Below are 115343 nucleotides of genomic sequence, written 5' to 3'. Positions count from 1 at the left end.
CAATGCCGCGCCTTGTCGCGGTGCCAGCCTGCGGCGCAACGACTGTTCTGGCGGCACGTTCGGTTCTTTCATTGTCCTTTTCCCCGCGACTGGCGATACCTGAATTGGTTCAGGCAATTGGATAGCATTCGCATCGGCTAAGACGTGCGCTCACGTCTGCATGGTCCGGTTGGTCAAACACATGGCACCGGTGCCCATGCACGGCCCGCGCGCGATGCGCCGGTATGCCGGGCGCATTCGGCGCTGCGCTGGTCGCACGCGCGAAGTCGCTGGACGAGCGCGTACGGGTAGGACCCGTCCGGCCTCCGCCTGGCTTGTCCACTAAGGAGGACACGCATCGCAAGGGCGCCGTCTTCCCAGGCGTGCTCCAACCTCGAAAGGGCGGGCTCCAAGCGCGTCAGGCCGAGCAGTTCATGTCCCATGGCCGAAGCGGCACGCGTCAACCGCCTTCCGTCATAACTCCATACCTTTCCGATGTCGTGCAGTAGGGCCGCGGCGATGCCCAAGTCGCGCTCGGTGCCGGTCAGTGTTGATTGCGTCGCGATGTCGCAAGCGACCTCGAGTGAATGCACGGCGAGTCCGCCCGGATAGGCATGGTGGTGGGCAATCGAAGCCGGCAGCGTCCAGTACAGGTCATGGACATCGCGCCGGGCAAAAACACTCTCGACGAACCTGCGCAGCGGCGTCGCGCCTATGGCGTCGACCAGGCGGCGCGTTCCCGAAACGATGCCTGCCACGGGGCATAGGCTGTCGGGCAGGTGCCGAAGCACGGCTGCCGAAGCTGCCGGGCAGGCCAGGGTGATGATGGGGCGCGGCATGCCTGGGGTGTGGATGAGTCCAAACGTCTCGGCGACGACCGGCACCACCAGGCGCCAGCGCCACAGCTCGTCGTCGCTGAAAGCCAGCGCTTCCAAATGTTCGCCGTTAACGCCGAGCGTCAGGTCAGTTCCCTCGGCGCCGGTGCTGCCGCGGCTACGGGCGTCGAGCACGACGCCGGTGACCGACGTTACACGCGGGAGGCACTCAGGCATCTGCATGCGGAGCCTCCTGGTGGAGCGTACGCACGAGGCGTTCGAGTTGTGCACGGCTCAGGGCGGCCAAGGACGGTGGCAACACGGCCATGCTGCTTTCGGCTCCTTGTCCCGTCACCAGTCCAGTAAAGGCGCGGCCGTCGTTGCGCGTCAGGTTCGGCACGTACCGGGAGTAGACGCGAAACAACATTTCCGTCGAGGCGTGGCCCAGTACGCGGGCCACCCATTCGGGGTTCTCGCCGGAAGCGAGCATTAGCGTCGCTGCCGTGTGGCGTGTCTGGTAGGGGCGGCGGGGGGCAAGGTCCAGATGTCTAAGGAGCGGTATCCAGACGCGATTGGTGAAGTTGACGAGGCTCAAGGGGCCGCCGCCGGGCGCGGGGAATACCCAACGACACCCGGCGGGCACGAGGCCCTTCTGCTCCAGAAGTGCCGTGCGCACCGTAGGCACCATCGGAACGTCGCGCGCCGAGCCCTCGGTCTTGGTGTCCAGAAGCACCCCGTTGACGATGCTCTGGCGCACGCGAATGACATCGGCGTCGAAATCGACGTGTTTCCACTCAAGCCCGTTGATCTCGCCCGTGCGCAGCCCGGTGAAGAAACGCGTGACGAGATAGGGCCGATAGTCGGGCCGGACGGCCGCGGTGATGCGGCCTACCTCGTCGAGCGTGAAGGGCTGAATGTCCATCTTCGGAACACGCAACGGCTTGATGTTGCGGAACGCGCTATCGATGCCGTAGCGGTCGGCGGCGTCAGCCAGGATCATCCGCAGCGCGGTCATGATGTGGTTCACCCGCGATGGGGAGAGGTCGTCCTTATTCTTTCGCCCGCTCGAGGTCTGGGTACGCGAGCGGAAATCCAGGATTTCGGCCCGGGTGATCGTGTACAGGGGCTGCTCACCGAAGTGCGGCAGCAGGCGCTTCTCGATGATCGCCTGAAGCGTCTGCGCATGACTTGTACGCCACCGGGGCAGGTTTTCGCGGTACCAGGCCTGAGCTGCTTCGGAAAACGTGGGGACCGGTTGCCCGCTGCCGCTCGGTGGCGGCAGGGCGGACTCGGCCTCGGCTGCCCGCTTCGCGCGGGGGCTGTTCGGGAAAAACGCCGCGTAGTCAAAATTGCCAGTGGCGATGGCCTTGTCGATCTTGCGGGCCAGCGCTTCCACCGCCTTCCGGTTAGCCGGCGTGTCATCCAAGGCAGTCTGCTCACGGCAGCGAACGCCGCGAAGGCTGAAATCGATATAGAGGTGCCCGGTTTCAGGGCGGACACGCACCTTAGCCATGTGCCACCCCGCCATTGGCCATCGGGATCAAGGGCGCCTGCCGGGACGAGCAAGCGCCAATGTCGCGCTCGATTGCTTCCCACAGGAACAGCAGCTTGCGGCCGCCGAAGGGCCGGATGTAATGGATGCCCTCGAGAAGGACGCTGTCCTTCAGGCGGTCGCGGATGGTGCGGATGTCGTAGTGGATGCGCTCAGAGAGCTGCTCGGTTGTGAGGTACGTTGCGGTCATTGACGGTCTCTTTGTACGTCTTGGAATGTAGACGCACATAAAAATGTGCATCTGCGTCCAACGTATCAAAAGAGTTGCGCCTGCCAAAAAATTTGTACGAAATGCGCAAAACGTCTTACGTGAGGCCGTGTCCGTGTTGCGCTACAAGCTCAAGGCCCTGATCGCGGACAAGGAATTCGCCGAGCGGCGACGGATCACCATCCAAGAGGTGGCCGAGGCCACGGGCATCACTCGCAATACACTCTCGAAGATGCTCAACCAGCACGGTGCAGGCGTTCGTACGGAGAACCTGGACCGGCTTTGCGGCTATTTCGCGTGCCGGATCGAAGACCTGGTCGAGTACGTGCCGGACGCCACCCGATAAGGCGTGCGTCCGCTTGGCGATGCGCGCAGCACGGCGAAACGGCGCCGCTGAAAAAGCGATTCCGGCGCGATTCGGGATTCGAACGCGGGCCGCCGGTCATGGCTCATCCGCCAAGTGCGACGCTGTCTGTCGCACCACGTCCTACGATCACCCTGTCACAGGGCGCAGCTTTCGACTCGTGTCTACAAGTCCTACTACTGACGCGGGCCCCGGATCAAGCGACACCGATCAGGGCGGCACGTCAGCGTCAGCCCGAGTCTTTCAGGGCTACCAGCCGGCGATGACGACCGCTGCGACCGCGTCGCGATCGAGGCGGTAACGCACGATGCGGGAGCCTCGTGCGTAACTTGCACGCTTGGCCGCGGCTATCGATTCGCAAGATTGCGCCCCGTGCGTAAGGCGAAAAACTCGAGCCCGCATGACGGTTTGGGTGGGCGCTGGCGTGGCTGGCCACTCTTCGAGGTTCACAGGATGCCTTCGACCCGTTTTCCCGAGCATGCCCGGTTTGCTCAGATGCTCCTGCGGTCGTTGGCAGGCGAAGGTAAGTTGCAGGGGCAACCTGACCTGTCGGTCCCCTCGGCTCGCGGCACACTGCAAGACGATTTCTATATCGAGGACGTCTACACACGGGTGCCTGCGGACCGTGCGCTGATCGAACGCCGCCTGCGCAGCGCTGTACCCGGAACAGCCCACAACGTCCGCGTGCTGGAATCGGCGTCCTTCTCATGGACCGATGAGGAGTTCAGGGTCCGCTTCGAGCACGTCCTGAAGCTCGAACCACTTCATACATTGCTCGTGGTCAATGGCGTCCTGAGCTACGAGGATGCGAAAAGTGCGAGCCGCACGCCGCTTTGGGGCTCCCTCGCGTTCTTCCGGTCGGCGAGGCAACGCGACATGGCCTACTTGCGACACCGCCAGTCACGGGCTCAGCGACTCATCAAGAAGGCTACCGACATGATCCTCGCGATCCATCGGGGCGCGGTGAATCCGCCGGCCATTCTTCCGCTTCTCCCTGAGCCGCGCCGAGCGGCACCGTCTAAAAGGTACCGGATCTCATGAGAACGCCCACCTGCCCGGCATGCGAATTGCCGCTTGCTGTGGCCGACACGGCTGCGGTGAAGCGGGGGATCGAACTCGTGTCGGCCAACACGTCGCAGTGGCGCGGCCGGCTAAACGGGAGCACCTGCCTGGTGTGCCCCAAGTGCGACGCATACGCGCTTGGCATCGAAACCCGGATCGGCGTCCCGTTCTACAGCGACGTCCTGTCGGCATTCCTCACGGTTCACGACTGGGACTGGTGGAACGCGGACACGGTCGAGTGCGACTCAAGGACATGGCCAGACTTTGGATGCGTCACGATCTCCGAGTCCGGCGTGCGCGCTGCGGTCGATTACGTTCGCTCCGCCGCACGGCCTGCTCGCGCCCCGGCTGCCGTGGCTCGCCCCCGGCTAGCCGAGATCGCGGGCCTGCCTCCCGGCCGAGAGGTGGAACCGATCTGGCGCGACGAGCTTAGGAAGCTTGAACTCAGGATGGGCAGCCGGTATGCGTATGCGGATCTCGAGGCGGCTGTGGTCTTGTTGCTCGACGTGTTGGCGCGACACCCTTGGCAGCAAACGAGCCTTGACCACGCCATTGCAGATGAGCAGGCCTGACGCCGTGCCTAGACAGGGGCGCGCGAAGGTTAGGGCGAGACCCGCAATTGCGACGGTAAGTTCGCGCGGGCTGTCCAGGCCCAGCGGTCGCGTAGGCGCGGTGCACCGCCTCGTTGTGCATCAGCGGTCGGACGCGAAGGGTAGAACCAATGGATGAGCGAGTAGAACGGCTAAGAACGCCCGAGCACTGCGAAGCCTTCGCGCGTAACGCCCGCAAGCTCGGCCGCGCGGATCTTGCGCTCGAAGCACGGCAGCGCGCCGTGGAACTGCGTGCCGCGGCGTATGGGGCCGCGTCGGTCGCCGAGAAAGAGTGTCTCGAAGCGATCTACGCGTACGAAGACATCCTTTCCGAAAAGCACGGCAGGCGTGTCCGTGCTTCCCGTACATGGCAGATGATCAAGCGCCGCGGAATTATCGCAGCTATCGAGCAGGCTGTAGATCGGTCGGACGGTACCGCCGGCTTCACTGCGCTGAAGGAGGTTGGACTGGACAACTATGCGTTCGAGGCCGTGATTCTGCGTCATCCGCAATTATTCTCGGACAGCGCGGTTGACCGCTCGCGAAAACGTATGGCGCAGTTCGGCGAGTAGATCCGATTGTTCTGGCGACGACGTCACTGACGCGGGTGCCGAAGCATTCAAGGACGCCCTCGACCCCGTTCCCGGGGCTGGGCGGCATCGACAACGAAGTCTTGGGGGCTTGGGCAATCCTCCGCGGTGCATTACTGGATTGCGCAGCAGTTCCGCCCCGCAGCGCTATGCGCCAGACCGACGTGCGGAGATACCGAGATGGCTTCCGACGGCAGCGGAGCACGTAGCCGATGGCCCTTGCGACGGAGCGAAGTCCGTTGCAAGCCTACGCCTGCCGTAGGCTCGGACTCGGAGAATGTCTGCTAGACGTGCGACGTATTCTGTCGCATGGTTTGAGACGCAACCGGGGGGATGCGTCATGGCGGAACGGCAGAAAGGCGGGGGAATGACGCTTGCGCGCCAGTGGGCGATGTTGCGATGCATTCCACGGCATCCGCACCGGGTGACTGTGGGCGAGCTGCGTGAACGGCTCCGGGATCGCGGCTTTCACGTGACCGCCCGGACGATCGAACGCGATCTGCACGGGCTGTCGGACGTATTTCCCCTGATGGCCGACGAGCGCTCGAAGCCCTTCGGCTGGTCATGGACCCCCGGCGCCGCGTTCGAATTCGCGCCGGGCTTCAGCCCGCCCCAAGCGGTGTCGCTGCTGCTGGCACGGACTCACCTGCAGCCTCTACTCCCTAGCTCGATGCACAGCGAGCTGGTGCCGCTCTACGCGATGGCGGAAAGCGCTCTCGAGGACAGCGGCTGGCGCGACTGGCACCTGCGGATGGCAGTCGTGCCAACGACCCAGCAACTGATGCCACCAAAGATCGAAGCCAACACGCTTGCGATCCTGCATGGCGCCCTCGGCCGGCGGCGGTGCCTGGAAGGGTACTACCGTGCCAAAGGTGCACGGACGTCCAAGCCCGTGCTGATTCATCCGCTGGGCCTGCTGGTCCGGGGGGCCGTCCGGTATCTGGTATGCACCCTGTTCGACTACGGAGATATCCGACAGCTGGCGGTGCACCGGCTCACCGATCTTCGCGAAGTCGGAGCGCCCTACCGCGAGCCTGATGGCTTCTGCCTCCAGACCTACGCTAGCCGCAGTGCGACCCGGTACGAGAGCCGGGGGCCAGTGCAACTGGTCGCTCGCTTCCAGCCGGATGCCGCCGAGCACCTGTTTGAAACGCCGCTGTCGAAGGACCAGACGACGCGTGCACTTCCAGACGGGCGGATCGAAGTGTCCGCCGTCGTGGAATGGGACCAGCCCCTGCGTTGGTGGCTCCTGGCCTTTGGCTCACGCGTCGAGGTCATCGAGCCCGCTGAACTGCGCGCAGATCTCTCCCGTGAGCTCTGCGCGGCCGCCGCGGCGTACGCCCACGGTCCGGGAACGGTGCCTGCCGGCGCACCGGCAACGACCGCGATCGAGGCGGCGGAACTCGCATGATCCCGCCTCTCCGACACGGCTTGTCGCACGACCACCTGACATTGACCGCCCCTGCGGCGTTACCGCGGGCGCGCGCAACCGCGTTTGGGGGCACTCATGCGTAAGGTCGGAAACGACGTTATCTATTCGGCGACGGACTTGGTCCGTTTTCTTGGCTGCGAACACCTCAGCGTTTTGGACACCGCGCATCTCGTTACGCCTTTGCCGAAGGGCGAACAGGACGAGATGGACACGCTCATCCAGAACCTCGGCGTGGACCACGAGCGGGCTTATCTGGATTCCTTGCGCGCCCAGGGCCGGTCGATCGCTGACCTGGGCGAGCCGCGGCGCGCGCTGCCGGAACAGGTCGAGGCCACGCTCCAAGCGCTCAGGCAGGGGGCGGATGTCATCTATCAAGCCGCACTGCAGGACGACGTCTTCGCGGGCTATTCGGACTTTCTCGAGCGCGTCGATACGCCGTCCGATCTCGGCCCCTACAGCTACGAGGTCGTCGACACCAAGCTGGCGCACCGATCCAAGGCCGCCTACCTCGTCCAGCTGTGCTTCTACTCGTCCATCCTGGCGATCCTCCAGGGCCGGATGCCGGCCTTCATGCATGTCGTGTTGGGCGACGGCACCCGTGCGAGCTATCGGGTCAGCGACTACATCCGCTACTACCACGCGCTCAAGGCGCGCTTCATCGCCAGTCGGTCTATCAACGCACCCACCTATCCCGTGCCCTGCGACCAATGCGGGCAGTGTCCCTGGGATCACCTCTGTGCGGAACAGTGGGAACGGGACGATCACCTGAGCCGTGTGGCCAACATCCGGATGTCGCAGATACGCAAGCTCAATGCGGCGGGCATCATGACGCTGGAGGCTCTGGCCGGGCTGCCAGAGGGCGCGTCGGTGCCCAGACTCGCCCCCACGACGTTGCAGGTGCTTCGCCACCAGGCGCAGTTGCAATGGCACGAGCGCACGACTGGGCAGAAGCGATGTGACCTGCTGCCCGTGGTGTCGGAGCCGCCCTTGGGGTTCCTGCGGCTTCCGCCGCCGGACGCGCATGATCTTTACTTCGACATGGAAGGCGATCCGCTGGCACCCGGCGGGCTGGAGTACCTCTTCGGCGTCGGCTGGCAAGAACCGACCGGATTCCGCTTCCAACCCTTCTGGGCCCACAGCCGGAGCGAGGAGAAGGCGGCGTTCGAAGCCTTCATGGACTTCGTCACCAGTCATCTCGAGTGCCACCCGAACGCGCACATCTACCACTACGCGGCATATGAGAAGACAGCGATCCGGCGGCTTGCCTCGATGCACGCGACGCGCGAGGCCGAGGTCGACGACCTGCTTCGGCAGAACCGGTTGGTCGACCTCTACAAGGTCGTTCGGGAAGCGATCCGCGTGTCAGAGTCCGGCTACTCGATCAAGAACATCGAGCACTTCTACCGCGATGCACGCTCCGGCGATGTCCAAGAGGCCGGCGCGAGCATCATCTACTACGACCGCTGGCGGCAGACCCGCGACCCCTCACTGCTGACGGCGATCGAGGACTACAACCGCGACGACGTCGATTCGACATGCGGCCTGCATCGCTGGCTGCTGGGCCTGCGTCCCGCGGAGCTCCCATGGCGTGACGTCGGGTCGCCCTCGGAAGCCGGCGAAGTCGCGCCCCAGGCGGCCGACAGCTCTGCCAAGCAGGAAGCCGACGAGTTGCGCGAAGCGTTGCGGCGGCGCATCGAGGGCGACAACGCGCTGCCCGACGGTCCGGAGCGCCGGCTCACGGAGATGACTCTGCACCTGATCGACTTCCACCGGCGCGAGCAGAAGCCGCAGTGGTGGAAGTACTTCGATTGCATGGAGATGGAATCGGAGGAGCTGCTGGAGGATGCCGAGTGCTTGGCGGGCCTGACTCTGGATCCCGATGTCGCGGTTGTCCCGGTCAAGCGATCACGGCTCGTGACTTACCGGTACCCGCCACAGGACACCAAGCTCAGGAGTGGCAGTCGGGCGACACGGCTGGACACCGGAAAGGAGGTCGAGCTCGTTGAGGTCGATCCCGAAACGCGCCGGGCCTGCATCAAGTTCGGGCCTAGCCACGACACGCCGGGCACGTTGAGTCTCGGACCCACCAGCCCCGTGGACACCAAAGGGCTACAAGCAGACGTCTTGAGGTTCGCGCAGAGCATGCGTGCCGGTGACGAGCGCTTCTTTGCCACAAAGCGTGTTCTGGGCAAGCAACTTCCCAAGGTCAACGGCGTCAGCCCGGGCGAGGATCTGGTTCCTGAGCGGCCGAGCGTCGATGACGTGCTTGGCGTCATTCGCAGGCTGGACGCGTCGTACCTGGTGATCCAAGGGCCGCCCGGGGCCGGCAAGACCTACACCGGCTCGCGGGTCATCGCGGGGCTGCTTGCTGCCGGTCACTCCGTCGGTGTCACCTCAAACAGCCACAAGGCGATCCACAACCTTCTCGAGGCGACGGTGGGCGCGGCGCGGGAAAGCGGATTTGTCTTCCGTGGCTTCAAGAAGGCTTCCGGTCAAAGCACCGATAGCCATTTCGATTGCGACTGGTTCCAGAACAGTGCAAAGAAGGAAGACTTCGACCCGGACGAGCACCGCCTGTTTGCCGGCACGGCGTGGGCCTTCGCGGGACTGCCGGAAGACCTCGAACTCGACTACCTGTTCGTCGACGAGGCGGGTCAAGTATCGCTGGGCAACCTCGTGGCGATGGGTACCCGGGCCAGGAATATCGTCCTGCTCGGCGACCAGATGCAACTCGGACAGCCTATCCAGGGTGCCCATCCGGGACGGTCGGGCGAATCGTGCCTGGAGTACCTAATGGACGGCCGGGCAACGATCCCTGCCGCCGAGGGCGTATTCCTACCGCGAACGTGGCGGATGCACCCGGGCGTGTGTCGCTTCATTTCTGAGGCGGTCTACGAAGGTCGCCTGCAGGCCGAGGGCGGCGCGTTGCTGCGGCACGTCATCGGGATGGTCGACGCTCCGACCAGGGGAATCCGCTTCATCCCCGTTCAGCACGAAGGATGTGCCCAGAGTAGCCGCGAGGAAGCTGAGCAGGTCCTCGAAATCTATCGCAGGCTCCTCGACGCCACGATCGTGGATGGCGAATGTGCCGGTCGCCGGCTCACGTGCCAGGACATCCTCGTCGTCAGTCCGTACAACCTGCAGGTGAATCTTCTGAAGGAGGTTCTTCCGGCGGGTGCACGCGTGGGGACGGTGGACAAGTTTCAAGGACAGGAAGCGGCGGCCGTCATCGTCAGCATGGCGACATCCTCAGCCGAAGAGCTGCCACGCGACATCGAGTTCCTTTTCAGCAAGAACCGCTTGAACGTCGCGATTTCGCGGGCCCAATGTCTCGCGTTTGTAGTGGCAAGCCCGGCCCTTTTGAGCGTGCGCTGCGACAGCCCCGAGCAGATGGCCCTGGTCAACCTGCTGTGCTGGGTTGCAGAGTACTCGGAGGAAGACGAAAGGGCGCCTGCCATCGCGAAACTAACTGAGAACCCTCTACAGGTATGAGCGACGTTTCTGACGAAACAACGCAATGGGCTGCGGCCGTTCAGGCCGTAAGCGCATTGGGCGGGCGTGCGAGCATCGACGAGGTCTGGAGCGAACTGAAAAAGACTCGTCCGGATACACCGTTGGGTACTGTGTCCCAAGCGCTGAATAACGCGGCGGTCAACTCACCGCAAAGGACCTCCCAGACATCCGGGCGCGAGCCGCGACGCACCGACAGCGGCAATCGGTACGACAAGTTGCTCAGGATTGGCCGTGGGTCGTCGGCCACATTCGTCCCCTACGATCCTGCGATCCACGGAACGTGGGAGGTTTATCGGGACGAGACCGCCAGGAGCACCCATGGCACGCTCATTCGTAAAGTCGAAGAGCCTCCATTCAATGCCGCATTGGCCATTCGCTATCTCGAACGCCGGTACCCGGGCCCGGCGCGACGTACCACGCACATCGTGGCATTCCGCACGCGTGAGGGCCGGCATCTTGCGGTAGATCCTGGCAAGGAGCCCGAGCGGAAAACGTCCATCCAGTTGTTCGTGGAGACGGTCCCAGCCGGAGTGCTGCCCGGCCGGGTCACCGAGTATCCGCCCGAACGTACGCGCAACCATCATCTCGCAGCCCACGCACCTAGCCTCGCCCGAGGCCACCAGGCCTATGCCGTGCAGGTCCGCTCATGGGAGGAGCTGGACCACCTTTGCGATGGATACGACGGCATAGCCCCGCCGACCAAGCAGCAGTCCAGTTCCTCCACCAAACCCGTTCAGGCGCACCCCGTGAACCAGCCCATCAATCGCATCCTCTTTGGCCCACCCGGAACCGGGAAAACGCACAGGACGGTCGAGGAAGCGCTGCGGATCGTCGATCCGGAATTCCTGGAACGGCACTCGGGGGAGCGCTCAGTATTGAAGGCGCGCTACGACGAGCTTGCCCAGGCAGGCCGCATCCGCTTCGTCACCTTCCATCAAAGCTTCAGCTACGAAGACTTCGTCGAGGGCATCCGGGCCGAAACGGCCGAGGACGACGGGGCGGCTGGAGGCATTCACTACCGCGTCGAGCCAGGCGTTTTCCGTCAGGTCTGCGACGCGGCGCGCAGTCGTACGGTCACGGAGTCCAGCGGAGACCTCGACATCGACGGTCGGCGCGTGTGGAAGATCTCCCTCGGCGACTGGGCGACCGAGGGGCATATCTTCGACGAGTGCATGCAAAAAGGTATCGCGTTGCTCGGATTTGGATACGGGGTGGACCTCTCAGGCGTCAAGTCGCGAGCAGACATCGTCGACCGGTTGCAGCATGCGCAAGGAACGACGTTCGAGTCCACGGACTACACCGTCACGGCACTCGACACGTTTATCCGTCGGGTGAAAGTGGGCGACCTCTTCATTGTGTCGCAAGGCAACCTGAAGTTCCGAGCGATTGGCGAGGTTACCGGGGAGTACGAGTACCGAGACCGCGGCGGCGAAGACACTTACACACAAGCGCGGCCAGTCCGCTGGGTTCGCCGCTACGATCCGGCGCGGCCGTACACGGACTTGATGGAGAACCGCTTCAGCCAGATGACGATCTACGAGCCGAATGCATCGACGATCAACCGCGATCGGCTCAGGGCGCTGCTTGCACCAACCCCGAACCCGGACGCCCCGCCCGAACCGCGAGTGCTAATCATCGACGAGATCAACCGAGGCAATGTCTCGCGGATATTTGGCGAACTGATCACGCTGGTCGAGCCGTCCAAGCGCGACGGCTGCGACGAAGCACTTTCGATCACGCTCCCGTATTCGCGCGAACGCTTCAGTGTTCCGCGCAACGTGCACATTATCGCGACCATGAATACTGCCGACCGCTCGTTGGCAGGAATGGACGTCGCGTTGCGGCGACGGTTCGAGTTCGTGGAAATGATGCCCGACGTGAGCGTCCTCGACTCGATCGACGTCGCCGGCATTCCGATCGCCGACATGCTGAGGGTCATGAATCGACGTATCGAGGCGCTGCTTGGCCGCGACTACGTACTCGGGCACGCCTACTTCCTCGGATTGAAGGCAGACCCCTCAGTCGAGATGCTCGAGGCGGTATTCCGCTTGAAGGTTCTACCGCTTCTTCAAGAGTATTTTTTCGCCGACTGGCAGCGCATCGCGTGGGTGCTCAACGATCATCGCAAGCCTGCGCATCTCCGGTTCATCCGGGCTACGCAAGGTGCCATTCAAGATCTGTTCGGTAGCGACGTGGAGCTGCCAACCGAAAGCCGGCTGTGGGAGATCAACGACGCCGCATTCGGCGACCCGGCGGCCTATAAGGCCATTATTGAAGTCTCCAGCGAGCCCGCGTGAGACTTGTAACTGTCCGTGAGCACGCCCGGCTTGCCACCGGCGACGTGCCTCCAGAGGCTGGGTTGGATGCCGCGAGCATCAGCCAATCCGCATTCGATTGGCTTTGCATGGAAGCACAGCGGCATCGATCGGGGGGTGCTCCCCTCGTCCAAGTTGAAGGGCGAAAGTGGTTGCGTGTTGACAACTACGTTGGCGTCCTTGAAACGCCCTGTGGCACGCGGCTGGAGATCTTGCCTAAGCACACGGCAACAGCTTCTGATGCTGCGACCTCACGCAGGCTACTAATTCGCATGCTGAGACATGCATTGAATCTGCCGGTTCGAACTACGTCCCCGGCGGATCTCGCGACGTTTGATGCTCCTGTCAGTGAATGGGTGATTCAGCAGTTTCTTCGCGAGCTCGTACTTCTGATCCGGCGGGGCATTCGTTCCGAGTACCGGGCAGTCGAGGAAGAGGTTGGGTTTTTGCGCGGTCGGTTGCGGGTGGGCGAGCAGATCAGGCAGCCGGTGTCCCGGCGCCATAGATTCCAGGTCGAGCATCAGGTGTTCGACGTCAACCGGGCAGAAAACCGACTGATCGTCGCAGCGCTGACCAAGGTCGCGAACCAGACGCGAGAGGCCAGCAGCTGGCGGCTCGCGCATGAGCTTGAGCGCCAGCTGATTGATGTGCCCGCCAGCCGAGACGCGCCCGCGGACCTCAGGCGCTGGAGCACAGAGCGGCTGATGAGCCACTACGAGCCGATCCGGCCGTGGTGCGAGCTCATCCTTGGCGATCGGAGCCCGCTATCGGTATTTGGCGAGTGGCGCGGTCGCAGCCTGCTCTTCCCGATGGAGAAGCTCTACGAGCGGTACGTCGAAGCGTGCTTGCGTAGAGCGCTGCCGCGCGAGACTACCCTCCGGGCTCAATCGGCAAGCCAATACCTGTGCACCCACAACGGGCGCCGGCTTTTCCAGTTGCGCCCCGACTTCCTGGTGGAACACGGGAAGTCGGTATCGGTTCTCGACGCCAAGTGGAAGCTACTCGACGCCAACGATGTCGACCGGAACTATGGGCTCAGCCAACCGGACTTCTATCAGCTATTCGCCTATGGCCACAGATATCGAAAGGGCGACGGCGTACTAGTCCTCATATACCCCAAGTGCGAAGCGTTTTCTGAGCCGCACGAGCCATTCGATCTGCAGGATGGCGTCGTCCTATATGCCTGCCCGTTCGACCTCGAACGCGGATGCCTGCTTTCGCATCCGGCAGTCGCCACGTTTGGGCCCGGGCGGGGAGCTTCCGACCAGCACTAGTCGATTCCGCAGAGAGCAGCGCATCGCGGGTGCTGTGTTCGATTGGGGGCATCAATGTCCGCTGCCAGTCGAAAGCAGCCCTTGGTCTGCTGCCTCAAGGGTGCGGTTCCTAAGGTACCTTTTAAGCTTCGGTTCGCTCCGCCATCTCGAGTGCGTCCTCCACTTCGATACCTAGATTGCGCACCCTGCTCTCCAGCTTGGTGTGACCGCGGCGGATCTGCACTGCACGCAGGTTCTTCGTGCACCGGTAGATCAGCGACGTCTTGGTCCGCCGCATTCGGTGCGTCGAAAGGTGATGGGAACTCCGAGCCAAACGTCACTCATGAGAGGCGCATAGCGTCCGTCATTGGCGGTGCTCGGGACGGCCTAGCTCCTGACCAACTGCAGAATGACGTGGTAGACCAAACTGGCGACTAGCGTTTGCCACCGACCCGTTGCGGACTCTGGGAACCCGATCAATTACCCTCAAATGGGGTTCATTGTCTCGGATCCGGGTGACGAGACGCCGAGTAAACTCAGACGGGCCACTTCACGGTTGAATGCAGCAGGGTTGCGATTCCGTAGGACGATTTCTGACACGGTGTCGCATTGGACGCGACCGCGTTCAAACAATGTCCGTAGCGGAACTCCCAAAATGGGTCATCCGGCAGATGGGCGGCCGCATGAGTATCGTGACAAAGGTAGACCGGCCGGTGGCGTAGAGGCGCACCGCATCTGGGGGGCGGTTAATGCAAAAGGGGGGCAAGGTGGGAGAGCAGAGCAGCGTGCCGAGACAGGCGATTCCGGACACAAGCTACATCTACAGTCGCGAGGCCGCGGTCGAGGTCGGCAAGATGCTGCAGGAAACGGGCGTTACCGATGAGCTGCTGCGCAAGATCACGTCGACCCAGCAGTCACTGCCGTGTAAGGCGGGGTTCGCGGCCGAAGTGCTCCATGTGGAGAGCTTCAATCTCGATGCGATCCTGCAGGATAAGTCCGTACGCGCATTCACCGACCGCCATCCGGGGACGCCGATCAGGACCAACGACCCCACGGTCGACGTCCTGATCCAGGGCGGCAGCAGCGGACCGCAGAAGGTGCAGGTCAAGTACTACAAGACCGGCGAAGACACGCACAAGGCGTTCCGCGAGGTGCGCGACGGGGTCGCGCGCTACAAAGACGCCGACAGCCACCTGTGCCCGGCCGATCAACTCGGCGACGTGCAGGCGAGCGCACGCCGCACCCAGATCAAGGAGGCGGCCAAGCGCCCAGAGGTGGCGGAAGCGGCGCGCCATGTCGAGACCAAGTCGACGTCCCGCCTTAGGCACGATGGTGTCGAGTCGCAGGACCTGACGCTGAATGAAGCGAAGAAAGTCGCCAAGGGTGGCAGCCAGGCCGACGACGTGCTCGCCAGCCGCCGCGACGGGTTCCTCGATGCGTCCCTGGGCAAGCAGGCCGCCAGGGCCGCCACCTCCGCGGCTCTAGTGACCGCGGTCATCGCCGGCAGCCTCAACACTATCCGTTGCCTGCAACAGGTACGCCACGGTGGGATGGAGCCCGGCGCGGCGGCGAAGTACATCCTGACCCAGACGGCGCTTGCCGCGGCCGACGGCGCGCTCAAGGCCGCCGGTGCGACGGCGGCGGTCAGCCTAACCGCACGCGGCCTGCCGGCGCTGTTCCAAGGCAGCGTCTTTCAGTCCAGCCTCGCGGCCGGTGGCATCGCCGGCGCCACGGTCTGCGCGATCGACCTCATCGAATGCCTCGTGCTCGTCGCGGCAGGGCGAATGTCGACGGCCGAGCTCGAACAGCGGGTCGGAACCAATCTGTTCCAGACTGGCAGCGGCGTGCTCGGCGCGTCGATCGGCGCCGCGCTCGGCGCACCGGCGGGTCCGGTGGGCATCCTGATCGGCAGCGTGGTCGGTAGCCTGGTGGCGTCGATGGCAATGACGCTCGCGATCGACAACCACCTCGAGGCGCCCTACCGCGAGACCGTTGCGACTGCGACGCGATTGGTGGAATCGCAGCAGGCGATGGCGTGCTCGCTGGCGTACCTCGCGACTGCGCAGGAGTCGTTCGCCGCCTTTCGCGTAGGCATGGACCAGTCCGAGCGCGCATTCGACGAGCGCATGCGCGAGACGCACGCGCAGGCGCTGCGCATCCGTCAGCAGATTGAAACCATCTAAGGCATCTCTTCCGACCATGAGCACCACGGCAATAAAAACTCGTTCGGACAGCCAGATCGACGCCCTTGTCGCGGACGCCCAGGCGGACAGTACCGCCGCGCAACAACTGGCGCTCGATGCATCAAAACTCGCCGGGCTCGCGACGGAGCGGCTGGAGACGTTTCGTGATGCCGGCTTCTTCAAGCGCTGCTGGTACAAGCTCAACGGCAGGACCGAATCGATCGCGCGCGCGACGACCGCCGATCTCGTTGAGATGCAGGCGCTGGCGTGGCAATACCTAGCTGCGCTGCAGAAGCAGAATCTGATCGAGGCGCGCTCAATCGCGATCATCCGCAACAACCTCGCCGAACTTGCGGAAACGCAGTTCGAGACGCGTGAGCTGCTGCTTTCGCTTACGACGCGCGTTGGCCATAAGATCGGCCGGCTCGAGCAGGTGACGTCGGTGATTGACTGGCGCACGAGCCTTAAGGTGCAGGGATACGATCGACTGCCGCCAGTCATGCAGGTGCTTAGCGTCGTCTACGACTATTCGGCGCTGCTGCGCGAGAATGACCTCGCAATGGAGCGCATCGTCGAGAGCAAGGACCTCGAGGCCGCGTTCGAGATGCTCGGCATCGATGGCTGGCAGGAGTTCACGCTGTCGGGGTTCGCCGAGCGGCTCCTAGACGAGACCATGGCCGCGGGCATGCCGGCGCTGGAGGGCATCGTCGAGATCCGGGCCGGCGAGCGCGTGCTCGCGGCGGACCAGGTCCTCGAGATGGTGTCCGGCAGCGGCTTTAACTGCGTGTACGAGGTGGCAAGCTGCCTGCCGATGATCTCACGCGTCGCGCGCCATGCCCGCGAAGAGGACCGGCGCACGCTCATGCTAGGCAGCGTGCGTGACCATCTGTCGAGCCCGGACGCGCGCTACTGCCTTCTCGACCTCGCGCGCGAGATCGCCGCCGGCATCTCGCTGGTGCGCAGCCTGTGCGAAACCGATGCGCCCGTGGCGCCCGGGCAGGCTCCGGCCACGTTGCCGCAGGAGCCACAGCCTTTCTCGCTTGAGGATCTGCTGTCGCGACACGTGCCGCTGCAGGCGCACCCCATTACCGAGCTGCTGGTCGACGCCAACTCCCGGCAGCTGTACATCGACGCGTTGATTCTGGCGATGGCCTCCCCGGGCGAGGACAGCCAACGACGCGGCTATCTCTCCTCGTTGTCGCGGCTGCTGCAATGCGAACCGGCGGACGCGAGCATCGAGCGCGTGCTTCGCGATCCGCGACGCGTGCAGATTGATCGCGTGCTCGACGAATTGTCCGCGCGCGAGCGCCAGTACGCATGGCTCGTCGATGCCACGTTCCTCGGCTGCGAGGCTGGCGGGCTGACTGCACGGGCGCGCGGCGTTATCCTGCAGATGGCGCGCGCGTTCAATCTCAAGAATGACGATGCTGAGCGGTTCGTCGATGCCGCCACAGTTCTCGCGACGGAGACCGTGCCAGCTAAGCTCATTGAGGCGCTCGCGCGCATCGCGACGCATACCGGCGCATGGCGCGCGATCATCGACTTCCGGAAGCTGTCATTCGCCGGCGCGTTCGCGAAGACCAGCTGGGCGCTGACCCAGCATTCGATGGGTGGCGTCAATCTGTCACTGGCGATCAGCCGGCTGGCGATGGACGTCATGGGACAGATGTCCTTCGGCGACGAGGGCTTCTTCCAACGAACCGCGATTTCGGCGAAGCGCTCGCTGAGCGTGTCGAGCTTCAACGACCTGCGCAAGAAGGTCGAGGCGTTCGAGGAGGGCGGGCGCGCGCACGTCAATGAGGCGAATCGCGTGCTGCGGGCATTCGGCCAGGAATCGCACTACGTTCGCGCGTCGCTGTATGACTGCGCCGCGGACAAGGACACTGCCGTGTCCAATGAGAATTGGTGCGACAACATGGACAAGGCGCTCGACAAGCTCCGCGATTACCTCGACGCCTGCGTCGACGTCATGCACGAGTTGAGTTCGAGGCTCGATGCGATGGAGGCAGGACGATGGTAGGCCGGCCGGGTGGCGCAAGGGCCAATACTTGGCTCGTGCGGTAAGCATTGCATCGGCACCAGTGGAAGAAGTGCCGGTGATCGTGGGAGGCGCCGCGGGTGCCCCGCTGTTGCAACGCGAACGGCAGGTTAGCCGCTTGGACGCGGCGTGCTGTAATCGCCACGTCCGCTTGTGGCCTATTCCGTTGAAAAACTCGCTGTCGCCAACGGGATGGTCGTCCGCTTCGGCCTGATCAGGCGAATCAGTCGATAGAAGCGAGCGATTTCTTCGGCGCGAAAGCGCCTGGCCGCCTCAGACGGCCAGTGCTTTTGATACTTCTTCGCTTTTCGGCATCAGCCACGCTGCCATCCGCCTCAGGTTCTGCGCGGTCGCGGCCAACAGGAACTCATCCCGGGCACCGCTCAGCCCTCGCAGGCGCAGCCGGTCCAGCCGCAGGATGCGTTTCAGGTGTGCGAACAGCATCTCCACCTTCTTGCGATGCCGCCGCGACTGCGCGTAACGCTCGGTGGTGGCAATCCGCCGGGCGACGTCTCGGGCGCTTTCGTGCCGCTGGCGCGTGATCTTGCGGTGCGTCGTATTCGCGCAGCAGCGCGGCTTCAGTGGACAGCCGGCGCAGTCCGCGACGCTGCTGCGGTAGATGAGCGTGTGGTCGCTGGTGGGCTTGCCGGTCGAACGCAGCACGTTGCCTTGGGGACAGCGGTATTCATCCTCCGCTTCGTCCCACTCGAAGTCGGAGCGCCCCAGCGACCCGTCCTTGCTCTCGCTCTTGTCCCAGACCGGCACGTGCGGCTCGATCGACTTTTCTTCAACCATCCAGCCCAGCATCTCGGACGTGCCGTAGGCCGTGTCGCCGATCAGGCGCTCGGGCTTGATGTCGAACCGATCCTCGACGCGCTCCACCATCGTGCGCGTCGCCGCGACTTCATCGGTTCGATGCGCCGGCGTGGCCTCGACATCCATGATCACGCCCGACTTCACGTCGACCAGATAGTTGGTCGAATACGCATAGAAAGCAGGGCCACCCGGTGCGGCTGTCCACTGTGCTGCAGGATCGGTGATCGACACGTTCTTCGGCACTCGACGCTCTTCGCTGAATGTTTCCAGCGCCTCAAGGTACTCGCGCATCGGACGCGCCAACGACGCACCGTCGAAGGTCGCCTCAGCTCCGGGCACGCCACGCTGTCGGTTCGCGTCGGCCTTGATGACGCTGGCATCGGTTGCGAAGCCTTCGCCGCCGACCAGGCCTTCGGCCAGGCAACGCTGCAACACCTGCTCGAACACAAAGCGCAGCGTGTCGCTGTCGCGAAAGCGACCGTGCCGGTTCTTCGAGAACGTCGAATGGTCCGGCACGGCATCTTCGAGCTAGAGTCGGCAGAACCAGCGGTAGGCCAGGTTGAGATGCACCTCTTCGCACAGCCGGCGCTCGGAACGGATGCCGAAGCAGTAGCCGACGATCAGCATGCGAATCAGCAGCGCCGGATCGATCGATGGGCGGCCCGTGTGGCTGTAGTGCGGAGACAGGTGCTGGTGCAGACCGTCGAGGTCGAGGAACCGGTCGATGCCACGCAGCAGATGGTTCGCCGGGACGTGGTCCTCGAGGTTGAAGGCGTAGAACAACGGCGCCTGCGCTGCCTTCTGCCGACCCATCATCGCGTCGATTCCGCTCGCTTGATGGGTTGTCAGTGGACCAGCTTCAGGACCGTCGATCGACCGAGTTTTTCAACGGAATAGGCCGGTAGCGGACGTGTCGAGACGCAGCCATCACGGCGCAGGGCAGAGGTCCGCTTCCGACCCGAAGCGGGCGGGCATGTGGCGCGATGCGCACTTGGGCGAGCCGTACTCTAGCACTGCGTGTGCTGTACTCATCAAGCTGCCGAATGGTCCGCAAGACTAGGGCGCTCGCCTAGGGCGGCGTGGCGCACTACCTTGCGTCTTCGGCTCATCGACGGACGCCGGACACGCGTCACTGAATAGGCCTCCTAGCGCCGAACCGCTGATTACGGCTTCGAGTCCTGGTGGGCTGACTTCACTATAAATTAGATACAAGCGCTTCCGGCTTTGGCGCATCCGCAGCAGCGGATCGGTGGCCGCTGGATGGCCGTTACGCGAATTCCACGCCAAGCGGCAATGCTGGCGGACTTAAGGCACATACCACCAGAGTGAGTCCGTAGCCGCCGGACCCACTGTGAAGGCTGTTTGCATCGCAATAAATCCGCAGTGCGCGACCCCACGCGCGCTGGTGCGATGGAAGCTCGTTCCAGCACGGATATCCTTGGCCGTAGACCTGCCGGAGTCTGTCCATCCGAGCCAGTGCCCTGCCGCTACGTTGAATGGCATAAAGCCGGCCGCGACCTGGTTGCCGCCGGCCTGGATAGCTCCTCGAAGTGCGAATGCTTTGCCTTCCGGCACAAGAGACGCGATATGCAAACTACTAAGGCCTTCACCGTGGCCAAGTCAGCGACGATGGACAGTGGTCTGCAGAGAATCCACGCCTTCTATCGCAAGTTGGCTGCCTATGCACTATTGACGAGCACTGCATATGCTCGGCTGACGAGAGAGCAACTAGCCCAGGCCGATGGATCGAGTATCAGCTAGCACGCGGTCGCAAATGATGCGTGCTGTAAAAGGCAAGCACACGAAGCCGGAGTTGCTAGTACGGAGCGCCGCGCATCGGTGTGGATTACGCTTCCGAATTCACAAGCGAGACCTTCCCGGTTCTCCTGACGTCGTTTTTCCAAGGCATAAAGTCGCTCTGTTCGTTCACGGCTGTTATTGGCATCGGCATCCGGGATGCCGCAAGGCCACCACTCCAGCCACCAACGTTGAGTTCTGGGCCGAGAAGTTCCGTGCCAACGTGGCTCGGGACAGCCGCAATCGCGACGCGCTGACCGCCTTGGGGTGGAGGGTAGTAGAAGTCTGGGAGTGCGAGGTTCCGACCATGGAAGCAGCTAAGGCATTGATGCTAAAGATATTCAAAGCTGAGTTGGCACCGCATTGATGCGTGGTCTACAGTGGAGCGCTCTATGGGGGTGAGGCTACACTGGGCTTGTCGTGAGCAGGAAATACCACGCCTGCAGTCCGCCCATAGCCCCTGGCGTGCAGCTGCCCGGAGAGGGCTTGCGGACGGCTGTAACAGAACTGCCCGCACTCGCCTTTAGCGTCGCCGAACTGCCATACCTCCCCACGGGCTCACGCCATCGATTGCATCCCTTGGTGGACGCACTGCGAGCCGCCGTCGAACTCGAATGGGAGCCCGACGCTGAGCACGGCAGCTCGCTCCTGACCTGTGCTGCGGCCTTCCGCGACCCCGCCGCGATAGATGTGGGCGTTGCCTCCCGCGGCGATAACGACGAGTGGCTAGACGACGAGGCTGTCGATCCTGCCGTTCTTGAGCCAGCAGAAGCTGAGGGCGTGCGGCCAGCCATGGTCGGCCGTGCGTACGCAATCCTCGAAGCAGAGCGCGAGCGCACGGGCGCCGCCCTCGGTCGAACATCTGTAGAGCGTGTTTGTGCGCTTCTCAAGTTGCGTCCGGCCGAGATACTGCACTTAGAGCAGGACCTTCAGTCGTCGGACCTCACAAGCTCAACTTCGCCCGACGCGAGCGAGCCAGCAGCTGCAGATGAAGACGCAGATGGCAGAGAGGTGCGGCCTAAGCTCGTAGACCAAATTCTGAACCATAAGCTGCTTGGACCGGACCGGGAGCGAGAGCTCGGTCGTGCGATACAGCTAGGACGAAAGTTCAAAGCGGAGATTGATGCCGGTGCGATCGGATCTACACCGGACGTTCAACGGATTATTCTGCGTGGCCACGATGCCCGACAGGCACTTGTCCTGTCCAACGTGCGCCTCGTAATGGACATTGCTCGAAGGTATATAGGGCGCGGGCTTGATCTCGACGACCTCATGCAGGACGGCGTTATTGGGCTGATGCGCGCCGCAGAAGACTTCTCGCCTGAGCTTGGGTTCCGCTTCACTACCTACGCAACCTGGTGGATACGGCAATCAATTCTACGTTCGATTGCCAATACCGGCCGGACCATTCGTTTGCCAGTGCATCTCATCGATCAGCTTCACGTGCTCCGGAGAACCGTTAGGCGTCTGCGCTCGGAGCGGCCAGACAAGAGTTTTCGACCGACCGATGTGGCAGATGAGCTCGGATGGCCGGTAGAGAAGGTCGGCCGTTTGCTCGTTCTCGACGCTGATCGATTTGTCTCTCTTCACTCGGACGATGACGAGGGACCCAGCGTCCTTGATCAGCTCATCGCGGCCGGTCCAACGCCCGAAGCGTTCGCAGTAGACGTAGACATTGCGGAATTCGTTAGAGAGTGCGTAGACGCACTTCCTGCACGCGAGGCGGAGATCCTGCGGCTTCGTTTCGGCTTTGGAAGTGGCGAGAAGCAGACGCTGGAGGATATCGGCAAACAGTACGGCGTTACCCGAGAAAGAATTCGGCAGATCGAAAGCAAGGGACTTCGCCTGCTACGGCGACCGAGTAATCCACTAATCGAATACGGGCGGGAGTTGCTAAGTGACTGACCAACAAAAGGCGACTTCTGCCGAGCTTGCAAAAGCCGTGCATTGGCTTCAACGCAAGGTGGTGGCTGACGCGCGAGGCGATGACTGCTCCACCTCGGACAAGCAGCCGTCCAGTCTTTTTTGGCTAGGGCGACTCGCGCCGGAGGCCGACATTGCCAAGGCTGACGACGATCGGCAAGAGCGCCTGGCACCCTGCGCAGTAGGCCTGCGCCTGAGGCCCCACGGCAAAGGGCCGTGGGTGTTCGAAGTTCAGGCATTCATGCGTAGCTGGTCGAAAGCTGGAAAGACCGCAGACTGGGCTAAGAGCCCTCAAGTTGCGGTGCAGGGCACGATTTCATCAGAGGCGGGCCAGACGTCTCAGCGGTTCCTAGAGAAGGAGCTACGTGCTGCGCTCCGCGAGGCGTCAGGTCGTAATGATCTAAGCGCAGTCTTTGAGGTGACGGTAGAGCAACGCGCAGGCCAGGACGAACTCGTGGTCCTGCTGGTGAACACGTCCGAGGGGAGCGGGAAGTCCGATACCGATCGGAACCTCTACGAGGTGTCATTCCGAGTGCGCGGCCTTTCGACGGACCCGTTCCAACTCGATGGGCTACCTGATGCATTCCGCTACGACCGGGAGCTCCCGGCTATCGGCCTCAACTGCGCCGTTCGACAGGACGGCGAGTACCTTAATACAGACGACGTGCCGGAAGCTCCGCGTCCAAGGCCAGTATTCGTTCCACCCGGTCTGGATGAGGCGCTTCTGAGCTTCGAAGCGTTAGCCAAAGACCCGCTTATGACGGCTGAAGCGCTCTACGAGGCCCACCGCCAGTGGGGGCAACTTCATTGGGCCGATAGTGTACTTTCCGGTCGTGCCAGTAAGGAGAACTGGTCAACGGAAATGCGCAGCGCTGCGGCGCGAGGAGCTGAGGCGTTCGCCGAGGAGAATGAGCGACTTGCCCGGGGGTATCAGCTGCTCGTTAGCGACCACGGGCTGCGGCGCGCATTCTGCCTGATGAATGAAGCAATGGTGATATCGGCCAGAGGAAAATACTCGGGCTGGCGGGCATTCCAACTTGGTTTTCTGCTTGCCAATCTGTCGTGCCTTACCGACCAGGCCGACACGGAGATTGTTGATATCGTCTGGTTTGCGACTGGCGGCGGAAAGACCGAAACGTACCTCGGACTCTTGGTCACCGCCATGCTCCATGACCGCATGCGCGGCAAAGAGTCTGGAATCACGGCGTGGAGCCGGTTCCCACTTCGAATGCTCTCGCTGCAGCAGACCCAGCGATTCGCTGACGCCATTGCAGCGGCTGAACTTACCCGGCGCAAGTATGGGATAGGCGGTGACTCGTTTTCGCTGGGCTTCTTCGTGGGGCAGGGGGCTACACCAAATGCCATCTCACCGGAACCAAAAGATGGTGACCCGAGCCCTTATGAAGAAGAAACCTTGCGTCGTTTCAAGGTGCTCGACAAGTGCCCTTTTTGCCGCGAACCCGGCGTTTCGATTTCGTTCGACCTCAAGACGTGGACCCTACGCCATGAGTGCGGATCGGAGGCGTGCCCGTGGACGGAACGAGCGCTGCCCTTCTATGTAGTTGACGAGGAGATTTACCGCTTTCTGCCGACCGTGGTGGTTGGCACACTGGACAAGGCCGCTTCTATCGGAATGCAAGCGGCTATGCGCGGCTTCGTAGGCAGCCCGTTAGGTCGGTGCACACAGCCGGGTCATGGTTTTACCTATGCTCCTCGGAGCAAGCGGCCGCAGGGATGCCTTGTTCCCGATTGCAAGCATAAGGTCGAGCCTGTCGTCTGTGGCGAGGAGCTCTTCGCGCCGACACTGCGATTACAGGACGAGCTACACCTTCTCCGAGATAGTTTAGGGGCAGTAGACGCGCACTATGAGGCGCTGTACGACCACCTAAGTCAGCGGCTCTCGGGTCGTAGGCCCAAGATCCTTGGTTCCTCCGCGACGTTGGCGGGCTATGAGCGTCAGGTTCGCACCCTCTACCTGCGCGCAGCTCGTGTCTTCCCGCAACCAGGGCCCGCCCCAGGCCTTGGATTTTGGTCGTCCGATGGCAAGGACCTCATGCGGCACTACATAGCCCTCGCTCCGCGTGGCGTTACGGTCGAGCACGCTGTCGATCGCATTCTGACGGTTCTACAACGAAGCATCCGAGGACTAGCAGCTGATCCCGTCTCCGTCTGCGCGGATATCGGTGTTCCGTCTTCACTCGCGCCGCAAATCGTGGATCTCTACGGGACGGACGTCGTATATGGGAACACTCTTCGCGACTTGGACGCGCTTTCGCGATCTGCAGAAACCCAAATCCTCGTTGAGGGTCCTGTCAACCAACGCTCGCTCACCGGGCGCTCGCCCTTCGAGGAGGTGCGAAAAACGCTAGATGATCTTGAGAAGCCGGCAGAGGCATTTGACGACCGGGTGCACGTCGTTATGGCCTCGTCGATGATGTCCCACGGAGTGGACATTGACCGGCTCAATGTCATGGCGATGGTCGGGTTTCCGCTTGGTACTGCCGAGTTCATTCAGGCGACTGCGCGCGTCGGACGCAGGTATCCGGGTCTCGTGATACTTATTCCGAAAATGGGGCGGGAACGCGATGCAGGCATTTATCGCACGTTCCCGAAATTCGTGGAGCATTCCGATCGCTTGGTGGATCCAATCCCGATCACTCGACGTAGCCGGCGAGTTCTGCAGAGAACCCTGCCAGGGCTGGAGCTGGGCAGAATTCTCATGCTTGAGGAGCCCGTCGCGGGTAAGGCTCTAACTCTTCCGCGTGCGCTCCACAAATACCGAACCGGCTCACAGTTCGACCCGGATGTGGAGGTCAGCGAGATCGTGGACGCGCTGGGACTTACTGGTCCGCTTGACGACGCTCTCCGGAAGGACATTGCCAATTGGCTTGACGTCTTTCAGCGCAACGTTGCGGACCCGCCGGCGGACGTGATCTTTACTGGCCAAGCCAGCCCTGGACAAGGCCCAATGCGCTCCCTGAGAGACGTTGAGGAAGCGGTGCCCATCTACGGAAAGGAAGACAGCCTGTGAAGGACGAACGCAGCGCTTCTCAGATTCAATTCGGATTTCTTCCGGAGCAAACCGTCGACGCGAAAGGCGGGGTCTGGAAGGTCGCTTACTGGAACGATCCGCCGAAGGAACATGCCGTTGACATCAAGGCGCTTAGGCATGAGCTCCTCCGTGCAGTGGCGCCCTGGACAGACGCTCAGCGGGACAGTGGTTTCGCCGGACACTTGCGCGCCAGCCTTCCCGTTGAGCTTCGCCGCCTGAATCGCGACCGTGGCGTAACTCTGAAGCCATTTCCCGCCATTTGGATGTGTCGCCGTTCCGGATGCAGGCGGCTACATCGACAGAAGCAGGGAAAATGCAAATGCGGGGCGACCGGGGGGAGGGCGCAGCTGCCGTTTGTGGGGTATCACGAGTGCGGCCGGATCCGAGAGCCGGCTGTGCCGTACTGCAAAGTGCACAACCAAGTCTCTATCCATTACCCGGGAACGGCATCGGCCCGCGACATCCGTTTCTATTGCCCTGAGTGCAACGTAACGCTGCGCCACGGTTTATCAAACAACATCCCTTGCGAATGCGGCGACGGGTCGATGCGCTACAACGTGCACCGCGCTGCCAGCGTGTATACGCCCCGCAGTATCGTCATGGTCAACCCTCCAACAACCCACCGGATTGAGCAGCTCACGGCTGCCGGGGGACCGGCCCGAGCCGTCGAATGGGTGCTTGATGGGATGCAAGAGCGCAGCGCATCAGAAGTAGGTGCTACATCCGAGTCCCTACGACAACAGCTCAAGGCTAGCGGGCTCCCGGATGCGCTAATCGAACAGACCGTGAGGCAGGCGGTCGAGGCCGGTGCTCTGCGAGGGGCGCCGACAGCCCTCGATATTGATCAGGTACAGAAAGAAGCAGCCGAGCGCGACGCCGTTCTTATGGCCATGGCTGCAGCAGAATCACGCATCACTATTGGGGATCTGCAGTCCTCCGTAGACGCGCTCTCGGAAGCGGGCGTCAGATACCACGACTACTATCCCCGGGCGCTTCGAGACTCGGGAATGGAGTCAGTGGAACTCTTCGACAAATTCCCCGTGATGGTGGGGCACTACGGGTTCACCAGGGGGCCGACGGGGCCAGGAGAATCGTCGTTGCGTCCATTCCGCGACCGCGACGGCACCTACTTCGTATACGGAGAAGTGGCAGAGACGGAAGCGATGTTGTTTCGACTGTCTCCACTTCGAGTATGGCGGTGGCTACGCGATGTCGGGATGGTCGATGATCCGGAGCCAGGTACAGCACGCGACGCGAGGCTATTGCTGCTGAGGAGCTGCCAGGTACCCAGTTGGACTACGGAAGGAAACGATGCTGGACGTGCGCTCCTTCAGCTTGTGCACTCACTGTCCCACCGCGCCATCCGAATCATGGCGGTCCACGCGGGGATCGAGCGAAATGCGCTTGCTGAGCTTCTGGTGACACCGCACTTGTCGTTCTACATCTATGCTGCAGCGAAAGGCGACTTCGTCCTAGGCGGGTTGCAGGCGGTGTTTGAGTCAGACCTAGACACGTTCCTGAGGGCTATGGTGTTTGATGAGCACAGGTGTGCGTTAGATCCCGGCTGCGAGCGAGGCGGGGGCGCATGCACGGCCTGTCTCCACATCGGCGAGCCATCCTGCCGGTTTTTTAATCAGCATTTATCCCGGGCGACGCTATTCGGGCCAGCAGGCTACCTGCGTTGAGCCGCGGAGTAGATGCTTAGCGCCGCTGGGTGTTCTTCGGGAATGACGACAATAGCTGCGGCGCGAGCTCTGCTGAGACCGATGTAAGCGCTGGCAAGTCGCTGGCTAGCGGTTGCAGTGCCGCGCCCGAGAGCAAGTAGCACTGCTGCGGATTCAAGGCCCTTAAAGCGGGATACGGTTTCGCATGTAATGCCGTTCCCGCCAAAACTGACTATCGGAGTGTCAAGGATGTAGGCACTTGTCAGACGTGCGGCTAATGCGACGTCGTCAGTGAGAACTGTTAGTTCGGAGGGCCGAAGGTTGTGGTCTTCAACCAGCCGCGCGCCTAGCGCTAATACGGTGGAGACAAGGTCGTCGTCTACCCCGTAGCGCACTACAACCACGGGCGCCCCTTGAGCGCCGGTTTCTGCCGGTGCGTCCTTATAGACCGCATTGACGCATGTCGCGATCTCGGCAGTGTTGCGGCAATTTTCCCAAAGGCTGAACTCCCCGAAGTGAGGAAGTCCGTCTCGCCAGCTCCGACTCCAGAGCTCCTGGCGGTCGTCGGCGAAGACGTACATCAATCCATGCTGCCTGTCCGCAAGGCCGGCCATGAGGGCGGAGAACCAGACTGGCGAGAAATCTTGACCTTCGTCGACGATCAGGGCGTCAACGCGCTCGGCTGACTGTTGAGTCGCAAGCCGCATTGCTTGAGGGCCATCTGATTCCCACCAGGACGACGTCGGATTTCGAGGTACGTCCACTCCTGCCGCCTTCAACGTGCGGATACAGAGGCTGTGGAAGGTGGCAACTTCGATGTTCGTGTCACCTTGGAGCTGCTTTTTCAGCCTGCGCGACAGCAGTTCGTTGTAGCAAACGAATCGAACCTTGCCCCCTTGTGTTGCTAGATGGCGAGCGCGCTGCACGGCAAGGAGAGTCTTTCCGGTCCCGGGACCGCCCGAAATAATCAGTCGAGGGATGCCACGCAGCCGATCGAACACCCGCTGTTGATCTTCAGTCAAGCGAATGATCTCCGCCTCCGAGCGGCGGATGGCCACGTCCAACGTTCTCTCTACGGTGACGGTCGGGGCCAGCAGTGTAATCAGTCGCGACAGGTCGCTCGAAGAAAACGGCTTAGGTGGTCCCCAGTGGGAAAAGACCTGGATCAGCGACTGCTCAAGGCGGTCTAGATCCTCTGCGAAAAGCGTTATTTCACGCGTTGCCGCAATTCCGAGATTGTCGGCAGCGTTTACGTCTGGGAAGACCACCCCGTGCGCTACGCGAACGTGCGACAGCGTTGGCGTCGTTGCCGTGAGAAAGCGCAGTAACGCATACTTCGAATCCGAAGCCTGCGCGTAGGGGTTCTTGATGCGATGGCTGCGACCGCCTCGGTCACGGGAGCTCCACTGCCCGTCGACAACGGAAATACCGCCACCCTTTACCTCAAGGACAAGGACCCCGAGGTGTCTGTTGACGACTACAAAATCGGCCTCGCCGTCGCCTTGCCGTCCCGAGCGCAGGGACTGCCACCGAACAGAGTGGAAGACGTGCCAGTCCGAGCTAAGGCGTTCCATCTGACCGAGCACCGTGAGCTCGGATTCCGGTGGTCCATCTGCGTTTTCATCAAGCCGGTACAGCGTCGCCACGGTGGTCAGACCTCGAGTTTCGTACGCCTTTAGGGTAGCCTTCCTGGCATGGAAGTTGAGCGCAAGTGTGGTCAAGCAGCTGGGCGAGGCGGTACGCCTCGGATCGCCGGCGTTGATCTCTTTTGCGGCGCCGGGGGGCTTACTTACGGATTGGTCAAAGCAGGCGTTGATGTGCGTGCGGGGGTCGACTTAGACCCTGAGTGCGCTTATCCGTACACGGCTAACAATCCGGGGCGGTTCCTCGAACAGGACGTCAGGGCGCTTAGCGGGCGGGACCTCGCATCTCTATGGCGCGGAGCTGATGTCAGCCTTCTGGCAGGGTGTGCACCATGCCAACCGTTTTCCACCTACAGCCAAGCGCGTGACCGCCGGTCTAATCGAGACTGGGGAATGCTGTTGGAGTTCGGACGGCTAGTAGCCGAAGCTCAGCCCGACTTGATCACGATGGAAAACGTCCCGCAGCTTGCAGGGGACGACGTCTTCATGAGTTTTCTCGACGGATTGAAGGGCTACTCTACGTGGCACGGTGTAGTCGATTGTGCCGAGTACGGCGTTCCGCAGCAGCGACGCCGCTTTGTATTAATAGCGTCCCGGCTCGGGCCCATTTCTCTTTTACTCCCAGTGGAGCTTGGCTACCGACGGGCGACCGTGTGGTCCGCGATCGGACGCATGCCGCCGTTAGTCCAAGGCTCCGCAGATCCGCATGACCCCATCCACGCAGCAGCCGGCATGTCCGCGCTGAACCTCAGGCGTATCCGCGCGTCGAGCCCAGGGGGTAGTTGGAGGGAGTGGCCTCCAGCACTGCGAGCAGCGTGCCACCGCCGAGAGTCTGGTGCCGGCTACGGTGCCGTGTACGGGCGCATGGAGTGGGACCGACCCGCGCCGACGATGACCACCTTGTGCCACGGGTTTGGGAACGGGCGATTCGGGCATCCTCAGCAGGACAGAGCGATCAGCTTGCGAGAGGCGGCAATACTTCAGACCTTTCCGAAGCGGTACAAGTTTGTTAGGCCGGGGGAGCGTGTAAAATTTACGACGGTCGGTCGGCTGATAGGAAATGCCGTCCCACCCAGATTGGGTGAGGTAATCGGCCGCAGCCTCATCGCGCACGCAACCGCGGTGGCTGAACGTCGCGCCGAACCAGGGGTGGTCGTCGATCGCGAGGCTGTAACTCCCGACTAGTCAGGCGATGAGGTCGTCCTTCTAGCCGCCCTGCGCCGTCGAGATCAGCATTGCGGACAGGCGCTCCATAGCTTTGCATTATTCATTGAGTAGTCGCGACGATCGTAGTGAATAAGCCCATGCCATGCGACTTAGGCGGTGCGCGAATGGCCTTGGTGACTCGCAACTATGCGATCTGCGTTTCTGTGGTCCTTTGTAGATCAGAAAGGCCGTGAGGTCGTCATCTCGCCAGCCTGCTTCGTTTCCATCGCTAGTCGGCGACGTGGCATAGAAGGTTGCCGTGTGCAAGGCCGGACGCACCAGAAGTTAGGGAAAATGAGAACGGTGCTAAACGTGCCGAGCACATCTCATTGTGTGCCTTACACCTGCCATCGATGAGCGGGACTAAGTGAAGCGCTATGTCGCATCGACGGCCTGCTGTCCGGCAGCGCCGGCGTGCAGTATCAGCATCAAGGTCTGCCAATGCTGCTCGGCCGAGTTGCACCTCCCGCACACAGCCAGCAGTAACAAGCGTCGGAGAGCAACGCCTACCTATCCCGGCGGCGGCAGGCGGCGAACCTGGAAAGCAACGGGCTCAAGTTTCCATTGGTCAATATCCCAGCGGAGGATCGCCTCAAGCACTCCGCCTGAGGCAACGGGAGGCTCCGAGTCCCGGTCCAGCTTGATCCGAGAAACAATCACGAGGCCGGTTCTACCTTTCTCTCTATTATGCAAATTGACTTCGTTCTGAGTCATCAGGATTGAATCGCATAAATCGCTAGTGGTCCCCTTCACTTCGATTTTGAGGAACTCCCCAGTTCGCTGCGCGAGGATGTCATACGACTCAGCCGCAGATTTGTCGTGGCACGTAAAACCCTGCGACTCGAGAAACTCAGTAGCCAAGAGCATCGCTCGTAGTTCGACTGCTTTTCTCTCAGGAGCAGTAAGCCCGTAGCCTTGTGCGCGCGTGCGACGACGCAAGGGCTGCACCACGGTGGCGAGCTCAAGAGCGTCTCGATCTCCTGGCGAGACGTCTTTCTGGTCGAGCTGCGCGAGGTAGATCTCCGAAAGCCGCTGCCCGCAAGCAAAAAGAACGGCGTTTAGGTCGGTGCCGTCAACGTCTTCGACTGGGATGCGTTGGGCGAAGGCTGTGGCCTTCTCAAATGTCCGAGGGAGCGATGCGCGCGCACCAAGGGCAATAGTGTCCGTAAAGGGCGCCAGGCTCCCCCAGCGCTGTTCGACTACCGACCGCGCCCATGATGTCTTCGCCTTCAACTCTTCATCAGATATTGGGCGTAGGTCACCACCGCTCCAGATCGTGCTGCCACAGCCGACCGTCACGAAGAATGCCGACCCGTCAGCAGCAAAATGCAGGACGATATAGAAGCCGGCACGCGCTGTCGGCGACATGGCGTTCGAATAGAGCCGAACCCATGGTGCCTCGGTCTTTCTACCTATGCCATCGGAACCCTCTACGGCGAGATCATCAAAGACGGGGTCGAAAGCTTGACGTAAGGTGGGGAGTCGATCGCGAACCTCTTGCGTCAGACGAGATCGTATGAGGTTGCCGCGCTCCTGCATCTCAGGCGTATTCGATGACGAATATCTTGGCTGAAGCTCACAGATTCGCTTGATATATGTTTTCAATTGAATCTCCGGCTTGTCTGATATACATCAGGAAGATATAGGATGCGCCTACAATCGGGCTCCCGCGCGAACGCGTGGCTTGGTACCTCAGGTTGGCGCCGGTGCCTCCTGCTCTACGCACTGGCACAGAGTTCTTCCCATGCATGCCACATCTGTGAGGTAAGTGAGTCGCGAAAAGGTCTGGCCCTGGCATGACGCGTGCTCGTGTCGGGGCGCTTCCTTAGAAGCATCCGCTCTATCTACGCGTACCCTGCGGCATCCTCCGTGGTAGACCTGTAGCTCTATGTAACGTCCGACACATGATTTGATTTAGCGAATCTATAGTCGTTAAAGTCGAAATAGAACGGTCTCGGCTCGTCGATAGGTTGGTAGCGACGTACCTTCCATACATCTGTCACGATACCGCGCTTGTTGATGTGGATAGGGCTGCTATCAAGCTCGAGCGCCAGCAAAGCCTCAGGCTCTGGAACTCCTGACTTGGCGCGGTATACCTCAAACAGTGACACGTTCCCTATCGTCTTACGCACGATCTGGAACGTAACCGCAGTGTCGCCGAGAGGCGGGTCGGGGCACGAGCTCACTTTAGGCGCATGCGAAACCGTCGCCGAATTTATTGGGCGGTCGGTCAATACCCGCGTAACCGCTTGGAGCGCCGTCTCGTCAATGAATAAAGCTGGACCAGTGAGGCCGCCTTTCGACCCGATGCTTTCGATTGTGTAAGCCTTGGAGAAGGCAAGATTGAGCTGAAACTCATCCGGCGAATATATACACGTCCGATTCTCGAGTCGCGGCTTTGGCCCACCAAATTGCATCATTTCATGAAGGGTTGTCGCTCCTTTCCAAGTTGCAACGCGTTCCCCAAACGTAAGTAATGAGCGTAGCCCGGGCCGACCTCTCTCCCGATCAATAGCATTAACCTGCCAGTGGTTCGTAAGAATGGAATGCACCCACCACAAAAACATTTGAGCGTCCTCGGCATTACCCTGAACGTCGTAAATCCGTGCTAGACCATCGTTAAGGACTAACGCCACTTCTCGCAGGGGAGCAGCTGAGGTGTAAAGGCAATTGGAGAGATCGCGTAGGCGCTCAATGTTCTCCAACGCTCGCTCATCGCTAAAGGTCCAATTGGCTTCTTGAAACGGATCACCAAAGCCCAATAGATCGGACCACATGCAAAAGCATTCGATGACGGCGACACTCATGTCCTGGTCGTCTCGCTATTGACGGGCGCCACAGTAGATCATCCGCATAAAAGGGCCGGACGCGGCGGCCTCTTGTTGTACTAAGGTATCGCGTTCAACAGCGCGGCCGAAGGCCCGATCACGACGTGCAACGCGTTGTCGGCTTGCGTTTGGTTAATTTCCGCGATCTCGGATGCAGTGGCACTTCTTCTAGACAACAGCGGCTGTATGGACTGAGTCGGTCGCGCAAGGACAGCGAGGGATCGCGATAGCGGTACTGAGAAGCCTTGGTGCAGATCCGACTGTGGTATGGGCGTGTCGCCTAGCACGAAGGCCTCCGTGCCTGGCGCATCAAGCAGCCACAGCTCCATACTTTTTAGTTGCGCCTCGACAAGCGGCTTTGCTCGAAGTGCATCCTGTGGCGGAAGCTGATAGGCCTGTGGTGACAGGTCGGTTAGTTCGGTGAGTTCCGCGATCAGTTGTTCCCTGGGACGTGAGCGGAGAACGATGTAGCAGTCGTGCGCATCGGCCTCGCTGACCGCAAAGCTCGCCATTCGCGCCGTAAACTCGTCCAGCGAGTAACTATGCGAGTTGGCGAGCACTTCCCCAAGTTCGCGGCTGCGCTTCGCCCCGCGGTTCAGAATGTCAGGGTGTCGAGTCGCCTGCAGGGCCAGGAGTGCGCAAAGGTGATTCCTGTCGTCTGCTGTGCTCACATAGCCCGGGTTATGCAGCCGCTGGAGGAGCTTCGCATCACGAGCTTCTACCACGGACAGTGCGTCCTCCAACGAGTCCGACGGGTTCCACTTTTCATCAAAAACCGTGTAGAGATAATCCTCTTGCATGATCGTACGTGACGACACAACTTTGATTTCTCCGTTGCGCAATCTGCCAAAGAGGTGACCGTTTGCGCCTCTGAAGTTGCGTTGCCAGTGTTGTGGTACGTAATGATGGTTCGCCTTCTCAAATTTCGACATAGATCCAAGCTTCGGGACATTGGTGGGAACGTCTGTGCGATCCGACAGGTGTCGGTCTGACGGGCTTGAGTGCTTCAATGGGACAAACATTGAACCCAGCATGGCACGTGCTGTACTCAATGCAGGGTGCGCCCCGCGTGTCATTAATGGCGCCCGCCTGCTGACGCCGTCAGGTCGACCACCAGCTTTCCTCTCGCCGCTGGTACTCGTTGTAGTACCAATCGTCGAGGTTCACATCGAGGTCGGCCGTTGCTAGCAAGCGGTCGCCCAGTGGACTGAGCAAATTCGCTGGCGCTCGTGCCCAAGCGAGCCACTCCTCAGCCGGTTCGCGGGCTTCGGTGCCGCGCCGGGCGATCTCTCCGGCAGCAGCGTCGCAGAAGTCGTTGAGTCGACGGGACCTCTCCCATTGCTCGAGTGAGTGAACGAGGCGCACGCGCCGACGACGCTCGATTTCTACGTTGCGAGCGATTTCCTTTTTTCGTTCCTTCTCGACTTCGTACTGGCGGCGCCACGCCTCGCGCTCCTCTCGATGCAGTCGGATACCTGCTGCGACTAAGGGGAGCCCAGCCAGGATTTCGTGGAGCTTCAAGTCGAGAGGCACGTTCGCTGTGCTTGCCCAGACACGGCGCGCGCCATTGGCCACATGGTCCTCTACCATGAAACCCAGCCTGCCCTTGGATACCCACTCGTAGCGCGGATACCACAGGCTGCCGTAGTCGGGCTGTCTAGCATTGGCCTTACGCGGAGGCGGCGGTTCGGTCGGTTGCTTGCTTAGTGTCTCGTGCAAGCGGACACGGATCTGCTCGCCGTCGCACTCGACGGTAGTGCCTTTCTCCCCGACAGCCCAGCGCATGCCTTGCGATTCGGACGCCTTGATCAGCGTATCGAGCAGTCGCATCGCCCGATCAGTCTGCTCAGGGCTGATGCTCACGTCTAAAGCGGTAGTGCCCGAGACATGGACTCGATTGTCCATTGGCTTGGTCTGTCTCAGCACCTTGAGTGTTGCGGCGACCAGCTTGTGTGGCGACGACAGATGCTCGGGCACACGAATGACAGGGCCAAGTGCGGCCGGCCGTGCGAGCGTTTGCCGGTGCTCAGGAGCGAGCACGTTGAAGAACACCGATTCCGAGTTCCCGGCTGCGGCGGCCGGCAACGCAGGCTGCCTGGGGCGGCGGCTCTCAGGCATAGCCCAGTGCCCACGGCCCGGCAGGGGAATTCCGGCCTTCCGGCATGCCTTAGCGACCGCCACGTCGGACACGCCGATTTCGGCTGCGAGTTTCAGTACAGGAGTGGACCAGACCTTGTCGAACAACGATTGCCGGGTGAACTCAACCTGCCGGTACATGGCCGCTCCTCGGGTGGGATATCCGAGCATAGGGCGGCGAGTCGTCGCGGAGGCTTCCACTCGCACGGGCCGACTACCCGGAATGGGCGTGTCCCAGCGAAGGCACAGATCTGTCACAAGGAAGTTGGCGCGCCTGGAGGGATTCGAACCCCCGACCAATGGCTTCGGAAGCCACTACTCTATCCGGCTGAGCTACAGGCGCGTTTTGTAAGGACTTTTTCTACCGCAGGGCCCGATTGTGAGTCCAAGCCCGTGTGCCGCTCCATCTACCCTTGCTGGCTGGTGAGTTGCGGCTTCGGAAGCCACTACTCTATCCGGCTGAGCTACAGGCGCGTCGTTGCGACCGCGCGCGGACGGGCCGCGCGGGAGGGGCATTCTAGCCGCATTCGGCGGCCGCGGGCGGCGTCGCGGTGGACGTGGGCGCTCGCGCCGGTACCCTGTGCGCGCCGCGTGTGGCGGTGCCGCGATGTTCCGATGAGCGCTTCCGTCCCTTCGTCCACCGAACCCGCCGGCTGGCGGCATCGCGTGCGCCTGTACTGGGCGCTGGTGCGCGGCGATCGCCCGATCGGCTGGCTGCTGCTGCTGTGGCCGACCTGGTGGGGCCTCTGGCTCGCGGCGGAGGGCGTTCCGCCGGCGTGGACGCTGCTGGTGTTCTCGCTGGGCGTGTGGCTCACGCGTTCGGCCGGCTGCGTGATCAACGACTACGCCGACCGCTGGCTCGATCCGCACGTCGAGCGCACCAAGGACCGCCCGCTCGCCACGGGCGCGGTACGCGGGCGCGAGGCGCTGGCGCTGTTCGCGCTGCTGATGCTGGTGGCGTTCGCATTGGTGTGCACGCTGAACCGGCTGACCATCGCGATGAGCTTCGTCGGCGTGCTGCTGGCCGCGAGCTACCCCTACCTCAAGCGCTACACGCATTTCCCGCAGGTCTATCTCGGCATGGCGTTCGGCTGGGGTATCCCGATGGCGTTCGCTGCGATCCGCGGCGAGGTGCCGGCGATCGCATGGGTGCTGTACGCCGCGAACATCGTCTGGTCGACCGCGTACGACACCTGGTACGCGATGGTCGATCGCGAGGACGACCTGCGCATGGGCAGCCGGTCGACGGCGATCCTTTTCGGCCGCCACGATCTGCTCGCGCAGGCGCTGCTGTACGCGCTGGTGTTCGCGTTGCTGGCGACGGTGGGCGTCATGGCATCGCTCGGCACCGCGTACTTCGCGGGCCTCGCGGTCGCGCTGGTGCTGGTCGGATGGGAGTTCCGCATCGCGAGGCATCGCGAGCGCGCGGCCTGCTTCCGCGCGTTCCTGCACAACCACTGGGTCGGTCTGGCGGTCTTCGCCGGCCTGGCGCTGGATCTCGCGCTGCGCTGATCAGCCCCAGCTGGGCGGATGGCCGCTGCGCGTCGGCCCCGGCGAGGGCGGTTCGATGACCGCGATCGCATCGGCCGCTTCCGCGGCCTCGTCCTCGTCTTCCCAGCTGTAGCGCACGCGCGCCGGCATGGGGTCGGCATGGCGGCCCCAGAGACCGCCGATCACGCCGCCGACCGCGCCGCCCAGGTGCGACTGCCAGGAGATGCCGGGCTCGTGCGGCAGCACCGACAGCAGCATGCCGCCGAACAGCGAGAGGCCGAGCATCGCCGCGGCGACCGCGGGGCGGTCGCGTCGCACCAGGCCGAGCGTCAGCACCATGAACAGCAGGCCGTTGACCACGCCGCTCGCGCCCAGATGATGCGAGCCGGCCGTGCCCAGCCACCATGCGGCCAGCCCGGAGCCGATCCACGCCAGCGGCAGCGTGCGCATGAGCGCGCGTGGGAACTGCGCGATGGTCAGCGTACCCAGCGCCAGCAGGCCGAGCGCATTGCTGCCCACGTGCGCGGCCGAGCCGTGCAGCAGCGGCGCGGTGGCGATCCCGGCGAGCCCGTCGACACGTTGCGGCCGCACCGACCAGGCCGGCACGTCGAAGCCCGCCTGCGCCGCGTAGATCGCCACCAGCCCGAGCACGGCGGCCAGCGAGAGGTTGAAGGCCCGGCGCCAGCGGCGCGCATCGAGGCGGCGCTGCTGGGCAGGGTCGGACGGCGGTGCGGGCGTGTGAAGGTGCATCCTGCGGACTTGGCGCCGCCGGCCGGGAATGCAAGGCCGGCGGCGCCATCCGTCAGGCGGCGGGCGTGGAACGCTGTGGGCGCAACAGCGACAGCACGACCGTGAAACCGATGATCGTCGCGACCACCGCCAGCGAGACCAGCACCGGGATCTTGAACAGATCGACGGCCAGCATCTTCGCGCCGATGAAGATCAGTACCACCGCGAGCCCGTAGGGCAGCAGGTGGAAGCGGTCGGCCATGCCGGCCAGCAGGAAGAACATCGCGCGAAGGCCCAGCACGGCGAACACGTTGGAGGTCAGCACCACGAAGGGGTCCTCGGTGATCGCGAAGATCGCGGGGATCGAGTCGACCGCGAAGATCAGGTCGGTGATGCCGATCATCACGATGACGATGAACAACGGGGTATAGAGCCGCTTGCCGTTCTCGATCACGGACAGCTTGCTGCCGACGTAGCCACGCGTCAGCGGCACATGGCCCGTGAGCCAGCGCAACAGCGGGTTGTTCTCCAGGTCGGGCTCCTTGCCGGCGGCCCACAGCATCTTGACGCCGGTCAGCAGCAGGAACGCGCCGAACACGTAGAGGATCCAGTGGAACTTCGCGAGCAGCAGCGCGCCGGCGAAGATCATGATCGCGCGCAGCACGATCGCGCCGAGCACGCCGATCACCAGCACCTTCTGCCGCTGTTCCTCCGGTACGGCGAAGTAGGTGAACAGCATCAGGAACACGAAGATGTTGTCGACCGCCAGCGATTTCTCGATCAGGTAGCCGGTGAAGTACTCCAGCGCGATGCGCTGGCCGGCGTCGGGACCGGACTGCTGGCTCACGTACCACCACAGCCAGCCGCCGAAGGCGACCGCGACGGCCACCCAGCCGACGCTCCAGCCGAGGGCTTCCTTGAAGGTGACGCGATGGGGCCCGCCGTGGCGCATCAGCACCAGGTCGGCGAGCAGGGCGAGGACGACGAGACCGCCGAAGGCGGTCCACATCAGGGGTGAGGCGATGGTTTCCAAAGGGAGGCTCCGATACGGGATCACGGGAACCGGAACGCAGCGCTCGGACAAGACGCACCTTCGCCCCGGGACGGGCGAAGGTCTTGCTCGCAGCCGCTTGGGCTGCCGCCGGACCGGAGCCGCGAGGCTCGTAATGACGATCCGGACGTCGGGAGCTACTCCCCTTCGGGCGCCGATGGTAACCGCTCAGGATGAAAACGCCATGACACCTACAATGGGCGGATGAACGAACTGCCCGTGGTACGCCTCAAGAACGCGTGGAAGTCCACGCACCCGTGGATCTTCCAGCGCCTGGTCGACAAGCCGGCCGTCCGCCCCAAGCCCGGCGCGATCGTCGACGTGGTCGGCGTGGACGGCGAGTGGATCGGCCGCGGCTTCTACAACGGCCATTCGCGCATCGCCGTGCGCATCCTCGAGACCGATCCCGACGTCGCCGTCGACGAAGGCTGGTTCCGCCGCAAGATCGGGGCGGCCGTGTCGCTGCGCCGCGACCTGCTCAAGCTGGACGACGTCTCCGATGCCTGGCGCGTTGTGCACAGCGAGGGCGACGGGCTCTCGGGCCTGGTCGTCGACCGCTACGCGGACCTGCTGGTGGTCGAGTTCTTCTCGGCCGGCATGTTCCGCCACCGCGAATGGATCTATGCCGCGCTCGCCGAGCAGTTCCCCGGCTGCCGCTTCTTCTCGTTCGCCGACGAGCACGTGCAGAAGCAGGAGAGCTTCGACTTCCGCGTGCAGTCGGCCGTGCCGCCGGCGATCATCACCGAGCACGGCATCCGCTTCCGCGCCGATCCCTCCGGCGCGCACAAGACCGGCTTCTTCGCCGACCAGCGCGAGAACCGCCAGTGGCTGAGCCAGCACATGCATGGCAAGACGGTGCTCGACCTGTGCTGCAACACGGGCGGCTTCGGCGTGTACGCCGCAGTGCGCGGCGCGAGCGAGGTCACCGGCGTCGACATCGACGATGCGGTGCTGTCGATCGCCAAGGGCAACGCCAAGCTCAACGACCAGCGCATCCGATTCATCCAGGCCGACATCTTCCCCTGGCTGCGCGACGCCGGTAACCGGGGCGAGCAGTACGACGTGGTGATCCTCGACCCGGCGAAGATGACCCGCGACCGCGACCAGGTGATCCCGGCGCTGAAGAAGTACCTCGACATGAACAAGCTGGCGCTCGGCGTGACCAAGCCCGGCGGCCTGCTTGCCACGTTCTCGTGCACCGGCCTGGTCAGCGAAGACCAGTTCCTCGACATGCTCCGTCGCGCCGCGTTCTACGCCAACCGTACCGTGCAGGTGCTCAAGGTATCCGGCGCCGGCCCCGACCACCCGGTGCTCGCCAGCGTCCCGGAATCCCGCTACCTCAAGGCCGTGTTTTGCCGCGTGCTGGACTGAGAAGTGGCTTTTGAAACACGCTGCAAAGCCGTAAGCCGTAAGCCGTAAGCCGTAAGCCGTAAGCCGTAAGCCTTAAACGGAAAGCGGAAATCCGAAGGCAATCGTGAGACCCGAAGGGCGGCGCACAGGATGTGCGCCGTTCGCACCCGAGCCAGGATGGCGAGTGTGCGAATCCCTGCGTAGCGTCCGGTCGCCTGCTGTAGATCTGATCGGGGAAGGTGCTTTCTTTGGTTACTTTCTTTGCACCAGCAAAGAAAGTGACTCGGGCGCGCCAGCGCACGAAACGCTTCAGATTTAGCCTTTTTTCGCGTACTCGCGTACTCGCGTACTCGCGTACTCGCGAATCGTCATCGCAATGATGCGAACCGCGTCGGCGCAGCTACAGAAGCGAAGACCCACCGCGTCGAACGCAGCCAAACGCCGCGCCCTCACGTTCGGCGGTTGAAGCCTGCCGCCACAAGCGACCAGCCCCTTACTCCTTCTCCCGCCGCTCATACCAGAGCGCCAGATGCTCCCGCGACCGCAACAACCCCCGCCCGCGGAACGCCAATCGCAGCATCAGCCGCAGATGCTCCCCCGGCGTGAACGTGTCCAGCTTGCGCGCCGACGTCCACACCGGCTCGCGCAGCAGCACGAAGCGCCCGGCCTTCGCCAGTGCGCGGCTCATGGCCACGTCCTCGCCCGCGTACCAGCGCTCGTCGAAGCCGCCCGCCCCGTCGAACGCCGGGCGCATGCAGAAAACGAAGCAGCCGGCCGCCACGCGCCCGAGCCACACCAGCCGCACGCCGATGGCGATGACGAAACGCTGGTGCCACGGCAGGTCGGCATCGAAGCGAACCGTCGCGCCGCCCCCGACCGCACCGTCGCGCAACGCCGCCAACGCCGCAGCCAGCGTTTCGACAGGGATGCGCGTATCGGCATCGACGAATACCAGCGTGTCGCCCCTCGCCGCACGCGCGCCGGCATTGCGCGTGGCGGCGATCTGCCGGTGCTCGACGCGCAGCACGCGCGCGCCATGCCGCGCCGCCACGTCGCCGGTGCCGTCACGCGAGGCGTCGTCGACCACCACGATCTCGTAGTCGACGCCGCAGCCGCGCGCGGCGGCGTGCAGCGCGTCGATCGTCGCGGGCAGGCGCGGCGCCTCGTCGTGCGCGGGAATGACGAAGGAGAGCATGCGCGCATGCTGGCAGAATCGCGGTGGCGACGATGTCGCTTGCGGCCGCTTGGCCCGCGTGTCGCACGCCTGCGTGAACCGCAGTCTCACGGCCTGAGACAGAAAACCATCTACTGTGGCGCCGCATCCGGCCGCAGGAGCCTGTCATGACCCCGCTCGCCCTCGCTGTCGTCGCCTTCGCCGCACTGGCGCTCATCGCCGTCGCCTTCGCGCTGTGGCGCCTGCATTCGAAGGGTGCCGATCCGCGCCTGCCTTCGCTCGAAGCCGAGCGCGATCGTCTTGCCGCCGATCTGGCCGTCGCGCAGTCGCGCATCCGCGACGATGCCGAGGCGCTGGGTCGCGCGCAGGCGGCGCTGGACGCCGCGCGCCAGGCCGCGACTGATATCGACACGCTGCGCGCGAGCGCCGACCGTCTGCGCGACGAACTCGCCGGCGAGAAGGCAGCGCGCGCCGCCGCCGCGCGCGAACTCGACGAGCGCCGCACGGAACTCGCCGCGCTCCGCGAGGCGCAGGCCGCGCAGCAGGCCGAGTCGCAGCGGTTGTCGGGCGAACTCGCGCAGGCGCAGGCCAACCTCGCCCATGCGCGCCAGGCCGAAACGCAGATGCGCGCCTTCATCGAGGACGCGCAGGCCAAGCTGTCGGCCAGCTTCGCGCAGATGGCCGGCAAGGTGTTCGAGGAACGCGGCGCGCAGTTCGAGCAGAACGTGCGCAGCGCGACGGTGCAGTCCAAGGCCGATATCGAAACCCTGCTCAAGCCGTTCTCCGCGCAGCTCGACCAGTTCCGCCAGCGCGTCGACGCCGTCTACGGCGAGGAAGCCAAGGAACGCGCGACGCTGGTCGGCGCGCTCAACGAGCTGCGCACGCTCAACCAGGACATGGCCGCGCAGGCGGCCGCGCTCACCAAGGCGCTGCGCGGCAACGCCAAGGTGCGAGGCGATTGGGGCGAGCTGATGCTCGAAAGCGTGTTGCGCGGCTCGGGCCTGGAGGAGGGCGTGCATTTCGAGCGCCAGAAGCACGTCGCCAACGAGGAAGGCCGCGGGCTGCGCCCCGACGTCGTGGTGCGCCTGCCGGGCGACCGCTGCGTCGTCGTCGACAGCAAGGTCAACCTCGTCGCCTGGGAGCAGGCGATGAACGCCGACGACGTCGACGCGCACCACGAAGCGCTGCATCGCCATGCGATCGCGCTGCGCCAGCACGTGCGCGAGCTCAGCGACAAGCAGTACCCGAAGCTGTTCGGCGAGGCCGCGCTGGATGTCACCGTGGCCTTCGTGCCGATCGAGGGCGCGCTGTCGGCGGCGCTCGGCACCGACGGCTCGTTGCAGACCTACGCCTTCGAGCGCCGCATCGTGTTCGCCTCGCCGAACACGCTGATGGCGCTGCTGCGCGTGGTCGACGGGCTGTGGACGCGGGAGAAGATCCAGAAGCAGGCCGAAGAGATCAACAAGGCCGGGGGGCTGCTGCTGGATGCGCTGACCAACTTCCTCGTCGACTTCGACAAGGTCGGTACGCGCCTGCAGGCGGCGGCCGAGACCTATGCGTCGGCGAAGAATCGCCTGTCGGATTCGACGATGGCGGTGATCCCGCGCGCGCGCCGCCTGGTCAGCCTGGGCGTGAAGCCGAAGGCGAAGCTGCCGGAGGTGCTGGCGCCGGACGTCGACACCGAGATCGAAGCGGTCGGGCAGAGCCTGCTCGCGCAGGTCACCGAGCCGCAGCCCGGCGAGAAGGGCGAGCCCAGGCGCTGAGCGCATGCGAAGACGGCGCGATCGCGTTGCCGCGAATCGCGCCGTCGCATCGAATCCCGAGTGCCTGGATCAGTCGCCCGACACCGGCATCGCGTTGACCGGGATCAGCGGCTGGTTCTCGCGCAGGTAGTCCGGCAGGCTGTCGTCGTCGCGGTCGCCGTCGATCTGGTAGGCGCGACGCTGCATCCACGCATCGCGCACCAGCGTGTAATCGTCCTCGGCGCCCTCGCGCAGCGCGTCGGTCGACATCAGCTGCGCGCGCAGGTCGACCAGCTGCAGGCCCTGCAGCGGCACGCGCACCCTGTCGGCCTCGACCTGGCGCAGCGGCGACAGCGGCGCGTCGCCCACCATGCCGACCACGTCGCGCAGCGTGCGCGGGCCGAACAGGGGCAGCTCGACGTAACGCGAGCGCTTCCAGCCCCAGACGCCGAGCGTCTGGCCGAAATCCTCGTTGGGCATTTCGAGCTTGGCATCGCTGGCCGGATCGAACACGCCGCCGATGCCGAGCGTGGAATTGACCACGAAGCGGCCCAGCGCATGCGCGGCCTGCTTCGGCCGGCCCTGCAGCAGCGAGTTGATCGCCGCGAGCGGCTGGCCGAGGTTGCCGAAGAAATTGCTGACGCCGCTGCGCACCGGGCGCGGCACCACCTTCACGTAAGCGTTGGCGAGCGGCTTGGCGACGCGGCGATCGACCGCGTTGTTGAAGCGGTGCATGCGCCGGTTGTACGGCTCCCACGGGTCGTAGGCGCCGGGTGCGGTACCGGTCGCCGCCGTGGACGTGCCGTAGAGCGCATCGAAGTCGGATTCGGCGGCGGTGGCGTCGGCTGGCGCATCGGTCGTCGTCGTGTCGTCCGCGACAGGCGTTGCGTCGGTATCGGCGTTCGCATCCTGCGCGTCGTCGACTACCGCATCCGTCGCAGCGTCGACATCGAGCGTCGTATCGCTCGTCGTCGTGTCGGTCGTCGGCACGTCCGCCGGTTCGACCGCGTCGGTGGACACGGGCGGCGTATCCGCCTGCGCGGCCGTGGCGCTCTGTTCCTGCGGAGCGGGCACGCCGGCGGTCGTCGCGTCCTGCGCCCAGGCGGGTGCGGCGGCGACCAGGGCGAGGGCGAGGAGTGAGCGGACGGGCACCGACGGCGCCCGGGCGCCGTCAATGGCGGCTCGAGTTTTCATGCGCGGAGTTTAGCGGGGTGGCCCCGGGGTCCGGTCCGTCAGGCGCCGAAACCCAGCGATCCATCAAGGCGATAGGCGGCGCGCAGCTCGGCCAGGCCGGCCGGTTCGCCGTCGATGCGCAGGCCGTTCGCCGCAAGTTCGGCCAGCAGCGCGAGGCCCGCGCTGTCGACGGCCTCGACGCCGGCGAGATCCACCGACGTCGCGCCCGCGCGCAGCGGCTGCAGCGCGCGCCAGGATGCGGCGACGGCCGCCCGGTCGAGGCGGCCGTCGATCTTCAGCACGTCGCCATCGCGGCGGACGCGCGCGGCGCTCATCGTGCGTCCGCCTTGATCTTGCCGGCGCGCAGGTCGGCGGCCACCTGTGCGATCGAGCCACGCGAGAGCGGGCCGTCGAACTGGTTGCGGAAGGTCTGCACGAAGCTCACGCCTTCCACCAGCACGTCGAACACCTTCCACTGGCCGTTGACCTGGTGCATCAGGTAGTCGACCGGAATCGGCTCGCCGCCCTGGCGCAGCATCTGGGTGGACACCTTGGTCGCGCGGCCGTTGGCGACCGTCGTCTCCGACTTCAGGCGCACCGTCAGCTTGGTGTTGAAGTCCAGCAGCGAGGAGCCGTAACGCTGCATGAGGTTCTCGCTCAGCGCGTCGGCGAACTTGGCGACGTCGGCGTCCGATGCGCCGCGGCCGTGCGCGCCCAGCACCAGGCGCGCCGCGTAGTTGCGGTCGAACATCTGGTTGAACTCGCCGCTGACGAACTGCTTGAGCGCGGCGCGGTTCTTCTGGAACTCGCCGCGGCGGGTTTCCAGCGTGTTGAGGATGCGCGTGCTGTTGTCGAGCACGAGCCGGCCGGCGCCACCGACCGGCTTGGCGGTCGCGGGCGCGGCGGGCGCGGCGACGACCGTGGCGACGGGCGCGGCAGCAGCGAACACGGCGGACAGCATGAGGACGAGGGCGGTGCGCTTCATCGGTATCACTCCTGGGTGGCGGCGTCGGCACCCGCGTCGGCGTCGCCGCCGTCCGCGGGTTTGCCCGCACCGCTGAACATGTACTTGCCGACGAGCTGGATCAGGTCGACGGCCGGTTGCGTGAGGTAGAGCTCGTCGCCGGGCTTGAGCGGCGTGGGGTCGCCGCCGGGCGTGAGGCCGACGTAGCTTTCGCCGAGCAGGCCATTGGTGAGGATGCCGGCGGCGGTGTCGGACGGCAGGTCCTTGTACTTCCCCTGGATCGCGAGCGTCACGACGGAGTCGTATTTAACGGGGTCGAGCTGAATGTCGGCCACCTGACCGACGTTCACGCCGCCGATCTTCACCGGCGCGTTCGGCCGCAGCGCGCCGATGTTGGAGAAACGCGCCTTGATCGCATAGGTATCGCCCGCGCCGCCCCAGCGGCTGTTGGTGGAGGCGATGGCCAGCACCAGCAGCGTCGCGAGCGCGAGCAGCAGGAAGGCGCCGACGGCGAATTCGATTCGTGGACTGCGCATGGATCGTTTCCCGACGTTACGTGGCGCGCGGCGCGCCGGATTCATAAGGCTTCTTTCGAAGAGTCCGCACAGGGATGTGCGGGCCTTTGCGAGGGGCTCGCATCATCTGAACAGCAGCGCCGACAGCACGAAGTTGAACATCAGCACCAGCAGCGAGGCATTGACCACCGCACGCGTGGTGGCGAGCGAGGTGCCTTCGATGGTCGGCTCGGCGTGGTAGCCGACGAAAGCCGCCACCCAGGCCGACAGCGCGCCGAACACCGCGGCCTTCTGCAGCGCGACCAGGAAGTCGTCGCGGAAGTCGACCGCGTCGCGCATCACCTGCCAGAACGGGCCGGCCTCCAGGCCGATCACGTGCACCGCTTCCAGGTAGCTCGCGACGATGCCGGCGGCGCAGAAGAAACCGGTGAGCAGCGGCACGCTTAGCACCGCCGCCCAGAAGCGCGGCGCCACCGCCTTGCCGACCGGATCGATGCCCATCAGGCCGAGCGCGGTGATCTGGTCGGTCGCGCGCATCAGGCCCAGTTCGGCGGCGATCGAGCTGCCCGCGCGGCCGACGAACAGCAGCGCCGTCAGCACCGGCGCGAGCTCGCGGTACATGCCCAGCCCGAGTAGCGCGCTGACCTGGTTGGCCGCGCCGTAGGTGGTCAGCGCCTTGTAGCCCAGCAGCGTGAGCGACAGGCCGACGAAGGCGCCGCCGACCAGGATGATGGGCAGCGAGCGCGCGCCGATCTTGTAGATCTCGCGCACCAGCTCGCGCAGGAAGTCGGCGGTCGGCCGGCTCGCGCGCAGCACCGAGAAGGAGAACAGCCCGGCCTGGCCGAGCGTGCGGACGGTGGACGCGAACATCAGGCGGCGGCTCCCGCCACGCGTGGCGCGGCATCGAAGGCGATCGGGCCGTCGGGTGCGCCGCGCAGGAACTGCTGCACGAACGGATCGTCCGACTTCTCGAGTTCCGCCGGCGTACCGGCGAACACGATGCGGCCGTTGGCGATGACCAGCGCACGGTCGGCGACCGGCAGCGTCTCGTGCACGTGGTGCGTGACCACGATGCTGGTCAGCCCCAGCGTGTCGTTGAGGCGGCGCACCAGCGACATCACCACGCCCGAAGCGATCGGGTCGAGGCCGGTCAGGGGCTCGTCGTAGATCATCAGCGGCGGGTCGAGCGCCAGCGCGCGGGCCAGCGCGACGCGGCGCGCCATGCCGCCGGAGAGCTCGCGCGGATAGGCGTCGGCGGCGGCGCGCAGGCCGACCGCGTGAAGCTTCATCTCGACCAGGCGGCGGATCACCGCGTCGGGCAGGTCGGTATGCGTGCGCAGCGGCAGCGCCACGTTCTCGGCGACGGTGAGGTCGGTGAGCAGGCCATTGCCCTGCAGCAGCACGCCGATGCCGCGGCGCAGCTCGAGCAGTTCGCGGCCGCCACGCGGCATCGGCCGGCCCAGCACCTCGACCGAGCCGTCGGCCGGCGCGAGCTCGCCGGTGAGCGCGGCCATCAGCGTGGACTTGCCGCAGCCCGACGGGCCCAGCACGGCGACCACCTGCCCCGGCTCGACCAGGAGGTCGACGTCGCGCAGGATCGTGCGTTCGCCGCGCGCGAGGCGCAGCCCGCGAAGGGCGACGATGGGAGACGTCTGGGTCATGGGATCGGGCGCGGGCGCGCGGGTGGCAGCGAAGGCTACGGGCGCGCGGCTGAACAGGCCGGGAGGCGCGCATTGTCGCAGGGCGTGCCGCGGTGGACCACTGCCGCGCGGAACGGGGCGTTGCGGGCAGCGGGTGCGTCGTTCGTCCGCGCCGTCTCGGCACGATGGGAAATGCCTGCACCTTCGTCGCCGTTCGCGACGCGAGCGCGCAGTCTCGGTGCCGTGTGAGTCCCGTATCTCACCGGCTGCGACATCCTGCGGCAAGATGGCGCCCATGGCCGCGGCCCCCGATTTCCGCCTGTACCACTCGAATTCGCTGGAAATCCTCGCCGGGCTGATGGCCGAGGAACTCCGGAGGCCGGCGGCCGGGCAGGCCCTGCTGGCGCCGGACCTCGTGCTGATCCCGCAGCCCTCGATGCGCCGCTGGCTGCAGGCCACGCTGGCGCAGGCGCACGGCATCGCCGCCAACATCGAGTTCCTGACCCCCGGCGAATTCGTCGCGCGCGTGCTGGACGCGAACGTCGATGGCGCCGCCGACGACCTCGACTTCGAGGCGATGCGCTGGCGCCTGTACGCGCTGCTGGCCGACGAGCGCGCGATGCGCGATCCGGCGCTGCGGCCGCTGCGCACGTACCTGTCCGCGGGCACCGACGAGTACGACGCGCTCAAGGCGTGGTCGCTGGCCGGCGAGCTCGCCGCCACCTTCGACCGCTATCAGGCCTGGCGCCGCGACTGGATGCTGGCCTGGGACGCGGGCCAGTCGCCGCGCGATCCGCAGGCCGCGCTGTGGCGGCGGCTGGGGAGCGACCGCCCGCACCGCGCGCGCCGCATCCAGCACTACCTCGACCGCTTCGGCGCCGAGGCCGACGGCGTGCCTGCCGGCATGCCGGCGCGGCTGTTCGTGTTCGCCACGCTCAACGTCTCGCCCGACACGCTGCGGGTGATCGCGAGCGCTGCGCGCGTCGGCCCGCTGCACTTCTACCTGCCTTCGCCGGTGGCCGCGTACTGGGGCGACGTGCGCACGCTGCCGCATCGGCTCGAGCTCGGCGAAGCCGCCGCGTTCGGCGACATGCTCGACGTCGAGGACAACCCGCTGCTGCAGGCCTGGGGCGCATCGGGCCGCGACTTCATGGCCGTGCTCGGCGGCTACGAGACCGTGCATCCCTCCTTCGAGCTCGGCGTCTACGACGATCCCGAGCAGCGCGGCTTCGACGAAGCGGCGGAAACGCTGCTGCAGCGCCTCAAGCGCGACCTGCTGCATCGCCGCCCGCCGCCCGCGACGCCGTGGCGCGAGACGCTCGACCGCAGCGACGCGAGCCTGCAGGTGCACGCCTGCCACACCCGCCTTCGCGAGGTGCAGGTGCTGCACGACCAGCTGCGTGCGCTGCTGGAGAGCGAGGCCTTCGATCCGCCGCTGCAGCCGCGCGAGATCGCCGTGCTCTCGCCCGACATCGATCCGTACGTGCCGTACATCGAGGCGGTGTTCGGTGGCGTACGCGGCCGCACTGACTTCATTCCCTACACGCTGGCCGACACCAGCCCGCTCGCCAGCGAGCCGCTGGCCGAGGTGTTCTCGCGCCTGCTCGCGCTGCCGATTTCGCGCCTCGGCCTCAACGAGGTGCTCGACCTGCTGGCCACGCCCGCGATCGCGCAGCACGCCGGGCTGGAACCCGCCGCGCTCGACCGCCTGCGCGAATGGCTGGAGGACGCTGGCGCCTGCTGGGGCCTCGACGGCGGCCATCGCGCGCGCCACGGCGCGCCGGACGATGCGATCCACACCTGGCAGTTCGCGCTCGATCGCCTGCTGATCGGCCATGCCACCGGTTCGGACGCGCTGATCGGCGACGTCGCCGGCTGGCCGGACCTGGAAGGCGGCGATCTCGCCGCGCTCGATACGCTGATCGGCCTGCTGCGCGTGCTCACGCGTTACGAGCGTGTGCTGTCGAACGCGATGGGCGCGGAGCAATGGCGCGAGCGCCTGCTGGGCCTGCTCGCCGCGCTGTTTCCCGAGCGCCCGCGCGACGCCGCCGACGAGCGCGCGCTCGCGCGCCTGCGCACGCTCATCGACGACTTCGCCGAGGACGCGCGCCGCGCGCAGCTCACGCTGCCGCTCGAACCCGAGGTGGTGCGTGCGCATTTCGACGCGCGCCTCGCCGAGCCGGACACGCGCGCGTCGCTGCTCAGCGGCGGCGTGAGCTTCGGCCGCATGGTGCCGATGCGCCTGCTGCCGTTCCGCGCGATCTGCATCCTCGGCCTCAACGACTGTGAGTTCCCGCGCTGCGATCCGGGCGGCGGCATCGACCAGCTGGTGCGCGAACTCGACGGCCCGCATCGCCGTCGCGGCGACCGCTCGCTGCGCGACGACGACCGCTTCATGTTCCTGCAACTGCTCGCCTCCGCGAACGACGTCTTCTACCTGAGCTACCTCGGCGCCGATCCGCGCGACGGCAGCGCGCGCGAGCCGTCGGTGCTGGTCAACGAGTTGCTCGATGTCGCATCGAGCTACCACGCCGATCCGGCCGGCGCGCGCCGGCGGCTGGTCGTGCGGCACCCGCTGCAGCCGTTCTGCGCCGAAGCCTTCGGCGCCGACGGCGACGGCATCGAGCCGCGCCGCTTCAGCTATCGCGAAGAATGGCAGGCCGCCGCGCGGGTCAATCCGCTGCGCCGCCGCGAGACGCCGCCGTGGGTAACCACACCGCTGCCGCCGCCGGATCCGCCGGCGCGCGAAGTCGCGCTGCGCGAGCTCGCCGCATTCCTGCGCAGCCCGCCCGACGCCTTCCTGCGTCAGCGCCTGCAACTGCGGCTGCCCGAGCCCGGCGCACCGGTGATCGACGTCGAGCCGCTGGTGCTCGAGCCGCGCGCCGCCGACCGCCTGCGCGAGGCCGTGTTCGATGCACAGGTCACCGGTCGCACGCAGCAGCTCCCGCGCCGCCTGCGCGCGCAGGGCATGCTGCCCGGCGGCGTATACGGGCTGGGCGTGCTGGATGACGTCATCGAGCAAGTGCGCCCGTTCGCCGAGCTCTTCACCGGCTGGCGCGACGGCGAAGCCGAGGAATTGGGCTTCGAGCTGGAACTCGGCGACACGCTGCTGCACGGGCGCCTGCGCGACGTGCATGCGCGCGGCCTTGCACGGCGTCGCTTCGACGAGCTCAACGGCCCGACGCAGATCTCCCACGGGCTCGACTGGCTGGTGGCCTGTGCGCTCGGCCGCGCGTTGCCGCTGGTGCAGTTCGTGCCGCGCGAAGGCCGCATCGAGCTGATCGAGCGCGCGCCGGTGTCGCCCGCGCAGGCCCGTGCGGCGCTGTCGACGCTGCTCGCCCTGCGTGCCGACGGTTTCGCCGAGCCGCTGCCGTTCGGCGCCTACGCCGGCTGGGCCTGGTACGACGGCCAGGACGATCGCGCCTGGCGCGCCGCGCGCGATCGCTGGCTCGGCCTGCGCATCTGGGCCGAGGGCGGCACGCCGTCGGCACGGCTCACGCTGCGCGGCCGCGATCCGTTCGCGCGCGAGGACGCCGCCGAACAGTTCCAGACGCTCGCTCGCCGCGTGTTCGACGCGGTGCTGCATGCGCGCGCGGAGATCGACGCATGAGCATCGTCGAATTGCCACCGCCGATGACCGCGCCCGCCGACGAGACCGATGCGTTCCTGACCATGCCGCTCACCGGCGTGCGCCTGATCGAGGCGAGCGCGGGCACCGGCAAGACATTCACGCTGGCGACGATCGTCACCCGCCTCGTCGTCGAGCGCGGCCTGCGCGTCGGGCAGATCCTCGCCGTCACCTTCACCGAAGCGGCCACGCAGGAATTGCGCGAGCGCCTGCGCCGCCGCCTGCAGCTCACCGCGCGCGTCGCCGCCGGGCTGGTGCTGCCGGGCGAGGACGCGGGCGAGGTCGAACTGTGCCGTCGCCTGGTCGAACGCCAGCAGCGCGTCGAGGACCCGGTCGCGCTGCGCTTTCGCCTGCAGCAGGCCGCGCGCGAACTCGACGGCGCATCGGTGCACACCATCCACGGTTTCTGCGCGCGCGTGCTCGCCGAACACGCGCTGGAAACCGGCGAGCCCTTCCATGCCGGCGGCATGCTGGGCGACGACCGCGAGCTGCGCGAGAGCGTCGCGCATGACTTGTGGCGTGCGTTCGCCGCCGACGCGTCCGATGCCGAATTGCTCGCATCGCTGTGGAAGACGCCCGAAGATCTTGCGGCCGATCTCGGCACGTTGCTGCAGGCGCCGTCGCTGCTGCCGTCGCCGCCTGCGGACGATACGCTGCGGCCGGACCTGCGCCCCGCCGCCGAAGCCCTGCGCGTGGCCTGGCTCGCGCATGGCGACGAGGTGCGCGACGCGATCGCCAATGCGCTCGCGGGCAAGGTGCTGAGCGCGACCAGCTACAGGACGCCCACGCTCGCCGACGTCTACGCCGCGCTCGACGATGCCTGCCGTCGCGATGCGCTGCAGTCCTCGCCGCACGACAAGCTCGCGCTGCTGTCGACGGCCAAGCTCGAGGCCTGCGTCAACAAGGGCAAGCTCGCGCAGTGCCCGCGGTCGCCGCTGTTCGACGCGGTCGGTGCGTATCTGGAGCAATGCGAGCGACACGCCGCATGGCTGCAGTCGCGCAGGATCGCGCTGCTGCACCGTGTGCGTGCGCAGGCCGCGCGGCGGCTCGCGCAGATCAAGCGCCAGCGTCGCGTGCGCGGCTTCGACGACCTCATCGACGGCGTCGCCGATGCGCTCGATGGCGCGCATGGCCGCGCACTGCTGGCTGCGCTGCGACGCCGCTACCACGCCGCGCTGGTCGACGAATTCCAGGACACCGATGCGCGGCAGTGGTCGATCTTCCGCCGCGTGTTCGCCGACGACGACGGCAGCGCACTGCTGCCGCTCGACGACGATGTGCGGCCAGCGCCGTTCCTCGCGCTGATCGGCGATCCGAAGCAGGCGATCTACCGCTTCCGCGGCGGCGACGTGCACACCTACCTGCGCGCGCGGGAGGTCGCGCAGCCCGCGCCGGCGCTGCTGCGCAACTTCCGCTCGCGGCCCTGCGTGCTGCGCGCGGTCGAGCAGCTTTACGCGACGGCGGGCGAGGGCGCGTTCGTCGATGGACGCATCCGCTTTCTTCCCGTCGCGCCGGGCGGCCGCCGCGACGACGGCGCCTGCCTGCGCGACAGCGTGCCCGCGCCCGCGCTCACCGTGCGTCGGCTGTCGGCGCCCGCCGAGGTCAAGGAATTCGATGCGGAGAGCTCGCGCCAGCGCGCCACGCTGGCCTGCGCCGAAGCCATCCACGAAACGCTGGCGCTCGCCGCCGCGGGCCGGCTGACGATCGATGCACGCGCGGTCGAGCCCGGCGACATCGCGGTGCTGGTGCGCAAGCACGACGAGGCGCTGCGCATCCAGCGCGCGCTCGCCGCGCTCGGCATTCCCGCGGTCGCCGCCGGCCGGCAGAGCCTGTTCGCCACCGAGCAGGCGATGGAGCTGCTGGCGATCTTCGAGGCGCTGCTCGCGCCCGGCGACCTGCCGCGCCTCAATGCCGCGCTCGCCACCGTGCTGGTCGGTTTCGATGCGACGCGCATCGAGGCATTGGGGCGCGACGACGTGGCGCGCGCGCGCGAGCTCGGTCGCGCGATCGGCTGGCGCGAGCGCTGGCTGCGCGCCGGGCCGCTCGCGCTGGTCAACGAGCTCTGCGCGCAGGCCGCGCCGCGTCTTCTCGAACTGGTCGACGGCGAGCGCAGGCTGTCGGACTTCATGCAACTGGGCGAGGCGCTGCAGGAAGCCGCGCAGCGCGCGCTCGGGCCGCAGGCACTCGTCGACTGGCTGCGCACGCGCATCGCCGGCGCCGACGATCGCGATCCCGAGCAGCAGTTGCGGCTGGAATCCGACGCGCGGCGCGTGCAGATCCTCACCGTGCACAAGAGCAAGGGCCTCGAATTCCCGTTCGTGTTCCTGCCCTTCGCCGGCATCGGCGGCACGCCGAAGACCCCGCGCTGGTGCATGGTCGATGGCGAGGACGGCCGCGTGCTGCACCTGCAGCCCGACGACGCCTGCAAGGCCGCGCACCGGCGCGAGGAGGACGCCGAGGAAGCGCGGCTGCTCTACGTCGCGCTGACCCGCGCCGAGCACGCGCTGTGGCTGTGCGCGGGGCCGCTGTACGGGCAGAAGCATGCGCCGCTGACCGCGATGCTCGGTGACATTGCCGCGCTTGCGGGGGAGATCGTGGTCGACGACCGCGCGCCCGGCACGCTGGACCTGCCGCCGCTGCGCACCGCGCCGCCGGCGCAGCCGCCACGTGCGCGACATGCGCAGCGCACGCTCGCGCGCGACTGGTCGGTCTATTCGTTCAGCGCACTCGCGCGCCTGGGCAGCGGCGGCGTGGAGGCGCTGCTGCCGCGCGGCGAGCGCGAGGAGGCCGGCGACGAACCGCTGGTGCCGGGCGAGCCGCTCGACCTCGCCACCGAGCTGCGCGTCGCCGCGGCCGACGATCCGCGCTACGGCGGCACGCGCTTCGGCGACGTGGTGCACGGCGCGCTGGAGAACGTCGACTTCGCGGCCTGGCGCGACTGGCGCGACGGCCCGCCGCCGCCCGGGCAGCAGGACGCGCTGATCGACGCATTCCGCGCCAACGCGTACTCGCAGGCCGACATCGACGACGGCCTGCCGTTGCTCGCGTCGCTGGTCGGCCACACGCTCACCGCCGCGCAGCCCGAGGGCGTGCGGCTGTGCGACGTGCCGGACGGCGCTCGTCGCGCCGAGATGGAATTCCACTTCGCGCTCGACAAGGTCGGCGTCGATGCGCTGCTGTCGACGGTGCAGGCGCACGGCCTGCTCGGCGGGCGCGAGGGCTTCGGCACGCGCCGCACGCTCGACGGCCTGATGACCGGCAAGATCGACCTCGTCTACGCGCACGACGGGCGCCATTACATCCTGGATTACAAGACCAACCGCCTGCCCGATTACGGCCCGGCCACGCTGCTGCGCGCGATGCACGAAGGCGAGTACACGCTGCAGGCGGCGATCTACACGCTCGCGTTGCACCGCTGGCTGCGCTTCCGCCTCGGCGCCGACTACGACTACGAGCGCCACATCGGCGGCGTGCGCTACGTGTTCTGCCGTGGCGTCGACGCGCGCCGCGCCGCCTCGCCCGGCATCCATGCCGATCGCCTGCCGGTGGCGCTGGTCGATGCGCTCGATCGACTGTTCGGAGGTGGCGCATGAGCCTGCTCGACGGCCTGCAACGCAGCGGCGCGGTGCGCCCGATCGACCTCGCGCTCGCGCATGCGCTGCAGCGCATCGACGGGACCGTCGCCGAACCGGTGCTGGTCGCCGCCGCGCTCGCGTCCTATGCGGTCGCGCAGGGCCATGCAGCGTTCGATCTGGACGGAGCCCCCTCGCTCGTCGAGGCGCCGCTGGACTGGCCCGACGCCGCGGACTGGCGCGACTCGATCGCGGCCTGCAGCTGGATCGCGCGACCCGAACGCGACGCTGCCAGCGACGAGGCCGCGCCGCTGGTGTTCGAGGACGACCGTCTCTACCTGCGCCGCTATCGCGAGTACGAGCGCCGGCTCGCCGCGGCGCTCGCGCGGCTCTGCGCGAATGAATTGCCCGCGGTGCATGCCGACGTCGATGCGCTGCATGCGCGCCTGTTCCCGCAGCGCGACGCCGGCGCCGCGCAGGCGCGGGCCGCACGCCGTGCGCTGGACACGCCGCTGATGCTGGTGACCGGCGGCCCGGGCACCGGCAAGACCACGACGATCGCGCGCGTGCTCGTGCTGCTTGCCGCGCAGGCGCGCGCGCTTGGGCAGGCCGCGCCGCGCATCGCGCTCGCCGCGCCGACGGGGCGCGCGGCCGACCGCATGGCCGGCAGTGTGCGTCGCATCGCGCAGCAGCTGCGCGACGGCGGCATCGACGGCGCGCTCTGCGATGCATTGCCCGCCGAGGCCAGCACGCTGCATCGCCTGCTCGGCCTGGTGCCCGGCCGGCCGAACGCACGTTTCGATGCCAGGCATCCGCTGAAGCTCGACGTGCTCGTGGTCGACGAGGCCTCGATGGTCGACCTGCCGCTGATGTGCAAGCTCGTCGAAGCGCTGCCCGTCGGCGCGCGCCTCCTACTGCTCGGCGATCGCGACCAGCTGCCGTCGGTGGAGGCGGGCGACGTGCTCGCCGCGCTCGCCGATGCCTCGGACGCCACGCCGTCGCCCGCGGCGCCGCTGGCCGGACGGCGCGTGCATCTCGACCGCGGCTATCGCCAGACCGATGCGCTGGTGCTCGAGCCGGTCGCCGATGCGGTGCGCCGCGGCGATGCCGCGGCCGCGCTGGACGGCCTGCGCGCCGGCAGCGGCGGCGTGCAGTTCCACGAAGGCGCGCTCGATCCACTCGCGCCAGCCACGCGCGAGCGCCTGCTCGCGCCGTGGCGTCGGCTGATCGGCTGCAGCGAGCCGCGCGAGGCGCTCGATCTGGTCAACCGCTCGCGATTGCTGACCGCCCTGCGCGATGGGCCGCAGGGCGCCGTCCAGCTCAATGCGCGCATCGAGGCCGCGCTCGCGGGCGCGCAGCGCGAGCCGTACTTCCACGGGCGGCTGCTGATGATCACCGAGAACAGCGCGCGCCACGGGCTGTTCAATGGCGATGTCGGCATCTGCCTGCGCGACGTCGATGGCGCGCCCATCGCCTGGTTCGACGGTAGCGACGGCATGCGTGCCTTCCATCCGGGCGCCTTGCCCGCGCACACCGGTGCGTTCGCGATGACGGTGCACAAGGCGCAGGGCTCCGAGTTCGACTGCGTGTGGCTGCAACTGCCGGCGGTCGACGCGCGCGTGCTGTCGCGCGAGCTGCTCTACACCGGCCTCACGCGTGCGCGCAGCGAGCTGCACGTGCTCGGCCCCGCGGACGCGATCGCATGGGCGGTGCCGCGCCATGCGCGCCGTGTGTCGGGCCTCGCGCATCGCCTCGGCGCCTGATCGCGCGCGGCATCGCGGGCTCGTCGCGTTAAGCGACCGTTTCCCGAATCGCGTCGCGCCTTCACTTCCGTTGTACCGGCCGGTGCCCAGAGTCGGGTCACCGCCGCCGGCCGGTTGCCGGTTCCCCACCAAGAACAACGGAGTCCACCATGAGCGACGTCAAGAAGGACCACAGCATCGGCGAAGGCACCGGCGCGGTTGCAGGCGCTGTCACGGGTGCCGCGATCGGCTCGGCGGCCGGCCCGGTCGGCAGCCTCGTCGGTGCCGTGGCCGGCGGCGTGATCGGCGCGAAGGCCGGCGACTCGATCGCCGAGGCGGTCAACCCGACCGAATACGAAGACCACTTCAAGAAGAGCTACACGACGGCGTCGTACTACGACAGCTCGCGCGACTGGAACGACTACCAGCCGGCCTACAAGTACGGTTACGAAACCTACGGCACCTATCGCGGCCGCGACTTCGACAGCGTCGAGCCCGAGCTGGAGCGCAACTGGGATACGACGCGCGGCAACTCGCGCCTGGCCTGGGGCGAGGCGCGCGGCGCCGTGCGCGACGGCTGGCACCACATCGAGCGCGCGATCCCGGGCGATGCGGATCGGGACGGGCGTTGATGGTCTGCTTGCGCCGCACTGCGGCGCAGACCATCGACGCGCCCGCCGCGCTGCGGCGGGCCGGACGCTGAGTGGCGCCGCCAGGCGCGCATCCATGAGCTTCACCCCGTAGCACCCGCCGCCCGATACCTCGTCGGTCGGGCCGCGTCACGCTCAACCGCTGCGACTGCTACCCGCAGCACCGGAGGCCGGGAAACCGGCCTCCTTTTTTTGTGGCGATGCAGGCCGGCGGCACGCCGCGTCGCCGCGACGCGGCCAATGACCGGGCCCGCCTGCGTTACGATGCGCGCGTTCAACGACGCAGGAATCCCAATGGCCGACATCGACAAGCCCAGCCGCGAGGAAGCGGAAGCCGCGGTGCGCACGCTGCTGCGCTGGGCCGGCGAGGATCCCGCGCGCGAGGGCCTGCTGGACACGCCACGTCGCGTCGTCGATGCCTATGGCGACTGGTTCGCCGGCTATGCCACCTGTCCCAAGACCTATCTCGAACGCACGTTCGAGGAAGTCGCCGGCTACGACGAGATGATCGTGCTGCGCGACATCGATTTCGAAAGCCATTGCGAGCACCACATGGCGCCGATCATCGGCCGCGCGCACGTGGGCTACCTGCCCAACGGCAAGGTGGTGGGCATCAGCAAGCTCGCGCGCGTGGTCGAGAGCTTCGCGCGCCGCTTCCAGGTGCAGGAGAAGATGACCGCGCAGATCGCCGAGGTGATCGACCGCGTGCTGCAGCCGCGCGGCGTCGCGGTGGTGGTCGAGGCCTCGCACGAGTGCATGACCACGCGCGGCGTGCACAAGCGCGGCGTGTCGATGACCACCTCGACCATGCTCGGTGCGTTCCGCGAGGACGCGCGCACCCGCGGCGAGTTCCTGCAGTTCATCCGCAGCGGCCTGCCGCAGCGCTGAGCCCGCGCGGCCACGCGCCGCGCACCCGGCTTTCACCCGTCGCCGTGTCGACTGTCGCCCCGAACCGGAGCGACCGATGAGCGATCTGCCCCAGTCCCAGCGCAGGAACGTGCCGGACGCCGGCGAAGCCGCACGTGACGTGCGCCGCCTGCAGAACTACGAGCAGCTCTCGCGCGAAGCCTTCGCCGAGCGCTTTCGCGCGATGTACCACGACCCTGCGTTCGAGGCCGACCCCGCCGCGTTCGCGCGCATGGAAGCCATCGCCTGGGACGGCTACGACCAGTACCGTAAGGCGCCGCGCACCGAGAAGGCGGGGCTCGAGTTCGCCGATCCCGACTACGACCTCTCCAGCGAATGGCGCGCCATGCGGGATGCATTGCTCGAGATCGGGCGCCGCCAGCGCGAGTCCACCACGCCGCGGCGCATCCTGCTGATCTGCGCCTCGCCGCGCAGCGAGCACACCTGCCCGGGCGAGTCGTCCAAGACCTGGCGCCTGCTGGAAGCCGCGCGCGAGGCGGTGGTGGCCGAAGGCTTCGAGCACGACGTGCTGGAGCTCAACCAGCTCACGTCCGAATACGGCAAGCGCATCTTCCCGTGCAAGGCCTGCGTGTCCACCGCGATGCCGCTCTGCCACTGGCCGTGCTCGTGCTATCCCAACCACGCGATGGCGCAGGCGCCGGACTGGATGGGCGACATCTACAAGCTGTGGATGGCCGCGCACGGCGTGGTGATCGTCACGCCGGTGCACTGGAACCAGATGCCGAGCGTGCTCAAGCTGATGGTCGACCGCATGGTCTGCGCCGATGGCGGCAATCCCGATCCCACGCGCACGCAGGGCAAGCAGCCCGAGCTCGCCAAGCAGCTCGAACTCGACGGCTGGGACTATCCGAAGCACCTCGCCGGCCGCGCATACGGCCTCGTCGTGCATGGCGACGCCGAGGGCACAAAGGGCGTGCGCCATGCGCTCGCCGACTGGCTGGGATCGATGGGGCTGGTCGATGCCGGCGCCGCCTCGCAGGTCGATCGCTACATCGGCTATTACGAGCCCTACGCGACCAGCCATCGCGCGCTCGATCGCGACGAAGCGATGCTGGAGGAGGCGCGCAACGTCGCGCGTGCGGTAGCGACGCGTGTGCGCCAGCTGCAGCACGGGCAAGACGAGGCCGACGCGGGCCTCGATTCGCCGCGGATGAAGTAATCAGCGCGCGGCGATGATCGCGTGGGCGACGCGGTCGATGTCCACCTCGTCGACGTGCAGGTGCGGCGCGAGCCGGAACACGCCGTCGCGATGGATGCATGCCACGCCCGCGGCGTCGAGCGATGCGCGCAGTGCCGCCGCGCGCGCGGGCGGCGGCGCGATGCCGAGCAGGTGCGGCGACGAGGGCGACACGCACCAGTCGCCGATGCCCGCCGCATCCAGCCGCGCATGCAAGCGTGCGAGCAGCGCACCGAGATGCTCGGCGATGGCCGCCGGCGTCCACTCCACCACCTGCGCGAGGCCCGCTTCGGCGATCGCGAGTCGCAACGGGTCGGCGATCTCGCCGCCGTCGAAACGACGCGCGCCGGCGCGGTAGGGCGGCGGCGCATCGACGTCGAACCGCCACGGCTGCGCCGGCGCGCGACCCTGCCAGTGCTGCTCGAGCGGCGCGATGCGCCCGCGCCATTCCGGCGCCGCGTAAAGAACGCACAGCCCCTTGTGCCCGAGCAGCCACTTGTAGCCCACGCTCATCGCGAACGCGGGCCGCCAGCGTTCGACGTCGCAGGGCAATACGCCAAGGCTCTGGCTGAGGTCGAGAACGATCGGCACGCCGGCCTCGCGCGCGGCCATCGCGACGCGGTCGAGGTCGAGCAGGCGGCCGTCGCGCCAGTGCGCCTGCGAGAGCACCAGCAACGCCGGTGGCGCACGTTCGATCAACGCGACGAAACCCGCCGCGCCGGCCTCGCGCGGCACGGCGTGCATGCGCGCGCCGACCGCCGCGCAGCGCGCCTGCCAGGGCAGCAGCGCCGACGGGAATTCGCCGTTGACGATGCCGACGACGTCGCCGGCCGCCAGCGGCCAGCCGGCCGCCACCGCGGACATCGCATGCGCGACCGACGGCACGAGTGCGATCGAATCGGCGTCCTCGCCGCCGTCGACGTGGAACAGCCGCGAGGCCAGCCCGCGCACGCGCTCGATCTGCGCCTCCCAGTCGGCGACAGACAGCCGCCACGGCGCGATGCCCTCGTCCCAGGCGCGCAGCAAGGCCGCGTGCACGGCGCGCGTGCGCGGCGCATTGGAGGCGGTGTCGAGGTAGATCGCGCCTTCGGGCAGCAGGAAGGCGTCGCGGACGTCGGCGGGGATCGGCATCGCGCCACTGTAGTGCCACGGCCGGTCGCGCCGCCGTCACCCGTCCGTCGCGGCCGCTCCGTAGGCTGCCGGCATGGGATCCGTGATCGACACTCCGCCTGCCGCGATGCAGGGCGCCACGCCGTGCCTCGACGCCCGCCTTCCAGCGCGGTTCGCCGCGGTGCGCGAGCGCACGGTCGAGCTCGCCGCGCCGGTTTCGGCCGAGGACGCGATGGTGCAGTCCATGCCCGACGCGAGCCCGACCAAGTGGCACCTCGCGCATACCACGTGGTTCTTCGAGACCTTCGTCCTCTGCGCGCTGCCGGGCTACCGGCCCGTCAATGCGGACTGGCAGGTGCTGTTCAACAGCTACTACCAGAGCGTCGGCCCGCAGCATTCGCGGCCGATGCGCGGCGTGCTGTCGCGGCCGTCGCTCACCGAGGTGCTCGACTACCGCGCCCGCGTGGATGCCGGGCTGCACGACGCGTTCGCCCACGGCGAACTCGACGCGGCGCTGTGCCGGCGCGTCGAGCTCGGCCTGCAGCACGAGCAGCAGCACCAGGAGCTGATCCTTACCGACCTGCTGCATGCCTTGTCCTGCAATCCGCTGCGCCCGGCCTACCGCGACGACCTGCCGTCATCGACGGCCGCGGCCGGCCCGCTCGACTGGATGCGTTTCGACGAGGCCATCGTCGACATCGGCGCCCCGCGCTGGCCCGGGGCGGACGCGTTCGCCTTCGACCTGGAATCGCCGCGCCATCGCGTACTGGTCGGTGCGTTCGCGCTGGCCACGCGCCCGGTCACCTGTGGCGAGTACCTGGACTTCATCCACGACGGCGGCTATCGCGAACCGACGCTCTGGCTCAGCCCGGGCTGGAACCGCGTGCGCGCCAAGGGCTGGAAGCGCCCGCTCTACTGGTTGGACGAGGAGCGTCACTTCACCCTCGGCGGCGTGCGCGCGATCGATCGCGAGGCGCCGGTCGCGCAGCTCAGCTACTACGAGGCCGATGCATTCGCGCGCTGGGCCGGCGCGCGCCTGCCCACCGAGTTCGAATGGGAGCGCGCGGCGCAGGGCGTGGCGGTGGACGGCAACTTCGTCGACGCCGGCCGCCTGCAGCCTGTCGGCGACGCACGCGACGGCCTGCGCCAGCTGTTCGGCGACGTCTGGGAATGGACCTCCAGCGCGTTCCTGCCGTATCCGGGCTTCCGCCCGCTCGACGGCGCGCTGGGCGAATACAACGGCAAGTTCATGGTCGGACAGCAGGTGCTGCGCGGCGGCAGCTGCGCCAGCCCGCACGACCACCTTCGCGCCTCCTACCGCAACTTCTTCCCGCCCGAGGCGCGCTGGCAGTTCGCCGGCCTGCGCCTGGCGAAGGACCTCGCATGACGCTTCTGCACTGCCTTCCGCGCACGGCGCACGCAACGCCGGCACTGCTCGACCTCCGCCCGACGCCCGACGACCTGCGCAGCGACGTGATCGCCGGGCTGTCGGCCTCGCCGAAGACGCTCTCGTCGAAATACTTCTACGACGAGCGCGGCTCGCAGCTGTTCGAGGCGATCACGCGACAGCCCGAATACGACCTCACCCGCACCGAGATCGCGTTGCTGCAGCAGGCGATGCCGTCGATTCGCGCGGCGGTCGGCGCGGAAGCCCACGTGGTCGAGCTCGGGAGCGGCAGCGCGCGCAAGACGCAGCTGCTGCTGGATGGGCTCGATGCGCCCGTCGCCTACACGCCGGTGGAGATCTCGCGCGAGATGCTGCTCGACGCCACCGCCCGCCTGGCCGAGGCGTTTCCCGATGTGCAGATGCTGCCGGTCTGCGCCGACTTCACCCGCCCGGTGCCGGTGCCGCGCGCGTGGATGCCCGCCGCCCGCACGCTGCTGTTCTTCCCCGGCTCCACGCTCGGCAACTTCGACGAGGCGCAGTCGGTCGAGCTGCTGCGTGCGATGTGCGAGACGATGGGCGAGGGCGGCATGGCACTGCTCGGCCTCGACCTCGTCAAGGACGTCGCGGACATGGAGGCCGCGTACAACGACGCTGCCGGCGTCACCGCCGAGTTCACCCTGAACCTGCTCGCACGGCTCAACCGCGAACTCGGCGCGGACTTCGACCTGGACGGCTTCGTGCATCGCGCGCGCTGGTCGGCGGCGAACAGCCGCATCGAGACGTCTATTGTCAGCCGGCGCGCGCAGCTCGTGCGCATCGATGGCCGCGTGTTCGTGTTCGACGCGGGCGAGCCGATCCACGTCGAAATCTCGCACAAGTACACCGACGACTATTTCGACGCGATCGCCGCGCGCGCGGGCCTGCGCGTGACGCGCCGCTGGAACGCGCCCGCCGACCGCTTCGGCCTGCGCCTTCTGGAGCGCGCGTGACGACGCAGGATGACGGCATCCTCGACTGCCTCATCGTCGGCGCCGGCCCCGGCGGGCTCACCGCCGCGACCTACCTGGTGCGCTACCACCGCCGCATCCTGGTGGTGGACGCCGGCAAGAGCCGCGCGCGCTGGATCCCGACCAGCCACAACTGCCCCGGTTTCCCGCGTGGCATCCACGGCAGCACGCTGCTGCAGCAGCAGCGCGAGCAGGCGGTGGGCTATGGCGCGGACATCGAGGACGGCTGCATCGCGCAGCTGCGCCGGGACGGCGACGTGTTCGAAGCGATCGCCGCCGACGGCCGGCGCTGGCGCACGCGCTACGTGATCCTCGCCACCGGCATCGTCGACGTGATGCCGCCGCTGGACGGCCTCGAGGAGGGCATCGCCGCCGGCGCCGTCCGCTTGTGCCCCGTGTGCGACGGCTACGAGGCGAGCGACTGCCGTGTCGCCGTGTACGGCCCGCTGGAAAGCACCGTCGGCCATGCGCTGTTCCTGCGCACCTTCTCCGATGACGTCACGCTGATCGCCAGCGACGACGTCGAGGCGGCCGCTGCGGTCGAGGACGCGAAAACCGCCGGCATCGACGTGCTGCCCACGCCCGCGCATCTCGCCTTCGACGGCGGCAAGACCGTCGCCCAGTTCGACGACGGCCGCGAGCAGCGCTACGACACGCTCTATCCGACGTTGGGCAGCACGCCCAACAACGATCTCGCGCTGCAGCTGGGCGCCGAGCTCGACGAATGCGGCGAGATCGTGGTCGGCGAGGACCAGCAGACCAGCGTCGACGGCGTATATGCGGTCGGCGACGTGGTGAGCGCGCTCAACCAGATCGCGGTGGCGGTCGGGCATGCCGCGATCGCGGCGACCAAGATCCACAACCGGCTGCCGCGCAACTGGCGCGAGCGCCGCGAACTGCAGCCGGAGACGGCGCAGGAACTGCCGAGCCCGCCGGGCACGGTGGCGGCCGCGGTGCCGAAGCCGCAGCGCGACTGACGGCGCGCGCGGCCGCCGCGCCGCGGCGCTAGACTGCGCGCCACCCCGGAATCCCGAAGCCCCGTGGACGCCCAACCGTCGCCCGCGCGCCGCGCCGCGCTCGTCTTCATCTTCATCACCGTGCTGATCGACGTGCTGTCGTTCGGCCTGATCATCCCCGTGCTGCCGCATCTGGTGCAGCAACTTGAAGGCGGAGACATCGAGCACGCCGCGTACTGGGTCGGGCTGTTCGGCATGGTGTTCGCGGGCGTGCAGTTCCTGTCCTCGCCGATCCAGGGCGCATTGTCCGACCGCTTCGGCCGCCGCCCGGTGATCCTGCTGTCCTGCCTGGGCCTCGGTCTGGACTTCGTGTTCATGGCGCTCGCGCCCACGCTGGCCTGGCTGATGGTCGGGCGCATCATCTCGGCGATCACCTCGGCGAGCTTCTCCACCGCGAATGCCTACATCGCCGACGTGACGCCGCCGGAAGGCCGCGGCAAGGCCTTCGGCATGATCGGCGCGGCCTTCGGCCTGGGCTTCATCGTCGGCCCGCTGGTGGGCGGGCTGCTCGGCGGCATCGACCTGCGCCTGCCGTTCTGGGGCGCGGCGGTGCTCGCGCTGACCAATTTCGCCTACGGCCTGTTCGTGTTGCCCGAATCGCTGCCGCCGGAAAAGCGCGCACCGCGTTTCGACTGGTCGCAGGCCAAGCCGCTGGCCTCGGTCGCGCTGGTGCGCCGCTATCCGCAGATCGCCGACCTCATCGTGGTGATGCTGCTGGCCACGTCGACGCACTACGTCTACCAGAGCACGTTCGTGCTGTATGGCGACGTGCGCTACGGCTGGGGCCCCACCGGCGTGAGCTACGTGCTCGCGGTGGTCGGCGTGCTGAGCGTGATCGTCAACGCGGGGCTGGTGGGGCGGATCATCAAGCGCCTCGGCGAGCAACGGGCATTGAGCTTCGGGCTGGCCTGCGGCGTGGTCGGCTTCGCGATCTACGGCTTCGCCGCGTCGCCCTGGCTGTTCTACGTCGGCCTGCCGATCAGCGCATTGTGGGCGGTGTCGCAGCCGGCGGCGCAGGCGTTGATGACGCGCGAAGTCGGCGCGGACGCGCAGGGTCGCCTGCAGGGCGCGATCATGAGCCTGGTCAGCCTGACCGGCATCGTCGCGCCGATGATGTACGCGAGCACGTTCGGCTTCTTCATCGGCAAGCGCGCGCCGGTGTACATGCCTGGCGCCGCGTTCTTCCTCGCGGCGATGGTGCTGGCCTGCGCCTGGTTCCTCGCCGTGCGCCATTCGCGCCGCGCCGCGACGGTGGAGCCTGCCACCGCCTGAACGCGTCGGCGCGGTTGTCGCGCCCTTGACGAGCACGCGCCGATGCTCGGCCGTCATGAGCGTTCCCGCATCGATGCCCGACGGCGTGCTCGCCGCACGCCAGGCCGGGCTGGTCTACGTCAGCGACGTCGAGCCCGGCATCCGCCGCCGGAAGAAGGGCGACGGCTTCACCTATGTCGGCGTGGATGGCCGCGAGATCGGCGACGAGGCCACGCTCGCGCGCATCCGCGCGCTGGCAATCCCGCCGGCCTATACCGACGTGTGGATCTGCCCCGATCCCGACGGCCACCTGCAGGCCACCGGCCGCGACGCGCGCGGCCGCAAGCAGTACCGCTACCACCCGGAATGGGCGAGCGTGCGCGGCGACGGCAAGTTCGAGCGCATCGTGGCCTTCGGCGAGGCGCTGCCGAAGCTGCGCAGGCGGTTGTCGAAGGACCTCGCGCTGCCCGGCTATCCGCGCGACAAGGTGCTCGCGATCGTGGTGTCGGTGATGGCGCGCACGCTGATCCGCATCGGCAACGACTGCTATGCGCGCAGCAACCGCTCGTTCGGCCTGACCACGCTGCGCAACCGCCACGTCGGCTTCCTGCGCGGTGGCCGCGCGAAGTTCATGTTCCGCGGCAAGTCGGGGCTCGACCACGAGATCGTGCTCGACGACGCGCAGCTGGTGAAGCTGGTGAAGGGTTGCCAGCAGTTGCCCGGGCAGTCGCTGTTCCAGTACACGGGCGACGACGGCGAAGTGCATGCGGTGGGCTCGGCGCAGGTCAACGAGTACCTGCGCGACGCGATGGGCGAGGCCTTCACCGCGAAGGACTTCCGCACTTGGGGCGGCACCTTGGCCGCGATCGAGCGCTTCGCCGCGATCGAGCCGCCGGCCGACGTCAGCGAGCGCGAGCTCGCGTCGATCGAGAAGCAGGTGGTGTCCGACGTGTCCGACCTGCTCGGCAATACGCCGAGCGTCTGCCGCAAGGCCTACATCGACCCGGCGGTGTTCCTCGGCTGGCGCAACGGACGGCTCGCGCGGCTGACCGCCGGTGCGCGCAACGGCCGCGGCTGGGAGCTCGCGGCGCTGCGCTTCCTGCGCGATGCACGCCGCGAGGCCGCACGCGCGAGTCGTGCGTCGCGACGCGCGTTGCGGGTGGAGAAGTCGCGCAGCCGCGCCACGCGCAAGGACGCCACCGCGGCGCGCCCGCGTCGCCGCACCCGCGCGCCGACGCGTCCGGTCACCGCGGTGCCCGCGGCACTGCAGGCGCCCGCACCGGCCTGAGGCCGGCGCGGGTCATCGAAGCGGAAGAAGCGCGCTCAGCCGCAGCGCACGTTGCGGATCACGCCGGCCTCGTCGAGGTCGACGTTCAGGCGGTCCTCGCGGAACTCCATCGTCACCATCATCCCGGGCTTGATCACGCGCGCGACGGTGGCACCGGACAGGCGGCGCGCCTGCTCGACGTTCTCGGCCGTACCCTGCTTGCCGACGAGCGCGCGCGCCGGTTCGACGTTGCATTGCGCGGCGGCAGGCGGCTGCGGATCGGTCATGGGAGGCGGCGTCTCGGGTGAGGCAGGCGTACCGGTGCAGGCGGCGAGCGCGAACACGAGGGCGGTCGGCAGGGCGGATGCTTTGAGCACGCGGATCATGCGGTCTTCCGGCAGCGGGGGAGGCGATAGCTTGCCTACCGGCGACGAATGCCGCGTCAATGCGAGGCGCGCGGGTTCAGCTGCAGGTGGTGCGGGTGATCAGCGCGCCGTCGTCGAGATAGAGGCTGAGGCGATCGCTGCGCACGACTTCGTCGGTCGCTTCGTCCGGCATCACTAGGCGCACGTCCTGGCTGCCGCTGGCCACGCGAGCCTGCTCGACCACCGCGGCGCTGGCCGCGCGGCCGATCCACTGGTCCGCATTGCCGGGCCGGCAGGCGGTGGGGGTGCCGGCATCGGCTGGGCCCATGGCGCTGCAGGCCGCCACCGAGGCGACCAGCACGATCACCGGGACGACGAGTCGAACCCAGTCGCCTTCGCGGACGGTTCCTTGCAGGGGCATGCCGGCTCTCCCGACACCAGCGGAGCTTCAGGCTGCGTTTCATGCTGTCGTCGGAATGTCAAGGCCTTCGGCCCGTTCATTCGGACGATTGGCAGAGGCGCAAAAGCAGCTGGGACAGCGTCGCAACGTCCTGCCGGTTGTGCTCGGCGACGCGGCGCAGATTGGTCGATGCACCACCGCGCAGGTACGAAAGCCACGCGGCCGGTGCCTGCGACCCCGGCAGGTCGTCCTCGCGCAGGATGCGCAGCGCCTCGCGCTCGATGGTCGCCAGCCGGCAGTTTTCCCAGCGCCCGCGCCAGCGGCGTCGCGACGGATGCAGCAGGTCGAGATGGTCGAGCCCGTCGAGCGGATCCTTCAGCCGCGCCAGGCGATAACGCGTGCGCAGAAGCGGTGCGTCGTAGCTGCGGCCGTTGTAGCTCGCGAGCACGGTGGACGGCGACAGCCAACTGGCGAACGCGCGCAGCATCGCGCGCTCGGCCGCCATGCTGGCGATGTAGAGCTGGCGCACGCGCAGCGCACCGTCGTGCCAGTCGGCTGCGCCGATCATGAAGGCGCGCGTGCCGGTGCCGCCGGCGAGGCCGGTGGTTTCGGTGTCGAAGAACAGCAGGTCCATGGCATCGACGTGACCGTCGCGACGCGCGAACTCGAGCGGCAGCGGCGCATCGGGCGCGGCATGCGCGACCTGCGATTCGATCAGCCACAGGCCTTCGTCGATCTCGGTGCCGGGCAGGCTGCGATCGACGGCGCGCGCGCGTGGCAGGGGCGAGGGTGCACGTTCGCGCAGGCCGAGCAGGCGGCGCAGCGCGTCGATGTCGGCGCTGCGCTTGCCCGACGACGCGGGCGCAGGCGGCATCGCGACGCCGGCGTCCGGCGCGGCATCGTTCGCGGTCGCGCGCGATGCAGCCTCTCCGAGCACCGCTTCCCAGGGCGCGACCGGCGCCGCGGCTTCGTTCGTCGGTTCGCGCAACGCCGACGGCACCGGCGACGCAGCGGGCGCGGGGACGTCGGTCGCGCCGGCCTGGCGCTTGAGCGCGCGCAGCTTGTCGAGCGTCAGCGTCATCGCGTGCGGCTTCCTGCATGGCGCGACGCGCGCGTCATGCGTCGCGCTCCAGCGCCCGCGGCGCGGCATCGAGCGCGATCGCGTCGCTGGGCCTCGCCAGCAGCGTCAGCACGCGGCGCGCGAGCGCCTTCGGTGAGGTCGCGCCCTCTCGTTCTTCGTCCGCCGCCAGCACCGGACCGACGCAGGCGGGGCAGCCGGCGCGGCAGTCGCAGCGCTCGACGAGTTCCGTCGCGCGCTCGACCAGTTCCCGCTGGCGCGTCCACAACGGCTCGGACAGGCCGACGCCGCCGGGGAAGTTGTCGTACAGGTAGATCGTCGGCATGAACTGCTGCAGTTCGAACGGCGCGAGTTCCTGGCCTTCGACGCCGCGCACCTGGCCACGGCCGTTGGCGTCGGCAGTGGCGAACCAGGTGCCGTCGCCATTGCCGATGGCCTTCTGCAGGTCGCGTGCGTCGGCCATCACCGCGAGCGTCGCCACGACGTGCAGCGCGTAGCCCGCGCCGAGGAAGCCGTCGAGCGCGTCCTGACGCGACGCGAACCACGCCAGCAGCTGCGGCTGCGGGATCTGCCACCACGCGGCGGTGGTGTGCAGCTCCTGGTCGGGCAGGTTCACCGGGCCGTAGCCGATGTTTTCGTGCGTGTAGTAGCGGATCTTCTTGTAGCCGGCGACCCGCCGCACCACGTGCACCTCACCGTGGCGCGCATCGCCATCGCCCGCGGGCGCGCGGTCGAACTCGGCGAGCACCTTGAGCTTGGTGTAGTCGATGGAGTCTGTGTAGTAATCGACGAACGTGCGCGTGACGTAGGCCTTGCGGCCTTCCCAGTCGAGGCGTTCGACCTGGTACGGCGTCGACTGCACCATGTGGATCGCGCCTTCGTACAGCGTGAGCGCAGCCGCCGAATAGTCGACCTCGGCGATGATCTGCTGGCGTCCGTCGGTGCGGTCGACGACGACGAAGTTGCCGTCGGCCACGCTGCGCAGCGACACCGCGTTCGCCGGATAACTGTCGGCGATCCACTCCCAGCGATCGCCCTCGCGGTGCACCACCTCGGTCTCGGCGAGCGCTTCGAGGTAGAGCTCCGGCTCGATCGGCCCGAAGTTCTCGCCGGCCACGAACGGCAGCTCGAAGGCGGCGCAACGGATGTGGTCGAACAGGATCAGCGGCTGGTCGGGCGCGATGCGCGCGTGCTCCGGCGTCGCGTCGATGAAGAACTCGGGGTGGCGCACGACGTACTGGTCGAGCGGCTGCGAGTTGGCGACGAGCACGCCCAGTGACGGCTGCTGGCGACGCCCCGCGCGGCCGAAGCGCTGCCACGTGCCGGCGACCGAGCCCGGATAACCGTTGAGCACCACCACGTCCAGCGCACCGATGTCGACGCCGAGCTCCAGCGCGGAGGTGCTGACGATGCCGTCGATGTTGCCGGCCCGCATCGAGCGCTCGACCTCGCGCCGCTCGGTCGGCAGGTAACCGCCGCGATACGCACGGATGCGTGGCGGCTTGCGCGGATCGTGGTCGAACACGTCCTTGAGGTACTTGGTCAGCACCTCGACCATCAGCCGCGTCTGCGCGAACACCAGCGTCTTGAGGCCGGCCTTGATCGCGAGGCGGGCGATGCGGTTGCTCTGCGAGCGCGCGCTCGCGCGCAGGCCGAGGTCGGGGTTCACCACCGGCGGGTTCCAGAGCAGCACGTGCTTGTCGCCGGTGGGCGCGCCCGATTCGGTAATCGCGGTGACGCCGTGCTCGATCAGCGCTTCGGCATGCTGCTGCGGGTTGCCGATGGTCGCGCTGCAAAGGATGAACTGCGGGCTGGCGCCGTAGAACGCGCAGATGCGCTTCAGGCGACGGATCACGTTGGTGACATGCGAGCCGAACACGCCGCGGTAGGTATGCACCTCGTCGATGACGACGTACTGCAGGTTCTCGAAGAACTGCGCCCACTTGGTGTGGTGCGGCAGGATGCCCTGGTGGAGCATGTCGGGATTGCTGACGACGATGTCGCCGTGCAGGCGGATCGCCTGGCGCGCGTCGCCCGGCGTGTCGCCGTCGAAGGTGAAGGCCTTGAGGCCGAGATCGCCGGCGCGCGAGAGATCCAGCAGCTCGGCGACCTGGTCCTGCGCGAGCGCCTTGGTCGGGAACAGGTAGAGCGCCTTGGCGCCGCGCTCCATCGCCGCGGTGACCACCGGCAGCGTGTAGCAGAGCGACTTGCCCGACGCCGTCGGCGTGACCACCACGACATGCTCGCCGCGACGCGTCGCCTCCCAGGCCTGCGCCTGGTGGCTGTAGAGCTTTTCTATACCGCGCGATTTCAGTGCGGCGGCGAGCGCGGCGGGCAGGTCGGCGGGCAACTCGGCGTAGACGCCCTCGCGGCCGGGCAGTGTGAAGTGGCCGGTGATGCGGTCGGCATAGCGCGAGGCCAGGGCCTGGGTCAGGCCCGCGCCGTCGCCGCGGCGCAGCGCGCGCGGGCGGCGCGCCATCGTGGTGGACGGCGCATCGTCCTCGAGGTCGATGCGGCTTGCCGCGCCCTGTGTCGCCAGCTCGCGTCCCGTCGTCGCCATCGTTCGCCCTTCCGCCCGTGAAGGCGCGGATTGGGCCGCAGGGGCGTCGCAGCCTGTGAGACCCAGCGGCGGCTGAGACGCCGGGAGCCGCCGTCAGGCGCTCGCAGGCAGTCCGCGCCCCCAGCTGCGCAGGTGGCGCGCGGCGGGAATGCCGATGCCGCGGGCCTTGCCGTGCGTGTACAGCGTGACGTGCGCGGGCGGCACCGCGAGCTGCCGGCCGAGCAGGTCGCCGAGCCAGCGGTAGTAGAAGTCGAGCGCGGGGATCTCGACGAGTTCGATCACGCTCGCCACGGTGCCGCGAGCGCCGTCGTCGGTCGTTCCCGGTTTTTCCACCAGCAGCCGCTCGCCGCTGCGCTCGACGCTCCAGTCCAGCGCATCGAAGGCCGGGCGCGTCGCGGCGTCGAGCCGCGCACCGAGCACGCGCTGCAGCTCGGCGCCGAGCTTGGGCCCCACCAGGGTGACGTGCAGTTCGTCCTTGGGCTCGAAACGGCGCCCGTCGACGTCGAGCGGCGCGCCGGGCGGCGCATCGTCGAGGGGCAGTACGAGGGTGTTCTCGTTCGACCAGCCGGGCCACATCGTCATCGCGCTGCTCCGTTGGGGACGTGTCCGCAGTGGATCACGCCGCCGTGGACGCCGCGACAAGGCCGCTCGCCGCGGCTCCGTTCATGCGCCGGCAGGCGACCTGCAGGCGCGATCAAGAAATCGCGCTGTTCAGTGGCGTTCCACGCGGTTTTGTTTAGTCGGCGGTCGACTTGGTCAAGCGGGCACTGATGCGGCGCTCGCTAGCGTCGGGTCCATGAAGACGACGACCTCCCGCAGTTTCCGCCTGCATCGCAGCCTCCTCACCGTTGCCGCGCTGGCCGCGTTCGCCACGCTCGGCGCGCCCGCCTTCGCCGCGGACGACCTGTCGCCGGCCGACACCGTCATCGGCACCGATGCGCCGCTGGCGCCGGGCAAGTTCGAGTGGACACCGGATGCGTCGTCGAGCGGGCCGATCGTGGTGGTGGTGTCGCTGCCTGCACAGATGGCGCACGTCTATCGCGGCGACACGCGCATCGGCCGCACCACGATCAGCAGCGGGCGCGAGGGCCACGACACGCCGCCGGGCACCTACGAGATCCTCGAGAAGCGTCGCGACCACCGTTCCAACCTCTACAACAACGCGCCGATGCCTTACATGCAGCGGCTGACCTGGGACGGCATCGCGCTGCACGGCGGCAAGATCCCGGGCTATCCGGCCTCGCACGGTTGCGTGCGGCTGCCGAACGAATTCGCCGCCAAGCTGTTCGAGGTGACCGAGCGCGGCGGCATGGTGATCGTCGCCGACGAGACGAATGCGAGCCAGGCGGTGCTGTATCCGGGCGAGCGCGTGCCGGTCGATCCGTGGACCGGCCGCGAGCCGGGCATGCCCGACACGGGCGTGGCCTCTATCGCGACGCCGGTCGCCACCCCCGTGCTGCGCGACGACGCGCCGGTGCTGGCCGGCAACTGATCGGTGGGAGGGCGACGGCCGCGGCCCGGACGTGCGGGCCGCGGCCGGCTGCCTTCAGTCGCGTCGCAGCGAACGGCCGAAGTCGACCCGCCGCCGCTCGCGCATGACGCCGTCGTCGATGCGGCCTTCCACCAGTTCATAGCCCATCAACGCGAACACGCGCCCGCCGATGAAGATCGGACGGGCATTGCCGTACCAGTCCACGCAACTCGCACGGCAGCCGTCGTCGGCCTCGTCTCGACGCGAGTCCAGCGTGCCCAGCCGGGACAGCGCGAGCGCGCGGTTGCGCACGAACAGCACCGACGCACCGGGCCGCTCGCCGCCATGCAGGATCGGAAGGCCGAGTACGCCTTCGTCGGCGGTCGTCGGCCGATAGAAGAAGCCATGCGTGCGGTGGTCGCCCTGCGAGGCCTCGTGTTGGCGGTAGGCGCCGGCGAGTGAGGCACGCGTGCCGCGCAGTCGCAGCCCGGTGAACACGAGGTCGCCGTCGTCATCGCCGACCAGCACGCCGTCGCCGCCGAGCGCGTCGATGCGTTCGAGCGCATGCGGCAGCGCGAGCGTCTGCACCGGCGCGGTCGAGGCATAGCGCAAGGCATGGACTCGCGCGCGATCGTCGTCGCCGCCGTAGATCAGCCAGTCGCCGATGAAGCGTTGCTGCAGCCGCCAGCCGCCCGTGCCGGGCAGGTCGCGGTACTGCGAGTCGCGTGCGCGCGCGTCCAGCCCGCCGAAGGCCGACAGCGGCAGGCGCAGCAGCGCGAGATCGCGCCCGCCGCGCTGCGAGCGCCACATGCCCTCGCCGCGGCCATCGCGCGCGACCAGCACGTTGAGCCAGCCGTCCTTCTGCAGGAAGCCCATCTGGTCGATCGGGCTGCCGGCCACCTGCAGCATCGACGGCGCCGTGCCGTCGAGCGGCAGCCGGAACAGGCCCGCGGGTGCCGCGCCACGCGTCGTGCGCCGGGCGGAGGTCCACACGTAGACGGCGTCCTCGGCGACATGGAACACGCGGCCGCTGCCGCCAATCACCGCGGTGGACTCGCAGGCCATAGCCGCGCGCCCGAGGTCGCAGACCGACACCGTGTGCAGCACCAGTTCGGCGTCGGCGATGTCGTCGATGCCGCGGTAGATGCGCCGCGCCGGCAGCATGCGGCGGAACGTGGCGTCGCCGTCGCCCGCCCAGTGGCGGTAGGCGGGCAGGCGCTCGCGCCAGGGCGACCACGGGGTGAGTGCGAGCGGCGAGTAGAACACCAGCTTGCGGCCGATCAGCCGGCTCGCGTAGTTGCGCGCCGAGTAGTAATCGCCGCTGCGCAGCTGGTACGTGGCGCGATGGCGCAGGCCGCCGCGTGCGTCGAGGTCGAACAGGCCGACCTCGGTGCCGCCGCGCGCGTAGCTGTAGCCGATCACCGCGACCGTGTCCTCGCTCACCAGCATCTCGTCGTACCAGGTGCCGGCCGGATCGATGCCGGGACCGAACGCGTCGGCCGCGGAGACGGCCTGCAGGCGGTCGCCACCGATGCGCACGGTGAACAGGCGGCCGCGGCGCAGCACGATCAGATGGTCGCCGGCACGCTTGACGATGTCGCCCTCGTCGACGCCCTGCACCTGATTGTTGGTGATGCTCTCGGCGTCCGCCAGGCGGCTGCCGGTGACCTGCACGGATTCGGCGAAGGCCATCTGCGGCGCGGCCGCACTGGGCGCGGGCGGCGCGGGCGGGGGAGCGCCATACACCGCGCGATGCCGGCGGGCGGGCTCGCGCTGGTGCCGGGCCTGCCAAGCGTCCAGCGCGCGCGCGAGCTCGGCCTCGCTGCGGAAGGGCGCGAGGCTGGCAGCCGGCAGCCGGGGTGCGGCGAGCAGGGCGAGCGCCAGCGCCGCGGCGCTGGCGAAACTGCGGAAGGGTCGGTCCATGGCGGTATCCGTTCGTGGGCGTCGCAGCGTCCAACGCACGGGGCGGCGGCATGGGGTTGCCGGAAACGACGAAGCCCCGCCGGAGCGGGGCTTCGTCGACGATGCGGTGGGCTCAGGCCACCCGCACCAGGCGCAGCGGGTTGTCCCATTCGCGCAGCAGCTCGGCCTCGCGTGCCTTGGCCTTCTCGAGGTGCGCTTCCTTGACGTGCCCGTAGCCGCGGATGTGTTCCGGGATCGAAGCGATCTGCGCGGCCAGATCCACGTTGCCGGCGTCGAGCTTTGCCAGCAGGCCTTCGACCGTGCGCACGTAGTCGGCGATCAGCTGGCGCTCCATGCGGCGCTCGTGCGTCTTGCCGAACACGTCGAACGCGGTGCCGCGCAGGCCGCGCATCCTCGCGAGCAGCTTGAACGCGGTGAACACCCACGGACCGTAGGCCTTCTTGACGCCGCGACCCTGCGCGTCCTTCTTCGACAGCATCGGCGGCGCGAGGTGGAAGCGCAGCTTGAAGTCGCCGTCGAACTGCTCGCGCACGCGACGCTCGAATTCGCCGCTGGTGTACAGGCGCGCGACTTCGTATTCGTCCTTGTAGGCCATCAGCTTGAACGCATAGCGCGCGACGGCTTCGGTCAGATCCGTGCTGCCCGGCGCCTTCGCTTCTTCGGCGGCGCGCACCTTCGCCACGAAGTCGGCATAGCGCTTCGCATACGTCGCGTTCTGGTACTCGGTGAGGAACTTCACGCGACGCGCGATCACCTCGTCCAGCGAGCGCGACAGGCGCGCGTCGTCGAGCGGCATCGCGATGACGTTGTCGTCGCCGTGCGACGGCACGTGGCGCAGGTCGTCGTGCACCGGCATCGCGCGCGGGATGCTCGGGCCGCCGGCCTCGTGGCCTTCCCACTGCGCGGGCGGCAGCATCGGCAGCGCATGCGGCGTGGCTTCGGCCTGCGTGCGGCGATTCGTCGTCAGGCCCGCGGCCTCGGCGACGGCGGCCGGATCGATCGCCGCGAAACGGCCCCATGCGAACGCGGTCTTGTTCATCTCGACCGCCGCGCCGTTGAGTTCGACCGCGCGCATCAGCGCGTCGAACGACACCGGCACCAGGCCCTGCTGCCAGGCATAGCCGAGCATGAAGAGGTTGGTCGCGATCGCGTCGCCGAGCAGCGCGGTGGCGAGCTGCGTGGCGTCGACCACGTGCGGTTCGCCGCCGTCGAGCGCACGGCGCACGGCGTCGACGATGTCGGCGGCCGGGAAGTCCATGTCCGGGCGCGTGGTGAACGTGCCGGGCATCGCCTCGTAGCTGTTGAGCACGACCTGCGTGCGGCCCGAGCGCACCTTCGACAGCGCCCAGTAGTCGTTGACCACGACCATGTCACAGCCGAGCACGAGGTCCGCTTCGCCCGCGGCGATGCGCACCGCATGGATGTCGGCGGGTTTGTTCGCGATGCGGATATGCGTGGTGACGGCGCCGCCCTTCTGCGCGAGGCCGGTCTGGTCGAGCACCGACGCGCCCTTGCCTTCGAGATGGCCGGCCATGCCGAGCAGCGCGCCGATGGTCACGACGCCGGTGCCGCCGACGCCGGTGATCAGGATGTTCCAGGGCTTGTCGAGCGCCGGCAGCTGCGGCATCGGCAGGTCGCTGAGGCGATCCTTCGCACTGGCCGAGCCCTTCTTCTTGCGCAGCGTGCCGCCTTCAACGGTCACGAAGCTCGGGCAGAAGCCCTCCACGCAGCTGAAGTCCTTGTTGCAGTTGCTCTGGTCGATCTCGCGCTTGCGGCCGAACTCGGTTTCCTTCGGCAGCACCGACACGCAGAACGACTTCTTGCCGCAGTCGCCGCAGCCTTCGCAGACCAGCGAGTTCACGACCACGCGCTTGGCCGGGTCGACCATCTTCCCGCGCTTGCGGCGGCGACGCTTCTCCGTCGCGCAGGTCTGGTCGTAGATCAGCACGGTCACGCCCGGGATCTCGCGCAGGCGCTTCTGGACGTTGTCGAGCTCGCGGCGGTCGAGGAATTCGACGCCCGCGGGGAAGATCGAGTGGTCGCTCCACTTCTCGATGTCGTCGGACAGCAGCACGATGGTCTGCACGCCTTCCGACCGCACCTGGTGCGCGATCTGCGGCACCGACAGCGTGCCGTCGACCGGCTGGCCGCCGGTCATCGCGACCGCGTCGTTGTAGAGGATCTTGTAGGTGATGTTGACGCCGGCGGCGATCGACTGGCGGATCGCCAGCGAACCCGAGTGGAAGTAGGTGCCGTCGCCGAGGTTCTGGAACACGTGCGGCGTGTCGGTGAACGCGGCCTGGCCCGCCCACGTCACGCCTTCGCCGCCCATGTGCGTGAACGTGTCGGTGTTCCGATCCATCCACGTGACCATGTAATGGCAGCCGATGCCCGCCATCGCGCGCGAGCCCTCCGGCACCACCGTCGAGGTGTTGTGCGGGCAGCCCGAGCAGTAGTGCGGCACGCGCGGGAACGCAGCGCGCGGCAGGGCGAGCTCGGACTCCTTCTGCTCCATCCACGCCAGCACGTCGCGGATGTGCGACGAGTCGTGGAAACGCTGTATGCGCTGCGCGATCACGCGCGCGATACGCGCCGGCGTGAGTTCCGACGTCGACGGCAGGATCCACTCGCCGCTCTCGTCGTACTTGCCGACCACGGACGGGCGCTCGGCCCAGTTGAACATCTGCTCCTTCATCTGGCTCTCGATGAAGGACAGCTTCTCCTCGACCACCAGCACGTCGCTCAGGCCGCGCGCGAACGCACGCAGGCCGACCGGCTCCAGCGGCCACGTCATGCCGACCTTGTAGACGCGGATGCCGAGATCCGTGCAGGCGCGCTCGTCGAGGCCGAGGTATTCCAGCGCCTGCAGCACGTCGAGATACGACTTGCCGGTGGTGATGATGCCCAGGCGCGCATCGGGCGAATCGATGACCACGCGATCGAGGCGGTTCGCGCGCGCGAACGCCTGCGCCGCCTTCACCGCGTACTGGTGCAGGCGCATTTCCTGCTCCAGCGGCGGATCGGGCCAGCGGATGTTCAGGCCGCCCACCGGCATCTCGAAGTCGTCGGGCGTGACGATGTTCAGCGCCAGCGGATTGGCGTCAACCGACGCCGACGACTCCACCGTCTCGGCGATGGTCTTGAAGCCGACCCAGCGGCCCGTGTAGCGGCTCATCGCCCAGCCCACGAGGCCCATGTCGAGGATGTCCTGCACGCCGGCCGGGTTCAGCACCGGCATCAGCGCACTGACGAATTCGTGCTCGGAGCCGTGCGGTAGGGTCGAAGAGCGACACGCATGGTCATCTGCTGCCAGCGCGAGCACGCCGCCGTGCTTCGCGGTGCCGGCGGCGTTGGCGTGCTTGAACACGTCGCCGCAGCGGTCGACGCCGGGGCCCTTGCCGTACCACATGCCGAACACGCCATCGACGGTCGCGCCCGGGAACAGGCCGGTCTGCTGGGTGCCCCAGACCATGGTCGCGCCGAGGTCCTCGTTGAGGCCCGGGGTGAACTTCACGCCGGCGCCTTCGAGGTGCTTCTTCGCGCGCCACAGCTCGAGGTCGAAGCCGCCCAGCGGCGAGCCGCGGTAGCCGGAAACGAAGCCGCCGGTGTTGAGGCCCGCAGCCTGGTCGCGCAGGCGCTGCATGAGCGGCAGGCGCACGAGGGCCTGCACGCCGGACAGATAGATGCGCCCGTCCACGCGGCTGTACTTGTGGTCGAGCGTGTAGTCGGGGTCGGCGATCGAACGCGTAAGGCCCGTGTCGGCCGAGGCGGGCGACGAGAGTTCGGCGGTGCTGGTCATGCAGGCGGCTCCGGCGCGGCCTGAGGGCCGCGGGGTCGTCGGGAAGGGAGGCCGTCCGGCAGGGCGCGGAAAAGCGCGATCGGCACCGGACGAGGGCGCGGATTCTAGCAGTGGCGCCCGTCCCACTCCGTGCGCGCACGTATGGTCGGACCGCCGTCGCGGACGCTGGCACCGCTCTTGCTTGAGAATCGCCGCGCGCGGCCCCGGGCCGCGCCGCTTCGTTCCGGAACAAGAAAGGCCGTCACCCGTGATCAAGACCCGTACCCTCCTGGCCGCGCTGCTGCTCGCGACCGCCGGCGCCGTGTCCGCGCAGTCCAACGACCTGCCGCGCCAGGTCGAGTTCTATTTCGATGCCGACGCGCTCTCGCAGCGCCCGGTGCTGGAGCTGAAAGACCGCAGCCAGACCGGCATCGACCGCCTGATGCGCGCGATCGAGCGCAATCCCGACAGCACGCTGGAGTCGGCGCAGTTGGCGCACTACGCGATGCAGTCGGGCCGCAACGACCTCGGCCGCGACCTCTACGCCCGTGCGCTGGCGCGCATGGACATCAACAACGGCCTGTGGCGCCCGGTGAAGTGGAACTACGGCTGGGACCTCTACCGCGCGGGCGACGCCGAGGGTGCGCTGCGCCAGTGGTCGGAGCTGGGCGGGCGCGGGATCAATTCGTCGTGGCTGCCGCAGACGCTGGCGATCGCGCTGTGGAAGCTCGACCGCCGCGACGAGGCCGTGCGCTGGTACGCCGCGGCGGTTCGCAGCGAGCCGACGCAGTGGTCGACGACGTCGCGCTTCGCCCAGCTGCTGCCGCAGTGGCGCGAGGACGAACGCGCGACGCTGGCCGAGGTGCAGGCCGCCTGGGCGGCGAACCCGCCGAGCTGGCCGTAAGCACCGCGCGGCGACATCGACCGATGCGGTGACCCCGCATCGGCGCCGCCATCGCGCGTTGCGAGCGGGGGGAGACCCCGGCTCACGGGCAGGCGTCACGCGAGCGCCGGTCCATGCGCTGGCCGGCGCGCCACGGTGTTCGCCGTCGCCGCATGGCCACCACCTGAATCACGCGCGGCACCGCACGGCCGCTGCACGGCTCCTGCACGACAGCGGCCGCAGCATGCGGGGCCATGAGCGTTCCAGCGTCCACCGCACCCGTGCCGGTGATCGTCAACACCGGCTCGCGCGCGGGGCAGGACCTGCGCGCCGAAGCGGTGCGCGAAGCCTTCGCCCGGCACGGCCTCGACGCCGAGGTGCACCGCGTTGCCGGCGACGGCATCGACGCGGCGGTGAAGCGCGTTCTCGACGCGGGCGCGCGCACGCTGGTGGCCGCCGGCGGCGACGGCACCATCAATGCCGTCGCCGCGCACGCGGTCGATCGCGAGGACGTGGTGCTCGGCGTGCTGCCGGTCGGCACGCTCAACCATTTCGCGCGCGACCTCGGCCTGCCCGACGACCTCGACGCTGCCGCGGGCCTGATCGCACGTGGACACGTGCGCACGGTGGACGTCGGCGACGTCAACGGACGCCTGTTCCTCAACAACGCCAGCCTGGGCCTGTACGCGCAGATGGTGGAAAAGCGCGAGCGCCTGCAGCACCACCAGCGCCTGGGCAAATGGCGCGCGATGCTGCGCGCGAGCCTGTCGGTTCTGCGCCACCCGCACACGTTCTCGGCGGTGCTGCACGTCGACGGCAAGGAGCTGCGCCGACGCACGCCGTTCGTGTTCGTCGGCAACAACGACTACATCGTGCAAGGCCCGCATGCGGGTGCACGCCACTCGCTGCAGGACGGCGAGCTCGCCGCCTACGTGCTGCGGCCCTACGGCGCCTGGGGCCTGATCGGCCTCGCGCTGCGCGCGCTCGTCGGGCGCCTGTCCGGCGGCCGCGACCTCGACGCCATCCACGCCACGTCGCTGCTGGTCGAGTCGCATCACGCGCGGACGCGGCTGGCGCGCGACGGAGAGGTCGATACCGTCGACACGCCGGTGCTGTTCCGCGTGCGGCCGGGCGCGCTGCGGGTGTATGCCGCGCCCGCGGAGACGGCCTGATGCGCACCGTCGTACACGTTTCCGACCTGCATTTCGGCCGCGTCGATCCCGCGCTGCTGGAACCGCTGCGCGAGGCGATCGTCGCCGCGAATCCGGACGTACTGGTGGTGTCCGGCGACCTCACGCAGCGCGCACGCCGCGCGCAGTTCGCCGAGGCGGCGGATTACCTGCGCACGCTGCCGGGCCCGCAGGTCGTGGTGCCCGGCAACCACGACGTGCCGCTGTACGACGTCGCGCGCCGCTTCCTGTCGCCGCTGCGGCGCTTCCGACGCTACGTCACCGGTGACGAGATGCCGAGCTACGTCGACGACGAGATCGCGGTGGTGGGCGTCAACACCGCGCGCTCGCTCACCTTCAAGGGCGGACGCATCAACGTGCGCCAGGTGCGCGCGATCGAGCGGCGCTTCCACGGCCTGCCGGAACACGTCACCCGCATCGTGGTCACCCACCATCCGTTCGACGTGCCCGAAGGCGGCAACGAAGCCGACCTGCTCGGCCGCGGGCCGATGGCGATGGCGGCGTTCGCGAAGGCCGAGGTGGACGTGTTCCTGTCCGGCCACCTGCATCGCAGCAACGTCGGCGGCACAGCCCATCGCTATCGCATCGAAGGCTTCAATGCCCTCGTCGTGCAGGCGGGCACCGCCACCTCCACGCGCGAGCGCGACGAGGAGAACGCGTTCAACGTGCTGCGCATCGGCGAATCACGGCTGGAGGTGCAGACCTGGCGCTGGGACGCGACGCGCGGCGCATTCGCGCAGGCCGCGGCCGCCGTCTATCGCTACGTCTCCGGTACCGGCTGGCAGCCGGACTGAGTCAGCCGAAGCGCGCGAACTCGACGTGGCCGGCGGCGTTCGCGACCAACGCGCACGTCGTACGCCCCGACCGCGCATGGAACTCGTGCGCCACGCTCTCGGCCGCACGCTCGGCCCAGTCGCGACTGTCGATCCATTCCCTGTGACCGTCCGGACGGCGCAGCACCCAACCGTCCTCGACGGGTTCGATCACGACGCGTTGCATGGCGCGGCCCGGCATTGAGGATGCCGCGCAGTCTGCGACGCGCGTCGCGGCCACGCCGTCGGCCATCGCGGGCGCGCGGCGTCGGATTTGTCCGACTCAGTCCGCCGGGACCGTGCGTCCCTGTGCCCAGGCGCGCAGCGCTTCCACGCGCTCGCCCATCACCACCGACAGCGGGCGGGTATTGCGCAGTTCGGCGCGCAGGGTGAAGTCCGACAGCGGCGCGCCGGCGGCGTGAGCGGCGTACAGGCCGGCGACGATCGCCTGTTCGATCTCCGCACCCGAGAAGCCCTCGCTCGCCGCTGCCAGCGCGGCAATGTCGAACATGGCCGGCTGCAGCCCGCGCTTGCCCATGTGCACGCGGAAGAGCTGCTCGCGCGTCGCCGCATCGGGCAGGTCGACGAAGAAGATCTCGTCGAAACGACCCTTGCGCAGCAGCTCGGGCGGCAACGCGTCGATCTGGTTGGCGGTGGCGACGAGGAACACGCGCGAGCGGCGCTCCGCCATCCAGGTGAGCAGGTAGCCGAGCACGCGGCGCGAGACGCCGCCGTCGCCGCCGCCCTCGTCGGTGGACACGCCTTTCTCGATCTCGTCGATCCACAGCACGCACGGCTCGAGCTGTTCGACCGACTCCAGCGCCATGCGCAGGTTCTTCTCGGTCTCGCCGTGGAACTTGTCGTAGAGCGTGCCGAAGTCCAGCCGCAGCAGCGGCACGCCGAAGCCCGCGGCGACGGCCTTGGCCAGCATCGACTTGCCGCAGCCCTGCACACCGAGCAGCAGCATGCCCTTGGGCGGGTCCAGTCCCGGCGGCGGCTCGGCGGCGAGGAACACCGGCTTGCGCTGCTCGATCCAGCGCTTGAGGCGGCGCGCGCCGGCGACGTCGTCCATCTGCGCGGCGTCGTACTCGTAATGCAGCTGGCCGGAGCGGTTGAGCAGGCCGAACTTGAGCTTGGCGAGTTCGGGCAGGTCGTCCGCGCCGAGCGCCCCGTCGCGGAAGATCAGGTGGCGCGCGATGCGGCGCACGTCGACCGGATCGAGCCCACGCAGGTTGCGAACGATCTGCTGCACGGCCTCGGCGTCCACGGTGACGCGCCTGCCGCCGTGCTCGCGCGCGTAGGCATCGGCTTCCTCGCGCACGATCTTCAGGCGCGCGTTCGCATCGGGCAGGCGCGGGAGGTAGCGCACGGCGAGCGATTCGATGTCCGCCGGCAGCTCGACCGCATGGCCGATCAGCACGATCACGTGCGGCTGGCAGTCGCGGCGCTGCACCAGGTCGCGCAGCATGCGCTGGCTGCCGGCGTAGCCGAGGTAGGGATGCATGTCGAACAGCAGGTAGATGCCGCGCTGCTCGGCGTCGCGCATCGCCTGGAAGGTGTTGGAGGCGTCCGGCGCGATGTGCGGCGGGTCCTCGCGGTCGAAGTCGAGCCGGCGCAGGCCTTCGGTGATCGACCAGCGGTACAGCTCGCGCCAGACGTGCATCAATGCCTGGCGGAACAGCTCGACCACGCGGGCCTCGTCGCGCGTCTCGATCACGATCAGCGGCGTGTTCGCGCGGATCAGGGCGACGAGGTCGTGCAGTTCACTCATGTAGGCCGTCCATGCCGCGCGTCCCCCGCCGGCGGAGGCCGAATCATACGTGCAGGCCGCGGCGGCGCGCCGGCGTGTAGTCTCGGTTCGGCATTCACCCCGTCCTGACCGCCGGCCCGCAAGCTGGCCTGCCCGGAGCCCGAACCCCATGCGCCAACTGATCCTGCTGCGACATGCCCATGCCGACGAACCGCGGTCCGGCCAGGCCGACATCGATCGACCGCTCTCGGTGGAAGGCCAGGCCGCGGCCGAAGCAGTGGGGCGCTGGCTGGTCGACAACGACCTCAAGCCCGACTGCGTGATCTGCTCGCCTGCCCAGCGCGCACGCGAGACCGCCGAAGGCGTGATGCGCGTCACCGGCTACATCGACATGTGCACCGAGGACGCGATCTACGAGGCCACGCCGGGCGTACTGATCGACGTCGCCGACCGCTACCGCGACATCGGCCGGGTGATGCTGGTCGGCCACAACCCGGGGCTCGAGCAGCTCGCCGCGCTGATGGAGAGCGGGCAGACCGGCGACTACCGCGGCATGCCGCCGGCGGGCGTGGTGGTACTCACGCTGCCGAAGACCGCCGCGCTGGAGCCGGGTGTCGCCTCGATCACCCAGTTCTGGTGGCCGTGACGGGACACGTCGCGGCCCTTGTCCTCGCGCTGCTCGCCTGCGGCGCCTGCCATGCCCAGGTCATCGATGTCGCCCGCTCGCGCATCGACTTCGACGTGCATACGCGCATCGGCTCGTCGGTGCGCGGGCGCTTCCCGGTGTTCGAGGGGCGCGTCGACACGCTGCCCGACGGGCACCGGCAGGTGCGCCTGCGGCTGTCGACGCGAGATCTCGAAGTCGGCGGGTCCACGCGCTACACGCGGCTCGCGCGCGGGCCGCAACTGTTCGACGCCGAGCGTCATCCCGTCATCGAGTTCGTCTCCGAGCCGTTCGCGCCGGAGCTGGTGCACCACGGCGGCACGCTCGCCGGACGGCTGCGCATGCGCGGCATCGAGCGCACCGAGCGCTTCGAGCTGCAGCCCGCCGCCTGCGAGCGTGCCGGCCACGACTGCCCGATCCTCGCCACCGGCCGTGTCAGCCGCGATGATTACGGCCTCGATGGCTGGCGCTGGGCGCTGGCCGACCGCGTCCGGTTCCTGCTGAATGTCCGTTTCGCCGACTGATCCGCCGTCCCTCGCGCTGCGCCTGGTGCTGGCGCTCGCGCTGTGCCTCCTCGCCGGCTGCGCGGGCCTGTCGCCGCAGCAGACGCAGGCGGTGGACGCGATCGTCGGCCAGGCGCGCCCCATCGACACCGATTGCGACCGCGCCGACGCCTGCGCGCGCGCGTCCGAGCTGCACGAACTCGCCGGCCGCGCCTTCGCCGAGTCCACGCCGGGCGAGCCGCGCCATTACACGCTGCTGCTCGACCGCGGCAGCGACGCGCTGCTCGCGCGCATCGACCTGATCCGCAGCGCCACCACCGCGATCGACCTGCAGACCTACATCTTCGACGAGGACGACGCCGGGCGCTTCGTGCTCGACGAGCTGATCGGCGCCGCGCGCCGCGGTGTGCGCGTGCGCCTGCTGATGGATCAGCTCTCCGCGCTCAAGCGCGTGGAGACGCTGGCCGCGCTCGCCGGCGTGCACGCCAATCTGCAGGTCCGCATCTACAACCCGGTGCTGGGGCGTGCGCGCATCACGTATCCCGGCTACGTGCTGGCCGGCGCCTGTTGCTGGCGCGCACTCAACCAGCGCATGCATACCAAGCTCCTGCTGATCGACGGCGCGATCGGCATCACCGGCGGCCGCAACTACCAGGACGACTATTACGACTGGGACGCCGAGTACAACTTCCGCGACCGCGACCTGATGGTCGCCGGCCCCGCCGCGCGCGACATGGGCGACAGCTTCGAGCGCTACTGGAACGACGCGCGCAGCGTGCCGGTCGAACACCTCAGCGACGTCGGCCGCCTGCTGCTGCGCGAAGGCGTGCCGGCGCTGCCTGCGGCCACGCCCGACCAGCCCGCGCGGCTGCGTTCGGCCAAGGCGGTGGCCGACGATCCGCAACTGGTGCGCGAGCGGCTCATCAGCCGCGTGCTGCCCGTCGGCCATGTCGACTACGTCGCCGATCCGCCCGGCAAGGACGTGCGCGACGGCCGGCTCTCGCCGTCGAGCAGCGCGCTGCGCGACTTGATCCTCGGTGCGCGCGAGCGGGTGATGCTGCAGACGCCGTACCTCGTGCTGTCGGAGCCGGCGCGCGCGGTGTTCCGCGAGCTGCGCCGCCGCGAATCGCCGCCGCGCGTGATCGTGTCGACCAACAGCCTCGCCTCCACCGATGCGTTCATCGCCTACGCGCTGTCCTACAAGTACAAGCGCCGCTACCTGCGCGACTACGGCTTCAACATCTACGAGATGAAGCCGTTTCCCGAGGACGCGCCGATCGACCTCGCCACCACCGGTGCGATCGGGCCCGACGGCCAGCCGCCGGCGCCGCGCCCGTCCAGGCGCGTGGAATGCGATCGCAACAGCGCGATCGACTGCGCGCAGGCGCGACAGCGCGCCCGCCAGGCGGCGCGTGCGGCAACGCGTCCGCTCGCGCGCGAATTCGCCGCGCTCGCCTTCGGCAGCCGTCGCAGCAATTCGCCGGTTCCGCTGCAGCGCGCCGGCCTGCGCATGGGCCTGCATGCGAAGTCGCTGGTCGTCGACGAAGCGGTGGGCGTGGTCGGCACGCACAATTTCGATCCGCGCGGCGATCGCTACAACACCGAGTCGATGGTGGTGATCCGCGATCCCGCGTTCGCGCGCGAGCTCGCGGCCAGCATCGACCGCGACATCGCGCCGGCAAACTCCTGGGTGATCGCGCCGCGCGACAAGCCGCCCGTGCTGTCCGGGCTCACGTATTCGGTCGGCAAGGCCTCCGAGCAGTTGCCGGTGTTCGACTTCTGGCCGCGTCGCTATGCGACCAGCTACGAGTTCCGGGCCTCGCCCGAGTGCCCGGCGCCGTTGCCGCCGGACGATCCGCGCTTTCGCGACTGCTACGAGCCGGTCGGCGATTTCCCTGAAGTCGCGCTGGGGCTCAAGAGCCTCCTGACGCGCATCTTCACCGCGTTCGGGGCGGGGCTGGCGCCGATTTTGTAAGCGCGTCAGGCGTCGTTCGCGGGGCGCGCGGCGTCCGGCGACTTGAGCTTCTTCATGAAATCGCGGAACGCGGGCATCAGCTCGTCGAAGAGCGGATGGCCGCGGTGCTCGAGCATGACCTCGCCGAACAGCTTCAGGCCGATGGCGAACGCGGCGGAGGTCCCTTCGTCGAACAGGCCGCGTGAGCGGATGCGTTCGGCGATGGCGAGGATCTCGTCGTGGTTGCCGGCCTCGAACACGAGGGGCGCCTGCGTGCCCGGCGCGCCGTTGGCGTCCGCGAGATGCTCGACAGTGATGCGGTAGCGGTGCTGCTTCATGCGATGTCCTCGGGCGGTGTGGCGTCGGCGATGCGCGTGGCGGCGTCGGCGAGGATCGCGGCCACGCGTGCGGTATCCCCGGTGGTCCATTCGTTGCGGTCGGCGAGCGCCTGCTTCAGCGCGCCCATGGCGGTACGGACCTCGTCGGGAACAGCGCGCCGGGCGGCGATGCGTGCACCGTGTTCGGCGCGGCTGCGCACCGCATCGACGCTCTCGCGGTTGGCCGCGAGGAAGTCGCGCCCCGCATCGGTGATCGCGTACAGCTTGCGGCTGCCATCGATGCGCTCGACAGCGACGTGGCCCAGGTCCTCCAGCAACGAGAGACCCGGATACACGACGCCGGGGCTGGGCGAGTACTCGCCATGGAAGAGCTCCTCGATCAGGCGGATCAGCTCGTAGCCGTGGCGCGGCTGCGGCTCGATCAGCGTGAGCAGGAGCAGCTTCATGTCGCCGTGGCCGAAGAGGCGCCGGCCGCGCCCGCCCGGACCGCCGTGGCCGCCGCGGCGTCCGCCATGCGGATGGTCGTGGCCGTGCTCGTGCGGGCCGCCGCGATGCGGGCCGGCCCAGTGGATTCCGCCGCACGGGCCGCAGGACGTCGGGATGTGGGCGCTATGGGGCGCGTCGTCGTAGTGGTGATACCGCGGCATGTTCAAGATATATCGCAATAGAGTGATTTAGATATATCGAATCAGAATGGCGGACGCAATACGCCGGCAACGGGAGCGGGCCACCGTCCATACATCGACATGAGCCGGCGACGCGGATACGCCGCACGGCAGTCGCGAACCCCTGCTGTGCCTACCGTTCGTCGGCCGGGCAACGTCTATCGGGGCCCCATGACTTCCGACCCATTGGCGCGTCCGAATCGGTGTTGTACTTTACCAACACACCGATTCACTAACCCACCGAGACAGCCGCCATGACCACCGACTTCGCCGCCACCGTCCGCACCCCGGCCCCCGTCAACGCCGCCGCCCGCGTCGTGCCCTTCGTCAACCCGTCCAACCGCTCCCGCGAGCGCGACTTCGGCGTCGGCTACGGCCGCAGCAGCGGTTACGCCGCCCCGCGTGGCTACACCAGCAACACCGGCGGTGCCCGTTTCCGCGTCGCCTGATCCACGCACCGCTTCCCGGGCTGCCGCGCAGTCCCGTCACCGCCGATGCAGACGTCCGTCGACGCCGTCGCCCGAAAGGGCCGACCGGATTCCGGCGTCGGGTTCGAGGATTCCCAGCGGGAATCGACGGCGGTGACGCGGGGCGCGGACCCGGGACCGCCGGCCGCGAAGGCCGGCGCGATCCGTCGGCGTCCGCTGCGTCATGCAGCATCGATGCGACGCTGCGGAACGGAGCGCGATCCCTGATCGGGCCCGCCGGGCAGGTAACCTTTCGCGGATGACCGACACGCCCGCTTCGCCCTTCCGCACCGCCACCACGATCGACCGGCTCAACGCGCTCTCGCGCGATACCGCGATCGTCGCGCTCGGCATCGAATTCACCGAGATCGGCCCCGACTTCCTGCGCGCGACCATGCCCGTCGACGCGCGCACCAGACAGCCCTACGGCCTGCTGCACGGCGGCGCCTCGGTGCTGCTGGCGGAGACGCTCGGCTCCACCGCCGGAAACCTCTGCGTGCCCGAGGACCGCATCTGCGTGGGCATCGAGATCAACGCCAACCACGTGCGCGGTGCGCGCGAGGGCGTGGTCACCGGCACCGCGCGTGCGCTGCACGTGGGCGCCGGCACGCACGTCTGGGAAATCCGCATCGAGGACGCACGCGGCAGGCTGGTGTGCATCTCGCGGCTCACGCTCGCGGTGGTCGCGCGCGCGGCGCGCTGATCGCTCCCGTCGCCACCACGCCTCCGGTACGCTTGCGCCGATGAACGCGCCCACTTCCCCCGCAGGCGCGGCCGCGCCGGGCGCCGCCTTGCTGCGCCTGCCGCGCTACCTGGTCCGCGTGCCGATGCTGCTCTGGCACGCGCTGGTGCACCTGCCGCTGACCCTGCTGCTGTTGCTGCCCTTCACCCGCGGCTGGCGCTGGGGCGACGAGCCGTTCCAGCACCGCGTCATCCGCGCCTGGCAGGCCGGCCTGATGCGCGTGTTCGGCTTCCGCCTGCGCCGCGAAGGCGTGCCGTTGCCGGGCGCGGTGATGTTCGTCGCCAACCACGTCGGCTGGGTCGACATCTCGATGCTGCACAGCCAGCGCATGATGGGTTTCGTGGCCAAGGACGAGATCTCGCGCTGGCCGCTGGTGGGCTGGCTCGCCGCGCGCGGGCAGACCATCTTCCACCGCCGCGGCAGCACCGAATCGCTCGGCGGCGTGCTCGGCGAGATGGTGCGCCGGCTGCAGCAGGGCGAGGCGGTCGGCGTGTTCCCCGAGGGCGGCACGCGCGGCGGCACCGAGATCGGCCCGTTCCACGCGCGCATCTTCACCGCGGCGGTCGGTGCCGGCGTGCCGGTGCAGCCGGTCGCATTGATCTACGGCGAGCACGGCGCGGCGCAGCAGGTCGTGGCCTTCGGCCGGCGCGAGAGTTTCGCCGCCAACTTCGTGCGCCTGCTCGGCGAGCCGGCGCGCACCGCGACCGTGCATTTCCTCGAGCCGATTCCCGCCGGCCGCGAAGAGGGCCGGCGCCGTATCGCCGAGCTCGCGCGCCGACGCATCGTCGACGCGATGGGCTGAGCGGCGATGCGCCCCGCCGACTTCGCGCCGCCGTGGTGGCTGCGCGATCCGAACCTCCAGACGATTCTTGGCTCCAGCCCGCTGCGCCGCCGCCTCGGCGAGCGGCGCCTGGCCGCACAGGGTTCGCACTGCACGGCGCACGTCATCGACGCGGGCGACGGCGTACGCCTGTCCGGCGTGCACGACGCGCCGGCCAACGGCGCGTCGAAAGGACTCGCGCTGCTGCTGCACGGCTGGGAAGGCAGCGTCGACTCGAACTACATGCGGCTCACCGCCGGCGAGCTGCTCGCGCGCGGCTGGTCGACGTTCCGGCTGAATTTCCGCGACCACGGCGACAGCCATCACCTCAACGAGCAGATCTTCCACTCCAACCGCATCGACGAAGTGGTGCGCGCGGCGGTGGAAGTCACGCGCCGGTTCCCGGCACCGCGGATGGTCGTCGCCGGCTATTCGCTGGGCGGCAACTTCGCGCTGCGCCTCGGCCTGCGCGCGCCCGCGGCCGGCCTGGCGCTCGAGCGCATCGCCGCGGTCTGCCCGGTACTCGACCCGGCGCGCACCATGCGCGCGATGGATCGCGGCCTCGGCCTGTACCGGCGCTATTTCGAGCACAAGTGGCGCGCCTCGCTGATGCGCAAGCGCGAGCTGTTTCCGCATCTCTTGCACCTCGACGACCGCACGCTGCGCCAGCGCCTGGCGCCGCTCACGCAGTGGCTGGTCGAGCGGCACACCGAATTCGGCACGCTGGAAAACTACTTCGCCGGCTACACACTGGCGGGCCAGCGCCTCGCCGCGTTGCAGGTGCCGGCCGAGATCCTTACCGCGGCCGACGATCCGGTCATCCCGGTCGAGGACTTCGAGCGCCTCGAACGCGCGCCGGGGACGCGGCTGACCATCACCCGCCACGGCGGGCACTGCGGCTTCCTGCTCGATGCGCGCCTCGACGGCTGGGGCGAGCGTTGGGTCGCGCGCGTGCTGGACGCGCCGGAGCCCGCGTAGCGCCCCTACAATCGGGGATTCGCTTCGGCTCCTACCGGAAATCCCATGTACGACACCGTCCTCGACGCGCTCCGCCGGGGCGCCGCCGACGAGGCGCTGCCCGCCGCCCAGACCCTGGTCGACAGCCAGCCCGACGACATCCGTGCGTTGCGCCTGCTGGCCGCCGCGCAGCGCCTGGCCGGCGATACCGACGCGGCGCTGGCCACGCTCGACGGTGCGCTCGAACGCGCGCCCGAGGACGCCGACCTGCACCTCGAACGCGCCGGCCTGCTGCTGCAGGCGCGCGACCTCGACCGCGCCGAAGGCGCCCTCGCGCGCTCGATCGGCCTCGATCCGAACCAGTTCCCGGCCTACATCATCCAGGCCCAGCTGGCGCTGGCCCGCGGCGAGCTCGACGAGGCCGAGCGCCTGGTGCGCACCGCCGCGCGCATCGCGCCGGAGCACCCGCACGTCGGCGCCGTCGAGGGCATGCTGGCGTTGCGCCGCGGCCGCCCCGACCACGCGCTGGAGCTGCTGTCCAAGGCCAGCACCTTCGCGCCCGACGAGCCGCTGCTGCGCAACGCGCTGGGCTTCGCCTACCTCGCCAAGGGCCATCTCGCGTTCGCCGAGCAGGCCTTCCGCGGGGTGCTGCAGACCACCCCGGGCAACCTCTCGCTGCGCGCGCTGGTGGCCGACATCGTCCGCCAGCAGGGCCGACCCGACCAGGCCGCCGACGAGCTGATCCCGCACCTCGACGACCCGGCCGCCGGCCCCGCGCTGCATCGCCTCGCCGGCGAGTTCGAGCTGCTCGCAGGTCGCGTCGACAGCGCCGTGCCGCGCCTGAAGCACGCGCTCGCGATGATGCCGGGCGACCGCCGCGCGATCTCCGCGCTGCTCGCCGCCTGGCAGCAGCGCGACGACCGCGACGACGCGCGCAGCACGCTCGACGCCGCGCTCGCCACGCATCCGCAGGTCAACGACCTGTGGCTCGCGCGCCTCGGTGTTGAAACCTTCGCCGGCGACGAGGCCCGCGCGGTCATCGACCGCTGGCTGGTCGCCATGCCCGACCACGTGCCGGCGCTGGTCGCCCGCCTCACCGCGCTGGACGCGGCGGGCGAGGGCGAGGCCGCCGAGGCCGTCGCGCAGCGCATCGTCGAGCTGCAGCCCGGCCACACCATGGCCGAGATGCGCCTGGTCAACGGGCTGATGGAGCGTGAGCCGCAGGCCGCGGTGACGCGCCTGCGCTCGATCCTCGAGCGCGTGCAGGACCCGGGCATCGCGATCGCGCTGCGCCAGCTGCTGGGCTTCGCGCTGGACCGCGCCGATCGCACCGAAGAGGCCGTGTCGACCTGGCTCTCGCTGCATGCCGAGGTCGCCTCGCAGCGCCTGCCGCCGCCGCCCGCCAGCGGCTTCAAGGGCCCGTGGCCGGAACTCGCGCCGCGGCCCGAGGGCGCGCCGATCACCGTGCTGCTGTGGGGCGCGCCGGGCTCGCTGGTCGAGCGCCTCGCGCGCACGCTGGAAGTCGGCGGCGGCCCGCTGCTGCAGGACCGCATCGGCCCCGAGACGCCGGCCGACCCGTTCCAGCGCCCCGACACGCCGCAGGCGCTGGTCGACGGCAGCCTCGACGGTGCCTACATGGTCGGCCAGTGGCGCGCCGCGCTCGCCGGCCGCGGCGCGCACCCGCAGGTGGTGTTCGACTGGCTGCCGTTCTGGGACAACGCCTATGCGCTGGCCCTGCGCCCGCACCTGCCGGAGGCCGGCCTGCTGATCGCCCTGCGCGATCCGCGCGACATGCTGCTGGACTGGATCGCGTTCGGCAGCCCGATGCCGCTACGCCTCGAGGACACCGTCGAAGCCGCGCGTTGGCTGGCCACGCAGCTCGAGCAGGTCGCCGACATCGAGGCCGGCGAGGTGATCCCGTTCCGCAGCATCCGCATGGACGACATCGCGCAGGACCCGCGCGCCATCGCCCAGGCGCTGGCCGACGCGCTCGCGCTGCAGGTGCCGATCGCGCCGCCGCAGGCCTACGGCCCGGTGCGCCTGCCGGCCGGCCACTGGCGCCGCTTCGACGGCGTGCTCGGCGAGGCCTTCGCGGTGCTCGGCCCGGTCGCCGAGCGGCTCGGTTACACCGCCTGATCCGACGTCCAACCCGGAGATCGCCATGCGCCTTTCCAGCGACAGCTTCCAGAACCGCCAGCGCCTGCCGGAGGAATTCGCCGCCGGCGTGCGCACGGAGGACGGCGCGGGCTTCGGCCCGAACCGCAACCCGCACCTGCGCTGGGACGACGTGCCCGCGGGCACGAAGTCCTTCGCACTGCTGGTGATCGACCCGGACGTGCCGACGGTGCCGGAGATGGTCGGCAAGCCCGGCGTCGAGATCCCGGTCGACCAGCCGCGCTGCGACTTCACCCACTGGGCGATGGTCGACATCCCGGCCGACGTGCGGGAGATCGCCGCCGGCAGCGCCAGCGACGGCGTGGTGCCGCACGGCAAGCAGCAGCCGGCCGGCCCGGCCGGGAGCCGCCAGGGCCTCAATGCCTATACCGGCTGGTTCGCCGGCGAGGCATCGATGCGCGGCGACTGGTACGGCTACGACGGCCCGTTCCCGCCGCCGAACGACCTCCGCCTGCACCGCTACTTCTTCCGCCTGTTCGCGCTCGATGTCGAGCGCCTCGACGTGCCCGACCGCTTCACCTCCGACGACGTGTTCCGCGCCATGCACGGCCACGTGCTGGCCGAGGCCGCGATCCACGCCACGTATTCGTTGAATCCCGCCGTGAAGGACTGATCCGCGCGGCCGATGACGTACCCGGGCGCCCAGCCCGGGTTCATCGGCGGGGCGGCAGGATGCGATGACGGTGCGGTGACGGGAGAGCGCGGTGCGGCAGGCGGGACAGGCGATCGGACGGGGCGTGGCGGGCGTGCTCGCGCTGCTGCTGGCGGCCTGCGGGCCGGCACCGACGCCCGTGTCGCGCATGCCGGTCACCCTCGGCGACCAGGCGGTGACCACGCTGCCGATCGGTAACGAGCCGCAGCCGCAGCCGGTCGACGACCTCACCAGCACGCAGTGGCCGCCGGCGCAGGTCGACCGCGGCCGCGCGCAGGTGAGCTGCGAGCGCGACGATGCCGACGATGCGCCGCGCACACTGCAGTCGCTGGAGTTCTACCCGCTGTTCGACGCCATGACCGGGTGCGAGAGCACCGGCCTGGTGCGCCTGCACTACAGCGGCCGCATCGATGGCGGCTTCACCGAACTGATGCGGCGCGTGTCGGCGATGGCCGAGCGCATGGACCTACCCGAGCGCCTGCTCGACATCGACTCGCCGGGTGGCCACGTCGAGGAGGCGATCCGCGCGGGCGACATCCTCGCCGCGTCGAAATGGACCGTGCGCGTGCAGGAGCAGGCCAACTGCCTGAGCGCCTGCGTGCTGGTGCTGGCCGCGGCCGACGACCGCATCGCACGCGGCAACGTCGGCGTGCACCGGCTGATGCGCGACCGCTCCAACGCGACCTCGCGCGCCGAGCTCAACGACGAACTGCGCAACGTCAACCGGATGGTGCGCGACTACTTCGAGCGCCACGGCGTCGCGCTCGCGGTGGCCGACCTGATGATGACGGTGCCCAACCGCCGCCTGCGCTTGCTCACCGCCGACGAGCTCGACGAGTACGGCCTGGTCGGCCGCAACGCCGCACAGGACGACCTCGAGCGCATCGTGATCCGCCGCAAGTGCGGCGAGGACTTCATGCGCCGGCGCGACGCATTCCAGCGCCAGTACGAGGCGCGCTGCGGCATCGAGGACCGTCCGTGGGAGGACGTCACCCGCTGCGGGCTCGAGCTGCGCGAGGCCTACGGATTCCCGGACGCGAAGTGCCCCGACGAGACTCCGCTCGCCGACGCCGAGCGTCGACTGCATCTCGAGGACGCGCGCGTGGCGCGGCTGGCCCAGGAAGCGGCGGCCGAAGCCGCGGCGGCGGAAGCGGAAAAGCTCGAGGGCGATGCGGTCGCGGCGTCGACCCCGCCCGCAACGACGCGCACCGCGCGCTGAGCCGGCGCCGCACCGTTCGGTGCGGTCGCAGATCGTTGCGATTCGAGAGCGTCGCGTCGAACACATCGCGCCTCCGCGCCGACAACCGCCCGCGTGGATCAGCTCCCCGTGGGCACCAGCGCCAGCAGCAGCACGCCCAGCACCAGCCGGTACACCGCGAACGCGGTGAAGCGGTGCGTCTGGATGTAGCGCAGCAGCCACTTCACCGCCGCGAACGCCGTCAGCGCCGAGGCGACGAAGGCGATCGCCAGCGACGTCCAGTCCTCGCCCGCGGCCTCGCCCGAGCGGGCGACGTCCATCAGTTCGTAGGCGGTCGCCGCGAACATGGTCGGGATGCCGACCAGGAACGCGAACTCGGTGGCCGCCGCGCGCGACGTGGTGCCCGCCAGCAGCGCGACGAAGATCGTCGCCGCCGAGCGCGAGGTGCCCGGGAACACGCCGGCCACCACCTGCGCCACGCCGACCAGCAGCGCGACCGTCCAGGTGATGCGCGCGCGTTCGCCGATCGCCGCCGCACGCTTGGCCGCCAGCACTTCGGCCAGCACCATCCAGCCCGCGCCGAGGATCAGCGCCCAGGCGATCGGTGTGACCTCGTCGGGCAGCTCGAAGCCGGCCTTCTTGACGATCACGCCGAGCACCGCGGTCACGCCGAAGGCCGCGCCCAGCTTGAACGCGTAGTCGCGCGCCGGCTGGCCGTGCACGTCGACGTCGCCACGACCGAGGAAGGACATGCCCAACTGCCACAGCCGCTCGCGGTAGATCGCCACCACCGCGAGGATCGCGCCGGCCTGGATGGCGATGTTGAACAGGTCGGAGCGGTGGCCGAGCCAGCGCTCGGCGATCAGCAGGTGCCCCGTGCTGGAGATCGGCAGGAACTCGGTAATGCCCTCGATCACGCCGAGCAGGAGGGCTTGCAGGAAGTCGGGCATCGCGGGCGCCATCGGAGTCGAGCCGCGATGGTACGGATGCACGGCGGCCGCGTCAGCGCATGCGCGCCCGCACCTCGATGGTGCAAGGCGGCACGGGATTGCACCGGGATGAAGCGGCCGCGGTGAGCTGCGCTCCGTCGTTTGCTTACGGATCAATCGCTTGCGGCCGAGAAACGCTTGGCACCGTCCTTGCTGTGAAGAGCCCGTCAGCGCAATCCCGCGCCGCGCCCTTGCCAGCCCTCGGAGCCGCCATGTCCATCGAGAACGTAGAAAAGCTCATCCGCGACAACAAAGTCGAATTCGTCGACCTGCGTTTCACCGACATGCGCGGTGTGCAGCACCACGTGACGTTCCCGGCCTCGATCATCGAGCCCGGCCTGTTCGAGGACGGCAAGATGTTCGACGGCTCGTCGATCGTCGGCTGGCGCGGCATCCAGCAGTCCGACATGGTGCTGCTGCCCGACGCCTCCACCGCCTTCCTCGATCCGTTCACCGCGGACCCGACGCTGGTGCTGATCTGCGACATCCTCGACCCGACCACCATGCAGGGCTACTCGCGCGACCCGCGCGGCATCGCCAAGCGCGCCGAGGCCTTCCTGAAGTCGTCGGGCGTCGCCGACACCGCGTTCTTCGGCCCGGAGCCCGAGTTCTTCATCTTCGACTCGGTGCGCTTCGCCAACGAGATGGGCCACACCTTCTTCCACGTCGATTCCGAAGAAGCGCACTGGAACTCGGCCACCGAATACGCCGGCGGCAACACCGGTTACCGCCCGATGGTGAAGGGCGGCTACTTCCCGGTCGGTCCGCTCGACTCGCTGCACGACCTGCGCGCGGAGATGTGCAAGACGCTGGCCGCCGTCGGCCAGGAAGTCGAAGTGCACCACCATGAAGTCGCGAACGCCGGCCAGTGCGAGATCGGCGTCAAGTTCAACACGCTGGTGAAGAAGGCCGACGAGCTGACGACGATGAAGTACGTCGTCAAGAACGTCGCGCACCGCAACGGCAAGACCGCGACCTTCATGCCGAAGCCGCTGGTGGGCGACAACGGCTCGGGCATGCACGTGCACCAGTCGCTCGCCAAGGGCGGGCAGAACCTGTTCAACGGCGACGGCTACGGCGGCCTGTCGCAGATGGCGCTGTGGTACATCGGCGGCATCTTCAAGCACGCGCGCGCGATCAACGCGTTCGCCAACTCGACGACCAACTCGTACAAGCGCCTGGTGCCGGGCTACGAGGCGCCGGTGATGCTGGCCTACTCGGCGTCGAACCGTTCGGCGAGTTGCCGCATTCCGTACGTGGCCAACCCGAAGGCGCGCCGCATCGAGATCCGTTTCCCCGATCCGATGAACTCCGGCTACCTCACCTTCGCCGCGCTCATGATGGCGGGCCTGGACGGCATCCGTAACCAGATCGACCCGGGTGCGCCGAGCGACAAGGACCTCTACGACCTGCCGCCGGAAGAAGAGAAGAACATCCCGACGGTCTGCCATTCGCTGGACCAGGCGCTGGAAGCGCTCGACAAGGATCGCGACTTCCTCAAGGCCGGCGGCGTGTTCACCGACGACTTCATCGATGCCTACATCGCGCTGAAGATGAAGGAGGTCACCGCGTTCCGCGCGGCGACGCATCCGCTGGAATACCAGATGTACTACACGATCTGAGCGACCGGCGGCCCGGGGCGAAAGCTCCGGGCCGCTTCGCTTGCGGGCATCGTTTCGATGCCTGCGCCGCGATCCGCGACACCTACCGCCACGCTTCCACGACGCCGCAAGACGCCATGGACATCCGCACCGGCCACCTCGACCATCCCGCCGTCGCCGCGCTGCTGGGCGCGCACCTCGCCGAGCTGTCGTCGCTGTCGCCGCCGGAATCGGTGCATGCGCTCGCGCTCGAGCGGCTCAACTCCCCCGACATCACTTTCTGGGTCGCCTGGGATGGCGACGCGCCGATGGGCTGCGTCGCCCTGAAGGCGCTCGACGCCACGCACGGCGAGCTCAAGTCCATGCGCACCGCCCCCGCCTACCTGCGCCGCGGCGTGGCCGCCGCCCTGCTCGACGTCGTACAGGGCGAGGCGCGCCGCCGCGGCTACGCGCGCCTGAGCCTGGAAACCGGCACGGCGCCCGCGTTCGCCGCCGCGCATGCGCTGTACCGCCGCGCCGGTTTCGTTGGTTGCGGGCCGTTCGGCGATTACGTCGGGGATCCACACAGCACGTTCATGACGCTCGCCCTCGATCCCGCCCACGCCTGATCCGGAGCCCGCATGCGCCTCGCCCGCACGATCGCCGCCCTCGCCACCAGCGCGCCGGCGCTCGCGCATGCGGCGGAGGCGACGGTCGACAAGGGCGATGCCGCGTGGCTGATGGTCGCGACGCTGCTGGTGGTGCTGATGATCGTGCCCGGCCTCGCGCTGTTCTACGGCGGGCTGGTGCGTGCGAAGAACGTGCTGTCGATGCTGGTGCAGGTGCTGGCGGTGGCGTCGCTGGTGCTGGTGCTGTGGATTGCGTACGGCTATTCGCTCGCCTTCGACGGGGGGCGGCGCGCTGATCGGCGGCCTCGGCAAGACGATGCTGAGCGGCGTCGGGCCGGATTCGATCGCCCCCACGTTCACCGACGGCGTCGGCGTGCCCGAGCTGCTCTACGTCGCGTTCCAGGGCGCGTTCGCGGCGATCAGCGCCGCGCTGGTGGTGGGCGGCGTCGCCGAGCGCGCGCGGATTTCGGCGCTGCTGGCGTTCGCGGCGCTTTGGTTCACCTTCGCCTACCTGCCGCTCGCGCACATGGTGTGGTCGCCGAACGGCTGGCTGTTCGGTCATGGCGCGCTGGATTTCGCCGGCGGCACGGTGGTGCACATCAACGCCGGCATCGCCGGGCTGGTGGCGGCGCGCAGGCTCGGGCCGCGGCTGGGTTACGGGCGCGAGCGCCTGTCGCCGCATTCGCTGCCGCTCACGCTGGCCGGCGCGGCGCTGCTGTGGGTGGGCTGGTTCGGCTTCAACGCGGGTTCCGCGCTGGAGGCCAACGGCACCGCCGCGCTCGCCTTCCTCAACACCCTGGTGGCCGGCGCGGCGGGTGTGCTGGCCTGGTGCGCGATCGAGGCCGCGCGACGCGGGCATGCGTCGATGCTCGGCGCCGCGTCGGGACTGGTATCGGCGCTGGTGGCGATCACCCCGGCCTGCGGCACCGTCGGCGTCGGCGGTGCGCTGCTGACCGGCGCTGCGGGCGGGCTCGCGGGCTTCTGGGGCGTGGGCGCGCTCAAGCACCGCCTGCGCATCGACGACACGCTCGACGTGTTCGGCATCCACGGCGTCTGCGGCATCGTCGGCGCGCTGCTCACTGCGGTGTTCAGCGCGCCCGTGCTCGGCGGCGCGATGGGCGCCAACTATTCGATGGTGCGGCAGCTGGGCGTGCAGGCGGTCGGCATCGTGGCGACGCTGCTGCTGTCCGGGCTGGTGACCGCGGCCTCGCTGGCGCTGCTGGCGCGCGTAATGCCATTGCGACTGGAGGCCGACGACGAGCGCGAAGGGCTCGACATCGCCACGCACGGCGAGTCGGCCTACGCGCCGTAACCGCTAGGCGGCCGGCGCGGCGACGGCGTCCACGCCCACCAGGCGGTAGCGCGGCGCCGCGCGATCGCGCTTGGCCGCGTACATGGCGGTGTCGGCCGCGCGCAGCAGGTGCTGGCCGTCGCAGCCGCTGCCTTCCTGCAGGGCGACGCCGATGCTGCCGGCCATGGGCAGCCGCAGCGCGCCGATCTCGAACGGTGCGTCCATCGCCGCGGTGATCGACTGCGCGACGCGCGTGGCCACCGCCGCCATGTCGCCTGCACCCTGCAGCAGCACCACGAATTCGTCGCCGGCCAGGCGCGCGACGAAATCGGTGCCGCGCACACAGCGGCGCAGGCGCACGGCGAACTCGCGCAGCACCGCGTCGCCCACCTCGTGGCCGTGCGCGTCGTTGACCTGCTTGAAATCGTCGAGGTCGAGGAACATCACCGCCGCGTCCGGCGCGCCTTCGACGATGCGCTCCTCCATCGCCTGCATCCAGGCCGCGCGGTTCGGCAGGCCGGTGAGTTCGTCGCGCAGCGCGCGCTGCTCCATCACCTGGGCGATGTGCTTGTGCGTGGTGACGTCGTGGGCGGCCACGAAGAAGCCGAAGGCGCCGTCGGCGAGGCTGGTGGCGTCCGGGATCAGCACCACGTGAGAGTGGCGCTCGCTGCCGTCGGGTTGCAGGCGCATGCGGTCCAGCGCGCCGCGCTGGCCGGACTGCGCGCGCTCGATCTGCGGCAAGGCGCGCGCGTAGCCCTCCTCGCCGATCACGTCGCGCACGTGCAGCCCTGCGATGTCGTCCGAGCGGTCGAACCATTCGCAGTAGGCGCTGTTGGCGAAGCGGAAGCGCAGGTCCGGGCCAACGTGGGCGATCATCGCCGGCACGTTGTCGGTGATGGTGCGCAGGCGCGCCTCGCTCTCGCGCAGCTGGCGCTCGGCGGCGACGCGCTCGGAGATGTCGTGCAGGAACGCGGTGAAAAGATGGCGGCCGCCCAGGCGCACCAGGTTCACGGTGACCTCGACCGGGAACTCGTGTCCGTTGCGGTGCCGCGCGGGCAGTTCCAGGCGCTGGTCCAGCACACGGCTGCCGCCACCGGCGAGGTAGCGGGCGGCCATGCTCTCGCCATGCAGCGACTGGAACCGGTCCGGCACGATGAAGGCATTGAGCGGGCGCCCGACCACCTCGGCGCGGCGCCAGCCGAAGATGGCCTCGGCCGAGCGGTTCCATTCGACGACGCAGCCGGCCTCGTCCATCGCGATGAAGGCGTCGTGCGAGTTCTCGAGGATCGCGCGCATGCGCACCTCGCTCTCGCGCAGCGCGCCCTCGGCCTCGCGGCGCTGCTCGACCTCCACCGCCAGCGTGCGGTTCGCGCTTTCCAGCTCGCGCGTGCGCTCGGCGACGCGCTGCTCGAGTTCATCGTGCGCGCGGCGCAGCGCCGTCTCGGCCTGCACCGTCGCGGCGATGTCCTCGACCACCGCGATGAAGTGCAGCGGCTGGCCGTCGTCGTCGCGTCGCAGCGACACGGTCAGCTGGCCCCACAGCAGGCGGCCGTCGCGATGCACGTAGCGCTTGCGCATCTCGTAGCGGTCGATGCGCCCGTCCAGCACCTGCCGCAGCAGGCCGAGTTCGGCGTCGACATCCTCGGCATGGCTGACGGCGCGGATGCCCATCTCGACCAGCCATTCCGCCGGGTGGCCGACGAAGTCGCAGAAGGTCTGGTTGACGCGCAGCAGGCGCCCGTCGACGTCGACGTGCACGATGCCCACCGGCGCCTGCTCGAAGGTGGCGCGGAACAGCGCCTCGCGCTCGGCGGCCTCGGCCTCGGCGTGCACGCGCGCGCTGATGTCCTGCGCGAACGCGAGCAGCGACAGCAGCGCGCCGTCGTCGTCGAACACCGCCGAATGGAACCATTCGCAGTGCACCACCGCGCCGTCGCGGGTGTAGTTGCGGTTGCGCATCACTTGGCTCGGCGCCTCGCCGGTCACCAGCGAAAGCATCGCGGTGGCGACCGCGTCGGCATCGTCCTCGTGGATGAAGCGCCACTGGTCGGGGCGGTCGCCGATCACTTCCTCTTCGGACCAGCCGAACAGCGCCTCGGCGCGCGGCGACCAGCGACGCACGCGCAGGCGCTCGTCGAACTCCACCACCGCGAGCGGGGTGTTGTTGACGTGCACGCCGAGGCGTTGCTCGGCCTCGTCCAGGCGCTGGCGACGGCGCTGCATCTCCGCATCGAAGATCAGCATCGCCTGCTGCTGCTCGGTGACGTCGCGGCTGATCGCGTAGATGCGGCCGTCCTCGCCCAGGCGCGTCTGCCATTCCAGCCAGCGATGGCCGCCGCTGCGCGTGCGGTAGCGGTTGCGGAAGCGCGGCGTGCCTTCGCCGGCGCGAATGCGCGCGACTTCCGCCGCGGTGCGCTCGCGATCGTCCGGATGCACGAAATCGAGGAAGGGCGTCGCGCGCATGTCGGCGGTCGACCAGCCCAGCGCGGCTTCCCATGCGGCGTTGGCGCGCACGATGAAGCCGTCCTGGGTGGCGATCACCAGCGGGTCGGGGCAGAGGTCGTAGAAGGCGTCCCGCTCGGCGCAGGCCTCGCGCTGCGCGGTCACGTCGACCAACGACACCGCGAGATAGGCCGGTGCGCCGTCGGCATCGGGAATCGTCGAGCAGGACAGCCGCAGCCAGCTCTGGCTGCCGTCCAGTCGCGGCAGGCGCAGCTCCTGGGCGAAGGCCTGCAGGCCGTGGTCGACGACCGCGGCGATGCGCCGCATCAGCGCGAGCGCATCCTCCAGCTCGCAGGCGCCGAACAGCGAGCGCCCGACCAGATGCCCGCGCGTGCGCCCGAGCAGGTCGCAGGCGGCGTCGTTGGCCTCCAGCCAGCGGCCGTCCAGGCCGACCAGCGCCAGCCCGCCCGTCGCATGGTGGAAGGCGTCTTCGAACGACCAGGAAACGGGGGCAGGCATGGCGGGAATCCGGACGGCTTAACCGGTTCATGCAAGCCGTATGCCGGCCGCTGCCGTCGAATGCGCTCGCCGTCACTGTTTGCATGCGTTTCGTGGCTGCGACGACGCCTGCGACGAGCCATCTATTCATGCTGCCTGCGCGGCGAAAGATGTGAACGCCGCGTCGACACAGCGCTACCTATCCTCGCGCGACCCGCCCATGGGGATGGGCGAACCGAGACCTCCAGTGACCGAAGCTACCGCGCGGCGTACCCGTAACGCCGCCAAGAATTCCGCGCCCCGTCCACCCGTCTACGACGAGCCGCTGCAGGCCCTGCTGGCGGCGATGTCGGCGGTGGGCGAGGGCGACTTCGACGTGCGCCTGCCCGGCCACTGGGAAGGCATCGAAGGGCGCCTCGCCGAGGCGTTCAACGCGATCGTCGCGCAGAACCGCGAACTCGCCGCCGAGCTCGCCCGCGTGGGCGGGGCCGTGGGCCGCGACGGCCAGACCCGGCAGCGCATCGCCCCGGCCGCGCGGCGCGGCGAATGGGCGCAGATGGAGCGCTCGGTCAACGAGCTGATCGACGACCTCGTGCGCCCGGTCGAGACCATGACCGAGGCGATCGCCGGCGTGTCCAAGGGCGACCTCACGCGGCTGGTCCCGCTGGACGCCGAGGGCCGCCCGCTGCAGGGCGAGTTCCTGCGCTCGGCGACGATCGTCAACCGCATGATCGAGCAGATGGGCGAGTTCTCGTCCGAGGTGACGCGCGTGGCGCTGGAGGTCGGCACCGCGGGCCTGCTCGGCGGCCAGGCGAAGGTCAAGGGCGTGTCGGGCGTCTGGAAGGACCTCACCGATTCGGTCAACCAGATGGCGTCGAACCTCACCGCGCAGGTGCGCAACATCGCCGAGGTGACGATCGCCGTAGCGAACGGCGACCTCTCGCGAAAGATCACCGTCGACGTGCGCGGCGAGATCCTGCAGCTGAAGGAAGCCATCAACACGATGGTGGACCAGCTGCGCGGCTTCGCCTCGGAAGTGACGCGCGTGGCGCGCGAAGTCGGCACCGAAGGCAAGCTCGGCGGCCAGGCGATCGTGCCGGGCGTCGCCGGTACGTGGAAGGACCTCACCGACTCGGTGAACGCGATGGCGTCGAACCTGACCAGTCAGGTGCGAAACATCGCCGAGGTGACCACCGCGGTCGCGAAGGGCGACCTGTCGCGCAAGATCACGGTGGACGTGCGCGGCGAGATCCGCGAACTCAAGGACACCATCAACACGATGGTGGACCAGCTCAACGGCTTCGCCGCGGAAGTCACCCGCGTGGCACGCGAGGTGGGTACCGAAGGCAAGCTCGGCGGCCAGGCCGACGTGCCGGGCGTCGCCGGCACCTGGAAGGACCTCACCGACAACGTCAACCTGATGGCGTCGAACCTGACGCTGCAGGTGCGAAACATCGCCGACGTGACCACCGCGGTGGCGAAGGGTGACCTCAGTCGCAAGATCACCGTGGACGTGCGCGGCGAGATCCTGCAGCTGAAGGAAACCATCAACACGATGGTGGACCAGCTCAACGGCTTCGCCGCGGAAGTCACGCGCGTGGCCCGAGAAGTCGGCACCGAAGGCCGACTGGGCGGCCAGGCGGTCGTGCCGGGCGTCGCCGGTACCTGGGGCGACCTCACCGAGTCGGTGAACGCGATGGCGTCGAACCTGACATCGCAGGTGCGAAACATCGCGGAGGTGACCACGGCGGTGGCGCGAGGCGATCTCTCGCGCAAGATCACGGTGGACGTGCGCGGCGAGATCCGCGAGCTCAAGGACACCATCAACACGATGGTGGATCAGCTCAACGGCTTCGCCGCGGAAGTGACGCGCGTGGCACGAGAAGTCGGCACCGAAGGCCGACTCGGCGGCCAGGCGCAGGTGCCGGGCGTCGCGGGCACGTGGAAGGACCTCACCGACTCCGTGAACTCAATGGCGTCGAACCTCACGGCGCAGGTGCGAAACATCGCGGAAGTCACCACCGCGGTCGCGAAGGGCGACCTCTCGCGCAAGATCGCGGTGGACGTGAAGGGCGAGATTCTCGAGCTCAAGGTCACCATCAACACGATGGTGGACCAGCTCAACGGCTTCGCCGCGGAAGTTACGCGCGTGGCCCGCGAAGTCGGCACCGAGGGCAAGCTGGGTGGCCAGGCGCAGGTGCCGGGCGTCGCGGGTACGTGGAAGGACCTCACGGACAACGTCAACTCGATGGCGTCCAACCTCACCACGCAGGTGCGAAACATCGCCGAAGTGGCGACCGCGGTGGCGCGAGGCGACCTCTCGAAGAAGATCGAGGTCGATGCGAAGGGCGAGATCCTGCAGCTGAAGAACACCCTCAACGTGATGGTGGACCAGCTCAACGGCTTCGCCGCCGAAGTGACGCGCGTGGCGCGCGAGGTCGGTACCGAGGGCAAGCTCGGCGGCCAGGCGAACGTGCCGGGCGTGGCGGGCACGTGGAAGGACCTCACCGACAACGTGAATTGGATGGCGGCCAACCTCACCACGCAGGTGCGCGGCATCGCCAAGGTGGTGACCGCGGTCGCGAACGGCGACCTGCGCCAGAAGCTGACGGTGGAGGCGAAGGGTGAAATCGCCGAGCTCGCCGACACCATCAACTCGATGACCGACACGCTCGCGATCTTCGCCGACCAGGTGTCGACCGTGGCGCGCGAGGTCGGCATCGAGGGCCGCCTCGGCGGACAGGCCAACGTGCCGGGCACCGCCGGCGTGTGGAAGGACCTCACCGCGAACGTCAATCAGCTCGCCGACAACCTCACCACGCAGGTGCGCGCGATCGCGGAAGTCGCCACTGCGGTGACGCAGAACGACCTGACGCGAACCGTCACCGTCGACGCGAGCGGCGAGGTCGCGGACCTGCGCGACAACATCAACGTGATGATCTCCACGCTGCGCGCGACCACCGAGTCGAACCGCGAGCAGGACTGGCTGAAGACCAACCTCGCCGCGTTCCACGCGATGATGCAGGGCCAGCGCGACATCGAGACGCTCGGCCGCCAGCTGCTCGGCGAGCTCGCGCCGCTGATGGATGCGCAGCAGGGCCTGATCTACATCGTCGAGAGCGACGAGGGCGGCGCCGGCCGCGAGCGCCTGCGCCAGCTCGCCGGCTATGCCGACGCGCCGATGGCGGCGGTCAACCATTCGCTGGAGGTGGGCGACGGCCTGATCGGCCAGTGCGCCGCCGAAGGCCGCATGATCCTGCTGCGCGACCTGCCGGCCGACCTCGTGCAGATCCGCTCCGGCCTGCTCAGCGTGTCGCCGCGCAACGTGATCGTGCTGCCGGTGCTGTTCGAGGACCAGGTCAAGGCCGTGATCGAGCTCGCGTCGGTGCACGACTTCAACGACGTGCACCTGACCTTCCTCGAGCAGCTGTCGCGCTCGATCGGCATCACGCTCAACACGATCGAGGCGGGCATGCGCACCGAGCGCCTGCTGCAGCAGTCGCAGCAGCTTGCCGCCGAGCTGCAGGCGCAGCAGACCGAACTGCAGCAGACCAACGAGGAGATCGCGCTCAAGGCCGCGCTGCTGGCCGAGCAGAAGGCCGAGGTCGAGACCAAGAACAACCAGATCGAACAGGCGCGCCGCGAACTGGAAGCCAAGGCCGCCGAGCTCGCGCTCACCTCGCGCTACAAGTCCGAGTTCCTCGCCAACATGTCGCACGAGCTGCGCACGCCGCTCAACTCGATCCTGATTCTCGGCCAGCAGCTCGCGGAGAACCCGGACAGCAACCTCTCGCCGCGCCAGGTGGAGTTCGCCAAGACCATCCACGCGGCGGGCACGGATCTTCTGCACCTGATCTCCGACATCCTCGATCTTTCGAAGATCGAGTCGGGCACGGTCACCATCGAGACCGAGGACATCTCGTTCGGCCACCTGCGCGAGAACATGGAGCGCGGCTTCCGCCACGAGGCAGAGCGCCGCGCGCTGGACTTCTCGGTCGACTTCTCGGCGGAGCTGGGCCGTTCGCTCACCACGGACCCCAAGCGCCTGCAGCAGATCCTCAAGAACCTGCTGTCGAACGCGATGAAGTTCACCGAGGAGGGCAGCGTGCGCCTCGCGGCGCGGCCCGCGCACGGCGGCTGGTCGACCGGCCACCCGGTGCTCGACACCGCGCCGATGGTGGTGGCCTTCGAGGTCACCGACACCGGCATCGGCATCTCCGCCGACAAGCAGCGCATCGTGTTCGAGGCCTTCCAGCAGGCCGACGCCGGCACCTCGCGCAAGTACGGCGGCACCGGCCTGGGCCTCGCGATCTCGCGCGAGATCGCCGGCCTGCTCGGCGGCGAGCTCACGCTGTCCAGCCAGCCGGGCAAGGGCTCGACGTTCACCCTGTACCTGCCGCTGCGCTACGTGCAGCCCGAGGCCGAGAACGGTGCCACGCGCACGCCCGCGCGCCTGTCGCCGATCCGTCCGCCTGCGCAGGAGACCGAGGCCGACGCGGCCAGCGTCGCGCCGCAGGCGGTGGAGGACGATCGCGACCACCTCGAGCCCGACTGGCCGACGCTGCTGATCGTCGAGGACGACGCGCGCTACGCGGCGGTGATGCGCGACCTCGCGCGCTCGCGCGGCTTCAACGTGCTGGTCACGCACCGCGGGGCCGACGTGCTGCGCATGGCGCGCGAATACCGTCCGAACGCGATCAGCCTCGACATCTTCCTGCCCGACATGCTTGGCTGGACGGTGCTCGCGCGGCTCAAGCAGGACGCCTCCACGCGCCACATCCCGGTGCAGATCGTCACCGTCGAGGAGGATCGGCACCACTCGCTGGAGCGCGGCGCGTTCGGCTACGTCGCCAAGCCGTCGAGCCCCGACGACATCGGCGCCGCGCTCGACCGCATGCGCGACTACGCGCGTCCGCGCGTCAAGAAGATGCTGGTGGTGGAAGACGACCCGGCCGAGCGCATGTCGATCGAGACGCTGCTGGGCCATGACGACGTCGCCATCGAGGGCGCCGGCACCGGCGAGGAAGCGCTCGCGAAGTTGCGCGAGGGCGGCTACGAGTGCGTGGTGCTCGACCTGCGCCTGCCCGACATGACCGGCTTCGACCTGCTCGACCGCCTGCAGGACGAACCCGCGCTGCGCGAAATTCCCGTGGTGGTGTTTACCGGCAAGGAGCTCACCCCCGTCGAGGACGCGCGCCTCAAGCGCGCCGCGCGCAGCGTGGTGATCAAGGGCGTCGAGTCGCCGGAGCGCCTGCTCGACGAGACCGCGCTGCTGCTGCACCGCGTGATCGAGCAGCTGCCCGAGCACAAGCAGAAGATGGTCCGCCGCATCACCGAGTCCGACGAGGTGCTGCAGGGCAAGCGCGTGCTGGTCGTCGACGACGACATGCGCAACATCTTCGCGCTGTCGATCGTGCTCGAGCGCCACGGCATGGAGGTGCTGACCGCCGGCAACGGACGCGAGGCGGTGCAGAAGGTCACCGCCGACCGCGAGATCGACATCGTGCTGATGGACATCATGATGCCGGGCATGGACGGCTACGACACCATGCGCGCGATCCGTGCCGATCCCGAGGCGCGCACGATCCCGATCGTCGCGCTCACCGCGAAGGCGATGAAGGGCGACCGCGAGAAGTGCTTGGAGGCCGGCGCGTCCGACTACCTCGCCAAACCGGTCGTCACCGACCAGCTGCTCGGAGTGCTGCGCCAGTGGCTGCATCGTTGAGCCTGCCGCCGACCACCGCCGACGCGCAGGCGCCGGCGACGATCCTGCTGGTCGACGACCAGCCGGGGCGGCTGTTGTCGTACCGCGCGATCCTCGAGCCGCTGGGCGAGAACCTGATCGAGGCCCGCTCGGGTGTCGAGGCGCTCAAGCTGCTCATGGAGCACGAGTGCGCGCTGATCCTGCTCGACGTCAACATGCCCGGCATGGACGGCTTCGAGACCGCGAGCCTGATCCACCAGCATCCGCGCTACGAAAAGACGCCGATCATCTTCGTCACTGCGGTCAATGTCTCCGACCTCGACCGCCTGCGCGGCTACAAGCTCGGCGCGGTCGACTACGTCATGGTGCCGGTGATCCCGGAGATCATGCGCAGCAAGGTCAGCGTGCTGGTCGAGCTGTACCGCAAGCGGCGCGAGCTGCAGAGCGCGAACGAGCGCCTCGCGCAGGCCAACGAGGACCTGCGCCTGGAGAAGGCGCGCGAGCTGGAGGTGCTCAACGAGTCGCTGCGCGCGGCGAACGTGGTGCTGGCCCAGCGCAACATCGAGCTGCAGGCGCAGATCGCCGAGCGCGAGCGTGCGCAGCAGCGACTGCTCGAGCATGACCGCCGCAAGGACCAGTTCCTGGCCACGCTCGCGCACGAGCTGCGCAATCCGCTCGCCTCGCTGGCCAATGCGGTCAACGTGATGAAGCTTGGCGGCGGCAATGCGTCCGCGCTGCACGAGGTGATGGACCGCCAGCTGGAGCTGCTGGTGCGGCTGATCGACGACCTGCTCGACGTCGCCCGCATCAGCCAGGACAAGCTGGTGCTGCGCCGCACGCCGACGCCCCTGGACGCCGTGCTGCGCTCGGCCGTGGAGAGCGTCGAGCCGCTGCTGCGCAGCACCGGCCACCGGCTCGAGCTGGATGCGGTGCCCGGCGACGTGCTGCTCGAGGCCGATCCAGCGCGCCTGTCGCAGGTGTTCGCCAACCTCATCAGCAACGCGGCGAAGTATTCCGACCCGGCCCAGCCGATCCGCATCGAAACCGAGCGCGACGGCGAGGAGGTGCAGGTGCACGTCTGCGACCAGGGCATCGGCCTCACGCCCGAGCAGGCCGAGGGGATCTTCGAGCCGTTCGCGCAGGTCGACACCTCGATCGAGCGTGCACGCGGCGGCCTCGGCATCGGCCTCACACTGGTCAAGCGGCTCGTGGCGATGCACGAGGGCGCGGTCGTCGCCACCAGCGAAGGCCTCGGCAAGGGCTGCCGCTTCACGGTGCGCCTGCCGCTCTGCCGCGAGGCGGTGGTCGAGTCCGAGCCCGCGCCGCCGATCCCGGCCGCGCTGCCGCGCCGCGTGCTGGTGATCGACGACAACTGCGACTCCGCCGACACCCTGGCGATGATGCTGGAGATGCTCGGCCACCAGGCCCAGCGCATCTACGACCCGCACGCTGCCGAGCAGGCGGTGGGGGATTTCGCGCCCGACGTCGTCTTCCTCGACATCGGCATGCCCGGCATGAGCGGCTACGACGTCGCGCGGCGACTACGCGCGTCGGCGCACGGTGCGACCATGACGCTGGTCGCGGTCACCGGTTGGGGCCAGCCCGAGGACCGGCGCCGCACCGCGGAGGCCGGCTTCGACCACCACCTGGTCAAACCCCCGGAGATCGACTCCATCTGCCGTATTTTGGGCGCGCTGCCGCCTTGCGAGGCGAAGGTTCAATGAGTGAGCGTCCCCTGTTCGAACGCCTGGTGCACGATCTGAAGGGGCCGCTCTCGCCCCTGCAGACCGCCGCCTACCTGCTGCGCCGCCCCGAGCTGCCGGAGGAACGCCGCGTCGAACTGGCGGAGACCATCGAGCGCCAGTCGCGCCGCATGGCCGGCATGATCGAGGAACTCGGCGACTGGGTGCGCGCGCAGGAAGGCCGGCTGGTGAACCGCCTGCGCCCGGTCGAGGTGCAGATGCTGCTGGACCTCGCGGTCGGCAGCGTGGCCGGCTGCGCGACACAGGCCGACGTGACGCCGGAACTCGACGGCGCGCACCTGGAAGGCGACGAGGGCCGCCTGGTGCAGGCGCTGTCGAGCCTGCTCGGTTTCGCCCAGTGGCGCTCGAGCCAGCCGCCGGGCCTGCACGCCTGGCGCGAGGGCACGCGGCTGCTGATCGAGGTCGCCGACAACGGCGATCCGCCGGACGATGCCGCCGCGCTGCTGGCCAATCCGCTCGCCGAGCCCTACGACCTCGGCCTCGGCCTGCGCCTGGTGGTGGCCGAGGCGATCGTGCGTGCCCACGGCGGCACCATCGACGCGCATGCGCTCGCACCGGGGCTGGCCTTCCGCATCGCGTTGCCGCTGTCCTCGGCCTGAGCGACACGCCGGCGATCACTCCGCCGCCGCCGGCGGCGTCCAGCGGAACACCTGCTCCAATGGCGCCGACAGCGCGTCGGCGATTCGGAACGCGAGTTCCAGCGACGGCGCATAGCGCCCCGCCTCCAGTGCGATGATCGTCTGCCGCGTCACGCCGCAGGCCTGCGCCAGCGCTTCCTGCGTCATCCCGCCACGCTCCTGGCGCAGGCGGCGGATCTCGGTGGTGATCGGCATGCGGCTCAGCGCCGGTCGGCCATGTAGCGCAGGGCGCTCGCCGCGTACTCGAACAGGCTGCCGACCATCACCAGCAGGATCAGCTGGTTGGCGATCATCGGCGGCGTCGCCCACGTGAGCCGGTCGGCCGGCGAGAAGCCGAGCGTCACTGCCAGCACCACGATGCCGGCGACGGTCGCACCGCGACCCCAGGCCGCCGCCTGTCGCGCGACCTCCGCATCGCGCTCGTCGCGCTGCACCCGGTGCTTCCAGCGCGCATCGAGCATCGACGACAGCACCGTCCATGCGACGAGCAGCGTCACCAGCCGGGTGGTCACCGCGCGTACGGCCGGGTCATGCAGCAGGTCCGCGCCCTGGAACACGCGCAGTTTCGACACGAAGTACGCCACCGCGACCGCCGTGAACACCGTGCCGATCCAGGCCCGCCATTCACCCGGGGAGACGGCGTTCTCGACCGCCGACAGATCGGCGCGGCCGAGCGCGAACAGCGCGCCCCACGCGGTCAGCACCAGCACGGCCGTACCGGCGGCGCCGGTATCGAGACCGAGCCAGCGACCGTCGTGGAGCAGCAGCGCGGCGGCGATGCCACCGCCAGCGACCAGGAGCGGAACGAGCAGACGCGCGGTAGAGGCCACGGCGGAACTCCGAACGGATGTAATGTTGACCTTACATTCCGACCGGCGGATGTCAACTGCACATTACATTTCGGCCGACAGGCGGCGTGGCCTGCACTACCATGGTGCAATGATGCAGACCGCGCCCGACCTCGACCAGCTGACCACGCCGCTCGCGTGGACCACGGCCGATGCCCGCATCGCCGGCTGCAACATCGCGTTCGCACGCTGGCTGGGCGTCGGCCAGCGTCGCCTGCTGGGCCTGCCATTGGGCGCGCTGGCGCCGGAGGCCGGCCTCGACCCGGCGCTCGCCCGCGATGCCGAGGCCACCGACGCGCCGCTGCGGCTGCGTCGGCTGGGCCTGCGTTTCGCCGACGGCGCCGAGCGCTTCTGCGACGCCTGGCTGAGCCGCCGCGAGGACGGCTGGCTGCTGGAGGCGCATCCGGTCGACGAATTCCCCGACGACGACCCGGCGCGCCTGCCGTCGGCGCTCAGCGCCGCGCTGCGCGGGTTGGCGCACGAGCTGCGCAACCCGCTGGCGGGGCTCAAGGGCGCCGCGCAGCTGCTCGGCCGGCGGCTCGATCCGAACGATGCCGATGGCCATGCGCTCACCGCGCTGATCGATGCCGAAACCGCGCGCCTGGCCGCGCTGCTCGACCGCCTGCTCAGCCCCGCGCCGCCGCGTCCGCATGCGCCGCTCAACGTGCACGGCGTGCTCGAGCGCGTGCTGCGCCTGGCGGAAGCCGACGCCGGCTGGGCGGTGCGGCTGGTGCGCGACTACGACCCGAGCCTGCCCGACGTCGAGGGTGATGCCGATCGCCTCGTGCAGGGCGTGTGGAACCTCGTGCGCAACGCGATCGAGGCCGGTGCCTCGCAGGTCACGCTGCGCACCCGGGTCGAGCACGGCGTGCGCATCGGCGAGGACGTGCATCCGCTGGCGCTTCGTCTCGAGATCGCCGACGACGGCCGCGGCGTGCCGCCCGAACTCGCCGAGCGCCTGTTCCTGCCACTGGTGAGCGGGCGCGCCGAAGGCACGGGCCTGGGCCTCGCGCTCGCGCAGCAGGTCGCGCGCGAGCACCGCGGCGCGCTCAGCTATCGCTCGCGCCCCGGGCATACCGTGTTCACCGTGCTGTTGCCGCTGCCGGGGCCCGCCGATGCCTGAGCCGTCGATCTGGATCGTCGACGACGAGGCGGCGATCCGCTTCGTGCTGGCCACCGCGCTCCGCGACGCGGGCTGGCGCGTCGACGCCTTCGCCGATGCGACGAGCGCGCTCGCCGCGTTCGACGCAGCGGCGAATCCGCCGGACCTGCTGTTCACCGACGTGCGCATGCCCGGCGACGACGGCCTGGTGCTGCTCGACCGGCTCAAGCAGCGCCGCCCCGAGCTGCCGGTCGTGGTGATGAGCGCCTATACCGACATCGCCAGCACCGCGGGCGCGTTCCGCGCCGGCGCGCACGAATTCCTGTCCAAGCCGTTCGACCTCGACGATGCCGTCGCGCTCGCCGCGCGCGTGCTCGGCCCCTCGATGCCGCCTGCATCGACGCCGGACGAACTGCCTGTCACCGGCGAGGCGCTGCTCGGCCATGCGCCTGCGATGCGCGAGCTGTTCCGCGCGATCGGTCGGCTCGCGCAGGCGCCGCTGTCGGTGTTGGTCACCGGCGAGACCGGCACCGGCAAGGAACTGGTCGCGCGCGCGCTGCATCGCGAATCGCCGCGCGCGCACCGGCCTTTCGTCGCGCTCAATACCGCGGCGATCCCGGCGGAACTGCTGGAGTCGGAACTGTTCGGCCACGAAGCGGGCGCGTTCACCGGTGCGCAGCGCCGCCATGTCGGGCGCTTCGAGCAGGCCGATGGCGGCACGCTGTTCCTCGACGAGATCGGCGACATGCCCGCCGCGTTGCAGACGCGCCTTCTGCGCGTGCTGCAGCAGGGCGAGTTCTTCCGCGTCGGCGGGCGCGAGCTGGTGCGCGTGGACGTGCGCGTCGTCGCCGCCACGCACCAGGACCTCGAAGCGCGCGTCGCCAGCGGCCAGTTCCGCGCCGACCTGCTGCATCGCCTCGATGTGGTGCGCCTGCGCCTGCCGCCGCTGCGCGAGCGTCGCGAGGACATTCCGCTGCTCGCCGCGCATTTCCTCGCGCAGGCCGCCACGCGCCTGGGTGCGCGCGCCAAGCGTTTCGATCGCGACGCGCTCGACCGCCTCGCCGCGCACGACTGGCCGGGCAACGTGCGCGAGCTGGAGAACGTGTGCTGGCGCCTGGCCGCACTCGCGCCGGGCGAACGCATCGCGCGCGCCGACGTCGATGCCGCGCTCGGCACGGTCGAGCCCACGCGTGTCGTGGACTGGGAGCAGGCACTCGCCGACTGGGCGCGTGCCGCGCTCGAACGCGGCGACGCGCAGTTGCACGACACCGCGCGCGAGCGCCTCGACCGCGTGCTGCTCGACGTCGCGCTCGAGCGCACCGGCGGGCGGCGCGGCGAGGCCGCGGCGCTGCTCGGCCTCGGCCGCAACACGCTCACCCGCAAGCTCGGCCCCGGGCGCGTGCGCCGGCCGCGCGACGCGAACTAGCATTCACCGCGCGCGAATGCGCGCACCGCAGACTGTCCGACTCGAAAGGAGACCGCCATGAAGCCCGTCCTCGCCGCACTGCCCCTGCTGCTGCTCGCCGCCTGCAGCACCACGTCCTCGTCGCCGGCCCCGACCGGCGACGCCCCGGCCGCCGCCGCAACGCCGGAGGTCGATTCGGCCACGGTCGCGCTCGCGTCGGCCTCGGGTTCGCTGGTCAGCGGCAAGCTGTCGGCCATGGCGATGGACGGCGGCGTGCACTTCGTCGGCGACATCGGCGGCCTCGCGCCGGGCAGCACGCACGGCATCCACGTGCACGAGAAGGGCGACTGCAGCGCGGCCGACGCCAGCAGCGCGGGCGGCCACTTCAATCCCGACGCGCGCCCGCACGGCAATCCGCAGGGCGGCAGCCACCATGCCGGCGACATGCCGAACATCACCGCGGACGGCAACGGCGTCGCACGCGTGAACGTGCACGTCGACGGCATGACGCTGGGCGGCGCCGCCGGCACCAACGTGATCGGGCGCGCGGTGGTGATGCATGCGCAGGCCGACGACTACGCCTCGCAGCCGGCCGGCAATTCCGGCGCGCGCATCGCCTGCGGCGTGATCCGCGCGGGCGGCTGACGATGCCGGGCCACGTGCGTGTCCGCGAGGCGTATGCCGCCGACGCCGAACTGCTCGCGCAGTGGGCGCGCACGATGGCCGATGAAACCGAGGGCCTGCAACTCGATGCCGGCACCGTGCTCGCCGGCGTCGAGCAGGGCATCGCCGATCCTTCGAAAGCGCGCTACTTCGTCGCCGTGCGCGAGGTGCCGCTGGCCGGCGACGAGGTGATCGCCGAGCCGGTCGGCATGCTGATGCTCACGTCGGAATGGAGCGACTGGCGCTGCGGCCACTGGTGGTGGATCCAGAGCGTCTACGTGACGCCCGCGCATCGCCGCGGCGGCGTGTTCCGCGCGCTGTACGCGCATGTCTACGCGCTCGCCGCGGCGCGTGCCGACGTGGTCGGCCTGCGGCTCTACGTCGAACGCGGCAATGCGGCGGCGAAGGCCGCCTACGCCTCGCTCGGCATGCACGACGCCGGCTACGACATCCTCGAAGCGGCGACCCGCGACGCGCACTGAGCGCGCTCGCTCCGGCCGCCTCCGCGCAGGCGGCCGTGTCGAAAGTCCAGCTACGGTCGCTTGCGCACGCACGGGCTGCGAACTGCGTCACGCGACACCGCCGGTCAGCGACCCGTTCATGTGAAAGCCGCGTGAGGCGCTTACGCTTCGCATCCGACCGGCGTGCGCGCTGATGCGCGGTCGCGCCGCGGATTCCCAACGTATCCCTTGCCTCGCCGCGCGCCGCGCGCGGTGTTCGATCAGGAGTTGTCGCATGCAGTTCATGGGCGCCACGCTGCGCAAGATCACGCTCAAGGACGGGCTTACCGCGCTGCTGTTCAGCCTCGCGCTGACCGGTGGCCTCGCGCTCGCGTTCAAGTCCAGTGGCCGCGACATGTGGGAAGCCACCGACGCGCTGGTGCCGGTGTTCATCGGCGGCCTCGCGCAGGCCGCGGGCATCAATCCGGCGCGCAGCCCGCTGCTGCTCGCGCTCGTCGCCATCGGCGCGGGCGTGGCGATGTTCCTGAGCAAGCTGCTGCTCGGCACGCTGTAAGCCGCGCACGCGCTGCATGACGACGGCCGCCTCCGGGCGGCCGTTTGCGTTGGCGCGCGCTCACATGGTGTCGCGAACCGTTGCGGCACCGTCGCCGCATGGCAGCGTCCGTGGTCCACCAGGCCGTCGACAGCGCGTTCCTCGGCGGCCTCGTCGCCGCGGCCGCGACCGCGCTCGGCGCGCTTGCAGGCGTCGTCGGACGCGACCTGCCGGCGCGCGCCAAGGACGCGATGCTCGGCTTCGGCGGCGGCGTGATGCTCGCCGCCGTCTCGTTCTCGCTGGTGATCCCGGGCATCGCCGCCGCGCGCGCTGCACAGGCGGGCCCGTGGATGGCGGGACTCACCGTCGGCGGGGCGCTGGTCGCCGGCGCGGCCTTCGTGATGTGGCTCAACGCGATCGTGCCGCACGAGCACTTCGTCAAGGGCGTGGAAGGCATGTCGCCCGAGCGCGTGCGTCGCGCCTGGCTGTTCGTGTTCGCGATCTGCCTGCACAACCTGCCCGAAGGCTTCGCGATCGGCGTGGGCTACGCGGGCGGCGAATCGGGCGGGCAGGCGCTGACCACCGGCATCGCGATCCAGGACATTCCCGAAGGCCTGGTGGTCACGCTGTCGCTGATCGCCGCCGGCTACAGGCGACGCCACGCTGTGCTCGCAGGCGTGGGCTCCGGCATTCCCGAGCCGCTCGGCGCGCTCGCAGCGGCCGGTCTGGTGACGTCGCTGCCATACCTGTTGCCGGTCGGGCTGGGCTTCGCCGCGGGCGCGATGCTGTTCGTCATCAGCCACGAACTCATCCCCGAATCGCATCGCAGCGGGCACGAGAGTTTCGCGACGACCGGGCTGATCATCGGCTTCGTCACCATGATGCTGCTGGACACGGCGCTGGCCGGCTGACGCGACGACGCGGTGAATTCACCGCTCCTTGTCGGCAGCGGCCGCAGCGTGGGCGCGCTATTCAACGAGGACGCCCCATGGCCCGCCGCGCCACCAGTGCAGAACGTCTCGCCGAACTGATCGAAGGCATCGACATCGCGATGCTCACCACCGTCGGCCCCGAGGGCTGGCTGGTGAGCCGCCCGCTGTCCACGCAGCAGGCGAGCTTCGATGGCGAGCGCCTGTGGTTCTTCACCGAGGCCGACAGCCCGAAGGTCGGCGAGATCACGCGCCGTCGCAAGGTCAACGTGGCCTATGCGTCGAAGGACGCGAACGTGTACGTGTCGATCGCCGGGCAAGCGCGGCTCAACCGCGACCGCGCGAAGATCCGCGAACTCTGGAGCGACGGATATAAGGCGTTCTTCCCGAAGGGCGTCGACGATCCCAACCTTCTGCTGCTCGAGATCCACGTGCGCAGCGCCGAGTACTGGACCGGCCCGCGCACCGGCGTGGGCAAGCTGCTCGCCTTCGTCGCCGCGCGGGTGACGAAGAAGGAAGAACTGATGGGCGAGAACCGCATCCTCGACCTGCAGGACGGCAAGCGCCGCGCGCTGCGCCCGCCGTCGGACAAGGCCGTGCGCGGTCGCTCGAAGACCGCAGCGAAGAAGGCCGCTGCCGGCGTGCTCACGCGCTCGCGCGCGGCGTCCAAGCGCACCTCCCGCACCGTGCATTGACGCGTCCGCGTCGCCAACCGTTTTCCCCACCGAGATAATGCGATGAAAGCCCTGAACCTGATCACCCTCGCGCTCGTCATCATCGGCGGCATCAACTGGGGCCTTGTCGGCGCGTTCCAGTTCGACCTCGTCGCCGCGCTCTTCGGCGGCCAGGATGCACCGCTCTCGCGCCTGGTCTACATCCTGGTCGGCCTGTCGGCGCTGTGGCAGCTGATCCCGCTGTTCCGCGGCGGCCACATCGGCGAGACGCGCGCGCAGGCGGGACGCTGAGAAAAAGCCCGGCCGCGACGCATCGCGGCCGGGCTTG

Annotated in this window: 90 protein-coding genes, 1 tRNA gene and 3 pseudogenes (1 of these 94 running past the window's edge); 58 read left to right on the top strand and 36 right to left on the bottom strand. The window is 68.4% G+C overall.

The genetic code is table 11. The features are described from left to right. From IE066_RS14180 to IE066_RS14165, 4 genes are all read right to left on the bottom strand, one after another. A protein-coding gene (locus tag IE066_RS14180; protein WP_189451096.1) for a hypothetical protein crosses the window boundary here: on the bottom strand, positions 1-72 show its beginning. The gene continues 183 nt to the left of window position 1, outside the view; 72 of the gene's 255 nt are visible here — the first part of the coding sequence; it begins with the start codon at positions 70-72; its stop codon lies beyond the left edge, outside the window. Positions 73-173: 101 nt separating this feature from the next. Next, entirely contained in the window at positions 174-1037 is an 864-nt protein-coding gene (locus IE066_RS14175) for a TraI domain-containing protein (RefSeq protein ID WP_189451094.1), read from the bottom strand. Next, positions 1024-2307 (bottom strand): Arm DNA-binding domain-containing protein, encoded by a 1284-nt coding sequence (locus IE066_RS14170; RefSeq protein ID WP_189451087.1) that lies wholly within the window; start codon positions 2305-2307, stop codon positions 1024-1026. The genes IE066_RS14175 and IE066_RS14170 overlap by 14 nt, the downstream gene beginning before the upstream one ends. After that, the gene (locus tag IE066_RS14165) at positions 2300-2536 is read right to left on the bottom strand and encodes a hypothetical protein (protein WP_189451085.1); all 237 of its coding nucleotides are present in this window, start codon (positions 2534-2536) and stop codon (positions 2300-2302) included. Before IE066_RS14165 ends, IE066_RS14170 begins: the two co-directional genes overlap by 8 nt. Positions 2537-2669: 133 nt before the next feature. On the opposite strand from IE066_RS14165, the gene IE066_RS14160 reads away from it, so the two are divergent. From IE066_RS14160 to IE066_RS14110, 10 genes are all read left to right on the top strand, one after another. Continuing rightward, the gene (locus IE066_RS14160; RefSeq protein ID WP_189451083.1) at positions 2670-2900 is read left to right on the top strand and encodes a helix-turn-helix domain-containing protein; all 231 of its coding nucleotides are present in this window, start codon (positions 2670-2672) and stop codon (positions 2898-2900) included. Positions 2901-3371: 471 nt separating this feature from the next. Further along, positions 3372-3959 carry a hypothetical protein gene (locus IE066_RS14155; RefSeq protein WP_189451082.1) on the top strand — a complete coding sequence of 196 codons (588 nt, stop codon included), beginning with the start codon at positions 3372-3374 and terminating at the stop codon, positions 3957-3959. Then, positions 3956-4552: a hypothetical protein gene (locus IE066_RS14150; RefSeq protein ID WP_189451080.1), complete on the top strand. Its 597-nt coding sequence runs from the start codon at positions 3956-3958 to the stop codon at positions 4550-4552. Before IE066_RS14155 ends, IE066_RS14150 begins: the two co-directional genes overlap by 4 nt. Positions 4553-4701: 149 nt before the next feature. Continuing rightward, complete coding sequence (locus IE066_RS14145) at positions 4702-5142, top strand: hypothetical protein (protein WP_189451078.1); 441 nt, start codon at positions 4702-4704, stop codon at positions 5140-5142. A 358-nt stretch (positions 5143-5500) separates the two neighbouring features. Continuing rightward, complete coding sequence (locus IE066_RS14140; protein ID WP_189451076.1) at positions 5501-6571, top strand: helix-turn-helix transcriptional regulator; 1071 nt, start codon at positions 5501-5503, stop codon at positions 6569-6571. A 96-nt stretch (positions 6572-6667) separates the two neighbouring features. After that, positions 6668-10084 carry a TM0106 family RecB-like putative nuclease gene (locus IE066_RS14135; protein WP_189451074.1) on the top strand — a complete coding sequence of 1139 codons (3417 nt, stop codon included), beginning with the start codon at positions 6668-6670 and terminating at the stop codon, positions 10082-10084. Then, a complete protein-coding gene (locus IE066_RS14130) occupies positions 10081-12402 on the top strand; it encodes an AAA family ATPase (RefSeq protein WP_189451072.1) in 2322 nt (773 codons plus the stop codon). Before IE066_RS14135 ends, IE066_RS14130 begins: the two co-directional genes overlap by 4 nt. Before the next feature lie 107 nt (positions 12403-12509). Further along, on the top strand, positions 12510-13694 hold the full coding sequence (locus tag IE066_RS14125) for an McrC family protein (protein WP_229790834.1): 1185 nt from the start codon (positions 12510-12512) through the stop codon (positions 13692-13694). Positions 13695-14440: 746 nt separating this feature from the next. Further along, positions 14441-15856, top strand: coding sequence for a hypothetical protein (locus IE066_RS14115; protein WP_189451068.1), 1416 nt, complete (start codon positions 14441-14443; stop codon positions 15854-15856). 16 nt (positions 15857-15872) lie between these two features. After that, complete coding sequence (locus IE066_RS14110) at positions 15873-17876, top strand: hypothetical protein (RefSeq protein ID WP_189451066.1); 2004 nt, start codon at positions 15873-15875, stop codon at positions 17874-17876. A 291-nt stretch (positions 17877-18167) separates the two neighbouring features. On the opposite strand, the pseudogene IE066_RS14105 reads toward IE066_RS14110, so the two are convergent. Then, a pseudogene (locus IE066_RS14105) lies at positions 18168-19526 on the bottom strand (transposase). Positions 19527-20451: 925 nt separating this feature from the next. Here IE066_RS14105 and IE066_RS15015 point away from each other — a divergent pair. The 4 genes from IE066_RS15015 (at position 20452) to IE066_RS14085 (ending at position 27167) form a co-directional block, all read left to right on the top strand. After that, positions 20452-20874: a very short patch repair endonuclease gene (locus tag IE066_RS15015; RefSeq protein WP_189451064.1), complete on the top strand. Its 423-nt coding sequence runs from the start codon at positions 20452-20454 to the stop codon at positions 20872-20874. 215 nt (positions 20875-21089) lie between these two features. Next, on the top strand, positions 21090-22412 hold the full coding sequence (locus IE066_RS14095) for a sigma-70 family RNA polymerase sigma factor (protein WP_189451062.1): 1323 nt from the start codon (positions 21090-21092) through the stop codon (positions 22410-22412). After that, positions 22405-25461, top strand: coding sequence for a helicase C-terminal domain-containing protein (locus IE066_RS14090; protein WP_189451060.1), 3057 nt, complete (start codon positions 22405-22407; stop codon positions 25459-25461). The genes IE066_RS14095 and IE066_RS14090 overlap by 8 nt, the downstream gene beginning before the upstream one ends. Next, the gene (locus IE066_RS14085) at positions 25458-27167 is read left to right on the top strand and encodes a hypothetical protein (RefSeq protein WP_189451058.1); all 1710 of its coding nucleotides are present in this window, start codon (positions 25458-25460) and stop codon (positions 27165-27167) included. Before IE066_RS14090 ends, IE066_RS14085 begins: the two co-directional genes overlap by 4 nt. On the opposite strand, the gene IE066_RS14080 is transcribed toward IE066_RS14085, so the two are convergent. Further along, positions 27155-28792, bottom strand: coding sequence for a nuclease-related domain-containing DEAD/DEAH box helicase (locus IE066_RS14080; protein WP_189451055.1), 1638 nt, complete (start codon positions 28790-28792; stop codon positions 27155-27157). The genes IE066_RS14085 and IE066_RS14080 overlap by 13 nt on opposite strands. Before the next feature lie 48 nt (positions 28793-28840). Here IE066_RS14080 and IE066_RS14075 point away from each other — a divergent pair, with 48 nt between their 5' ends. Next, positions 28841-29974 (top strand): DNA cytosine methyltransferase, encoded by a 1134-nt coding sequence (locus IE066_RS14075; RefSeq protein ID WP_189451053.1) that lies wholly within the window; start codon positions 28841-28843, stop codon positions 29972-29974. 531 nt (positions 29975-30505) lie between these two features. Here the strand turns inward: IE066_RS14075 and IE066_RS14070 are convergent. The 5 genes from IE066_RS14070 to IE066_RS14050 form a co-directional block, all read right to left on the bottom strand. Continuing rightward, positions 30506-31600 carry an MrcB family domain-containing protein gene (locus IE066_RS14070; protein WP_189451051.1) on the bottom strand — a complete coding sequence of 365 codons (1095 nt, stop codon included), beginning with the start codon at positions 31598-31600 and terminating at the stop codon, positions 30506-30508. A 281-nt stretch (positions 31601-31881) separates the two neighbouring features. Beyond that, positions 31882-32802, bottom strand: coding sequence for a hypothetical protein (locus IE066_RS14065; protein ID WP_189451049.1), 921 nt, complete (start codon positions 32800-32802; stop codon positions 31882-31884). A gap of 80 nt (positions 32803-32882) precedes the next feature. Continuing rightward, the gene (locus tag IE066_RS14060) at positions 32883-33755 is read right to left on the bottom strand and encodes a DUF4238 domain-containing protein (RefSeq protein WP_189451047.1); all 873 of its coding nucleotides are present in this window, start codon (positions 33753-33755) and stop codon (positions 32883-32885) included. Positions 33756-33924: 169 nt separating this feature from the next. Then, complete coding sequence (locus tag IE066_RS14055) at positions 33925-35100, bottom strand: hypothetical protein (protein WP_189451046.1); 1176 nt, start codon at positions 35098-35100, stop codon at positions 33925-33927. Between the two features lie 125 nt (positions 35101-35225). Then, positions 35226-35302, bottom strand: a tRNA-Arg gene (locus IE066_RS14050). Positions 35303-35574: 272 nt separating this feature from the next. On the opposite strand from IE066_RS14050, the gene ubiA reads away from it, so the two are divergent. After that, a complete protein-coding gene (gene ubiA / locus IE066_RS14045; RefSeq protein WP_189451043.1) occupies positions 35575-36471 on the top strand; it encodes a 4-hydroxybenzoate octaprenyltransferase in 897 nt (298 codons plus the stop codon). Here the strand turns inward: ubiA and IE066_RS14040 are convergent, their stop codons facing one another. Next, positions 36472-37200, bottom strand: a complete 729-nt coding sequence (locus tag IE066_RS14040; RefSeq protein ID WP_189451041.1) for a rhomboid family intramembrane serine protease — start codon at positions 37198-37200, stop codon at positions 36472-36474. Between the two features lie 52 nt (positions 37201-37252). Then, positions 37253-38188 carry a TerC family protein gene (locus tag IE066_RS14035; protein ID WP_425488954.1) on the bottom strand — a complete coding sequence of 312 codons (936 nt, stop codon included), beginning with the start codon at positions 38186-38188 and terminating at the stop codon, positions 37253-37255. Between the two features lie 246 nt (positions 38189-38434). Between IE066_RS14035 and IE066_RS14030 the strand changes: the two genes are divergently transcribed. Further along, positions 38435-39601 carry a class I SAM-dependent rRNA methyltransferase gene (locus tag IE066_RS14030; protein WP_189451037.1) on the top strand — a complete coding sequence of 389 codons (1167 nt, stop codon included), beginning with the start codon at positions 38435-38437 and terminating at the stop codon, positions 39599-39601. 472 nt (positions 39602-40073) lie between these two features. Here the strand turns inward: IE066_RS14030 and IE066_RS14025 are convergent, their stop codons facing one another. After that, complete coding sequence (locus tag IE066_RS14025; protein ID WP_189451035.1) at positions 40074-40775, bottom strand: glycosyltransferase; 702 nt, start codon at positions 40773-40775, stop codon at positions 40074-40076. A gap of 146 nt (positions 40776-40921) precedes the next feature. Between IE066_RS14025 and IE066_RS14020 the strand changes: the two genes are divergently transcribed. Further along, positions 40922-42517 carry a DNA recombination protein RmuC gene (locus IE066_RS14020; protein WP_189451033.1) on the top strand — a complete coding sequence of 532 codons (1596 nt, stop codon included), beginning with the start codon at positions 40922-40924 and terminating at the stop codon, positions 42515-42517. A gap of 69 nt (positions 42518-42586) precedes the next feature. On the opposite strand, the gene IE066_RS14015 is transcribed toward IE066_RS14020, so the two are convergent. From IE066_RS14015 to IE066_RS13990, 6 genes are all read right to left on the bottom strand, one after another. Further along, a complete protein-coding gene (locus IE066_RS14015) occupies positions 42587-43570 on the bottom strand; it encodes an MlaA family lipoprotein (RefSeq protein WP_425488952.1) in 984 nt (327 codons plus the stop codon). A gap of 158 nt (positions 43571-43728) precedes the next feature. Further along, positions 43729-44004 carry an STAS domain-containing protein gene (locus IE066_RS14010; protein WP_189451029.1) on the bottom strand — a complete coding sequence of 92 codons (276 nt, stop codon included), beginning with the start codon at positions 44002-44004 and terminating at the stop codon, positions 43729-43731. Next, the gene (locus tag IE066_RS14005; protein WP_189451027.1) at positions 44001-44654 is read right to left on the bottom strand and encodes an MlaC/ttg2D family ABC transporter substrate-binding protein; all 654 of its coding nucleotides are present in this window, start codon (positions 44652-44654) and stop codon (positions 44001-44003) included. The genes IE066_RS14010 and IE066_RS14005 overlap by 4 nt, the downstream gene beginning before the upstream one ends. A 5-nt stretch (positions 44655-44659) precedes the next feature. Further along, on the bottom strand, positions 44660-45169 hold the full coding sequence (gene mlaD / locus IE066_RS14000) for an outer membrane lipid asymmetry maintenance protein MlaD (RefSeq protein ID WP_189451025.1): 510 nt from the start codon (positions 45167-45169) through the stop codon (positions 44660-44662). 102 nt (positions 45170-45271) lie between these two features. Further along, positions 45272-46018: an MlaE family lipid ABC transporter permease subunit gene (locus tag IE066_RS13995; RefSeq protein ID WP_425488948.1), complete on the bottom strand. Its 747-nt coding sequence runs from the start codon at positions 46016-46018 to the stop codon at positions 45272-45274. Continuing rightward, a complete protein-coding gene (locus tag IE066_RS13990; RefSeq protein WP_189451023.1) occupies positions 46018-46809 on the bottom strand; it encodes an ABC transporter ATP-binding protein in 792 nt (263 codons plus the stop codon). Before IE066_RS13990 ends, IE066_RS13995 begins: the two co-directional genes overlap by 1 nt. Before the next feature lie 274 nt (positions 46810-47083). On the opposite strand from IE066_RS13990, the gene recC reads away from it, so the two are divergent. The 6 genes from recC to IE066_RS13960 all read left to right on the top strand — a co-directional run bounded on the left by recC (position 47084) and on the right by IE066_RS13960 (position 58466). Beyond that, entirely contained in the window at positions 47084-50398 is a 3315-nt protein-coding gene (gene recC, locus IE066_RS13985; protein ID WP_189451021.1) for an exodeoxyribonuclease V subunit gamma, read from the top strand. Further along, positions 50395-54009 carry a UvrD-helicase domain-containing protein gene (locus IE066_RS13980; RefSeq protein WP_229790831.1) on the top strand — a complete coding sequence of 1205 codons (3615 nt, stop codon included), beginning with the start codon at positions 50395-50397 and terminating at the stop codon, positions 54007-54009. The genes recC and IE066_RS13980 overlap by 4 nt, the downstream gene beginning before the upstream one ends. Then, on the top strand, positions 54006-55751 hold the full coding sequence (gene recD, locus IE066_RS13975) for an exodeoxyribonuclease V subunit alpha (protein WP_189451019.1): 1746 nt from the start codon (positions 54006-54008) through the stop codon (positions 55749-55751). Before IE066_RS13980 ends, recD begins: the two co-directional genes overlap by 4 nt. Positions 55752-55900: 149 nt before the next feature. Then, positions 55901-56362 (top strand): glycine zipper domain-containing protein, encoded by a 462-nt coding sequence (locus IE066_RS13970; RefSeq protein WP_189451017.1) that lies wholly within the window; start codon positions 55901-55903, stop codon positions 56360-56362. Positions 56363-56674: 312 nt separating this feature from the next. Next, the gene (gene folE / locus IE066_RS13965) at positions 56675-57268 is read left to right on the top strand and encodes a GTP cyclohydrolase I FolE (RefSeq protein WP_189451015.1); all 594 of its coding nucleotides are present in this window, start codon (positions 56675-56677) and stop codon (positions 57266-57268) included. A gap of 76 nt (positions 57269-57344) precedes the next feature. Continuing rightward, positions 57345-58466 carry a flavodoxin family protein gene (locus IE066_RS13960; RefSeq protein WP_189451000.1) on the top strand — a complete coding sequence of 374 codons (1122 nt, stop codon included), beginning with the start codon at positions 57345-57347 and terminating at the stop codon, positions 58464-58466. On the opposite strand, the gene IE066_RS13955 is transcribed toward IE066_RS13960, so the two are convergent. Next, positions 58467-59615, bottom strand: a complete 1149-nt coding sequence (locus IE066_RS13955; RefSeq protein WP_189450998.1) for an aminotransferase class V-fold PLP-dependent enzyme — start codon at positions 59613-59615, stop codon at positions 58467-58469. Positions 59616-59700: 85 nt separating this feature from the next. On the opposite strand from IE066_RS13955, the gene egtB reads away from it, so the two are divergent. The 5 genes from egtB to IE066_RS13930 are packed head-to-tail and all read left to right on the top strand — an operon-like array spanning position 59701 to position 65543. Continuing rightward, complete coding sequence (egtB, locus tag IE066_RS13950; protein ID WP_229790840.1) at positions 59701-60981, top strand: ergothioneine biosynthesis protein EgtB; 1281 nt, start codon at positions 59701-59703, stop codon at positions 60979-60981. Next, positions 60978-61970 carry an L-histidine N(alpha)-methyltransferase gene (gene egtD / locus IE066_RS13945; protein ID WP_189450994.1) on the top strand — a complete coding sequence of 331 codons (993 nt, stop codon included), beginning with the start codon at positions 60978-60980 and terminating at the stop codon, positions 61968-61970. Before egtB ends, egtD begins: the two co-directional genes overlap by 4 nt. Then, positions 61967-62965: an NAD(P)/FAD-dependent oxidoreductase gene (locus IE066_RS13940; RefSeq protein ID WP_229790830.1), complete on the top strand. Its 999-nt coding sequence runs from the start codon at positions 61967-61969 to the stop codon at positions 62963-62965. The genes egtD and IE066_RS13940 overlap by 4 nt, the downstream gene beginning before the upstream one ends. 33 nt (positions 62966-62998) lie before the next feature. Then, complete coding sequence (locus tag IE066_RS13935) at positions 62999-64276, top strand: TCR/Tet family MFS transporter (protein ID WP_189451188.1); 1278 nt, start codon at positions 62999-63001, stop codon at positions 64274-64276. Between the two features lie 55 nt (positions 64277-64331). Then, positions 64332-65543: a DNA topoisomerase IB gene (locus IE066_RS13930; RefSeq protein ID WP_189450992.1), complete on the top strand. Its 1212-nt coding sequence runs from the start codon at positions 64332-64334 to the stop codon at positions 65541-65543. A gap of 35 nt (positions 65544-65578) precedes the next feature. Here the strand turns inward: IE066_RS13930 and IE066_RS13925 are convergent, their stop codons facing one another. The 5 genes from IE066_RS13925 to IE066_RS13905 form a co-directional block, all read right to left on the bottom strand. Next, positions 65579-65908 carry an I78 family peptidase inhibitor gene (locus tag IE066_RS13925; protein ID WP_189450990.1) on the bottom strand — a complete coding sequence of 110 codons (330 nt, stop codon included), beginning with the start codon at positions 65906-65908 and terminating at the stop codon, positions 65579-65581. 76 nt (positions 65909-65984) lie between these two features. Further along, entirely contained in the window at positions 65985-66308 is a 324-nt protein-coding gene (locus IE066_RS13920) for a hypothetical protein (protein WP_189450988.1), read from the bottom strand. A 76-nt stretch (positions 66309-66384) separates the two neighbouring features. After that, positions 66385-67368, bottom strand: a complete 984-nt coding sequence (locus IE066_RS13915; RefSeq protein ID WP_189450986.1) for a ribonuclease H-like domain-containing protein — start codon at positions 67366-67368, stop codon at positions 66385-66387. 34 nt (positions 67369-67402) lie between these two features. Then, positions 67403-69844 carry a DEAD/DEAH box helicase gene (locus IE066_RS13910; RefSeq protein WP_189451187.1) on the bottom strand — a complete coding sequence of 814 codons (2442 nt, stop codon included), beginning with the start codon at positions 69842-69844 and terminating at the stop codon, positions 67403-67405. Between the two features lie 174 nt (positions 69845-70018). Then, entirely contained in the window at positions 70019-70507 is a 489-nt protein-coding gene (locus IE066_RS13905) for a hypothetical protein (protein WP_189450985.1), read from the bottom strand. A gap of 214 nt (positions 70508-70721) precedes the next feature. Between IE066_RS13905 and IE066_RS13900 the strand changes: the two genes are divergently transcribed. After that, positions 70722-71417, top strand: a complete 696-nt coding sequence (locus IE066_RS13900; protein ID WP_189450982.1) for a L,D-transpeptidase family protein — start codon at positions 70722-70724, stop codon at positions 71415-71417. A 54-nt stretch (positions 71418-71471) separates the two neighbouring features. On the opposite strand, the gene IE066_RS13895 is transcribed toward IE066_RS13900, so the two are convergent. Together IE066_RS13895 and IE066_RS13890 are read right to left on the bottom strand one after the other, a co-directional pair. Next, a complete protein-coding gene (locus IE066_RS13895) occupies positions 71472-73319 on the bottom strand; it encodes a beta-propeller domain-containing protein (RefSeq protein ID WP_189450980.1) in 1848 nt (615 codons plus the stop codon). Positions 73320-73431: 112 nt separating this feature from the next. Then, positions 73432-77118: an indolepyruvate ferredoxin oxidoreductase family protein gene (locus IE066_RS13890; RefSeq protein ID WP_189450978.1), complete on the bottom strand. Its 3687-nt coding sequence runs from the start codon at positions 77116-77118 to the stop codon at positions 73432-73434. 247 nt (positions 77119-77365) lie between these two features. Here IE066_RS13890 and IE066_RS13885 point away from each other — a divergent pair, with 247 nt between their 5' ends. The 3 genes from IE066_RS13885 to IE066_RS13875 all read left to right on the top strand — a co-directional run bounded on the left by IE066_RS13885 (position 77366) and on the right by IE066_RS13875 (position 79964). Then, positions 77366-78001: a tetratricopeptide repeat protein gene (locus tag IE066_RS13885; RefSeq protein ID WP_189450977.1), complete on the top strand. Its 636-nt coding sequence runs from the start codon at positions 77366-77368 to the stop codon at positions 77999-78001. A gap of 233 nt (positions 78002-78234) precedes the next feature. Next, positions 78235-79152, top strand: a complete 918-nt coding sequence (locus IE066_RS13880) for a diacylglycerol/lipid kinase family protein (RefSeq protein WP_189450975.1) — start codon at positions 78235-78237, stop codon at positions 79150-79152. Then, the gene (locus tag IE066_RS13875) at positions 79152-79964 is read left to right on the top strand and encodes a metallophosphoesterase family protein (RefSeq protein WP_189450973.1); all 813 of its coding nucleotides are present in this window, start codon (positions 79152-79154) and stop codon (positions 79962-79964) included. Before IE066_RS13880 ends, IE066_RS13875 begins: the two co-directional genes overlap by 1 nt. A gap of 1 nt (position 79965) precedes the next feature. Here IE066_RS13875 and IE066_RS13870 read toward each other — a convergent pair whose 3' ends face one another. Continuing rightward, positions 79966-80157 (bottom strand): hypothetical protein, encoded by a 192-nt coding sequence (locus IE066_RS13870; protein WP_189450970.1) that lies wholly within the window; start codon positions 80155-80157, stop codon positions 79966-79968. Between the two features lie 108 nt (positions 80158-80265). Then, entirely contained in the window at positions 80266-81753 is a 1488-nt protein-coding gene (locus tag IE066_RS13865; protein WP_189450968.1) for an AAA family ATPase, read from the bottom strand. A gap of 148 nt (positions 81754-81901) precedes the next feature. On the opposite strand from IE066_RS13865, the gene IE066_RS13860 reads away from it, so the two are divergent. Genes IE066_RS13860 through IE066_RS13850 form a run of 3 tightly spaced genes read left to right on the top strand, consistent with a single transcriptional unit; the run spans position 81902 to position 84874 of the window. Then, positions 81902-82378: a SixA phosphatase family protein gene (locus IE066_RS13860; protein ID WP_189450966.1), complete on the top strand. Its 477-nt coding sequence runs from the start codon at positions 81902-81904 to the stop codon at positions 82376-82378. Then, positions 82369-82920, top strand: a complete 552-nt coding sequence (locus tag IE066_RS13855) for a YceI family protein (protein WP_189450964.1) — start codon at positions 82369-82371, stop codon at positions 82918-82920. Before IE066_RS13860 ends, IE066_RS13855 begins: the two co-directional genes overlap by 10 nt. Then, positions 82901-84874 (top strand): phospholipase D family protein, encoded by a 1974-nt coding sequence (locus IE066_RS13850; RefSeq protein WP_189450962.1) that lies wholly within the window; start codon positions 82901-82903, stop codon positions 84872-84874. The genes IE066_RS13855 and IE066_RS13850 overlap by 20 nt, the downstream gene beginning before the upstream one ends. 5 nt (positions 84875-84879) lie before the next feature. Here the strand turns inward: IE066_RS13850 and IE066_RS13845 are convergent, their stop codons facing one another. Next, positions 84880-85191 (bottom strand): DUF3861 domain-containing protein, encoded by a 312-nt coding sequence (locus IE066_RS13845; RefSeq protein ID WP_189450960.1) that lies wholly within the window; start codon positions 85189-85191, stop codon positions 84880-84882. Further along, a complete protein-coding gene (locus IE066_RS13840) occupies positions 85188-85637 on the bottom strand; it encodes a PadR family transcriptional regulator (protein WP_229790829.1) in 450 nt (149 codons plus the stop codon). The genes IE066_RS13845 and IE066_RS13840 overlap by 4 nt, the downstream gene beginning before the upstream one ends. A 473-nt stretch (positions 85638-86110) precedes the next feature. On the opposite strand from IE066_RS13840, the gene IE066_RS13835 reads away from it, so the two are divergent. The 7 genes from IE066_RS13835 to IE066_RS13805 all read left to right on the top strand — a co-directional run bounded on the left by IE066_RS13835 (position 86111) and on the right by IE066_RS13805 (position 92888). Next, a complete protein-coding gene (locus IE066_RS13835; protein WP_189450958.1) occupies positions 86111-86305 on the top strand; it encodes a hypothetical protein in 195 nt (64 codons plus the stop codon). Between the two features lie 277 nt (positions 86306-86582). Next, positions 86583-87026, top strand: coding sequence for a hotdog fold thioesterase (locus IE066_RS13830; protein ID WP_189450956.1), 444 nt, complete (start codon positions 86583-86585; stop codon positions 87024-87026). Between the two features lie 40 nt (positions 87027-87066). Continuing rightward, positions 87067-87867, top strand: coding sequence for a lysophospholipid acyltransferase family protein (locus IE066_RS13825; protein WP_189450954.1), 801 nt, complete (start codon positions 87067-87069; stop codon positions 87865-87867). Positions 87868-87873: 6 nt separating this feature from the next. Further along, the gene (locus IE066_RS13820) at positions 87874-88863 is read left to right on the top strand and encodes a YheT family hydrolase (RefSeq protein ID WP_189450952.1); all 990 of its coding nucleotides are present in this window, start codon (positions 87874-87876) and stop codon (positions 88861-88863) included. Positions 88864-88908: 45 nt separating this feature from the next. Further along, positions 88909-90978 (top strand): tetratricopeptide repeat protein, encoded by a 2070-nt coding sequence (locus tag IE066_RS13815; RefSeq protein WP_189450950.1) that lies wholly within the window; start codon positions 88909-88911, stop codon positions 90976-90978. A gap of 25 nt (positions 90979-91003) precedes the next feature. Continuing rightward, positions 91004-91630: a YbhB/YbcL family Raf kinase inhibitor-like protein gene (locus tag IE066_RS13810; protein ID WP_189450948.1), complete on the top strand. Its 627-nt coding sequence runs from the start codon at positions 91004-91006 to the stop codon at positions 91628-91630. Between the two features lie 91 nt (positions 91631-91721). Then, the gene (locus IE066_RS13805) at positions 91722-92888 is read left to right on the top strand and encodes a COG3904 family protein (RefSeq protein WP_189450946.1); all 1167 of its coding nucleotides are present in this window, start codon (positions 91722-91724) and stop codon (positions 92886-92888) included. 98 nt (positions 92889-92986) lie between these two features. On the opposite strand, the gene IE066_RS13800 is transcribed toward IE066_RS13805, so the two are convergent. Further along, entirely contained in the window at positions 92987-93817 is an 831-nt protein-coding gene (locus tag IE066_RS13800; RefSeq protein WP_189450945.1) for an undecaprenyl-diphosphate phosphatase, read from the bottom strand. 251 nt (positions 93818-94068) lie between these two features. Here IE066_RS13800 and glnA point away from each other — a divergent pair, with 251 nt between their 5' ends. From glnA to IE066_RS13785, 4 genes and pseudogenes are all read left to right on the top strand, one after another. After that, entirely contained in the window at positions 94069-95478 is a 1410-nt protein-coding gene (gene glnA / locus IE066_RS13795; protein WP_189450943.1) for a type I glutamate--ammonia ligase, read from the top strand. A 116-nt stretch (positions 95479-95594) separates the two neighbouring features. Continuing rightward, entirely contained in the window at positions 95595-96065 is a 471-nt protein-coding gene (locus tag IE066_RS13790; protein WP_189450941.1) for a GNAT family N-acetyltransferase, read from the top strand. Positions 96066-96077: 12 nt separating this feature from the next. Continuing rightward, positions 96078-96284: pseudogene (locus IE066_RS14970) on the top strand (ammonium transporter); the annotation flags it as partial. Between the two features lie 31 nt (positions 96285-96315). After that, on the top strand, positions 96316-97377 hold the full coding sequence (locus tag IE066_RS13785) for an ammonium transporter (RefSeq protein ID WP_268244889.1): 1062 nt from the start codon (positions 96316-96318) through the stop codon (positions 97375-97377). 3 nt (positions 97378-97380) lie between these two features. Here the strand turns inward: IE066_RS13785 and IE066_RS13780 are convergent, their stop codons facing one another. Beyond that, on the bottom strand, positions 97381-100317 hold the full coding sequence (locus IE066_RS13780; RefSeq protein WP_189450939.1) for a sensor domain-containing protein: 2937 nt from the start codon (positions 100315-100317) through the stop codon (positions 97381-97383). Between the two features lie 226 nt (positions 100318-100543). On the opposite strand from IE066_RS13780, the gene IE066_RS13775 reads away from it, so the two are divergent. From IE066_RS13775 to IE066_RS13765, 3 genes are read left to right on the top strand one after another with little or no spacing between them, the layout of a single operon-like run. Then, positions 100544-106021 carry a HAMP domain-containing protein gene (locus tag IE066_RS13775; RefSeq protein WP_229790828.1) on the top strand — a complete coding sequence of 1826 codons (5478 nt, stop codon included), beginning with the start codon at positions 100544-100546 and terminating at the stop codon, positions 106019-106021. Further along, entirely contained in the window at positions 106006-107724 is a 1719-nt protein-coding gene (locus tag IE066_RS13770) for a response regulator (RefSeq protein WP_189450937.1), read from the top strand. Before IE066_RS13775 ends, IE066_RS13770 begins: the two co-directional genes overlap by 16 nt. Then, positions 107721-108362: a sensor histidine kinase gene (locus IE066_RS13765; protein ID WP_189450935.1), complete on the top strand. Its 642-nt coding sequence runs from the start codon at positions 107721-107723 to the stop codon at positions 108360-108362. The genes IE066_RS13770 and IE066_RS13765 overlap by 4 nt, the downstream gene beginning before the upstream one ends. A 15-nt stretch (positions 108363-108377) precedes the next feature. Here the strand turns inward: IE066_RS13765 and IE066_RS13760 are convergent, their stop codons facing one another. Continuing rightward, positions 108378-108596, bottom strand: coding sequence for a helix-turn-helix transcriptional regulator (locus IE066_RS13760; RefSeq protein ID WP_189450933.1), 219 nt, complete (start codon positions 108594-108596; stop codon positions 108378-108380). A 5-nt stretch (positions 108597-108601) separates the two neighbouring features. Further along, positions 108602-109231 carry a hypothetical protein gene (locus IE066_RS13755; protein WP_189450932.1) on the bottom strand — a complete coding sequence of 210 codons (630 nt, stop codon included), beginning with the start codon at positions 109229-109231 and terminating at the stop codon, positions 108602-108604. Positions 109232-109340: 109 nt separating this feature from the next. On the opposite strand from IE066_RS13755, the gene IE066_RS13750 reads away from it, so the two are divergent. From IE066_RS13750 to IE066_RS13715, 8 genes and pseudogenes are all read left to right on the top strand, one after another. Further along, the gene (locus tag IE066_RS13750) at positions 109341-110372 is read left to right on the top strand and encodes a two-component system sensor histidine kinase NtrB (protein ID WP_189450930.1); all 1032 of its coding nucleotides are present in this window, start codon (positions 109341-109343) and stop codon (positions 110370-110372) included. Then, positions 110365-111777 carry a nitrogen regulation protein NR(I) gene (ntrC, locus tag IE066_RS13745; RefSeq protein ID WP_189450927.1) on the top strand — a complete coding sequence of 471 codons (1413 nt, stop codon included), beginning with the start codon at positions 110365-110367 and terminating at the stop codon, positions 111775-111777. Before IE066_RS13750 ends, ntrC begins: the two co-directional genes overlap by 8 nt. Before the next feature lie 57 nt (positions 111778-111834). After that, on the top strand, positions 111835-112401 hold the full coding sequence (locus IE066_RS13740; RefSeq protein ID WP_189450926.1) for a superoxide dismutase family protein: 567 nt from the start codon (positions 111835-111837) through the stop codon (positions 112399-112401). A 14-nt stretch (positions 112402-112415) separates the two neighbouring features. Next, positions 112416-112901, top strand: coding sequence for a GNAT family N-acetyltransferase (locus IE066_RS13735; protein ID WP_229790827.1), 486 nt, complete (start codon positions 112416-112418; stop codon positions 112899-112901). A gap of 253 nt (positions 112902-113154) precedes the next feature. After that, a complete protein-coding gene (locus IE066_RS13730) occupies positions 113155-113433 on the top strand; it encodes a hypothetical protein (protein WP_189450921.1) in 279 nt (92 codons plus the stop codon). A 98-nt stretch (positions 113434-113531) separates the two neighbouring features. Beyond that, positions 113532-114323, top strand: a complete 792-nt coding sequence (locus tag IE066_RS13725; protein WP_189450919.1) for a ZIP family metal transporter — start codon at positions 113532-113534, stop codon at positions 114321-114323. A 77-nt stretch (positions 114324-114400) separates the two neighbouring features. Further along, positions 114401-114895, top strand: a pseudogene (locus IE066_RS13720) (pyridoxamine 5'-phosphate oxidase family protein); the annotation flags it as partial. A gap of 183 nt (positions 114896-115078) precedes the next feature. Beyond that, the gene (locus IE066_RS13715; protein ID WP_189450915.1) at positions 115079-115306 is read left to right on the top strand and encodes a DUF378 domain-containing protein; all 228 of its coding nucleotides are present in this window, start codon (positions 115079-115081) and stop codon (positions 115304-115306) included. Positions 115307-115343: the final 37 nt, after the last annotated feature.

Origin of the sequence: Cognatilysobacter xinjiangensis (genome assembly GCF_014651995.1) — a bacterium.
In the GTDB taxonomy this organism is placed as follows: domain Bacteria; phylum Pseudomonadota; class Gammaproteobacteria; order Xanthomonadales; family Xanthomonadaceae; genus Cognatilysobacter; species Cognatilysobacter xinjiangensis.
Note: the sequence above shows the minus strand (reverse complement) of the source record. Positions and strands in the feature narration are given on the sequence as shown.

Excerpts from the sequence above, each read along its gene's own strand:
- IE066_RS14175 (WP_189451094.1), bottom strand. The coding sequence starts at position 1,037 with ATGCAGATGCCTGAGTGCCTCCCGCGTGTAACGTCGGTCACCGGCGTC.
- IE066_RS14170 (WP_189451087.1), bottom strand. The coding sequence starts at position 2,307 with ATGGCTAAGGTGCGTGTCCGCCCTGAAACCGGGCACCTCTATATCGAT.
- IE066_RS14165 (WP_189451085.1), bottom strand. The coding sequence starts at position 2,536 with ATGACCGCAACGTACCTCACAACCGAGCAGCTCTCTGAGCGCATCCAC.
- IE066_RS14155 (WP_189451082.1), top strand. The coding sequence starts at position 3,372 with ATGCCTTCGACCCGTTTTCCCGAGCATGCCCGGTTTGCTCAGATGCTC.
- IE066_RS14150 (WP_189451080.1), top strand. The coding sequence starts at position 3,956 with ATGAGAACGCCCACCTGCCCGGCATGCGAATTGCCGCTTGCTGTGGCC.
- IE066_RS14145 (WP_189451078.1), top strand. The coding sequence starts at position 4,702 with ATGGATGAGCGAGTAGAACGGCTAAGAACGCCCGAGCACTGCGAAGCC.
- IE066_RS14140 (WP_189451076.1), top strand. The coding sequence starts at position 5,501 with ATGGCGGAACGGCAGAAAGGCGGGGGAATGACGCTTGCGCGCCAGTGG.
- IE066_RS14135 (WP_189451074.1), top strand. The coding sequence starts at position 6,668 with ATGCGTAAGGTCGGAAACGACGTTATCTATTCGGCGACGGACTTGGTC.
- IE066_RS14130 (WP_189451072.1), top strand. The coding sequence starts at position 10,081 with ATGAGCGACGTTTCTGACGAAACAACGCAATGGGCTGCGGCCGTTCAG.
- IE066_RS14125 (WP_229790834.1), top strand. The coding sequence starts at position 12,510 with ATGGAAGCACAGCGGCATCGATCGGGGGGTGCTCCCCTCGTCCAAGTT.
- IE066_RS14110 (WP_189451066.1), top strand. The coding sequence starts at position 15,873 with ATGAGCACCACGGCAATAAAAACTCGTTCGGACAGCCAGATCGACGCC.
- IE066_RS15015 (WP_189451064.1), top strand. The coding sequence starts at position 20,452 with ATGGATCGAGTATCAGCTAGCACGCGGTCGCAAATGATGCGTGCTGTA.
- IE066_RS14075 (WP_189451053.1), top strand. The coding sequence starts at position 28,841 with ATGGAAGTTGAGCGCAAGTGTGGTCAAGCAGCTGGGCGAGGCGGTACG.
- IE066_RS14065 (WP_189451049.1), bottom strand. The coding sequence starts at position 32,802 with ATGAGTGTCGCCGTCATCGAATGCTTTTGCATGTGGTCCGATCTATTG.
- IE066_RS14060 (WP_189451047.1), bottom strand. The coding sequence starts at position 33,755 with ATGTCGAAATTTGAGAAGGCGAACCATCATTACGTACCACAACACTGG.
- IE066_RS14055 (WP_189451046.1), bottom strand. The coding sequence starts at position 35,100 with ATGTACCGGCAGGTTGAGTTCACCCGGCAATCGTTGTTCGACAAGGTC.
- ubiA (WP_189451043.1), top strand. The coding sequence starts at position 35,575 with ATGAGCGCTTCCGTCCCTTCGTCCACCGAACCCGCCGGCTGGCGGCAT.
- IE066_RS14040 (WP_189451041.1), bottom strand. The coding sequence starts at position 37,200 with ATGCACCTTCACACGCCCGCACCGCCGTCCGACCCTGCCCAGCAGCGC.
- IE066_RS14035 (WP_425488954.1), bottom strand. The coding sequence starts at position 38,188 with ATGTGGACCGCCTTCGGCGGTCTCGTCGTCCTCGCCCTGCTCGCCGAC.
- IE066_RS14030 (WP_189451037.1), top strand. The coding sequence starts at position 38,435 with ATGAACGAACTGCCCGTGGTACGCCTCAAGAACGCGTGGAAGTCCACG.
- IE066_RS14025 (WP_189451035.1), bottom strand. The coding sequence starts at position 40,775 with ATGCTCTCCTTCGTCATTCCCGCGCACGACGAGGCGCCGCGCCTGCCC.
- IE066_RS14020 (WP_189451033.1), top strand. The coding sequence starts at position 40,922 with ATGACCCCGCTCGCCCTCGCTGTCGTCGCCTTCGCCGCACTGGCGCTC.
- IE066_RS14010 (WP_189451029.1), bottom strand. The coding sequence starts at position 44,004 with ATGAGCGCCGCGCGCGTCCGCCGCGATGGCGACGTGCTGAAGATCGAC.
- IE066_RS14005 (WP_189451027.1), bottom strand. The coding sequence starts at position 44,654 with ATGAAGCGCACCGCCCTCGTCCTCATGCTGTCCGCCGTGTTCGCTGCT.
- mlaD (WP_189451025.1), bottom strand. The coding sequence starts at position 45,169 with ATGCGCAGTCCACGAATCGAATTCGCCGTCGGCGCCTTCCTGCTGCTC.
- IE066_RS13995 (WP_425488948.1), bottom strand. The coding sequence starts at position 46,018 with ATGTTCGCGTCCACCGTCCGCACGCTCGGCCAGGCCGGGCTGTTCTCC.
- IE066_RS13990 (WP_189451023.1), bottom strand. The coding sequence starts at position 46,809 with ATGACCCAGACGTCTCCCATCGTCGCCCTTCGCGGGCTGCGCCTCGCG.
- recC (WP_189451021.1), top strand. The coding sequence starts at position 47,084 with ATGGCCGCGGCCCCCGATTTCCGCCTGTACCACTCGAATTCGCTGGAA.
- IE066_RS13980 (WP_229790831.1), top strand. The coding sequence starts at position 50,395 with ATGAGCATCGTCGAATTGCCACCGCCGATGACCGCGCCCGCCGACGAG.
- recD (WP_189451019.1), top strand. The coding sequence starts at position 54,006 with ATGAGCCTGCTCGACGGCCTGCAACGCAGCGGCGCGGTGCGCCCGATC.
- IE066_RS13970 (WP_189451017.1), top strand. The coding sequence starts at position 55,901 with ATGAGCGACGTCAAGAAGGACCACAGCATCGGCGAAGGCACCGGCGCG.
- folE (WP_189451015.1), top strand. The coding sequence starts at position 56,675 with ATGGCCGACATCGACAAGCCCAGCCGCGAGGAAGCGGAAGCCGCGGTG.
- IE066_RS13960 (WP_189451000.1), top strand. The coding sequence starts at position 57,345 with ATGAGCGATCTGCCCCAGTCCCAGCGCAGGAACGTGCCGGACGCCGGC.
- IE066_RS13955 (WP_189450998.1), bottom strand. The coding sequence starts at position 59,615 with ATGCCGATCCCCGCCGACGTCCGCGACGCCTTCCTGCTGCCCGAAGGC.
- egtD (WP_189450994.1), top strand. The coding sequence starts at position 60,978 with ATGACGCTTCTGCACTGCCTTCCGCGCACGGCGCACGCAACGCCGGCA.
- IE066_RS13930 (WP_189450992.1), top strand. The coding sequence starts at position 64,332 with ATGAGCGTTCCCGCATCGATGCCCGACGGCGTGCTCGCCGCACGCCAG.
- IE066_RS13925 (WP_189450990.1), bottom strand. The coding sequence starts at position 65,908 with ATGATCCGCGTGCTCAAAGCATCCGCCCTGCCGACCGCCCTCGTGTTC.
- IE066_RS13920 (WP_189450988.1), bottom strand. The coding sequence starts at position 66,308 with ATGCCCCTGCAAGGAACCGTCCGCGAAGGCGACTGGGTTCGACTCGTC.
- IE066_RS13915 (WP_189450986.1), bottom strand. The coding sequence starts at position 67,368 with ATGACGCTGACGCTCGACAAGCTGCGCGCGCTCAAGCGCCAGGCCGGC.
- IE066_RS13910 (WP_189451187.1), bottom strand. The coding sequence starts at position 69,844 with ATGGCGCGCCGCCCGCGCGCGCTGCGCCGCGGCGACGGCGCGGGCCTG.
- IE066_RS13905 (WP_189450985.1), bottom strand. The coding sequence starts at position 70,507 with ATGACGATGTGGCCCGGCTGGTCGAACGAGAACACCCTCGTACTGCCC.
- IE066_RS13900 (WP_189450982.1), top strand. The coding sequence starts at position 70,722 with ATGAAGACGACGACCTCCCGCAGTTTCCGCCTGCATCGCAGCCTCCTC.
- IE066_RS13895 (WP_189450980.1), bottom strand. The coding sequence starts at position 73,319 with ATGGACCGACCCTTCCGCAGTTTCGCCAGCGCCGCGGCGCTGGCGCTC.
- IE066_RS13890 (WP_189450978.1), bottom strand. The coding sequence starts at position 77,118 with ATGACCAGCACCGCCGAACTCTCGTCGCCCGCCTCGGCCGACACGGGC.
- IE066_RS13880 (WP_189450975.1), top strand. The coding sequence starts at position 78,235 with ATGAGCGTTCCAGCGTCCACCGCACCCGTGCCGGTGATCGTCAACACC.
- IE066_RS13875 (WP_189450973.1), top strand. The coding sequence starts at position 79,152 with ATGCGCACCGTCGTACACGTTTCCGACCTGCATTTCGGCCGCGTCGAT.
- IE066_RS13865 (WP_189450968.1), bottom strand. The coding sequence starts at position 81,753 with ATGAGTGAACTGCACGACCTCGTCGCCCTGATCCGCGCGAACACGCCG.
- IE066_RS13860 (WP_189450966.1), top strand. The coding sequence starts at position 81,902 with ATGCGCCAACTGATCCTGCTGCGACATGCCCATGCCGACGAACCGCGG.
- IE066_RS13850 (WP_189450962.1), top strand. The coding sequence starts at position 82,901 with ATGTCCGTTTCGCCGACTGATCCGCCGTCCCTCGCGCTGCGCCTGGTG.
- IE066_RS13845 (WP_189450960.1), bottom strand. The coding sequence starts at position 85,191 with ATGAAGCAGCACCGCTACCGCATCACTGTCGAGCATCTCGCGGACGCC.
- IE066_RS13840 (WP_229790829.1), bottom strand. The coding sequence starts at position 85,637 with ATGAAGCTGCTCCTGCTCACGCTGATCGAGCCGCAGCCGCGCCACGGC.
- IE066_RS13835 (WP_189450958.1), top strand. The coding sequence starts at position 86,111 with ATGACCACCGACTTCGCCGCCACCGTCCGCACCCCGGCCCCCGTCAAC.
- IE066_RS13830 (WP_189450956.1), top strand. The coding sequence starts at position 86,583 with ATGACCGACACGCCCGCTTCGCCCTTCCGCACCGCCACCACGATCGAC.
- IE066_RS13825 (WP_189450954.1), top strand. The coding sequence starts at position 87,067 with ATGAACGCGCCCACTTCCCCCGCAGGCGCGGCCGCGCCGGGCGCCGCC.
- IE066_RS13820 (WP_189450952.1), top strand. The coding sequence starts at position 87,874 with ATGCGCCCCGCCGACTTCGCGCCGCCGTGGTGGCTGCGCGATCCGAAC.
- IE066_RS13815 (WP_189450950.1), top strand. The coding sequence starts at position 88,909 with ATGTACGACACCGTCCTCGACGCGCTCCGCCGGGGCGCCGCCGACGAG.
- IE066_RS13810 (WP_189450948.1), top strand. The coding sequence starts at position 91,004 with ATGCGCCTTTCCAGCGACAGCTTCCAGAACCGCCAGCGCCTGCCGGAG.
- IE066_RS13800 (WP_189450945.1), bottom strand. The coding sequence starts at position 93,817 with ATGCCCGACTTCCTGCAAGCCCTCCTGCTCGGCGTGATCGAGGGCATT.
- glnA (WP_189450943.1), top strand. The coding sequence starts at position 94,069 with ATGTCCATCGAGAACGTAGAAAAGCTCATCCGCGACAACAAAGTCGAA.
- IE066_RS13790 (WP_189450941.1), top strand. The coding sequence starts at position 95,595 with ATGGACATCCGCACCGGCCACCTCGACCATCCCGCCGTCGCCGCGCTG.
- IE066_RS13780 (WP_189450939.1), bottom strand. The coding sequence starts at position 100,317 with ATGCCTGCCCCCGTTTCCTGGTCGTTCGAAGACGCCTTCCACCATGCG.
- IE066_RS13765 (WP_189450935.1), top strand. The coding sequence starts at position 107,721 with ATGAGTGAGCGTCCCCTGTTCGAACGCCTGGTGCACGATCTGAAGGGG.
- IE066_RS13760 (WP_189450933.1), bottom strand. The coding sequence starts at position 108,596 with ATGCCGATCACCACCGAGATCCGCCGCCTGCGCCAGGAGCGTGGCGGG.
- IE066_RS13750 (WP_189450930.1), top strand. The coding sequence starts at position 109,341 with ATGATGCAGACCGCGCCCGACCTCGACCAGCTGACCACGCCGCTCGCG.
- ntrC (WP_189450927.1), top strand. The coding sequence starts at position 110,365 with ATGCCTGAGCCGTCGATCTGGATCGTCGACGACGAGGCGGCGATCCGC.
- IE066_RS13740 (WP_189450926.1), top strand. The coding sequence starts at position 111,835 with ATGAAGCCCGTCCTCGCCGCACTGCCCCTGCTGCTGCTCGCCGCCTGC.
- IE066_RS13730 (WP_189450921.1), top strand. The coding sequence starts at position 113,155 with ATGCAGTTCATGGGCGCCACGCTGCGCAAGATCACGCTCAAGGACGGG.
- IE066_RS13725 (WP_189450919.1), top strand. The coding sequence starts at position 113,532 with ATGGCAGCGTCCGTGGTCCACCAGGCCGTCGACAGCGCGTTCCTCGGC.
- IE066_RS13715 (WP_189450915.1), top strand. The coding sequence starts at position 115,079 with ATGAAAGCCCTGAACCTGATCACCCTCGCGCTCGTCATCATCGGCGGC.